At 39.8% G+C, this 115343-nt stretch carries 97 protein-coding genes (1 of these 97 running past the window's edge); 46 read left to right on the forward strand and 51 right to left on the reverse strand.

Annotation, left to right across the window (positions count from 1 at the left end):
• Window positions 1-298: 298 nt before the first annotated feature.
• The 3 genes from Q4575_RS11475 (at window position 299) to Q4575_RS11485 (ending at window position 4573) form a co-directional block, all read left to right on the forward strand.
• Window positions 299-1270 carry an integron integrase gene (locus tag Q4575_RS11475; RefSeq protein ID WP_215962435.1) on the forward strand — a complete coding sequence of 324 codons (972 nt, stop codon included), beginning with the start codon at window positions 299-301 and terminating at the stop codon, window positions 1268-1270.
• 265 nt (window positions 1271-1535) lie between these two features.
• Complete coding sequence (locus tag Q4575_RS11480; protein ID WP_215962434.1) at window positions 1536-3944, forward strand: carbohydrate binding family 9 domain-containing protein; 2409 nt, start codon at window positions 1536-1538, stop codon at window positions 3942-3944.
• Window positions 3945-4270: 326 nt separating this feature from the next.
• A complete protein-coding gene (locus tag Q4575_RS11485) occupies window positions 4271-4573 on the forward strand; it encodes an isoamylase early set domain-containing protein (protein ID WP_215962433.1) in 303 nt (100 codons plus the stop codon).
• Window positions 4574-4684: 111 nt separating this feature from the next.
• Here Q4575_RS11485 and Q4575_RS11490 read toward each other — a convergent pair whose 3' ends face one another.
• The 3 genes from Q4575_RS11490 to Q4575_RS11500 are packed head-to-tail and all read right to left on the reverse strand — an operon-like array spanning window position 4685 to window position 6805.
• The gene (locus Q4575_RS11490) at window positions 4685-5266 is read right to left on the reverse strand and encodes a glutathione S-transferase family protein (protein WP_215962432.1); all 582 of its coding nucleotides are present in this window, start codon (window positions 5264-5266) and stop codon (window positions 4685-4687) included.
• Between the two features lie 8 nt (window positions 5267-5274).
• A complete protein-coding gene (locus Q4575_RS11495; protein WP_215962431.1) occupies window positions 5275-6042 on the reverse strand; it encodes a methyltransferase domain-containing protein in 768 nt (255 codons plus the stop codon).
• Window position 6043: 1 nt separating this feature from the next.
• A complete protein-coding gene (locus Q4575_RS11500; protein WP_252736611.1) occupies window positions 6044-6805 on the reverse strand; it encodes a Nif3-like dinuclear metal center hexameric protein in 762 nt (253 codons plus the stop codon).
• A 159-nt stretch (window positions 6806-6964) separates the two neighbouring features.
• Between Q4575_RS11500 and Q4575_RS11505 the strand changes: the two genes are divergently transcribed.
• Complete coding sequence (locus Q4575_RS11505; protein WP_215962430.1) at window positions 6965-7345, forward strand: hypothetical protein; 381 nt, start codon at window positions 6965-6967, stop codon at window positions 7343-7345.
• Window positions 7346-7469: 124 nt separating this feature from the next.
• Here Q4575_RS11505 and Q4575_RS11510 read toward each other — a convergent pair whose 3' ends face one another.
• Genes Q4575_RS11510 through pheS form a run of 3 tightly spaced genes read right to left on the reverse strand, consistent with a single transcriptional unit; the run spans window position 7470 to window position 11182 of the window.
• On the reverse strand, window positions 7470-7775 hold the full coding sequence (locus Q4575_RS11510; protein ID WP_215962429.1) for an integration host factor subunit alpha: 306 nt from the start codon (window positions 7773-7775) through the stop codon (window positions 7470-7472).
• A 3-nt stretch (window positions 7776-7778) separates the two neighbouring features.
• Window positions 7779-10190, reverse strand: a complete 2412-nt coding sequence (pheT, locus tag Q4575_RS11515; RefSeq protein ID WP_215962428.1) for a phenylalanine--tRNA ligase subunit beta — start codon at window positions 10188-10190, stop codon at window positions 7779-7781.
• A gap of 11 nt (window positions 10191-10201) precedes the next feature.
• Window positions 10202-11182: a phenylalanine--tRNA ligase subunit alpha gene (gene pheS, locus Q4575_RS11520; protein ID WP_303523031.1), complete on the reverse strand. Its 981-nt coding sequence runs from the start codon at window positions 11180-11182 to the stop codon at window positions 10202-10204.
• 436 nt (window positions 11183-11618) lie between these two features.
• Between pheS and Q4575_RS11525 the strand changes: the two genes are divergently transcribed.
• On the forward strand, window positions 11619-12266 hold the full coding sequence (locus Q4575_RS11525) for a flavin reductase family protein (protein WP_215962426.1): 648 nt from the start codon (window positions 11619-11621) through the stop codon (window positions 12264-12266).
• 1 nt (window position 12267) lies between these two features.
• Here the strand turns inward: Q4575_RS11525 and hda are convergent, their stop codons facing one another.
• Both hda and Q4575_RS11535 read right to left on the reverse strand, forming a co-directional pair.
• Complete coding sequence (gene hda / locus Q4575_RS11530) at window positions 12268-12960, reverse strand: DnaA regulatory inactivator Hda (RefSeq protein WP_303523032.1); 693 nt, start codon at window positions 12958-12960, stop codon at window positions 12268-12270.
• The gene (locus Q4575_RS11535; RefSeq protein WP_303523033.1) at window positions 12961-14106 is read right to left on the reverse strand and encodes a DUF2066 domain-containing protein; all 1146 of its coding nucleotides are present in this window, start codon (window positions 14104-14106) and stop codon (window positions 12961-12963) included.
• Between the two features lie 279 nt (window positions 14107-14385).
• Here Q4575_RS11535 and Q4575_RS11540 point away from each other — a divergent pair, with 279 nt between their 5' ends.
• Genes Q4575_RS11540 through Q4575_RS11565 form a run of 6 tightly spaced genes read left to right on the forward strand, consistent with a single transcriptional unit; the run spans window position 14386 to window position 18880 of the window.
• Window positions 14386-14754 carry a histidine triad nucleotide-binding protein gene (locus tag Q4575_RS11540; protein WP_215962423.1) on the forward strand — a complete coding sequence of 123 codons (369 nt, stop codon included), beginning with the start codon at window positions 14386-14388 and terminating at the stop codon, window positions 14752-14754.
• 11 nt (window positions 14755-14765) lie between these two features.
• Complete coding sequence (locus Q4575_RS11545) at window positions 14766-15734, forward strand: DMT family transporter (protein WP_303523034.1); 969 nt, start codon at window positions 14766-14768, stop codon at window positions 15732-15734.
• 13 nt (window positions 15735-15747) lie between these two features.
• Window positions 15748-16335 carry a tRNA-uridine aminocarboxypropyltransferase gene (locus tag Q4575_RS11550; protein WP_303523035.1) on the forward strand — a complete coding sequence of 196 codons (588 nt, stop codon included), beginning with the start codon at window positions 15748-15750 and terminating at the stop codon, window positions 16333-16335.
• Between the two features lie 9 nt (window positions 16336-16344).
• On the forward strand, window positions 16345-16797 hold the full coding sequence (locus Q4575_RS11555; protein ID WP_303523036.1) for an SRPBCC family protein: 453 nt from the start codon (window positions 16345-16347) through the stop codon (window positions 16795-16797).
• On the forward strand, window positions 16797-18404 hold the full coding sequence (locus tag Q4575_RS11560) for a GMC family oxidoreductase (RefSeq protein ID WP_303523037.1): 1608 nt from the start codon (window positions 16797-16799) through the stop codon (window positions 18402-18404). Before Q4575_RS11555 ends, Q4575_RS11560 begins: the two co-directional genes overlap by 1 nt.
• Window positions 18401-18880, forward strand: a complete 480-nt coding sequence (locus tag Q4575_RS11565) for a hypothetical protein (RefSeq protein ID WP_215962418.1) — start codon at window positions 18401-18403, stop codon at window positions 18878-18880. The genes Q4575_RS11560 and Q4575_RS11565 overlap by 4 nt, the downstream gene beginning before the upstream one ends.
• Window positions 18881-18929: 49 nt before the next feature.
• On the opposite strand, the gene Q4575_RS11570 is transcribed toward Q4575_RS11565, so the two are convergent.
• From Q4575_RS11570 to Q4575_RS11605, 8 genes are all read right to left on the reverse strand, one after another.
• Entirely contained in the window at window positions 18930-19850 is a 921-nt protein-coding gene (locus Q4575_RS11570; protein ID WP_303523038.1) for a glyoxylate/hydroxypyruvate reductase A, read from the reverse strand.
• 2 nt (window positions 19851-19852) lie between these two features.
• Window positions 19853-20662: a tRNA cyclic N6-threonylcarbamoyladenosine(37) synthase TcdA gene (gene tcdA, locus Q4575_RS11575; protein ID WP_303523039.1), complete on the reverse strand. Its 810-nt coding sequence runs from the start codon at window positions 20660-20662 to the stop codon at window positions 19853-19855.
• Window positions 20659-21447: a TIGR01621 family pseudouridine synthase gene (locus Q4575_RS11580; RefSeq protein ID WP_303523040.1), complete on the reverse strand. Its 789-nt coding sequence runs from the start codon at window positions 21445-21447 to the stop codon at window positions 20659-20661. Before Q4575_RS11580 ends, tcdA begins: the two co-directional genes overlap by 4 nt.
• A complete protein-coding gene (gene kdsB, locus Q4575_RS11585; RefSeq protein WP_215962414.1) occupies window positions 21447-22220 on the reverse strand; it encodes a 3-deoxy-manno-octulosonate cytidylyltransferase in 774 nt (257 codons plus the stop codon). The genes Q4575_RS11580 and kdsB overlap by 1 nt, the downstream gene beginning before the upstream one ends.
• Window positions 22221-22298: 78 nt before the next feature.
• Window positions 22299-22493, reverse strand: coding sequence for a Trm112 family protein (locus Q4575_RS11590; protein ID WP_215962413.1), 195 nt, complete (start codon window positions 22491-22493; stop codon window positions 22299-22301).
• 2 nt (window positions 22494-22495) lie between these two features.
• Complete coding sequence (lpxK, locus tag Q4575_RS11595; protein WP_303523041.1) at window positions 22496-23518, reverse strand: tetraacyldisaccharide 4'-kinase; 1023 nt, start codon at window positions 23516-23518, stop codon at window positions 22496-22498.
• On the reverse strand, window positions 23518-25260 hold the full coding sequence (gene msbA / locus Q4575_RS11600) for a lipid A export permease/ATP-binding protein MsbA (RefSeq protein ID WP_215962411.1): 1743 nt from the start codon (window positions 25258-25260) through the stop codon (window positions 23518-23520). Before msbA ends, lpxK begins: the two co-directional genes overlap by 1 nt.
• 42 nt (window positions 25261-25302) lie before the next feature.
• Window positions 25303-27966: a ComEC/Rec2 family competence protein gene (locus Q4575_RS11605; protein ID WP_303523042.1), complete on the reverse strand. Its 2664-nt coding sequence runs from the start codon at window positions 27964-27966 to the stop codon at window positions 25303-25305.
• 132 nt (window positions 27967-28098) lie between these two features.
• Between Q4575_RS11605 and Q4575_RS11610 the strand changes: the two genes are divergently transcribed.
• Together Q4575_RS11610 and pyrC are read left to right on the forward strand one after the other, a co-directional pair.
• Complete coding sequence (locus Q4575_RS11610; RefSeq protein WP_303523043.1) at window positions 28099-28626, forward strand: DUF2062 domain-containing protein; 528 nt, start codon at window positions 28099-28101, stop codon at window positions 28624-28626.
• A 112-nt stretch (window positions 28627-28738) separates the two neighbouring features.
• Entirely contained in the window at window positions 28739-29773 is a 1035-nt protein-coding gene (pyrC, locus tag Q4575_RS11615; protein ID WP_215962408.1) for a dihydroorotase, read from the forward strand.
• Window positions 29774-29929: 156 nt separating this feature from the next.
• Here the strand turns inward: pyrC and Q4575_RS11620 are convergent, their stop codons facing one another.
• Genes Q4575_RS11620 through Q4575_RS11630 form a run of 3 tightly spaced genes read right to left on the reverse strand, consistent with a single transcriptional unit; the run spans window position 29930 to window position 33169 of the window.
• Window positions 29930-31177 carry a lipoprotein-releasing ABC transporter permease subunit gene (locus Q4575_RS11620; RefSeq protein ID WP_303523088.1) on the reverse strand — a complete coding sequence of 416 codons (1248 nt, stop codon included), beginning with the start codon at window positions 31175-31177 and terminating at the stop codon, window positions 29930-29932.
• Window positions 31177-31917, reverse strand: coding sequence for a lipoprotein-releasing ABC transporter ATP-binding protein LolD (lolD, locus tag Q4575_RS11625; protein ID WP_215962406.1), 741 nt, complete (start codon window positions 31915-31917; stop codon window positions 31177-31179). The genes Q4575_RS11620 and lolD overlap by 1 nt, the downstream gene beginning before the upstream one ends.
• Window positions 31910-33169 carry a lipoprotein-releasing ABC transporter permease subunit gene (locus Q4575_RS11630; protein ID WP_303523044.1) on the reverse strand — a complete coding sequence of 420 codons (1260 nt, stop codon included), beginning with the start codon at window positions 33167-33169 and terminating at the stop codon, window positions 31910-31912. Before Q4575_RS11630 ends, lolD begins: the two co-directional genes overlap by 8 nt.
• Window positions 33170-33265: 96 nt before the next feature.
• Here Q4575_RS11630 and Q4575_RS11635 point away from each other — a divergent pair, with 96 nt between their 5' ends.
• From Q4575_RS11635 to Q4575_RS11670, 8 genes are all read left to right on the forward strand, one after another.
• Window positions 33266-33871 (forward strand): PilZ domain-containing protein, encoded by a 606-nt coding sequence (locus Q4575_RS11635; RefSeq protein ID WP_215962404.1) that lies wholly within the window; start codon window positions 33266-33268, stop codon window positions 33869-33871.
• Window positions 33872-34906: an agmatine deiminase family protein gene (locus Q4575_RS11640; RefSeq protein ID WP_303523045.1), complete on the forward strand. Its 1035-nt coding sequence runs from the start codon at window positions 33872-33874 to the stop codon at window positions 34904-34906.
• Window positions 34899-35795: a carbon-nitrogen hydrolase gene (locus Q4575_RS11645; protein ID WP_272179776.1), complete on the forward strand. Its 897-nt coding sequence runs from the start codon at window positions 34899-34901 to the stop codon at window positions 35793-35795. Before Q4575_RS11640 ends, Q4575_RS11645 begins: the two co-directional genes overlap by 8 nt.
• A 189-nt stretch (window positions 35796-35984) precedes the next feature.
• Window positions 35985-39512, forward strand: coding sequence for a transcription-repair coupling factor (gene mfd, locus Q4575_RS11650; RefSeq protein WP_303523046.1), 3528 nt, complete (start codon window positions 35985-35987; stop codon window positions 39510-39512).
• Complete coding sequence (locus tag Q4575_RS11655) at window positions 39509-41179, forward strand: CsiV family protein (RefSeq protein ID WP_303523047.1); 1671 nt, start codon at window positions 39509-39511, stop codon at window positions 41177-41179. The genes mfd and Q4575_RS11655 overlap by 4 nt, the downstream gene beginning before the upstream one ends.
• A gap of 8 nt (window positions 41180-41187) precedes the next feature.
• Entirely contained in the window at window positions 41188-42000 is an 813-nt protein-coding gene (locus Q4575_RS11660) for a purine-nucleoside phosphorylase (RefSeq protein WP_303523048.1), read from the forward strand.
• A gap of 10 nt (window positions 42001-42010) precedes the next feature.
• Entirely contained in the window at window positions 42011-42766 is a 756-nt protein-coding gene (deoC, locus tag Q4575_RS11665; RefSeq protein ID WP_215962398.1) for a deoxyribose-phosphate aldolase, read from the forward strand.
• Window positions 42766-43197 (forward strand): hypothetical protein, encoded by a 432-nt coding sequence (locus Q4575_RS11670; protein WP_215962397.1) that lies wholly within the window; start codon window positions 42766-42768, stop codon window positions 43195-43197. The genes deoC and Q4575_RS11670 overlap by 1 nt, the downstream gene beginning before the upstream one ends.
• Window positions 43198-43361: 164 nt before the next feature.
• Here Q4575_RS11670 and Q4575_RS11675 read toward each other — a convergent pair whose 3' ends face one another.
• Complete coding sequence (locus Q4575_RS11675; RefSeq protein WP_215962396.1) at window positions 43362-45785, reverse strand: Lon protease family protein; 2424 nt, start codon at window positions 45783-45785, stop codon at window positions 43362-43364.
• 272 nt (window positions 45786-46057) lie between these two features.
• Between Q4575_RS11675 and leuS the strand changes: the two genes are divergently transcribed.
• The 4 genes from leuS (at window position 46058) to nadD (ending at window position 50990) form a co-directional block, all read left to right on the forward strand.
• On the forward strand, window positions 46058-48643 hold the full coding sequence (leuS, locus tag Q4575_RS11680; protein ID WP_303523049.1) for a leucine--tRNA ligase: 2586 nt from the start codon (window positions 46058-46060) through the stop codon (window positions 48641-48643).
• A gap of 97 nt (window positions 48644-48740) precedes the next feature.
• Window positions 48741-49226: an LPS assembly lipoprotein LptE gene (gene lptE / locus Q4575_RS11685; RefSeq protein WP_215962394.1), complete on the forward strand. Its 486-nt coding sequence runs from the start codon at window positions 48741-48743 to the stop codon at window positions 49224-49226.
• A 4-nt stretch (window positions 49227-49230) separates the two neighbouring features.
• Window positions 49231-50274 (forward strand): DNA polymerase III subunit delta, encoded by a 1044-nt coding sequence (holA, locus tag Q4575_RS11690; protein WP_215962393.1) that lies wholly within the window; start codon window positions 49231-49233, stop codon window positions 50272-50274.
• A gap of 26 nt (window positions 50275-50300) precedes the next feature.
• Window positions 50301-50990, forward strand: a complete 690-nt coding sequence (nadD, locus tag Q4575_RS11695; protein ID WP_303523050.1) for a nicotinate (nicotinamide) nucleotide adenylyltransferase — start codon at window positions 50301-50303, stop codon at window positions 50988-50990.
• 116 nt (window positions 50991-51106) lie between these two features.
• Here the strand turns inward: nadD and Q4575_RS11700 are convergent, their stop codons facing one another.
• From Q4575_RS11700 to lrp, 8 genes are all read right to left on the reverse strand, one after another.
• Window positions 51107-51400, reverse strand: a complete 294-nt coding sequence (locus Q4575_RS11700) for a DUF3301 domain-containing protein (protein WP_215962391.1) — start codon at window positions 51398-51400, stop codon at window positions 51107-51109.
• Window positions 51401-51411: 11 nt separating this feature from the next.
• Window positions 51412-51645 (reverse strand): hypothetical protein, encoded by a 234-nt coding sequence (locus Q4575_RS11705; RefSeq protein WP_215962390.1) that lies wholly within the window; start codon window positions 51643-51645, stop codon window positions 51412-51414.
• 81 nt (window positions 51646-51726) lie between these two features.
• Entirely contained in the window at window positions 51727-53040 is a 1314-nt protein-coding gene (gene serS / locus Q4575_RS11710) for a serine--tRNA ligase (RefSeq protein WP_303523051.1), read from the reverse strand.
• A 26-nt stretch (window positions 53041-53066) separates the two neighbouring features.
• Window positions 53067-53453 carry a fluoride efflux transporter CrcB gene (gene crcB, locus Q4575_RS11715; protein ID WP_215962451.1) on the reverse strand — a complete coding sequence of 129 codons (387 nt, stop codon included), beginning with the start codon at window positions 53451-53453 and terminating at the stop codon, window positions 53067-53069.
• Complete coding sequence (locus Q4575_RS11720) at window positions 53454-54791, reverse strand: replication-associated recombination protein A (protein WP_303523052.1); 1338 nt, start codon at window positions 54789-54791, stop codon at window positions 53454-53456. It abuts the gene before it with no gap.
• An 11-nt stretch (window positions 54792-54802) separates the two neighbouring features.
• Window positions 54803-55474, reverse strand: coding sequence for an outer membrane lipoprotein chaperone LolA (gene lolA / locus Q4575_RS11725; RefSeq protein WP_215962388.1), 672 nt, complete (start codon window positions 55472-55474; stop codon window positions 54803-54805).
• A gap of 3 nt (window positions 55475-55477) precedes the next feature.
• On the reverse strand, window positions 55478-58174 hold the full coding sequence (locus tag Q4575_RS11730) for a DNA translocase FtsK (RefSeq protein WP_215962387.1): 2697 nt from the start codon (window positions 58172-58174) through the stop codon (window positions 55478-55480).
• Between the two features lie 150 nt (window positions 58175-58324).
• Window positions 58325-58810, reverse strand: coding sequence for a leucine-responsive transcriptional regulator Lrp (gene lrp, locus Q4575_RS11735; protein ID WP_215962386.1), 486 nt, complete (start codon window positions 58808-58810; stop codon window positions 58325-58327).
• Window positions 58811-58926: 116 nt separating this feature from the next.
• Here lrp and ald point away from each other — a divergent pair, with 116 nt between their 5' ends.
• The 8 genes from ald to Q4575_RS11775 all read left to right on the forward strand — a co-directional run bounded on the left by ald (window position 58927) and on the right by Q4575_RS11775 (window position 67601).
• Window positions 58927-60057 (forward strand): alanine dehydrogenase, encoded by a 1131-nt coding sequence (gene ald / locus Q4575_RS11740; protein WP_215962385.1) that lies wholly within the window; start codon window positions 58927-58929, stop codon window positions 60055-60057.
• A gap of 635 nt (window positions 60058-60692) precedes the next feature.
• Window positions 60693-61457, forward strand: a complete 765-nt coding sequence (locus Q4575_RS11745; protein ID WP_215962384.1) for a hypothetical protein — start codon at window positions 60693-60695, stop codon at window positions 61455-61457.
• 79 nt (window positions 61458-61536) lie between these two features.
• Window positions 61537-62844 (forward strand): sugar ABC transporter substrate-binding protein, encoded by a 1308-nt coding sequence (locus Q4575_RS11750; RefSeq protein ID WP_215962383.1) that lies wholly within the window; start codon window positions 61537-61539, stop codon window positions 62842-62844.
• A 74-nt stretch (window positions 62845-62918) separates the two neighbouring features.
• On the forward strand, window positions 62919-63791 hold the full coding sequence (locus Q4575_RS11755; RefSeq protein ID WP_215962382.1) for a carbohydrate ABC transporter permease: 873 nt from the start codon (window positions 62919-62921) through the stop codon (window positions 63789-63791).
• 3 nt (window positions 63792-63794) lie between these two features.
• The gene (locus tag Q4575_RS11760) at window positions 63795-64625 is read left to right on the forward strand and encodes a carbohydrate ABC transporter permease (protein ID WP_215962381.1); all 831 of its coding nucleotides are present in this window, start codon (window positions 63795-63797) and stop codon (window positions 64623-64625) included.
• Between the two features lie 11 nt (window positions 64626-64636).
• A complete protein-coding gene (locus Q4575_RS11765) occupies window positions 64637-65647 on the forward strand; it encodes an ABC transporter ATP-binding protein (protein ID WP_215962380.1) in 1011 nt (336 codons plus the stop codon).
• 280 nt (window positions 65648-65927) lie between these two features.
• A complete protein-coding gene (locus Q4575_RS11770; RefSeq protein WP_215962379.1) occupies window positions 65928-66632 on the forward strand; it encodes an HAD family phosphatase in 705 nt (234 codons plus the stop codon).
• A 9-nt stretch (window positions 66633-66641) separates the two neighbouring features.
• Window positions 66642-67601 (forward strand): sugar-binding transcriptional regulator, encoded by a 960-nt coding sequence (locus tag Q4575_RS11775; RefSeq protein ID WP_215962378.1) that lies wholly within the window; start codon window positions 66642-66644, stop codon window positions 67599-67601.
• A 60-nt stretch (window positions 67602-67661) separates the two neighbouring features.
• On the opposite strand, the gene Q4575_RS11780 is transcribed toward Q4575_RS11775, so the two are convergent.
• Window positions 67662-68402, reverse strand: a complete 741-nt coding sequence (locus tag Q4575_RS11780; RefSeq protein ID WP_215962377.1) for a hypothetical protein — start codon at window positions 68400-68402, stop codon at window positions 67662-67664.
• Window positions 68403-68602: 200 nt separating this feature from the next.
• On the opposite strand from Q4575_RS11780, the gene trxB reads away from it, so the two are divergent.
• From trxB to infA, 4 genes are all read left to right on the forward strand, one after another.
• A complete protein-coding gene (gene trxB, locus Q4575_RS11785; RefSeq protein WP_215962376.1) occupies window positions 68603-69553 on the forward strand; it encodes a thioredoxin-disulfide reductase in 951 nt (316 codons plus the stop codon).
• A gap of 36 nt (window positions 69554-69589) precedes the next feature.
• On the forward strand, window positions 69590-70324 hold the full coding sequence (gene aat, locus Q4575_RS11790) for a leucyl/phenylalanyl-tRNA--protein transferase (RefSeq protein WP_303523053.1): 735 nt from the start codon (window positions 69590-69592) through the stop codon (window positions 70322-70324).
• 1 nt (window position 70325) lies between these two features.
• Complete coding sequence (locus Q4575_RS11795; RefSeq protein WP_215962375.1) at window positions 70326-71033, forward strand: arginyltransferase; 708 nt, start codon at window positions 70326-70328, stop codon at window positions 71031-71033.
• Between the two features lie 206 nt (window positions 71034-71239).
• The gene (infA, locus tag Q4575_RS11800; protein ID WP_105053115.1) at window positions 71240-71458 is read left to right on the forward strand and encodes a translation initiation factor IF-1; all 219 of its coding nucleotides are present in this window, start codon (window positions 71240-71242) and stop codon (window positions 71456-71458) included.
• Between the two features lie 104 nt (window positions 71459-71562).
• Here infA and clpA read toward each other — a convergent pair whose 3' ends face one another.
• Window positions 71563-73821, reverse strand: a complete 2259-nt coding sequence (gene clpA / locus Q4575_RS11805) for an ATP-dependent Clp protease ATP-binding subunit ClpA (RefSeq protein WP_215962374.1) — start codon at window positions 73819-73821, stop codon at window positions 71563-71565.
• Between the two features lie 37 nt (window positions 73822-73858).
• Window positions 73859-74179 (reverse strand): ATP-dependent Clp protease adapter ClpS, encoded by a 321-nt coding sequence (clpS, locus tag Q4575_RS11810; protein WP_215962373.1) that lies wholly within the window; start codon window positions 74177-74179, stop codon window positions 73859-73861.
• Between the two features lie 184 nt (window positions 74180-74363).
• On the opposite strand from clpS, the gene cspD reads away from it, so the two are divergent.
• Window positions 74364-74573 (forward strand): cold shock domain-containing protein CspD, encoded by a 210-nt coding sequence (gene cspD, locus Q4575_RS11815; RefSeq protein ID WP_215962372.1) that lies wholly within the window; start codon window positions 74364-74366, stop codon window positions 74571-74573.
• Between the two features lie 50 nt (window positions 74574-74623).
• On the opposite strand, the gene Q4575_RS11820 is transcribed toward cspD, so the two are convergent.
• Window positions 74624-74923, reverse strand: coding sequence for a PilZ domain-containing protein (locus Q4575_RS11820; RefSeq protein ID WP_303523054.1), 300 nt, complete (start codon window positions 74921-74923; stop codon window positions 74624-74626).
• A 15-nt stretch (window positions 74924-74938) separates the two neighbouring features.
• Complete coding sequence (locus tag Q4575_RS11825) at window positions 74939-75313, reverse strand: PleD family two-component system response regulator (protein WP_215962371.1); 375 nt, start codon at window positions 75311-75313, stop codon at window positions 74939-74941.
• A gap of 282 nt (window positions 75314-75595) precedes the next feature.
• On the opposite strand from Q4575_RS11825, the gene Q4575_RS11830 reads away from it, so the two are divergent.
• The 6 genes from Q4575_RS11830 to Q4575_RS11855 all read left to right on the forward strand — a co-directional run bounded on the left by Q4575_RS11830 (window position 75596) and on the right by Q4575_RS11855 (window position 85034).
• Window positions 75596-76354 carry a TIGR04219 family outer membrane beta-barrel protein gene (locus Q4575_RS11830; RefSeq protein WP_215962370.1) on the forward strand — a complete coding sequence of 253 codons (759 nt, stop codon included), beginning with the start codon at window positions 75596-75598 and terminating at the stop codon, window positions 76352-76354.
• A gap of 517 nt (window positions 76355-76871) precedes the next feature.
• The gene (locus Q4575_RS11835; RefSeq protein ID WP_215962369.1) at window positions 76872-78593 is read left to right on the forward strand and encodes a cytosine permease; all 1722 of its coding nucleotides are present in this window, start codon (window positions 76872-76874) and stop codon (window positions 78591-78593) included.
• Window positions 78594-78621: 28 nt separating this feature from the next.
• Window positions 78622-80145 carry a mannitol dehydrogenase family protein gene (locus Q4575_RS11840; protein WP_215962368.1) on the forward strand — a complete coding sequence of 508 codons (1524 nt, stop codon included), beginning with the start codon at window positions 78622-78624 and terminating at the stop codon, window positions 80143-80145.
• A gap of 3 nt (window positions 80146-80148) precedes the next feature.
• Window positions 80149-81066 (forward strand): carbohydrate kinase, encoded by a 918-nt coding sequence (locus Q4575_RS11845; RefSeq protein WP_215962367.1) that lies wholly within the window; start codon window positions 80149-80151, stop codon window positions 81064-81066.
• Window positions 81067-81349: 283 nt separating this feature from the next.
• Window positions 81350-83839, forward strand: a complete 2490-nt coding sequence (locus Q4575_RS11850) for a hypothetical protein (protein WP_303523055.1) — start codon at window positions 81350-81352, stop codon at window positions 83837-83839.
• Between the two features lies 1 nt (window position 83840).
• A complete protein-coding gene (locus tag Q4575_RS11855) occupies window positions 83841-85034 on the forward strand; it encodes a glycosyltransferase (RefSeq protein ID WP_215962365.1) in 1194 nt (397 codons plus the stop codon).
• A gap of 53 nt (window positions 85035-85087) precedes the next feature.
• Here the strand turns inward: Q4575_RS11855 and Q4575_RS11860 are convergent, their stop codons facing one another.
• The 4 genes from Q4575_RS11860 to Q4575_RS11875 form a co-directional block, all read right to left on the reverse strand.
• A complete protein-coding gene (locus Q4575_RS11860) occupies window positions 85088-86086 on the reverse strand; it encodes a PEP-CTERM sorting domain-containing protein (protein WP_303523056.1) in 999 nt (332 codons plus the stop codon).
• 288 nt (window positions 86087-86374) lie between these two features.
• Complete coding sequence (gene hrpA, locus Q4575_RS11865; protein WP_303523089.1) at window positions 86375-90412, reverse strand: ATP-dependent RNA helicase HrpA; 4038 nt, start codon at window positions 90410-90412, stop codon at window positions 86375-86377.
• Between the two features lie 170 nt (window positions 90413-90582).
• Window positions 90583-91014, reverse strand: a complete 432-nt coding sequence (locus tag Q4575_RS11870) for a CBS domain-containing protein (protein WP_215962363.1) — start codon at window positions 91012-91014, stop codon at window positions 90583-90585.
• Window positions 91015-91157: 143 nt separating this feature from the next.
• Window positions 91158-92153: an isoaspartyl peptidase/L-asparaginase family protein gene (locus Q4575_RS11875; protein ID WP_303523057.1), complete on the reverse strand. Its 996-nt coding sequence runs from the start codon at window positions 92151-92153 to the stop codon at window positions 91158-91160.
• A gap of 156 nt (window positions 92154-92309) precedes the next feature.
• Here Q4575_RS11875 and Q4575_RS11880 point away from each other — a divergent pair, with 156 nt between their 5' ends.
• Window positions 92310-92930: a LysE family translocator gene (locus Q4575_RS11880; RefSeq protein WP_303523058.1), complete on the forward strand. Its 621-nt coding sequence runs from the start codon at window positions 92310-92312 to the stop codon at window positions 92928-92930.
• A gap of 11 nt (window positions 92931-92941) precedes the next feature.
• A complete protein-coding gene (gene sbcB, locus Q4575_RS11885; RefSeq protein ID WP_215962360.1) occupies window positions 92942-94369 on the forward strand; it encodes an exodeoxyribonuclease I in 1428 nt (475 codons plus the stop codon).
• Window positions 94370-94587: 218 nt separating this feature from the next.
• On the opposite strand, the gene Q4575_RS11890 is transcribed toward sbcB, so the two are convergent.
• From Q4575_RS11890 to nhaC, 14 genes are all read right to left on the reverse strand, one after another.
• Window positions 94588-95145 (reverse strand): GNAT family N-acetyltransferase, encoded by a 558-nt coding sequence (locus tag Q4575_RS11890; protein ID WP_303523059.1) that lies wholly within the window; start codon window positions 95143-95145, stop codon window positions 94588-94590.
• 59 nt (window positions 95146-95204) lie between these two features.
• Window positions 95205-95489 carry a hypothetical protein gene (locus Q4575_RS11895; protein WP_303523060.1) on the reverse strand — a complete coding sequence of 95 codons (285 nt, stop codon included), beginning with the start codon at window positions 95487-95489 and terminating at the stop codon, window positions 95205-95207.
• Window positions 95490-95714: 225 nt separating this feature from the next.
• On the reverse strand, window positions 95715-96374 hold the full coding sequence (locus tag Q4575_RS11900) for a hypothetical protein (RefSeq protein WP_303523061.1): 660 nt from the start codon (window positions 96372-96374) through the stop codon (window positions 95715-95717).
• A 25-nt stretch (window positions 96375-96399) separates the two neighbouring features.
• A complete protein-coding gene (locus tag Q4575_RS11905; RefSeq protein WP_303523062.1) occupies window positions 96400-97611 on the reverse strand; it encodes a phosphopentomutase in 1212 nt (403 codons plus the stop codon).
• The gene (locus Q4575_RS11910; protein WP_215962355.1) at window positions 97608-98144 is read right to left on the reverse strand and encodes a cell division protein ZapC domain-containing protein; all 537 of its coding nucleotides are present in this window, start codon (window positions 98142-98144) and stop codon (window positions 97608-97610) included. The genes Q4575_RS11905 and Q4575_RS11910 overlap by 4 nt, the downstream gene beginning before the upstream one ends.
• A gap of 73 nt (window positions 98145-98217) precedes the next feature.
• Window positions 98218-99225, reverse strand: coding sequence for a quinone-dependent dihydroorotate dehydrogenase (gene pyrD, locus Q4575_RS11915; protein ID WP_215962354.1), 1008 nt, complete (start codon window positions 99223-99225; stop codon window positions 98218-98220).
• Between the two features lie 66 nt (window positions 99226-99291).
• A complete protein-coding gene (locus Q4575_RS11920; protein WP_303523063.1) occupies window positions 99292-104121 on the reverse strand; it encodes an NAD-glutamate dehydrogenase in 4830 nt (1609 codons plus the stop codon).
• 223 nt (window positions 104122-104344) lie between these two features.
• A complete protein-coding gene (locus Q4575_RS11925) occupies window positions 104345-106648 on the reverse strand; it encodes an RND family transporter (RefSeq protein WP_215962352.1) in 2304 nt (767 codons plus the stop codon).
• Between the two features lie 10 nt (window positions 106649-106658).
• Window positions 106659-107654 carry a YCF48-related protein gene (locus tag Q4575_RS11930; protein ID WP_303523064.1) on the reverse strand — a complete coding sequence of 332 codons (996 nt, stop codon included), beginning with the start codon at window positions 107652-107654 and terminating at the stop codon, window positions 106659-106661.
• Window positions 107655-107780: 126 nt separating this feature from the next.
• Entirely contained in the window at window positions 107781-109139 is a 1359-nt protein-coding gene (locus tag Q4575_RS11935; protein ID WP_215962350.1) for a DUF1329 domain-containing protein, read from the reverse strand.
• 13 nt (window positions 109140-109152) lie between these two features.
• Window positions 109153-111234, reverse strand: a complete 2082-nt coding sequence (locus Q4575_RS11940; RefSeq protein WP_215962349.1) for a DUF1302 domain-containing protein — start codon at window positions 111232-111234, stop codon at window positions 109153-109155.
• A 179-nt stretch (window positions 111235-111413) separates the two neighbouring features.
• Window positions 111414-111641, reverse strand: coding sequence for a DUF2835 family protein (locus tag Q4575_RS11945; protein ID WP_215962348.1), 228 nt, complete (start codon window positions 111639-111641; stop codon window positions 111414-111416).
• Between the two features lie 2 nt (window positions 111642-111643).
• A complete protein-coding gene (gene pepN, locus Q4575_RS11950) occupies window positions 111644-114223 on the reverse strand; it encodes an aminopeptidase N (protein ID WP_303523065.1) in 2580 nt (859 codons plus the stop codon).
• 65 nt (window positions 114224-114288) lie between these two features.
• Window positions 114289-115343: the 3' portion of a Na+/H+ antiporter NhaC gene (nhaC, locus tag Q4575_RS11955; protein ID WP_303523066.1), read on the reverse strand. The gene runs 388 nt beyond the window's last position; the window shows 1055 of its 1443 coding nt (coding positions 389-1443); the start codon falls outside the window, past its right edge; its stop codon occupies window positions 114289-114291.

Genomic DNA, 115343 nt, shown 5'->3' on the forward strand with positions numbered 1-115343 from the left:
TAGAACACAACTGAGGGTTTATCCAGTATTACTTTGAGGGTGAAGTATCTTCCCCGAGCTTGCGAGGCAGGTCCAACAGTTTAATCAGGGGAAAGTTTCCTCATATCCTGAAAAAATATTTTCCCTGTGTTTATTTTATTTATTAGTAGCAAATTCTTTGGGGTGCTTGCAACGTTTATGTTTGGGAGATTGTGGTTTTTTGGTGGATTTGTGGAAATGCGGAAAGTTTCCTCATTTCTTGACTAGTGAGGAAAATGCGCAATACTGTATATAAAAACAGCATTCATAAGGATATAAAATGCAAACTCGGTCGCCATTTTTGAATAGTATTGCCGATTTTATGTATAGTCGACAATATGCAAAAAAATCAATTGAAACATACTTGTTTTGGATCGCAGAGTTCATTCATTTTCATGATAAACGGCATCCAGTGACGATGGGTAATACGGAAGTTGAAGCATTCTTGGATTATTTGGTGCTAACTAAAAATGTGGCGGCGAGGACGCAAATGACGGCACTAAATGCACTTTCCTTTTTATATAAACATGTTTTAAAAAATGAATTGTCGCTAAATTTGTGTTTTGTAAAAAGTAGTCGCCAGCAAAAGCTTCCAGTTGTTTTAACTCAGGAAGAAGTAAAAAAGTTAATGACCAAGTTGCATAAGCGTCATCTCCTGGTGGCAAGTTTGCTGTATGGCAGTGGTTTGCGTTTAATGGAGGCTATGAAACTTAGGGTTCAGGATATTGATTTTGACTACAAGTGTATTCGAATTTGGAATGGTAAAGGCAATAAACATCGTGTTGTTACACTTGCTCAGGAGTTAGTTCCAGCTTTGAGGAATCAAATTATTCAGGTCGATGAATATTTAAAACTCGATTTAGATAATGAACAATATGCTGGAGTTTGGTTACCACACAGGTTAAGTAAAAAATATCCTGGAGCGAATAAAACGTTGCATTGGCATTTTTTATTTCCATCCCATAAATTAAGTGCTGACCCGGAAACCGGTGAGATTAGGCGTCATCACATTGACCATTCGGGTATCCGTAAAGCCGTAAAAGCAGCGTCAATAAATGCGGGTATCACCAAGCCCGTGACACCCCATACTTTGCGTCACTCCTTTGCCACCCATTTATTACAATCCGGTGCAGATATTAGAACGGTGCAAAGTCAATTAGGTCATACTGATGTCCGAACGACACAAATCTATACACACGTTTTGCAACAAGGTGCGAATGGCGTTGTCAGTCCGTTAAGTAAGCTGTACTAATTTACCTTTCGTTGATGTAAAAGGTATTATTTTTTTGAGTTAAATTTGCAATACCAACTCTGAAATTTTTACTAACATTGGTTCTAAATTGATATCTTTTTACCGCTGTAAATAAATTTTGGAATAATTTAAACTTTTTGTTGTTCTCACTCGACTATGCACTTAATCGTGTCACGAGAGTTGTTCAACGTAATTCACATCTTTTTTGTGAAAACTGGATTATTATCATGGCGAATTTAACGGAATAACAATTTTCGGAGAACGAATGAAGTTTCTCGCTTTATTATTATCAACCAGCTTTATATTTTCAGGCTTGGTCGAATCTGCGCCAATAGGCCAAAAAAAATCATCAAAAAAGTCACATATTAGTATTCCTAAGTCTGACAAGATTGCACTTATCGACGGTGTACTCGATAGTTCAGAGTGGCAAGACGCACGTCTAATTGCAGTTAATAACGAAACTTACCCTCGCGAGAATATGTCTGCTCCAGTAAAAACCGAAGCGTTTGTTTACGAAAACGGGGATACCTTATTTATTGCGTTTAAAGCTTATGATCCAGATCCTTCTAAGATCATCGCAAACTTAACGGACCGAGATTCAAATTGGAATGATGACCGTGTTGCGGTAAAAATAGACAGTTACCACGACCATTCCCTAGCCTATCAATTTTTCATAAATCCATTAGGCACTCAAGCTGATGCGATAGAAAATGAACTAACTAAAAACGAAAGTCCGGCATGGGATGGTATTTGGGAAGCTGCGGGACAAATTACGGATTTTGGTTATCAAGTTGAAATCGCGATACCGCTTCGTATCTTAAATTTTGACGACAGTTTAGACATTCAACATTGGGGCATGGAGTTTGTTCGTTTCTATCCTCGAGACACCCAAATGCGAATCTCTAATGCACAGATGAGCCAAGACAATAACTGTTGGATATGTCAGATGCCAATTGAACGTGGCTTTTCAGGTGCTAAGCAAGGCAATAACCTTACTGCTATACCAACCTTTGTTACAGGTAAAACGAAAAGTCGAGATTTAAGTGAAACAAACGATTGGAGCGAAGAAAGCAATAGTGACGTTGGGTTAGACGTCAAGTGGGGGATCACGCCAGACATTACCCTTAATGCCACCTTAAACCCCGATTTTTCTCAAGTAGAAGCTGACTCTGGGCAGCTCAACGTTAATAATACTTTTGCGTTATATTTACAGGAAAAACGAAGTTTCTTTCTTGAAAACCAAGACTATTTCGACACCCCAGTTAACCTGATCTATACACGTAATATAAATGCGCCTGATTATGGCGCAAAGATCACGGGTAAATCCGGTGACCATTCATTTGCTGCCTTTATAGCAAACGACAAAACCGCAAACATTATTACTCCTGGCAACTTACGTTCTTCTGGCTATAGCATTGAACAAGATACCTTAAATAGTGCGTTTCGCTATCGTTATGCTGTCAATAAAGAACTTGCAGTTGGCGTAGTTTCTACCATTCGAGACAACGACGACTATCATAACGAAGTGCTCAGTTTTGATACCAAATACCAACCTAGCCCTCAGGATACGGTTAATTTTCAGATAATAAGAACCAATACTGAATTCTCTGAAGTGGGATTAAGCGATGTATTTGACTATTTTTCAGATACGAGCACAGACGAACACACCAATATAACCACCTTTAACTTTGGCGAACAATACCTGCGAGCTTTTAGTGTCAATAGCTCAGACCTTGCCTATCGTATTCAATATACTCACGAAAACAGAGATTGGTACTTTAATGTTCGCCACGAAGATATAGGTGAAAATTTTAGGGCCGACTTAGCATTTATCGATACAGTCGACCGCACAATGAGTGTCATTGGTGGCGGTTATGTTTGGCGTGGTGACGACGATGACTGGTGGTCGCGATTTCGAATAAATGGAGATATCGACATCACACATAACCAAGATGGCGAGTTGTTAGAGCAAGAAAACGAATTTAATATTAATTTTAATGGTCCAAAACAAAGCTATCTTCGCGTTGGGTTTTTAGGGCGTGATAGAGTTGGTGCCCGCACTAACAACGAACTTGTCTACAGCCACGACAATCCAGTAATAATTGATGCTCAAAGCGCTCAGGACTATTTGGCTATTGATGCGAATACCGACATGTTTTATGAAAAGAACATCAACATGTGGGGCGAATTTAAACCAACATCTAACCTTTGGTTGGGCAATTACTTTAAAAAAGGTAAAGCGATTGACTATGCAAATAATAGGATTTCTGATCAACTTGTTTTAGAACCTAATATTTCTTGGAATATAAATACTCACCTCAAATCGCAAATACGATTTGAATACACGCGATTAGATCATGAAGGCGACAATGTTTTTACTGCGAAATTACTCGACTTGAGAAATACCTATCAGTTTTCCATTAAGAGCTTTTTACGACTGTCGTTGGTTTATACAGAGATAGATAGAAATTTGTCAAAATATGTAGATCCAGGCGATCGTAATGAAAATTTCCGTAGACTTTCTGCACAGCTTTTATATAGCTATAAAATTAACCCTCAAACGCTATTTTTTGTTGGTTATTCAGAAGCAGGTAAAGACAACGACTCACTAACAAATATTAAGTCCGATAATCGCAGTGTATTTATGAAACTGAGTTACGCTTGGTTATTGTAAATTAATTACCTATATGAATTTTTTGTTAAACAAGGGGGCTTCGGCTCCCTTTTTTAATGTAAATATGATTAATAGTAACCGAATTACGACATAAACTTATTGTTTCTATCCTGTTTTATTGCGGACTAAAATCCCATGGTTAGTTGCATTACATATGCGGTCAACCAGTTTAAACAGTAAGAAAAACGCATAACAATATAAGTAATTCGAAATTTTTTAGTGATACAATCGAATGCATAGAGTAAAAACACTAAAAATATATTTCCATTTTTTCAAAATTGGCTATATTTACAGCATTAAATTTAATTTAACTAGGGAAGTACATTATGAGCCTGAATAAAAAATACTTAAAAAGTAAACCAATTTGTAAAGTGACATTCAAAATCAAAAAAGAAGAATGTGATGCGGCTGAAAAAGTTGCAATTGCTGGTGATTTTAATGGTTGGAAAGAAGCTCCAATGAAAAAATTAAAATCAGGTGATTTCTCTCTTACTTTAGATTTAGAAACAGAAAATAAATATCAATTTAAATATTTATTAGACGATTCAAAATGGGAAAATGATTGGAACGCAGATGCCTACTGCCCTTCGCCAGTCAGTTTTGACGATAACTCTGTCGTTGTTGTTTAACCCTTTATAGTCGATTGCAGTTTAAATAAATAAGTGCGTTGTTTATTGCAGTAATTAACGACAGTTACTAAATAATAACTGTCGTTAATTTGTGTTTTGACGCCCTAAACCTTAATCTTTTGGTGCTGTTTCTAATACACCAGGTTGGGTACTGTTGTCTTTGATAAAACGTTGAATGTTCGGATAACCAGTAAAATCAAATAAACTTCTAAAGTTTGCCCATTCTACCGTTGCCAATAACGCAATACTTGGGTAGCGCCAATTTGAAAACTCCCCCTGAGCAATTTGGTCCTCTAAATATTCAAAGCTTGATAGTTGGCGCTCTCGCTGAATATTAAAATACAATTTGTCTTTATTTACTTCCACGCCGCTGCGAGTCAATATCATCATATTTACTAACGAATCACAGCAGGCGTCGATGACTGACAAGTCATTTTGTTCTTTTACCGACAAAGGCTGAATTTCAAACTTTTGATACAAATAACGAAAGACATTTCCCGAATCGAATATTTGTTGTGTACGTCCATCAATTACGTCTTCAAAAATAGGCACTTTTAACGTTGGATTGGTCTTTTTGATTGTGTCGCGATCATTGCCAAAAATATTAAAAGGGACAAATTGATAATCACTTTGTACCAGTAACAGGCGAAGACGTCTAACGAAAGGAGAAGTAGTCGAACCATATAATTTCACGGGCAGTCCTAATTAGCTTTAAATATAAAATGTTTGTATCGTGCAATCGATGCAAACGGTTCTTTGGTGGAATAGGTTAATTCCATTTCAACAATCTTATTAATGTCTTTAGTCCACTGTTCACGATTTCTCATGTAATCGTGAAAACACCGAACGCCAGTGTCTAAACACAGCGATAATCCGGCCTGTTTAGCCCAATCTTTAACCGTATCCGGCATTAATGCATTTTGTGGATTTAACCTTACCGCTTTTTTAACGTTAAATCCCGCTTCAATATAATCAAAGTTACCGTAAACCAAATTACTCATTATCTGGCCATTGGCATTATAAAACATCAATGATAACTGCCCCTTGTCTGTTAAATAATCGGCAAGAATTTTGAATGCCGCTTGAGGGTCCGCAAGCCATTCAAAAACAGCGTGGCATAACACCACATCAAACTTAGTTTGCAATTTACTTGGCAACTCCTGCAAAGGACAGTGAATAAATGCCACTTTATCGCTTATATTCAACTCAATCGCTTTATTTTTGGCCACATCCAACATTTCTTCAGAAATGTCGCAAATTGTCACGTTATGCCCTTGTTGAGCTAATTTTAGCGCGATCTGTCCCTGCCCACCTCCCACATCAATAATATTGAGCTTTTGTTTACTGTGTATTATCGATTCTAAATCTCGTAATAAAACGGCCTCTCGAACTTGGCCTTTACTTGAGCCATAGATATTATTTTTAAATGTGTCGACGCTTTTACTAAAACTGGTATCTTGTTTTTTCATGTTAAGCAGGATTATTTATATCGATAAATTGAACATCAACATTAAATTCACGTTGAATATGTTCGCCCAACGCTTTGACGCCATACCGTTCCGTTGCATGATGCCCCGCCGCAAAAAAATGAATTTGATTCTCTCGGGCGTTATGTATCGTTTGCTCAGATACTTCACCTGATACAAACGCGTCAATACCCAACTCCACAACCGCGTCTAAGTATCCCTGACCGCCTCCGGTGCACCAGGCGACATGTGTTATTAGTTGCTCAGAAGTTTGCTCTACGAGCGGTGTACGAGCCAAAACACTGTTAATATGCGTAGCAAAGTCGTTCGCCGTCATTGGTGTCGGCAAAACACCTCGGTAAACAACGCCACTTGGGCTTATATGTGTAATTGGCTCGATTTGCGTTAACCCTAACAGTTCACCAAGTTGTTTGTTATTGCCTAAGCTACTGTGCACATCGAGTGGTAAATGATATCCCACTAAGTTTATGTCGTTTACCAACAAAGATTTAATTCTGTTTCGTTTGAGGCCAACAATCGGCTGTGCCTCACCTTTCCAAAAATAGCCATGGTGGACCAACAATAAATCGGCATCGACAGCAATGGCCGCATCTATTAATGCCTGACTTGCCGTTACGCCAGTCACAATTTTTTTAATTTCTTGAGTTCCTTCAACTTGTAATCCATTTGGACAGTAGTCATTGATGTTTTGGATATTTAAAAAGTCGTTGAGGTACTTCATTAATTCATTTCGCTGAATTGTCATGGTATTTCTCTATATTGTGTATTTTTAACGTAACTTATGGTTAATTTTCGCTTATTTCTATCTAAATTATCGCTTATTTGGTCTGTAAGTTGAATTCATAATAAAAACTTTGTATAAATAACGCTCGCGAAAAAAATAAATGAAATACAGGTAATTAAAATGAGTAAATTAGACAAAGATCAAGTCTTGTCTGCATTTACCGAAGCTTATACAAAAGCTAACGGTAAAGAACCACAAATTGAAGTTAAAAGTGGCTGGTATAGCATAGACGGCGGTAAAAACGTTCGTTTGGTGACTATTGAAGAAATGACCGCAGCATTAACTGGCGGTGAAATTGCGCCAGCTGAACCTGTAGCAGAAACTAAACCTGCAAAAGCGCCTAAAGCTAAAAAAGCAAGCGCCAAAGCAGCGACTACTGAAGTTAAATCTAAAGGTTACTCAGTAGTTAAAGTTGGCGAAGGATTCAACCCTGCTAACTTTTGGTTAGACTACTTGTCTAAACTTGGTTCTGACTGTCGCACACCGCACGGTTTTTACTAAGTTTTATCGATAATCGATAGATAACAAAAAACCAGCTAAATGCTGGTTTTTTTTATATTGTTCGCGCCTAATTATTGTAAACAACAATTAGGCTTTGTACTAACCAAAAACGCTTGAACTCGTTTTACTTCTCAACGAGATTAGCGGTTCCAACTTCGACCCGTGCTTTCAACTTTTGCCCAGGGCGAAAAGTGACGACACGTCGTGCTGAAATTGGAATGTCTTCACCCGTTTTAGGGTTTCGGCCAGGTCGAGACTTCTTCTCTCGAAGTTCAAAATTACCAAATCCACTTAACTTTACTTGTTCACCGTTTTCAAGAGTCGTTCTGACTTTCTCAAAAAACGCTTCAACGAGATCTTTAGAGTCTGCTTTATTCAAGCCAACTTTCTCAAATAAATGTTCCGCGATATCTGCTTTGGTTAGTGCCATAGGTCAATCCCTCAGAGTTGCGCCAAATTGCTCTGTTAACATGCTAATTACGTGATCAATCTTAGTATTAATCTCAAGTTCGTCCAATGTTTTTTCAACATCTTGTAAAATAAGAGATAAAGCTAAGCTTTTATAACCATCGTCTATACCGTCACCACGGTACACGTCAAATAAGTTTAGGTCAACTAACTGATTTTCGCCAATATTTTCTATAGATTTTAAAACATCACCGGCATTAACTTCTTCTTTTACCACAATAGCTAAATCACGGCGATTTGAAGGGAATTTAGAAACGGCTTTAGCTTGTGGTAATTTCCTATTTATCAAAGCGTTAAGCTCTAATTCAAATACAAATGTTTTACCGTTTAAGCCAAGTGACTTTTCAATACCTGGGTGCACTGCACCGATATGCCCGATCAATTTATCGTTACGATAAATTTCTGCAGACTGGCCAGGATGCAATGCATTAGCTAATTTACTGTCCGATGGAAGCGGTTTAAATGCAAATTCTTGGGCTGATACACATTTAGCTAATAACGCTTCTACATCCGCTTTTACGTCATAAAAATCAACTGGACGAGATTTTTCAGACCAACTTTCACCCATCACGCTACCAGTAACGACACCAGATAACATAGGTTCTTGCTTGATATTCATTTCTGACGCTTGATCAGGCACAAAACGCAGGCCAGTTTCAAATAGGCGAACACGCGACTGTTGACGATTTTGATTATGAACCACAGTCGGTAATAGACCAGACCATAGACTCAAACGCATTACCGACATATCTGCTGATATAGGATGAGGAAGAACGAGTGTTTCCGCATTTGGGAACAATTTTTCCTGAACTTTAGGGTCAACAAAGCTATAAGTTATCGCCTCTTGGTAACCTAAGTTAACAAGGGACTTAGCAAACGTTGTGCGATCGAGTTTAGATTCGTCACGCTTTGGCATACTTAATGTCGCAACTGGCGATATATTAGGAATGTTGTTGTAACCATATACTCGGGCAACTTCTTCAATCAAATCTTCTTCAATATTGATATCAAAGCGGAAACTTGGAGAAATCGCTTTCCAGCTATCGCCAGTAAACTCTACGCGTAAACCAAGACGAGATAAAATCGTTGTCACTTCTTCGTCAGAAACAACATGACCTAATACTCGGTCTAAGCGATTACGACGCAATACAATAGCCGTTTGCTCTGGTAAATTAGCTTCAGACACAGCTTCAACAATTGGTCCCACTTCGCCGCCGGCAATTTCAACTAATAACGCTGTAGCGCGTTCCATTGCAGCATGTTGAAGTTCGTAGTCAACACCGCGCTCATAACGATGCGATGCGTCGGTGTGCAAACCGTAAGAACGCGCTGTTCCAGCCATAACAACTGGATTAAAAAACGCACTTTCTAGCAAGATGTCAGTGGTATCGCTTTTGACACCTGAGTCTAATCCACCAAAGACGCCAGCGATGGCGAGTGGTTTTTGGTGATCGGCAATAACTAATGTGTCTTTAGTTAACTTAACTTTATTTTCGTCAAGTAATACCAACTCTTCATTTTCAGTCGCACGTCGTACTTTTATGCCACCTTCAATTTTAGCTAAATCAAACGCATGCATTGGGTGACCAAGCTCAATTAAAACGTAGTTGGTAATATCGACAACAGGGTCAATCGAACGAATACCGCTTCGACGTAGCTTTTCAGCCAACCATATTGGGGTTGTTGCATTTAGGTTAATACCTTTAATCACACGGCCTAAATACTTAGGGCAGGCATCAGGGTCAACTAATTCAATGCTAACTGAATCTGTGATTGTTGCGGCAACAGGCTGAACGTCCAACGTGTTTACGTCAATGTTATTTAATACACCGACTTCACGTGCGACACCTGCAATACCAAGGCAATCACTGCGATTTGGAGTCAAATCAATTTCAATGATCTTATCGTCTAGATTTAAATATTCGCGTACATTTTTACCAATTGGTGCATCTGTAGGCAATTCTAAAATGCCGTCAGAGTCATCAGCCATGCCCAACTCAGAGAATGAACACAACATACCAAACGACGGTTGGCCACGTAATTTTGCTTTTTTAATTTTAAAATTGCCCGGTAATACCGCGCCAACCATAGCAACAGCAACTTTAAGCCCTGCTCGGCAATTTTTAGCGCCACAAACGATATCGATTAATTCGCCATCGCCTGCTTCGCCAACATTAATTTTGGTTATTTGTAACTTGTCTGCTTCTGGGTGTTTACCGCACTCTACGACTTCGCCTACAACAACACCTGTAAACTCCGCTGCGGCATCTTCTACGCCGTCAACTTCAAGTCCAGCCATTGATAACTGTTCACTTAAATCATCCGTACCAATTGCCGGATTAACCCACTCTCTCAACCACTTTTCACTAAATTTCATCTATGGGTTCCTTAATTGAACTGCTTTAAGAATCGAAGATCGTTTTCAAAAAACGCTCGCAAATCATTTACACCGTAACGCAACATAGTTAAGCGCTCAACGCCCATACCAAATGCAAAACCTGTGTATTCTTCAGGGTCAATGTTTACTGAACGTAAAACATTAGGATGGACCATGCCACAACCTAATACTTCTAACCACTTACCATTTTTACCCATAACATCAACTTCTGCTGACGGTTCAGTAAACGGAAAGTAAGATGGTCTAAAACGTACCTGCAGATCTTCTTCGAAGAAATTGCGTAAGAAATCGTGGATTGTGCCCTTTAGCTCAGCAAAGCTGACATTTTTATCAACCATTAAACCTTCTACCTGATGAAACATCGGTGTGTGAGTTTGGTCATAGTCATTGCGATATACACGACCTGGAGAAATAATTCTTAATGGCGGTTGTTCTTGTTCCATCGTTCTAATTTGCACACCCGATGTTTGCGTACGCAAAACCGTATCGGCATTAAAATAAAACGTATCGTGATCCGCTCGCGCAGGATGATGTTCAGGAATATTCAACGCGTCAAAATTATGAAAGCCGTCTTCAACTTCAGGACCTTGTTTTACTTCAAAACCAAGATCGCCAAAAAACGACTGGATCCGCTCAATCGTGCGATTTACTGGATGAATACCGCCCTGCTCGATCCCGCGACCAGGCAAAGTAACGTCTATCGTCTCTTCGGCTAACTTAGCGTTTAACGCTTCAGTTTGTAATTGCTCGCGACGTACTGACAATAACTTTTGTACTGAACCTTTTGCTTGGTTAATGGTTTGACCCATTTCCTTACGTTGAGCTGGCTCCATTTGTCCAAGTGACTTAAGTAAATCGGTGATCTTACCTTTTTTACCAAGGTATTCGACGCGCACGTCTTCTAAACTTTGGATGTCATTTGCTTGGGCAATAGCTGCTTGTGCTAATCCAATAATTTCTTCTAAATTCATGTAACACTCTTGACTGAAACGTTGAGGTGGAAATTCACCTTTTTTTCGTATTTTTGCATTGTCTTTTCAAAGTAATAAACAAACTTTTGTAAGTTCATTTTAGCCTTAATGTATATGCAAAAACGGCATTATTCGTTATCGTAAATCTGTAAAAACTGAAAGCGGCAAATAGTAGCGCATATTGAATTAATTTTTTAGTCCTTATAAAGAATTTTTATGGTATTTCACTAATTTAAATTCATAATGGGGGATTAAAACCGAAATTCCCTGCAAATTAGATATCAGCCCGCTAACAAGCAATACAAATTAGTGTGTCTTTAGTACGAAAAAAACCGATTTGATCCTTAGACTGTAACGTGCAGATGGATTGGCATTTAGAATACAATTGGTGTTTAGAATACAATTGATACGGGCATTAACAATCGAGAAAATATTTATGGAACTTAAATTATCGGACTACGCCCCGGCGCAAATATACCACCTTATGACCCAAACCATTATTCCCCGTCCAATTGCTTGGGTGCTTACTGAAAACATGGCCTTAAATAAAGAGGAACGCAATTACAATTTAGCGCCTTTCTCCTATTTCAGTGCTGTTAGCAGTAACCCGCCGCTATTAATGATTTCCGTTGGATTAAAAGAGGGAAATACCGACAAAGACACAACTGTAAATTGCCAAAGCGGCTCTAAAGCCGTTGTACATATAGCTGCGGATAACCAATATCAACAAGTCACTCAGTCGGCAGCTACATTAGCTTATGGTGAATCTGAACTTGATACTGCAGATAAAGAAATGCAAAAACTCAACGACCAGTTAGTGGCTTTTGACGGTTTTCCATTACCGAGATTACAGCATTGCCCTGTTGCGTTTGGTTGTTCAGTGTTTGAAATACAAAAAATAGGGAACACACCGCAAACTTTAATCTTTTTTAAAATAGAAAGTGTTTATATCGATGATGCGGCTGTTACAAATGACAATAATAGATTAACTATCGATGCTAAAACGTTAAACCCGTTAAGTCGTTTAGGTGCAGCTCAATATGCGTCGCTAGGCGATGTTATCGAACAAAAGCGACCAAAATAATTTAAATTTCCAATACTTCTTTGGCAAATGGCACGGTGACTTTGCGTTTTTTTTCAATCGTTTGGCGGCTCAAAAGGTACAGGGCCTGCATTAAAAACGACATTTTACGTGGTAGTCGATTTAACATGAGTTTTGCAACGTCTTCCGGCAATTCAAAGCTCATGTCGTTTGCATGGGTTATTAACGCTTTTACTTTTTCGTCGTTATTTAAACCAGTAAGTTGAAACAAGGTTCCCCATTGCATTCTTGAGGCCAAATCCGGTAACGTAATTTCCATTTCTGCAGGTAATACATTTGATGAAATAATTAGAGTCGACTTATTTTGCTGCATTGAATTAAATAAGTTAAATATTGCGATCTGCCAGTCGTGATCTTTTAGTACTAAATTAAGGTCATCTATACACAACACGTCGACTTTTTCTAACCCGTCAATTGTTTCGGTCGGCAAACCAATCACTTGTTCCATTGGCATTAACATACTTGTTTTGCCTTTTCGATTTGCATGATGACAACAGGCGTTTAAAATATGGCTTTTGCCAACATCGTCACTGCCGACAATCAAATAGAAAGTAAACTCACTTTCGTCGATGCCATCTTTTAATACACTTGTGATCAAACCAGAAGATTTCTCGGGTTCAACAAACGTATCAAATGACAATCGTGGATTAAGAGTGACCGGCAAAAGTAGTTGCATTTACGGTACCCAGCGGTAGCGTAAAGAGGTAACTTCCTGTGACGCCATTTTTTCAACAAGTTGCTCTTGCTGTAAATAAGATTCTCTTAATTGCTCTAGTTGCTCAGCCACAGACAGTGTTTCAGTTGTCTCAACAACTTTATCTTCTAGTTGTACAAATTCACCAAGCAGGTCTAATGCTTTAACCACATCTAAACCTTGCCCAGACAGATGTAAAACAAATTGAGCATTATTATTTTGAATACGTTCTAATTCGAGTCTAGAAACCGGTGGAAGGTTTTTCAAATAGCCTTCTATTGTTGTTAAATCAACAATATTGTTCACACCTTCGATGGTCATTTGAAGAGACTTTTGTCCTAATACTTCGCTTCGAATAGAATATTGTGAAGCAAAATAGTCAGCCAGTGCGTTAACCATGTCTCGGACAACATTAAATTGTTCGCCACGAAATTCTTGTTTGAGTAACATCTCTCGGCCATCCATGAGCTGAAAATCTAACACCCACGCTTCCTGTCCACCTATGGTTTCGTAATACATTCTTGCCATGACGTAATGTTCGACATCATGTCCGGCGGAAACATGACTCATAATGTGATCAAACTTAGCCCAAATGTCAGAGGAATGTACGCTCGATATCGCTGCTTTATCAGGCAAGGTCAATGGCAAACCTCGGTTATCAGAGGCCTGAAGTAACAACTCGGTAATTTGTGGCGCTGAGTCATTATCGACAATTTGTCGACTTAGGCCTTCTTCGATAACGAACCAAACAAGGGTTTGCGGGCGGCGTTGGCCCCAAATAGATGCGCCGACATCGCGCAATAGTTTGTCGATTTTTTGTTGGTCGAATTCATCCACCAAAAAGGTGCGGTTGTGTTCATCCGTTGTAAATGTAAATGATTTTATGTAATTAGCGGTCCGCAGCCTAACTTCTCGTTTGATATCATCATTTTCTAATATTTCACGATTGCCCGTTACTTTTGTGATCACCTGTTCAATCGCCCAGCGGTGCGCTTTCACACGCGTTTTTTGGGTGCGGTCATTAACTAATATTTTGCCAATGTATAGATTTTCCACTTCAACAGCTTTTGCTGCAAACGAAAAACATTGAACAATTAATAACGTGATGATTAGTAGGTTAAATTTCAAAAGTATCTTAGGGTCAAATTACAATGGAGCAATCATAACTAAATCACTTCATAAAAAAAACGTAAAAAGCGCAGATGCGACAAATTAAACTGTATTGCAGCTCAAAAGTTTACTATTTAGGCTCTTTTGCTCGCTAAATTAAGCGCACTAGTGTGAATTAAAGTTTCTTGTTTCGCTGTAACTTATTGCATAATCTAGCCATAACAAAATGCGAGTCTGGTGGTAGTCGCTAAAGTAAGCAGTTTGTTTTTCTTTTACTCTTTTGTCACGGACCTAATTATGACCAACGAAACAATATTTGATAAAATCATCGACCGTACTATTCCTGCAGATATTTTATATGAAGACGATTATGTGTTGGCGTTTAAAGACATCAACCCACAAGCTCCTATTCATTTTCTTGTGATCCCCAAAATTCAAATCGTCACTGCAAACGACATTAACGACCAAAATGCCGAACTCGTTGGTAAGCTTTACGTCGCCGCTGCAAAAATAGCGAAACAAATGGGATTTGCCGACGATGGCTATCGTTGTGTCATGAATTGCAATAATGACGGTGGTCAAACAGTTTATCATATACATTTACATGTGTTAGCTGGCAAGCCACTTGGGTGGCCCCCGTATCAAGAAACGCTTAAAACCCACTAAGTTTCGACACTATGGAACCTGTTAAAGATCAAAAACTGGCGTTTAAAATCGCCCTTTTTGTTGTTTTGCTGTGGTCAACGGTGGGCACAGCAGTCAAACTAGCTCTGCAATTCTCTAGTTATATAGAAGTTGTTATTTTAGCGTCATTTAGTTCCGCTGTTATTTTGGTAATGATTTATCTTTTTCAAATCTATAATCAGCCAACTAAAGCCGCAACCGACATTTTTGACGATACGTCGAACAAAATTAAAGACAACGATAAGACGCCGTCGCTCGTAACTATATTTAAACGGTCGCCTGCATTTTATTTACTTTGTGGTTTCTTAAATCCCATTTTGTATTATTTGGTGTTATTTGCCGCTTACGAAAGATTACCAGCCCAAATCGCTCAACCAATAAATTACACTTGGGCAATCGTACTATCATTATTGGCAGTGCCATTTTTAAAACACAAGTTGTCACTTGGCGATATTTTAGGGTTAGTCATTTGCTATTTTGGCGTAGTGATATTGGTCACCGGTTTAGATTTTAGAACCGGTTTAATGTTTGACTTAGCGGGTGTATTACTGGCGATTTTATCAACCTTAATTTGGGCCTTTTATTGGATTGTGAATGTCCGCAATAGCGCTTCTCCAACAACGTCCGTTATGCTTAATTTTCTTTGTTCTATCCCATGGTTGGTCATTATGAGTGTCTATTATTGGCAGGATTTCACGTTTCATCCACAAACAATTGCTGCCAGTATTTATATCGGATTAGTTGAAATGAGTGTCGCATTTGTGCTTTGGTTAAAAGCTATGCAACTGGCAAAAAGTACCGCTCAGATCAGCGTATTAATTTATTTATCCCCCTTTTTATCTCTGGTTTTTTTCTACCTATTTCTTGGTGAAAAAATCTATTTTTCGACTGTCATTGCACTTATTGTCATTGTAACTGGTCTGTTGATTCAAAAGAAACTTAATCAAAATTCACCTAAATGACGGAGCATTAAACATGGCTAGAGAATGTTGCAAACGTTGTGATTTTCCTATCATCACTTGCCTTTGTGAGGCAATAAAACCGGTTAACAACAGAACTAAACTGATAGTGCTACAGCACCCCGACGAAGTTAAAAATAAAAAGAACACCATAAAACTGGCGAAAATGGCGTGTTCGAACATCGAGGTGTTTATAGGCGAGTCGGAACAAGACTTTTCGGACATAATGCAGACCCTTGTTAATAGCAAAACAGCGCTGTTGTTCCCGAGTGATTCAGCAACGCCTTTTGACCAACTTGCTTCAGACATAAGTTTTGACTATTTAGTTATCTTAGATGGCACATGGCGAAAGGCTAAGCGTATTTATTTTGTGAATCCATGGCTTAAAAAACTACCACATTTGCAATTTGCAATGGCAAACGAAAGCCAGTACTCGATACGCTCTACAAGTCAGGAGTTTAGCCTTTCTTCTATTGAAGCAATTGCCTACAGCCTTGAAAAGCTCGAAAACTTACCACCAAATAATTTGCTCGATTTGTTAAACGCGTTTACAGTTCAATTTACCAAAAAAATGCCTGAACACGTTAAACAACGATATCAATAAGGATATTTCATGCACACCAAAACTCAAATTACAGTGAATAGTAATATCGAGGATGTTTGGCAAACAATTACCGACATTGAACATTCTAGTGAAGTGATTTCCAGCATTAATAGCATTGAGATACTAAAAAAAGGCGACTCCGACAAAGTTGGTTTAACGTGGCGAGAATCCCGCATTATGATGGGTAAAGAAGCCTTTGAAACCATGTGGATTAGCGAAATTAGCCCAAATCAGTATTACGTAGTATTGGCTGAAAGCCATAAAACAAAATATCGTTCAGTGGTTTCAGTCGCCGCGATAAGTAATGATAAGACCGAGCTCACAATGGAATTTACGGGTGAGCCTCAAGGAGCCTTCACCAAAATACTCTCCACCATTATGATGCCATTTTTTAAAAGTTCATTGACCAAAATGTTGCATCAGGACCTTATTGATATCAAACAATATGTTGAAAATAAATAATGCAAAGCTTTGATTTTATTATTGTCGGTGGTGGTTCTGCTGGATGTGTATTGGCAAATCGGTTAAGCGAAGATCCTAATGTTAACGTACTGCTGATTGAAAGCGGCACAGATGATAAAACCCCTGCGGTGCAAATCCCCTCGGGGGCCGTTACCATAGTGCCAACAAAATACAAAAACTGGGCATACGACACTGTTCCACAACCGGGTTTAAATGGCCGATGTGGTTATCAACCCCGTGGCAAGGTGCTTGGAGGTTCAAGTTCCATTAATGCAATGATTTATATTCGTGGCCATCAACAAGATTATAACGATTGGCAGGACTTAGGATGGGGCTGGCAAGATGTTCTGCCCTATTTTATAAAGTCCGAAAATAATCAAAACGGTGAAAATGCGTTACACGGAGGGTCTGGACCTCTTTATGTCAGCAATACTCGTTCGAATAACCAAGTCGCCAGTGACTTTGTTCGCGCGGGTATGTCAATCGGCATAGCCCATAACTTAGACTTTAATGGCCCAGAACAAGAAGGGGTTGGACTTTATCAGGTCACTCAGAAGAATGGGCTTAGATGCAGCGCAGCAAAAGCCTATGTGGACCCCGTACGTTTCCGTTCAAACCTAACAATAGAAACCAGTTTGCATGTTACCCACCTTAGTTTTAAAGACAAAACATGTATTGGTGTCAGTGGTATTAAGCACGACCGCAATGTTCAATTTACTGCAAACAAAGAAGTTTTGTTATGTGCCGGTGCTTTTGGTAGCCCACAATTACTCATGCTTTCTGGCGTGGGCCCAAAACAACATCTGAAGGATAACAACATTAACCTTGTCCATGACTTACCCGGCGTAGGTGAAAACCTACAAGATCATCCAGATTATGTCAGTAGCTATTTGAGCAATAACCCGACCACCTTTGGTTTATCGTTCCGGGGTGTCTGGCATATGGGGAGACAACTGGTTAATTTAATTGTAAATCGGTCGGGACTACTGACATCAAACTTTGCTGAATCCGGCGGCTTTGTTAAAACCGACGACGCATTAGAGCGCCCAGATATTCAATTTCATTTGGTCGTCGCGTCTGTTCAAGACCATGCGCGTAATTGGCGTGCCAGTTTAAAACATGGTTATAGTTGCCACACTTGTGTCCTGCGGCCAGCAAGCAAAGGCTCGGTTAAATTAAGGTCCAATGATCCATTTGATGCGCCGTTAATTGATCCTAATTTTTTAGGTGAAAAGGCTGACCTCGAAATTCTCAGAAAAGGTGTCCGAGAAGCATCTAAGATTTTAGAGTCGGACATCATGTTAAAACACAAAATCCGGTCGGTTCATAACGAACATTTAATGGCGGATGATGAATTAGACGAGCATTTAAAAAATCATACTGACAGCGTTTATCATCCGATTGGCACATGCAAAATGAGCCATGAACAAGATCCAATGGGGGTGGTAAATCCTCAGTTAGAAGTGCACGGTATCAATAACTTACGTGTTATAGACGCTTCAGTATTCCCAGCGCTAATTGGCGGCAATACTAATGCTCCCGTGATAATGCTGGCAGAACGCGCGAGCGACTTTATAAAACAAAAATGGCAAAGTAACCAATCATGACTCAACAAACAAACTCAGCATTGCAACAAGAATGGTGTTTACTGCAAAACCAATACGACAGCTACGAAAAAAATGCTTTGGTTATAAAACTAAGTCATCTAATTTTGGTCTGTTTGATTTTGTCATGGCACTCGCCAACCCTAACCCTAGTGTTTTTTAGCGGTTTGTTTTGGTTAACTGACGCGATTTGGAAAACCTTTCAATTTCGTATAGAAGATAGATTGCTGATGTTGGAAGATGCGCTGCGACCAACTGACATAGTCGCTGATGATAAAACAGCAAATAATGAATCATTAGGTGACAGCCAAATTACTAACGATACCCAAGCTTTCCAGTTTAATTCAGCGTTTTTACTGACTCGCCCAAGCACTTTGGGTCTTATATTAAGTTATGGCAAAAACGCTTTGCGCCCAACTGTTGCCCTACCGCATATAGCGGTCATGTTTTGGTATGTTGTGCTTTGGTTTTGTGGCTAATAGTTGCTAGTAAAACATGAGTACTAAAACCCATTAAAATGGGTTTAAATTAGTAACCTGACTCACGGTCAATACAGTTTAACATCGGTTGTTCAGCATTAACCCGGTGGTAGTTTTCGATAATTTGACTTACCGCAGTTTCAACATTGGTGACGGCCGAAACATGAGGGGTTATAAAAATCCCTTTTTGTTGCCAAAACTTGTGTTCTTTTGGCAAGGGTTCTTGTTTGAAGACATCTAAATACGCGGTGTCAATGTGGCCACTATTTAATAAAGTAATAAGCGCGTCATCATCAAGGTGTTCACCTCGGGCAACATTAATCACCGCCGCGCCCTGTGGCAATTGACTCAAATTATTGTAATTCAAAATATTTGTCGTTTGCGCCGTCAATGGTAACAAACAAACCAAATAATCACTTTGAGTCAGAAGCGTTGTTAACCCTTCCTCACCTGTATATGAAAAAACGTTAGGTAGGGCTTTTTTAGAAGCACTCCAGCCTGAAACTGTGAACCCCTGTTGCACTAACAGTCTCGCTGTGGCTTGACCAAGTTGACCAAGTCCCAATATTCCCACGTGCTTATTTCGGCGTGGGCTTTTAGGTTTCCAAGTTGCGCTGCTTTGCTGCTGACCAAACTGCGCCAAACGTAATTTGTGGTGTTGGATCATGGTATAAACAAAATTTGCCATATTGTCAGCAAGGTCGGGGTCAACAATACGGGCCAAAGGGACATTAGGGAGCTCCGAGTCCGCTAGAATTGAATCTACCCCCGCGCCAAACGACGAAATTCCAGCTAATGACGGAAGGTCATTTAGCGAACCGGCTTGATGTTTCCAAACTAAGGCAAAATTAATTGCGTTTTTATCAGGCACATTTGGCCACACATGAATATCGTCTGGGTTGATATACTCACTGAGCTTATTGATCAATTTGTTCAAAGGTCGCCCAGGAATATTAATTAACATTGCCATGATTACTCTTCCAGTTCCCTTGTCTTTTTACTGAGGTAATTTTGAATTGCCTTTGAGGCGGCAAAAAAGCCAAATGACCCCGTGACCATAGTAATCGCGCCAAAACCTGAATTACAATCTAAACGTGTACTGCCCTCTGCCGATGCTTTTGCTTGGCAAACTGAACCGTCAAGTTGCGGATAGCGTAACTGTTCAGTTGAATACACGCAGTCAACTGCAAATTTACGCTTGGTATTTTTTGAAAAATTAAAGTCCCGTCGCAATAAATTACGCACTTTAGATAATAACGGATCGTGTGTTGTTTTTGCCAAGTCACCATATTCAATGGCACTTGGGTCGATTTGGCCTCCAGCGCCACCTGTGACAATGATAGGCAGTTTATTGCGTTTACAATGGGCAATCATGGCAGTTTTGGCATTGATGCTGTCTATAGCGTCGATGACGAGATCAAATTTTACATTGTCTTTTTGACCAAAAATTTCAGCTAAATTATCCGCAGTGACAAAATCTTCTATGCAGGTCACGTCACAATCTGGATTAATTGCCTTGATACGATCTGCCATAACGTCAACTTTGGCTTTACCTATCGTATCTTGCATGGCATGAATTTGACGATTGGTATTGGTTGTACATATATCGTCTAAGTCAATGAGCGTAATTTTCCCTATGCCACTGCGGGCAAGCCCTTCTGCAACCCAAGTACCCACACCTCCGATACCCACAACACAAAAGTGAGCCTGTTGTATCCACTGAGCTTGTTGTATTCCATATAGACGCGCAATGCCGCCAAATCGGGTTTCGTAATTACTCATATTTTATTTTCAATTTGATTTTGTTTTAGAACAGATCCACCACTTCCAGTCGCCACATTTGTGGGTTTCTGAAACGATTTTGATTTGGGCCATTTAAGATCAAACCCTGAAGTTAAAGCAGTTAATACCGTTTGCGGCATCGTCAAAAAATACTCACCAGTAGAAGGCATTTGAGTTAGTTCTACCGGTGTACCTTGGTAGTCAAATCTAAGCGAAAAAGCGTGTAAATACCCTCTCTCAGCCTCTGCACCGCTATATAGAGTATCGCCTAAAACTGGCGCACCAATTGACTTTAATGCGACTCGTATCTGATGTGTTTTGCCTGATTCTGGTTTAATTAAAAACCAGCGAATAGCACGACTTTGGGTTTCATCCCCCCAGGAAAAAAATTTAGTAACCGCAGGGTTTAATGTCGTTTTCAGCAACTTCCAGGCACTATTTCGAGATTTAGCCATATCTCCGATGACAGAACCTTGCTTCTTTTTAGGTTTATGACCGGAACAGGCTAAATAGAGTTTTTCAATTTGGTTTTGCTCAAAGGCTTGCTGAAACCACTGGGCGGCCGTTTTAGTTCTCGCTACGATAACCAGCCCACTGGTGAGTTTATCGAGTCGGTGCACGGGAAATAATACTTCGTTGCATTGGGTTTTTAATCGATTAAAAAAGCCATTGCCGGTATCCCCTTCATCGTGAAAGTTAACGTTGTGAGGTTTTACCGCTACATAAAAATCGTCGTGGCTGTAAACCACGTCAATTGTATTGAGGTGTTCATTTGAAGTTTGCATTATAGTGCTTTTAAACTCGCAACTAAGCGGCGTACTTGTTCTAAATCTTCAGCTGTATCCACGCCCGCTGGCGGTGGCTCAACCGCTGGGGCGACATGAATTTTTTCACCGTGATATAAAACTCTAAGCTGTTCTAACGACTCAATTTGTTCTAATGCTGTTGGTTGCCAACTCACATATTGTTTTATAAAACCCGCGCGATAGGCATAAATACCAATATGACGTAAATAGGGGTAGTCACTGATTGCCATTGTATTGTCACGGTCAAATGGAATTGCAGAGCGAGAGAAATACATTGCAAGTCCCTGTTCGTCGGTAACCACTTTAACGACATTTGGGTTGTTAAGCTCAGCTACTGAACAAATCGGTTCCGCCAATGTTGCCATTTTTACTAACTCGGCATCAAGTGCTGCTAGGTTGTTGGCAAGTTGACTGATGTTCACAGATGGGATCATCGGCTCGTCCCCCTGAACATTGATTACAATCGTTTGCTCATCAAAACCATATTTTTCGACAACTTCAGCTAACCGCTCGGTTCCTGAGTCGTGATCTTTGCGGGTTAAACACACTTCACCACCAAATTGCTCAACTACTGTTTTGACTCTTTCATCATCCGTCGCCACAATTATTCTATCGGCGCCACTTGCCACGGCACGCTCATGAACCCACTGCACCATAGGTTTACCCCCTATGTCAGCTAATGGCTTTCCGGGTAAACGAGACGAGTCGTATCGTGCTGGGATCACAACAACAAATTTTGCTTTGGTAGACATAGGTTTCCTTATCTAGCCGCAGTAATAAACCTTACGTATTGTGCAAACAAGACCGCGACAGAAATGAGATTGATTGGTTTATTTTAACGCTTCTATTTCTTCGATGGTGAGTTGACGCGCTTCGCCTTCTAACATCACCGGGATATCATCTTTAATTGGATAAGCAATTCTGTCGAGTTTACAGATCAATTCGTTTTGTTGCTTTTGGTAATTCAACGTTGATTTACAAATCGGGCAAGCCAAAATGTCTAATAATTTAATATCAAATGCCATTGTTATTTCCTGCTTGTATTGCGGTTGTCGTTTTTAACACTGCCGCATTTATTGACAATTATGTGTTTAATTTTTTGTTCTAATGTATCTGAAATTTTCGCGTCGATTGGTAGCACATACCAATTAGGTTGCGCAAATTCGCGACATTTAACAGCGTCTTTTTCCGTCATTAAAATGATGTCTTCTGAACCAAACTTAGCAAAATCAGCAATACTGAATGCATGATGGTCGTCAAACCAACTGGTACTCAATGTATTAATCCCTAATTCCTTGCACGTTTGTTCAAAACGTTGCGGATTGCCTATACCACTTACCAGATGCACTCCATTTGAGAAGTCTTCGATATCTACAGTGCTATCTTGAGTAATATGAACAATGCCACCAGCAATTTGTTGGTAGTCACCGTTTGAGCTAAATCCGCTGTTTTCAACGATAAGGTCTACTGAGTTTAGTCGAGTTTTGGGCTCTCGCAGTGGCCCTACTGGCAACATCCAGCCATTACCAAATTGACGTTGGCCGTCAACAATGACAATTTCAACGTCACGGGCCATTTGGTAATGCTGAAGTCCGTCGTCTGAGATCACAATGTCACAACTAAATTGCTGCGTTAAATAGGCAACGGCTTCAGAACGAACTGGGCTAATGACAACCGGCACCTTGGTTCGCAGTGCCATTAACTTTGGTTCATCACCTGAATAGTCAACTTGCATCTGAGGGTTAACACTACGGGGAAATGGCATTGTAGGATCGGATTTAGCACCGTACCCACGACTCACTATTCCGGGTGTGTAGCCCATACTGTGTAATAGTTTAACTAGGTAAATTACAAAAGGTGTTTTACCTGTACCACCAACGGATATATTACCAACGACAATAACCGGTATATCGGCTCGAACTTGTGCTAACACGCCAAGTTTAAATAACCCGAGTCGTATTTTATAAATGACGTAAAAGACCACCATAAATGGCAACAATACATAAACTTTTAATGACTTGTTGTACCAGCCTTGTTCTATCCAACGCACTACGCTGAGCCTTCACTGAACTGCAGTTGATACAACGCAGCATATGCCCCGTTTTGTGCTAATAATTCGGCATGTTTGCCCTGCTCTAATATACGACCTTGGTCCATTACCACAATTTTATCGGCGTTTTCGATGGTCGATAAACGGTGGGCAATTACAATATTGGTTCGGTCTTTCATTAGTGTATTTAACGCATCTTGAATGGCACGTTCTGACTCTGTATCTAAGGCTGAGGTCGCTTCATCCATAATAAATATTGGTGCATTACGCAATAATGCGCGGGCAATCGCAATTCGTTGTCTCTGACCACCCGATAATGCACTGCCGTTTTCACCGATCATAAAATCTAAGCCTTCAGCTTTACTCGATGCAAATTCCATAACATGCGCCAATTTCGCTGCGTTTTCTATTTCAGCACGTGAGACTTCTTTTAAGCCATAGGCAATGTTATTGGCTATTGTGTCGTTAAATAACACTACGTGCTGTGACATTAATGCAATGTGGGAACGAAGGTTATTTAATTCCAAATCTTCAAGATCAACCCCATCAAGACTTATAACCCCAGCACCTGGAGAGTAATAGCGTGGAATAAAATTTGATATCGTCGTTTTGCCAGAGCCTGAACGACCTACAAATGCCACAGTGGAACCGGCTTCTATTTCTAAATTAAGGTTTTCTATGACATTAGTGTCGGTTCCTGAATATGCAAAACCAACATTGTTAAAAGTTATTTGGCCAGACACTTTTTCTAATACTTTTGTGCCGTTATTAGGTTCTGCGTTTAAATCAAGTATTTCAAAAACACTTTGCGCCGCTGTTAAGCCACGTTGAAACTCGGAATTCACATTGGTTAGTTGCTTTAACGGGCGAAGTAACGTCATCATCGATGTGATAACAACGGTAAAGGTACCAGGTGAAAGACTGCTTAACATGTCTGGCTGGGCGGCAAGATACAATACCGAGGCTAACGCAAACGAGGCAATGATTTGAATGCTCGACACGCTCAACGATTTAGTTGCAACCATTTTCATTCGTTGCTGACGATTATTGTTATTAACGTTTTTAAACTCTTCCGTCTCTTTTTCTTGACCACCAAACGCGAGAATTACCTTATGTCCAGATACCATTTGTTCTGATTGGCGCGTTACATTTCCCATGGCTTGTTGAATGCGTTTTGAAATGACCCTAAAGCGTTTTGTCACTAAACTGACGACCACAGCCACAATTGGCACCAATACAAAAATCGCTATGCTTAATTGCCACGAATGGTAAAACATGATCCCCAATAGCGCGATTACATAAGCCCCTTCGCGGACCAATACCATTAGAGCTTTACTTGCCGCATTTTCTATTTGTTCGGTGTCGTAAGTGATCTTTGAAATCAAGCTGCCTGTCGATGTTTGGTCATGATAACTCACCGGCAAGTTCATTATCTTTTCGTATAATTCTTGGCGTAGCGACATAACAACATTTGAGCCGACCCAGCCTAGACCGTAAGTCGCCATAAAATTGGTTAATCCACGGAGTATAAATACAATGATCACAAATAACGGGGCGTAGGCCAACACATCGCTGCTTTTGCCCGTGATCCCTTCGTCGATGAAAGTTTGTATCTGAGAAATAAATAACGCGTCGATGGCAGCATTGCCGACCATACCTATGATGGCAATACTAAAAACGAGTTTAAATGGTTTGACGTAGCTGAATAAACGCTTAAACGTACTGGTATACTTTTCTGCCAAAAGTTTGTCCGTTAACTAATTAATTTAAACTAAAAGTGGATTCTATCTTATTTGGTCGTGAATGCTAAAAGGATTTTGTCTTTTCCAGTATGGACTCCACATATTCAACTGAAAATTAACATGACCAAAGCTTAACGTTTGTTTTTGTAAAGTAATAACAATCTCCCCTAAATGACTTGTTGAATACTGCTCTATGCCAAGTTCTGCAATACGATTTAAGACGTCTGGGTGCGGAAAGTTAAATCGATTATTGGGTCCTGCACTATGAATAACAAGCTTAGGTGCGACTAATCGTAAAAATAATGTGCTAGAGCCAAACTTACTGCCATGGTGAGACGACATAACAATATCGCTATTTAAGTTTACCTTTTTAGCCAAATGCATCTCACTAAGGGCTTTCTCAACATTTAAGTCGATATCACCTGTTAATAACAGCGACTTACCTGAACTTTGATCTTTTATCTTTATGACGCAGGACAAAGCATTGTCAGTATAGTTGGCTATCCCATTAGCTAACGTGTGGTCTTTTTCGATAGCGGCGCTGTTAGTTTCGGGTTCAATATGGGCAGCTTTTGTTAAAATCGCGCTGGTTGGCCACAACAAGGTCAGTTCGAATCCAGACTGAGAATAGGTATGTTGTAAGGACGCTAATTGTTTACAGCCATTCAAATGCTGTTTAATGATTAGTGTATCAAGTACGGACAAATCACCACGGTGATCAGTATCACTATGGGAGACAACAACAAGGTCCAATGTATCAATTAACAGATTGTCTAACATTGGCTTAACCGCATGACGTGTCGCACTCGAACCTGACTGAAACACGGGACCGAGATCATAAAGCATGTTTGTTTGATTGTTGGAAATTAAAACACTAGTTCCCTGTCCGACATCAAAAATACGTATTGTTGTCGTTTTGTTAAAAACCTTCGTTGTAACAAAACTGTGCAATGGGATAAACACGCAAGCACATAGAACCCCTATTACATGAAACCAGCGCCGACGAAAAAAAACGGATATCGAATGACACCACACAAGTAAAATGAGTATGACCAATACAGGCCAGGCAAAATATTCCGGCAGAATAACCCAGATATCATTATAAGGAATAAAATCTAACACCATCCATAACCGGTCAAATATTGCATCGACAATTTGGTAGATCCAATTCCCCTTTGAGCCGCTAATTAACTCAACAATTGTCCCTACAAATATCGCAGGTACGATGACAAGACTAAATAAAGGAATGACTATAATGTTATTAATTAACCCAAGAAATGGTATCCCTTGCATCCAATAAATGACAACGGGCAACATACCTAGTGTTAACGCCACCTGTAAAATAAAAAGCCGCTGCAAATTTAGTATCACGTTATTTGCTATCGAAATTATTCTCTGTTTATTACGTGAAAATGACAAAACAAAAGGCATAACGACAATTTTCAAAGCGGTGTGTTTGTTAATTTTGTTTATCAAAGCTCCTTTATTGCAAACAACATGACTGACCGCTTTGCCACCACAGCCCCTTGCATTTTCTTCTTGTTCATCCTCTTGTTTATTCGCTTGTTCATCCTCTTGTTTAACTACCTCATCAAATGTCTGCTCGGATGAATTTGGCCACAGACGGATGATCAAAAATAAGCTGCATACGGCTGACACACTTAACCACCAAGCCGGTTTTACCATATTGGTTGGATCAATCACCAAACTCGCTACCATGACTATGCCTATAAGGTTAAATGCCTGCAAATACAAACGGCAGTGCAACAAACTTAACCCAAACGTTAATAGTAAAGTGGCTCTGGTGGCTGAAACGGGGAAGTCTAAAATGGCTAGATACCACCAAATAAGCAATACACTTACAAAATGGCAAAACTTCATCGAACAAAACATCGGTAAAACGCGTGACAGTTGCCTACAAATTATAATCATCAAGCCCATTAAAATACCGATATGCAGGCCAGATATTGCGAACAAATGGCTAATTCCCCAATTACGAAGTTGCTTAAAATCCTCTTGTTCAAATAAAGACTTATCCGCGACGACCAATGCCAATATAAACTTGCCGTATTGATATTGACTTAACACCTGCTTCAACTTGCCTAACGCAGTTTGACTCGACTGGTCGCTGATGGCTGTTTGTGTAAAGTCTTGTTTGTAACTTCCCGTGGCCAATACCCTATGACCAAATAGCCATTGGGTATAATTAAAGCCAAACCGATTTTCATAGCCTGTAATTTGGCTCAGTTTAGCGGTTAATCGTAAAGTGTCGTTTAAATCAATCCTATCAATGGTTTTTAAATGACTTGTGGTAAACAGTACTTTTACTTTTTTATAACCCCAAAAAGAGGATATAGGCTTGTTATTAACTTTGGTTAACCCTAAATAAACCACATCGCCATAAGGTTTTGCCAAGCGATTTAGAACAACCCCTTCAATTTGATATGTCTGTTTACCTAAATGCGGTCGCCAGTCGTTATAGTAATAATTGCCATACAATTGGGGCACTGAAAACCCTAAAATTAGAAACATCAAATGCAAACATCGACGTCGTGATTGCGGTGACAATAAGGTGCTCAACCAACAGACAATTAGCATTGCAACAGCTAACAATAAAACAATAGCCAATACGATAAACGGCAAGACAATGGGACTGTTTATTCCTAGCCAATGACCAAACAGGTAATACACAATATTTGCTAACAAAATGCCCTTCCTTGGATTTTTGTCATAATTCGTTAATTACAATTAATAAAAATTGATGTACCTTACGCACACAAATTAAATATAGATTGTGTTTCCAACACTTAGGTACAGATCTCATCTGATTACAAAGTTATGCCTAGAAAATTTATAAAAAAATACTTACCAGATCCCCATTCGATCAAAAAGAATCGTGCCGTCAATATGTTTGGCTCCCTTTTACACGATGCTAATTTGTGGCACTTAAACCGAAAATCAGCCCGCGGCGCATTTGCCGTTGGATTATTTAACGCCTTTGTTCCTATTCCATTTCAAATGTGGTTATCCGCTGTTGGCGCAATTGTCTTTAAGGTAAATTTACCTTTGTCTGTAGCCCTTGTATGGATAAGTAACCCGCTGACGATGCCGCCGATGTTTTATGGTTGTTATTTAGTGGGAGAAATGATCTTAGGCGATACAGGTTACGAATTTGCGTTTGAACCAAGTTGGGACTGGTTGGTGCAGAGTTTATCCACCATTGGCCCCACCTTTATTTTTGGTTGTTTTATTGTCTCATCGGTAAGTGCCATAATTGGCTACTTTGGGATCAACTGGTTATGGCGCTATTCCGTTGCCAAAGCATGGCGTTTACGCCAAGAAGAACGCGCTAATCGAACCAAATAATCTGGTTTAGAATCAATACGTCGGTTTGATTAACCACATTAAACCGACTTTGCTGTATAATTGAGAAATTCTGATCGCTCAATAAGTCAAAGTAACTTCGTTAGGACTCCCTATGACCACCATTACAATTCAAAAACCAGACGACTGGCACCTTCATTTTCGCGATGGCGACATCTTAAAAGAAACCGTAGCTGCAACAGCTCGTTGTTTCCAGCGTGCCATCGTAATGCCTAATTTGGTGCCACCTGTGACCAATGCCTCTGATATTAATGCGTACCGCGAACGTATTCTTGCTGCCCGTCCTGCTGGCAGTCAATTTGAACCGCTCATGGTGTTATATCTAACCAATCAAACAACTCAACAAGATATTGCCGATGCTAAGGCCGCTGGGGCCGTCGCGGCAAAACTGTATCCTGCTGGTGCAACAACAAATTCAGATGCCGCAGTAAGTGCTTTAGACGCATTATTTCCGATATTTGAAGAGATGCAAAAACAAGGTATGTTGTTGCTGATCCACGGTGAAGTTACCGACAACCACATTGATATTTTTGACCGTGAAAAAGAGTTTATCGACCAACATTTAACTCGTATTGTCGCGGCATTTCCTGAACTAAAAATTGTATTTGAACATATCACTACAAAAGACGCCGCAGAGTTTGTTATTGCCGCCGGTGACAATGTCGCCGCTACAATTACCCCGCAACATTTACTACTTAATAGAAACGATTTATTAGTGGGTGGTGTTAAACCGCATAACTATTGTTTACCTGTCTTAAAACGTAACATTCATCAACAGGCTTTACGTGCCGTTGTTGCCTCTGGTAACAGTAAGTTTTTCCTAGGAACAGATTCTGCGCCTCATGAAAAACGAGCAAAAGAAAATGCCTGTGGTTGTGCCGGTTGTTATAGCGCTTGGAGTGCGATTGAGCTGTATACTCACGTATTTGACGAACTTGGTGCACTGGACAAACTAGAAGGTTTTGCCTCGCACTACGGCGCCGATTTTTATGGTCTTCCACGTAATACCGATACGATAACGCTTGAAAAACAAGACTGGACTATTCCTGAGCAAATTATCCTACCAAATGGCGAGCCAATCGTTCCATTTTTTGCAGGACAAACCTGTAGCTGGCAAATAAAGGGTTAGTGCGGAAATACAGCGTATAAGCAAGCTTAGTTTGAAAACTGCCAAGCTAGAAATCCAAAAAGCGCGATGAATAACTCATCGCGCTTTTTTGTATTGCAACCCGCTAAAAGCATAAACAAAGTAGAATTGCTTTCTACGTAGGAGCAAGTTTCATAACTATGATTGTAGCAGTTCAATGGTTTGTAATTTACCAGCTTGTTTAGACGGGTAAATCGTCGCAAGATAGGCAACGACTATTGCCGTTAGTGCAACAATAAGCACTTGGTTAATCATGATCTCGCTTGGGATATAGTTAATAAAATACACATCACCATCCAGCGCACTAAACCCAAATAAGTATTCAACTACGCTGAAGATCTCTGGTAGGTAGGCGGCAATGACGACACCAAACAACACCCCCCACAAAACTCCTTTCCCCGCCGTTAATAAGCCCATTAAAGTAAATATACGGATCACAACGACGTCGGTTAATCCCATCGTTTTTAAAATCCCAATATCGGAGTATTTTTCTTGAACCGCCATGGTCAACGACGACACAATATTAAAACATGCCACCGCCATCACTAAGACCATAACTAAGTACATAATGTCTTTGACCAAAACGATGTCATTGTAAACATGGCCATTGGCTCTAAACCAATCGAGAACGTAAACATAGTCAAATAATTTACTGCCAATTTCGTTTGCCACAACTCGGGCTTGAAACGGGTCGACTAAAGCAACTTTAACGCCTTCCGCATGTTGCGGTTCCCATCCAAATAAATTCTGTAGTGTTGAGAGACTTACATATACTTGACCATAATCCAGTTGCCCACCAACTTGGTAAATGCCTTCCACATTAAGTCTTAAATACTGCGGCGCACTAAAGCCGCCCTGTTCGTTAATACTAGGGATAAGCAACTCTATATTGTCATTTAACGAGATACCCAACCGTTCTGCTAAACCTTTGCCTAAAACCACGCCATCAGATGTTAGCCATTGGCCAGTCACGATCATCTGCGGTAATTTAGACACTTGTTGTTCCAACTCAGGGTCTACAGCGTGCAGGACAACCGCGTCTAATCGTTGCTGTTTTTGCAACATCGCGTTTACTTTTATATAAGGGCCGCCGGCTTTAAATTGAGCATGTTGGCTAGCTCGGTCTAACGTGTCTTGCCAATTGTCGAGTTTCCCGGATACCGCTTCGAACTCAGCGTCTGGGATCACGGACAATAGGGTATTTTTTAATTCTCGTTCAAAACCATTCATTATCGACAACCCGATAATGAGTGCGGCGACACCTAATGCAATACCCACCCGCGACGCACGATTAATAAACCGAATGTATCGATTCTCAAATGACGCATTATAAAAACGCTTGGCAAAGGTAAAGGCCAATACCCAATTTGACTGATAATTCTTCATCACACGATAACGCCGTCGTCGAGTTGGATAATTCGGTCAAACCGCTCGGCAAGTAACAAGTCGTGGGTTACCACAACTAAGGTAGTATTGCTTTGTTGATTAAGTTTTAAAAACAAATCAAAAACGTGCTCGGCATTTTTTTTATCCAAATTGCCCGTTGGCTCATCAGCTAAGACTAATGACGGATTGTTCACAAGTGCCCGCGCAATCGCGACACGTTGACGCTCACCACCGGACATTTGTGAGGGGTTATGACTTAACCTATGCCCTAAACCAACATCCTCTAATAAAACTTTAGCTTTCTCCAATGCCACTTTTCTCACAACCCCACTAATTAACAGTGGCATTGCAACATTTTCAAGTGCACTAAATTCTGTTAACAAGTGATGGAACTGGTAGATGAATCCCATATTTTGGTTTCTAAATTGGGCTTTTTTATCATCGGATAATTGAGTGACATCAACGTTATTAATAAAGAGTTGACCTTCGGTTGGTTCATCTAGCATACCCATTAAATGCAATAAGGTGCTTTTACCCGAGCCCGATTGTCCTAAGATGGCCACTTGTTCGCCCTGCGCTATAGTTAAGTCCACCCCTTTTAGTACTTCAGTTACCAACTTAGCCTGACGGCCAGTGCCTTCACTATAAGACTTTTTCAAATTGGTGCAGTTAACAATAGGTTGACTGGTTTGGTGTACTTTTTTGTGATCAGTCACCTGATCTATCGTAGTATCATTCATAACGCAAAACATCCGCTGGTTTTAAAGAGGCCGCCTTTTTGGCAGGGTAAATACTTGCCAATAAAGCCAAGACAACAGCAAAAAGCAAAATAACGCAGACCTTAAAAGGATTTATTTCAATGGGCAGTCCCATGCCAGGGACCCCTAATAAATTGATGCCCGCGATGGACGTCAATGTATTTAAATTTGCAGTTAACAACGTGCCTAACACACCACCAATTGTTGCACCTAAGACGCCATTAAAAGCACCTTGTAAGGTAAATATCCGGGCTATTGTCGCGTTTTTCATGCCCTGGGTCTTTAAAATAGCTATCTCGCCCTGCTTCTTCGTCACCATCATCACTAATGACGAAACGATATTAAATGCGGCGACAGCAATGATCAGGCTCAACATAAACCACATCATGTTCTTTTCCATTTTCACCGCATCGAATAATTTGCCATGGGTCTTATGCCAATTCTCAACCGAATATTGTTCTGCGGGTAATTGAGAAGTTAATTGCTGACTTACATTCTGTGCAATAAATGGGTCATTGAGTACCAATCGAATGGCTTCGTAATCGGTTTTAGGCTTTCGCATTAAACGATTTAAATCTTCTGAACGCGATAATATCAATTGCTGGTCAATTTCGCTTTCTGTTTCAAATATCCCCACTACAGTGAATTTTCGCTGCGCAGGCATCCGGCCTAAAGGCGTATAATGACTTGCGCCACTGACAATAATCCGAACTTGATCACCAATTCCTAGTCCAAATTCCATTGCCAAATACCGGCCGATAACGATGCCAAATCTTTTATCTAATAAATTCTGCCAGTCGCCCTGAACAATAAAGTTTTTTATCGCCACCGGGATATGTTGTGTGTCTTGAATGCCCTGCACTATCATGCCTTTTAAATCAGCTGGCATTTGCACTATGGCTTGGCTTTGAACCAAAGGTAAGGTTTGAATAACATGGTCATTTAACCCCAACGAGTCAATAGTTTGGTTAATATGAGTAAGAAAATCGTTTTGATTATTAACTTGATTGGCCTCGTGCTGTTTGGCCGTAATGGTGATGTGTGGCACCGCACCAAGCATACGTTGTTTTAATAAACCTTCAAAACCATCCATAACCGACACCACAATGATCAGTGCCATTACGCCTAAGGCAATTCCTAAAGTGGAAAATAATGAGATAAAACCAATGAACTTTCCGCCTTGAGAGGCTTTAGCGTAACGGCTTGCTATGTATAAACTAATAGGTATTTGCATGTAAGATTTTGAAACTTTTAAAAGAAAGAGATGAAGCTTGAGTCAGGGTTCGATAATATGTGTTTCAAATTCAAAGTACAAGTTAGAAGATGGGCTATGACGGATCAAGATTTACAGCTATTTAATGAATATTTTCAGTTGGAACATCGAGTTAATGTCAATATTACACTAGGTGGCGATTGGTCCACTCTCCCTTCTGATGAAGCATTTGACCGTTCAATCCCGGTGCCTTATAAAATTGCTTCTGAAATGAAAGGCATGGAACAAACCATGTTACGTCCGCTCCGGCAGTTAGGGGACGTTATCGAGCCCCTTGCAAACTATCTCAAGGCCCAATCTCGTAAAATCGACTTGATGATGAGTTACATATTGCAATCTGAGGATGAAACTGGTGATCAGTACACTACATTTAGCTATGGTGGCGGTGGTTTTACTTTTTACACCGACAAACCATGGCAAATTGATCAATGGTTTACCTGCAAATTATTTTTTGATGATGAAGCCACTGCGGTTTTTTGTTTATCTAAGTTAGTCAGCTGTGAAGACAAATCAGAAGAAGATGAAGTAAAATACCTCAATACAATGGTATTTCGGAAAATTCGAGAGGAAGACAGAGAAAGCATAGTACGAGCTTCTTTGCACCAACAGTCGAAACAATTATTGAAAAAAACTCAATCTAAGTCGTTAAATCAGGATACGTAAATGACCTATAAGCTACCCGCTGAGTGGCACGAACAATCAGCAATTCAACTCACTTGGCCTCATGCCAAAACCGATTGGCAACCTTGGTTAGCAGAAATCGAATCGACATATGTTGACATCGTAAACGCAATCACCCAATTTCAACCTGTGGTAATAGCTTGCCATGATATTTCAGTTGAACAAGCGGTTAACGATCGGCTTTCCAGCCTCGGTGCTTCCAAAATGGTCAAAACCTTTATTGCGCCGTGCAATGATACTTGGGCAAGGGATCATGGGCCTATTACCTTAGTAAATGAGGCAGGTGAAACTAAAGTCCTCGACTTTACCTTTAATGCTTGGGGTGCAAAGTACGACGCTAACCTAGATGACCAAATTAATCTGCATTTAATTCAGCAACCGTTTGTCAATTTGCAGCAATATCAAAATGTCGACTTTGTATTAGAAGGCGGCAGTATTGAGTCTGACGGCAGAGGGTCATTATTAACGACCGAAATTTGTTTATTAAATAAAAACCGCAATGATCAATTGTCAAAACAACAAATTGAAGATGCGCTAAAAGAAGTATTCCATATAGAGAAAGTGATTTGGTTATCACAGGGACACTTACCAGGTGACGACACCGACGCTCATATAGACACGTTGGCAAGATTTACGCCCAAGGGCATCACTTATGTCACCTGCGATGATCCAACGGCAGACGCCTATTCGGCACTAAAAACGATGGAACAAGAACTCAAAGATGCTACCGATGCACAGGGAAAGTCGTATACTTTGTTTCCTCTGCCCTCACCTAAGCCAATCTATAACGATGAAGGTGAACCGCTTCCAGCAACCTACGCCAACTTTTTAATCATTAACGGTGCTGTCCTTGTCCCGACTTATGGTGACAATCAAGATCAAGTTGCTATGGACGTCATACAAAGTGCGTTTCCTGAACATAAAATCATTGCCATCAATTGCCGTACCGTCATCGAACAATATGGCAGCCTTCACTGTTTAACCATGCAATTGCCAAAGGGGTTAATTCATGTCTAATAAAACCAAACATTTGTCAGTTGCGGCTATTCAATTAAATAATACTGCAGATATTGACCACAATGTTGACGCGACCGTTAACGCTGTTAAACAAGCGGCTGAGCAAGGAGCGCAATTAGTCGTTTTACAAGAGTTACATAGGTCGCTGTATTTTTGCCAAGTAGAAGATACCGATCACTTTGACTTAGCTGAGTCTATTCCCGGCCCATCTACCACTCTGTATGGCAAGCTTGCGGCAGAGCTCGGTATTGTCATTGTCACATCGTTATTTGAAAAACGAGCTGCGGGTCTTTACCACAATACCGCAGTCGTCATCGAATCAGACGGTTCTATCGCGGGTAAATATCGTAAAATGCATATCCCTGACGATCCCGGTTTTTACGAAAAATTCTATTTCACCCCGGGTGATTTAGGATTTGAACCTATTCAAACGTCTGTGGGTAAACTCGGTGTTTTAGTTTGCTGGGATCAATGGTTTCCAGAAGCCGCTCGTTTAATGGCATTAGCCGGTGCTGATGTGTTAATTTATCCCACGGCCATCGGCTGGGATCCGCGTGACGATAACGCTGAACAACAACGCCAACTTGATGCTTGGATGATTTCCCAACGCGCCCATGCGGTTGCCAATGGTATTCCAGTGATATCCTGTAATCGAGTCGGCCATGAATCAGATCCAAGTGACCAAAGTGAAGGAATCCAATTTTGGGGCAACAGCTTTATTACTGGGCCTCAAGGTGAGTTACTGGCCCACGCGCCAAGCGATGATACAAGTACGTTAGCGGTTGAATTAGATTTAAGCCACAGCGAACAAGTAAGGCGTATTTGGCCTTATTTAAGAGACCGCCGAATCGACCATTATCAAGATTTACTTAAGTTGTACCGAGATTAACACTCATTGGATTTTTGCTCGGTTAAGCACCTGTTTGGCAGAAATCTAGGTCCGTTTGTCTTATCAAGACTTGTTAAATAAGCGGGGTGTAAGCAGCTTTGAGTTTGTTTAAATACGAACGTAAAAGGCACTTACATCCAAAACACAATCACGTTACAATAACTGTAATTATATCTAGTATTAGGATGCATGGTGACCAAACAAACTAGTGCCCCCGCTCAATTTCCGCGTCTGTTAAACCTGCCATTTCCAAAGAGCAAAGATCAATCGTCAAAAATTGATAGAGTATCCTGGAGTCGATTAGCAGGTTCAAGTAAGTCTATAGCCATCGTTGAAGCGGCGCTGCATAGCGAGCGCGTGACAATTGTTGTAACTGAAAATACCCCACAGGCCCACAAACTAGAAATTGAGATCCGGTCGTTAACTAAGTTATATCAGTTACCTGTATTTACGTTTCCCGATTGGGAGATCTTACCCTACGATACATTTTCGCCGCACCAGGACATCATCTCCCAACGTCTGTTAACACTGCACCAATTGCCAAGGTTGACCAAAGGCATTGTCATTGTGCCGGTGGCAACTATGTTGCACTTTATCGCCCCTAAACGTTACATAGAGCAAAATAGCTTTATTTACCATGTTGGTGATACCTACAACATTAACCAAATAAGCAAACAACTGCAGTTAAATGGCTACCGCAACGTTGAACAAGTCGTTGAGCACGGCGAGTATTCTCTGCGCGGTTCCATTTTAGATATTTTTCCGATGGGCAGTAAAAAGCCGTTTAGGTTAGATTTTTTTGATGATGAAATTGATACGATCCGCACGTTCGATCCCGATACACAGCGTAGTGAAGACAAAATAAACAACATTAATTTATTGCCCGCTCACGAATTCCCACTCGATAAATCCGGTATTGAGTTGTTCCGTCAAAACTATCGTGAGCAATTTCCGGTACGAAATGAAAAAGGCAGCTTGTATAAGTTAGTTACCGAAGGCAGTTTTCCAGCGGGGATCGAATACTACCTACCACTGTTTTTTGATCAGGTAGAAACCTTATTCCACTATTTTCCAGACAACAGTCAATTGGTGCTTGTTGGCGACATTGAAGCGCAAGCAAAGCTTTACTTAAGTGACAATGAACGTCGTTACACCAATTTGAATGTCGACCCACTTCGTCCTCTTTTACCTCTTAAATCTTTATTTTTAAACGTGAACGAGCTGTTTACACAGTTTAAACAGTGGCCACAAATAAAAATTATAAACGAGGTTAAAACCGCTGCTGGACATGTCAATGCCAATACCAGTGTCATTGACGACATAGCAATAAACAGTCAGATAAAGCAGCCCTTTACTAAGATCATTGCTCATATACTTGAGAAAAAAGAACAAAATGGTCGAGTATTATTTAGCGTAGAGACCGCGGGTAGACGTGAAACGCTTTTAGAATTGTTAAAACAAGCCAATATTAAGCCTACGGTTTGTCAGTCAATATCTGATTTTGTCGATAATAAAAGCGACATCGGTATTGTTATATCGTCACTTGAACACAGTTTTACGTTATTGAGTGAGTCCTACAATGCCATTTCAATCGTCACTGAAACGGAATTGCTCGGCGGTCGCGTCACTCAACGTCGACGCCATCGCAAAGGTAAATCGATATCGACAGACGCCTTAGTTCGTAATTTAGCGGAACTAAACATAGGTCAGCCTATTGTTCATATAGAGCATGGCGTTGGCCGCTATTTGGGACTTCAAACCATCGACGCTGGTGGCTTAAGCAGCGAATTTGTCGCCATAGAATATTCAAATGCAGCAAAGTTGTATGTACCAGTGGGTAACTTGCATCTATTAAGTCGTTATTCAGGAGGCGACTCAGATACCGCACCATTAAACAAGCTTGGCAGCGACGCATGGGAAAAAGCTCGGAAAAAAGCAGCTGAAAAAATTAAAGACGTTGCCGCAGAACTGCTAGATATTTATGCCCAGCGCGCGGCAAAACCGGGTTATAAATACGATTTGGATAAAGATTCTTATCGCCAATTTAGCGCCAGTTTTCCATTTGAAGAAACAGACGATCAACAACAAGCAATTAGTGCCGTTATTAGTGATATGCGTTCACCAAACGCGATGGACCGACTTGTCTGTGGTGACGTTGGGTTTGGTAAAACAGAAGTGGCCATGCGCGCAACCTTTGTCGCGGTCAATGATTCTAAACAGGTGGCAGTGTTAGTTCCTACCACGTTATTGGCGCAACAGCATTTTGAAAACTTTGTGGACCGATTTGCCGATTGGCCGATAAAAGTTGAAGTATTATCTCGTTTTAAAACAGGTAAACAACAAACAGAAATTCTCAAGCAACTGGAAAACGGCACAATAGATATTATTGTTGGTACCCATAAACTGATCCAAGAAAACATCAAGTTTAAAGACTTAGGCTTACTGGTCATCGATGAAGAGCACCGTTTTGGTGTTAAGCAAAAAGACGCCATTAAGAAACTTAGAGCGAACGTCGACATATTAACGCTGACAGCAACGCCAATTCCGCGAACGCTCAATATGGCGATGAGTGGCATGCGCGATTTATCCATCATCGCAACCCCGCCTAAAAAACGTTTAGCCGTCAAAACGTTTGTACGACCATTTGATATGGAGCTAATTAAAGAATCCATATTACGTGAAACGAGCCGCGGTGGTCAGGTGTACTTTTTACATAATAATGTTGAAACCATCGAACAACGTTGTCGAGAAATTGAAGCATTATTACCAGATATTAGGATCACCTTTGCCCACGGACAAATGCGTGAACGCGAACTTGAACGGGTAATGAGTGATTTTTACCATCAACGCTACAATGTCATCGTCTGCACCACAATAATTGAAACTGGTATCGACGTACCTACTGCCAATACCATTATAATGGAACGTGCTGACCGACTTGGTTTAGCCCAACTACATCAGCTTAGAGGACGCGTTGGTCGTTCCCATCACCAAGCGTATGCGTATTTGCTCACTCCACCGCCGAAGTCAATTTCAAAAGATGCGGTTAAACGTTTGGAAGCCATAGAGCAACTTGAAGATCTCGGCGCGGGCTTTGCCTTAGCAACACACGACTTAGAAATTCGTGGCGCTGGTGAGTTACTTGGCGACGACCAACACGGGCAAATTCAAACCATTGGATTCACCCTATATATGGACATGCTTGAACACGCGGTAGAAGCTTTAAAACAAGGGAAAGAGCTCAGCTTAGATGCACTAACATCTAAACAAACAGAAGTCGAACTGCGCCTTCCGTCACTGTTACCAGACAGCTATATCCCAGAAGTTAATCTACGGTTAAGTTTATATAAGCGAATTGCAACCTGTTCTGACGTACCTGAATTAGACGATATTAAAATTGAGCTCATCGACCGATTTGGTTTATTGCCCGATGCGACTAAAAACCTATTTAGGATAAGTGAGTTTAGACAGCGTGCACAAGCCATTGGCATAACGAAAATTGAAGCCGGCCCGAAAGGCGGTTCGATAGAGTTTGCGGAAAGTACGTCAGTTGATCCGATCTTTTTGATCTCACTCATTCAACAGCATCCAGACACGTATAAATTGGATGGTGGCAATAAATTAAAATTTGCTATTGAAAACAAAGATGCGGAAGATAGACTCAAATTTGTAAATTCACTTCTCAACGACTTTGAACACAAGGTAAAACCAACATGATGTTTAAGTTTCGCCGGCCGAATCTTTTACCCAAGCCCCTATTTTCAGTCGTCTGTTTAACATTCGCCTTTCAGTCTTTAGCAGTTAATGCTTTTGACATTAATAATGACGACGATGCTAAGACCGTAAATCAACGAGTGCCTACCGAAGAATTAGTCGAGGGCATAAAATCCAGTGATGGTCGTTGGTTTGAAGTTGAAATGATTGTATTTGCGCGCAAAGACGCGTCGTCGACGCGTGAACTTTTTGACAATACGATTAAAAATTTAAAACCCCGCAGAAAGTGGGATTTGTTATCGCCGATGTTTACCCCGGATTTAACTCGTTATTTGGCTAACTTAGATAATTGTTGGTCTGAACGCGACCCGTTTACTGATCCAAGCTATGTTAATCTATCTGAGTCACTGGATTTACCTGCCTATGCTGAACAAAATGAAACAGGTTTAAACGATGAAGCTATTTATGACGACATCGATGGCGAGCGCTTCGATAATGAGCCTGTAAATACCGCTGATGGCTCTTTATATAAAACAGCTGAAGGCTCTCAATATAACACCGCTGAAGGCTCTGATTTTGCTATGGTAAATGGCAACGATATTACCGAAGGTGAAGCCGGTAAAGTTGAAATTATCACTTTATCGGATGATTTGGCTGAAATTCAACAAGCTAATCGGTTTTATCAGCAGTTTACGCAATATCAACAACTAATGGACTCCAATTGGCAATTTAGCGCCAATTTATGTTTGTTGCCTAATGAATCAAAGCCGCTTGTTTGGCAGTTAATATCTGGCAACCTAACTAGCACCAACACATACAATCAAGCCCTGCCAATCACGGACATGAAAAAGCGACCTACCGGCCCAGATTTTGATGACTTACATAATGTCTATCTGTTGTCCCCTGACAACCTGCAGTTAATGGCCCATTATAAAAAAATAGAAGCCCAACCAGACCTTACACCAATCATCCACATGGGGTGGCGTCAGCCTGGACTTTCAAAGCAACGCGCTGTACCTGTTTATATTGTAGCTGGTAAAAATTACACCGATGATTTCCGATACGACGGTACACCCAAATTTTCAATACAAGAAGCGCAATCAACCGATCCGGTTTTAGACCGATTAACGTCGTTGCCTGACGACAAAAACAGTCAAAACACGCTTTACAATGAACCTGTTTTTGATTTACAAAAAGCAGAAAAAACTAATGTTCAATTGTTTATGGAAAAACTTCAAAACGGCGCTGTAGTTGATTTTAAAAACAATACGTTAAAAGCACCTAAATCAAAGCATCTGCCTGATACTACATGGCAATTAGATGGCACGATTACCGTGCATTTAAATCATTACCTCTACCTCGACGCAAAATTTAATTATCGCGAACCGGTTACCCAACAGATAAATACTGATTTGTTTTTAAACGATATCGACCCACTTTTGGAGAAAAATGAAACGGATGAGGCGTCACTGTCAACTTCTGTTGTCATTTCGGCTATGAAAGAAGATCAGAACTTAATGACAAATAACATAGATGGCAGTAAATTGGATTTAACCGTGTTAAAACACTATCCATTTGAACAAACCAGACGAAGTTATTCAGGTGATCTACACTATTTAGACCACCCTAAATTTGGAGTAATTTTCCAAATTCGAAAATATCGTCATTAAGGAATTTTGTGAATAAACCATATTTAGCAAGCGCAGAGTATATCAAGCAACACATTGGCGACTTTAAACCTAAATACGCCATTATTTTAGGCAGTGGTCTCGCCGACATTGCTAATGATATTTCCAATCCAATCGTGATCAAATATCAAGATATCCCAATGTTTCCGGTCAGTTCAGTCAGTGGCCACCCTGGAGAGCTAATCGCGGGATACCTCAATAATGTGCCTGTATTGTGTATGAAGGGCCGCTTTCATTATTACGAAGGGTTAAGCTTCGACCAAATTGCGATCCCAATTAGAACCCTTAAAGCTTTGGGCGCAGACGATCTCATTTTAACCAATGCCTCAGGTTCACTTAATTCGGAAATGACCCCAGGCAGTTTGATGATCATCGAAGATCACTTAAACTTCTCTGGTGTTAACCCCCTTGTTGGTATTAATGATCCTGATATAGGCCCTCGATTTGTAGACTTAACTGAAACCTATAAAAATGAACACATCAAAAATTTACGTTATGCCGGTGATAGCTTAGATATCGACTTGTTTAATGGCAATTATATTTGGGTATCAGGTCCAACATTTGAAACCCCCGCAGAAATTAACGCCTATCGTATTTTAGGGGCAGATGCCGTTGGGATGTCTACTGTGCCAGAATCAATCTTAGCGCGTCATTGCGGCATGAACGTTTGTGGAGTTGCTGCAATTACTAATTTAGCTGCAGGTTTAAGTGAACACCATTTGAGCCACGACGAAACGTTAAGCCAAGGCAAGATCGCAGGCCAGAATTTACGTCGTTTATTAACCACATTTGTCACACTATAAACTCAATAAAATGCCAAATATGCTTCCCCATGAACTTATCGCGTTTATTGATTTAACCAGTCTAAATGACAATGACCAATGGCACGACATTGAATCTTTGGCTCATCGGGCAACCACTGACTTTGGTCCGGTTGCCGCGTTGTGCATTTGGCCAAAATTTGTTGAACAATTAGCGCAACTTAATACACACCAAGAATTAGCCATCGCCACTGTCATTAATTTTCCATTGGGCTTAGATTCACCAGACGTCTGCTTAAAACAGGCCGAACGTGCAATTATCCAAGGTGCCAATGAAATTGATTTGGTGATCCCATATTCAGATTTAATTAAGGGTGATTCAAAACGAGTGGCTGATGTGGTGCGGGCGGGTAAAGAAGCCTGTAAAAATACCGCAAAGTTAAAAGTGATCATCGAATCTGGTGAATTAGTTACTGAGCGTAATATCAAAATCGCATCCGAGATCAGCATTGAAAACGGCTGTGACTTTATCAAAACCTCCACCGGTAAAGTGCCAATTAATGCCACTCTAGATGCGGCAAGATACATGTTGGAAACCATTAAAACTTCAAATCTCGATATTGGATTTAAAGCCTCCGGCGGCATAGGCAATTACGCTCAAGCCATTGAATACGTTAATTTAGCAAAAAATATGTTTGGTCATGACTGGCTAACAAACAAGCATTTTCGATTTGGTGCCAGTAGCCTTTTAAACAGTTTATTATCGCCAAATAAAGCGGGTCAAATTGCAAAAGAAGGAGATTATTAATGCAGGAACAATTACCGATTACGATAAACTCTGTTGGCGTTTTCGAACGTGATGAACAACAACAAGCACCGCTATTTGTTAAGTTAGAAGCATGGTTTAACTTTCAAGCATTAACGTTAAATTGGTATTCGGACGAATCAAAAATTCACAGCTTTGCGTTTGTATTTATCGCCGATAATCAAATAGACAAGTTGCAAGTTGATAGCCCAGAAGACTGGACTGTTAGCCAACTTGATCACACCCAAGTGTTAATAAAGCCATCTGGCTATCATACCGATGTGAAATTTATTCTGGCCAATGCCGATCTTAAACAAATGATGGATGGTGCGATGCCGGTAGAACGATTTTTTAGAGCTATTGCGCTTACCATCATCAATCAACAAGCGGTCATTAAACAACTAAAGTGCATTCCAAATCCCGACCTAAATTAACTCGACAAAACTCAACCTCATTAAAGTCTGCTTTTTCAGTCTCATTTGGCAACCCATTTAATCGCGGATCCCACCCAGAGGTATTCACAGGTGGGGCTTACTTATTGATGTTTATTATTCCCAATACAAAACCGATGTACTGCTAAGGCATTTTGTCATGCCTGTTATTCAGAAAAGTCACTATTTACAATATCGGCTATATGACGCAATCGTTGTGACGCTATACCGTTAACGGAGTCTCGCGGGTAACGTCCGCGTGAAGACAACACTCCAGCTTGTTTGCCGGTTAATATCGTCAAGGCATCATCAACATGGTCAACCGCATAAATATGAAAACGGCCTTTTTTAACCGCATCGATGACTGTTTTATTCAAAATTAAGTTTATGCAATTAGTGCGAGGAATAATAACGCCCTGCTCACCCGTTAGCCCGCGAGCGGTACATAAGTTGAAAAAGCCTTCTATCTTTTCATTCACGCCACCGATTGACTGAACTTGCCCATGTTGGTTAATACTGCCTGTGATTGCAATAGACTGGTTAAGTGGGATTTGAGTAATTGCTGATATCAGCGCGCATACTTCCCCTAAACTGGCACTATCTCCGTCAATTTGCCCATAACTCTGTTCTAAGGCAATATTTGCGGAAAACGATAAGCTAAAGTCTTGAGCATATTTATTACCAAGATAACCGGTGAGTAACATGACGCCTTTAGAATGTATTGATTTGCCTAAATCGACTTCGCGTTCAATATCAACAATGCCATTTGAGCCAGCATATACAGTAGCGGATATGCGAGCCGGAGTGCCAAATGTTGTATCACCGATATGCAATACTGTTAGTCCATTAAGCTTACCGACAGAAAAGCCCGAGGTATCGATTAAAATTTGGCCCTCTTGAATATCTTCTAAAAAGGATTCACTAATTTGACCAGTCCGATACTGCTTGCCTTCCAATGCCTGCATGACATTTTCCCGCTGAATTACAACTGGGCCCGCTTCGGTACTAAAGGGTTCTGCTTTGTGCGATTTTTTTGCATAAAATTGTGATTCGCAGATCAATTCCAAAACGTCGGCAAATCGTGCCGATAACTTATGTTGATGCTCTGCCTGACGAAAGCTGAAATTCATCAACTGTGACACCGCATCGCTGGATAATTCAAAATTATGTGACTTCGCAAATTGTTTGGATTTTTGCACAAAACCATACATGGCTTTGTCGTTTAATGAGATGTAATGCTCAAAATCGGCCAATACTCGAAACAATTCACTAAATTCGTTGTCATGTTCCTGCATCAAGTAATATAAGTCCCGACTTCCCATCATGATGATTTTTACATCAAGCGGGATGGGTTGCGGGGTTAAACTTGAGACGTTAACTATATTAGGTTCAAAAACCGGTGATTCCATTCTGATCTTTTGGCTTTTCAGGGCCAGTTTTAACGATTCCCAAACAGCCGCTTGTTCTATTAATTTATCCGCTTCGATTAACAGATAACCGCCGTTTGATTGATGCAAGGCTCCCGGTCGTATCATCCGATAGCTGGTATAAACCGACCCTTGTACAGAACTGTATTCAATCTTGCCAAACATATTCTGAAACGTTGGATTAGGCTCGTATATGATAGGCGCGCCATCTGTGGCGTTTTTTGAAAATAAAATATTGGGTAACAACTGTTCTTCAAGGGCCTTTCTGACGTCTATTTCTTCGCCACTTTTTTCTTCGTCCGCTTCACCAGCCATTAACTCTTGAACTAGCTCAACCAGGGTAGATTTCATATCACGAATAAATTTTATGACGCCTAAGTCTGCTGCATAGCTGTGCTCTAAGTCTTTAATTAATGGCCGTAGTGCTGTTTCTATGGTTTCAATTGTGAGATTACGTTGTTGTTCCGATGTTTCTCTTTTCCACTGAGGCAATTCTAATAACGATTCATTTAGAAAAACTTCAAGTTCTGATATACGCTCGTAAAAATTCTGTCGGGTTGCTTCATCAAGTTGCGTAAAATCAGCATCATTTACAGGCTTACCGTCAACGACTGGGGCAAAACTTACAGATCCCTTTTCTTCATAAAGAATAATTTGGTTTTCGAGTGCTTTAGACTCAACAACTTCTAAAGCCGATTCGTACTTAAGATTAAACTCACGTTCAATAGCGCGTTTTTTTCTTTGGTACGCAGGGTTGTCAAATGCCGCAGGAAAGGTATCCATAAGTTCGTCAATAAACGAATCGATATCATCAACCAGCTTTTTACTTTCCCCTGGCGCTAAGCGGATATAATTAGGGCACCTATTGTCGTCAAAATTGTTGACGTAGCACCATTCAAATGGTGTTTCTTTGGTTTTAGCGACTTCCTGCAATAGATTATCTATAAGGGTATGGCGACCCGTTGCAGGTTCGCCCATTACAAACAAGTTATAACCATTCATTTCCATATCTAAGCCAAATTCTAACGCACTTTGAGCACGTTCTTGGCCGATAAAATTAACAGGTGCGTCGATATTTGAATCCAATATATTGGCGATTTTTTCTTCGTCAATAATGGGTTCTAGAGTGTCGGGGGACAAAATAAACGGTTTAATTAATTCCATGATTTACAACAAAAACAATCCAGTAGAAACGCAATAGTCATAAGTCTATACGCAAAATTCCCCTAGTGCATGATTTGTTTTGAACAAGCGCTGAAAAAACCACCGGTTTAGGCTTTAAAACATGGCCTTTTTACTTGTTGCAAAGTGCCTAATTAGTTATGCTTACGCCCTATAATAACTGCCAAAAACGGTAGACACTTTCGCGACGAATACCAGCAAAATTAAATACCTTGTTCCGCGACAAAACCATATCAAAACATTGAGATCATTACATGCAAGCTGAATATAATCACCAGGAAATTGAACAACGTGTTCAACAACATTGGGCAAACAATAAATCGTTCAAAGTGACGGAAGATGCGTCTAAAGAAAAATTTTACTGCTTGTCGATGCTGCCTTACCCAAGTGGCCGTTTACATATGGGTCACGTAAGAAATTATACCATTGGTGACGTGGTCTCTCGTTTTCAGCGTTTAAATGGCAAAAACGTAATGCAGCCTATGGGTTGGGATGCGTTTGGTCTGCCAGCCGAAAACGCGGCAATAAATAATAATACGGCCCCTGCAAAGTGGACCTATGAAAATATCGACTACATGAAAAACCAACTTAATAGCTTAGGGTTTGGTTACGATTGGGACCGCGAAGTCGCAACGTGTACACCAGAGTATTATCGCTGGGAACAATGGTTCTTCACTAAGCTTTATGAAAAAGGGTTAGTTTATAAAAAAACAGCCACGGTAAATTGGGATCCAGTTGACCAAACCGTACTTGCAAACGAGCAAGTTATTGATGGCCGCGGATGGCGTTCAGGTGCCCTTGTTGAACAAAAAGAAATTCCACAATGGTTTATTAAAATTACAGATTATGCTGAAGAATTGTTAACGGATTTGGATCAATTGGAAGATTGGCCTGAGCAAGTTAAAACAATGCAAAAAAACTGGATTGGCCGCTCAGAAGGTGCAGACATTCAGTTTAAGCTTGAAGGTTCTGACGAGACATTAACGGTTTACACAACTCGCCCAGATACATTAATGGGAGTTACTTATGTGGCCGTTGCAGCGCAACATCCACTCGCTTTAGAAGCTGCCAAAACCAACCCAGAGCTTGTGCAATTTATTGAAGAATGCAAAAACCAATCAGTGGCAGAAGCTGATATGGCGACGATGGCTAAAAAAGGGTTTGATACAGGCTACCGTGTTTTACACCCTGTGACAGGTGAAAGCATTCCAGTTTGGTCTGCAAATTTTGTCCTTATGGGGTACGGTACAGGTGCGGTAATGTCAGTTCCTGGGCACGACCAACGTGACTGGGAATTTGCAACGCAATACCAATTACCAATTAAACAAGTTATTACCAGTTCTGACGATTCGACTGTTGATTTAAGCGTTGAAGCTTATACGGAAAAAGGCCCATTAATTAATTCTGGTCAATTTGATGGCCTTGAGTTTCAAGCTGCATTTGATGCAATCGTTACAGAATTAGAATCAAAACAATTAGGTCAACGTAAAGTAAATTACCGTTTACGTGACTGGGGCGTATCTCGTCAACGTTACTGGGGCGCACCAATTCCGATGGCGACATTAGAAGACGGCACTTCTGTTCCTATTCCAGAGCAAGACTTACCGGTTGTATTGCCAGAAGACGTAGTTATGGATGGTGCCGCGTCACCAATAAAAGCAGATCCTGAATGGGCGAAAACCACCATAAATGGTCAAGCGGCATTCAAAGAAACTGATACATTCGATACCTTTATGGAATCTTCATGGTACTACGCACGTTATTGTTCACCAGATAGCGATGACATGATGCTTGACCCGAGCAAAGCTAACTACTGGTTGCCGGTTGACCAATATATTGGTGGAATCGAACACGCGATTTTACATTTGTTGTATGCCCGCTTCTTCCACAAACTTATGCGTGATGTTGGTCTTGTAGACTCAGACGAACCGTTTAAACGGTTATTGTGCCAAGGCATGGTATTAGCGGAAACATTTTATCGTGAAGAAGACAATGGCGCCAAAACTTGGTTTGCTCCGCTTGATGTGGAAGTTGAACGTGATGAAAAAGGCCGAGTATCTAAGTCTTGGTTAATTTCAGACGGCCAACCCGTGTTATCTGCTGGTATGTCAAAAATGTCAAAGTCGAAAAATAATGGCATCGACCCACAAAAAGTTATCGACCGATTAGGTGCCGATACCGTTCGCTTATTTATGATGTTTACCGCACCTCCTGAACAAACGTTAGAATGGTCTGACTCGGCTGTTGAAGGTTCGCACCGCTTTATTAAACGTGTTTGGAAATTAGCTCAAGATACCATCGCAGCAGGTTTAATATCTGAGTTGGATGTAAGTGCATTAAACAGCGACCAGAAAGCTCTTCGCCGTGACTTACATAAAACCATCGACAAAGTGACAGACGATTTAGACCGTCGTAATACATTTAATACCGCTATTGCAGCGATTATGGAATTGATGAACAAACTGGTTAAATCGCCTCTGGAAACAGACGTAGATAAAGCTGTGATGTTCGAAGCTATAAAAGCTGTTGTAGTAATGCTCGCCCCTATTACTCCGCATGTATGTCATGAGTTATGGGCACAGCTAGGTCAAACTGACGATATTTTGTCGACGCCTTGGCCAACTGTAGACCGCGATGCATTAGTTGAAGATGAAAAACTGATCGTAATTCAAGTTAACGGTAAAGTCCGTGGCAAGATAACCGTAGCGGCCGATGCAACTGAAGAGTTTATTAAAGAAGCCGGCGCCAATGAAAACAACGTAGCACGTTTCTTGTCTGATAAAACCGTTCGTAAAGTTATCTTTATCAAAGGTAAGTTGCTTAATATTGTTGCTAACTAATCCGTTAGATTAGCCGCAGTAGCTAAGTTTATGTGGTCAGCCTTTTCTAAGGCTGACCAAGTTTTAATGGTCAATAAAATCAACAAAGGCAGATAAAATGAAAGCGATATGGTTGTTAATAATTGTTGTCATTTGCAGCTCTCTTAATGGCTGTGGCTTTCGATTAAAGGGCCATTACTATCTACCCGACTCATTAAAAAAGATCCATTTATCATCTGACAATAAATTTAGCCCTTTAGCTAAGCAGGTTGAACGACGATTAACGCAAAACCAAGTGGACTTAGTTAAGAAGAAAACAGCCAACATTGCTGAGTTACGAATATTGCCCGAGCAGTTTCAGCGTAAAACATTGTCGTTGTTCCCTAATGGTCAAGTCGCCGAGTATGAGCTAATTTATTTAGTTCGATACCAAGTGCAAAAACCAAATAAAGAACCGCTTAGTTTTAACTTTGAATTAAGTCGCGAGTTTCAGGACGATCCGAATAACGCATTAGCAAAAGAACGTGAACGTCAGCTTATATTGTCTGAGCTTCGTGTTTTAGCCAGTGACCGTATTTTGTCTCAGCTGATGATGATCCAATAACACGATGAAAATTTACGCCAATCAAATTCAGCAAAACCTATCTAAAGGCCTTTCAAATTGCTATCTATTGTTTGGTGATGAACCATTTCAAATTGATGATTGTCGTAAAAAGATCAAAGCCGCCGCCAAACAGCAAGGGTTTGACGAGTTTATTCGATTAGCTGACGACGACCAATTTGACTGGCTCGACGTAGCCCAACATTGTCAGGCGATGTCCCTATTTTCTGATAAAAAAATAGTCGAAGTTGAGCTTAACAGCAATAAAATTGGCAAAGCAGGTTCAGAGGTTTTAAAGCAAATCGCACCTGAGTTGGATGAAAATACCATTTTAGTGTTGTTCGGCCCTAAACTTGATGCCAACCAAACTAAAAGTGCTTGGTTTAAAGCCTTAGATAAAGTTGGTTTATACATTCCCGTTTATGAAATTGACGGGAATCACCTCACTCGTTGGTTACAACAGCAATTAGTCGAACATGGCTTGAGTATGGATACAAATGCCCAACAATATTTGCTTAATTTTACTTCGGGCAACTTATTGGCAACGGCGCAAGAATTACAAAAACTCAATATGGCTCTAGGGCAACAACAACACATTGATATTAGTATCATTGAACGGTTTGTGGCTGATCAGGCTAAATACAGCGTATTTCAGTTTATAGACAGCATATGGGCTGGCAATAGCCAACGCTGTATGACCATTTTGCAACGACTCAAGTTGGAAGATTTTGAACCGAATATAATTATGTGGTCACTGCAAAAAGATTTAATGTTGTTAACTCAGTTACAATCTGCCATTGTGAAAGGCCAACCACCGACCCCCGTATTTGATAAACACCGAGTTTGGAAAAACAAACAAAACGTATTTCTTAATGCTGCAAATAAACTGCCAGCGACCGCGGTTAACGAAGCTTTAAAGTTGTTGTCAGAAGTCGATTTTGCGATTAAAACATTTTCGCCTCAATGTCCTTATTCAATGTTTGCTCATATTGCCTTGTTGTTAACGGGCAATGCCAACATTAGCGGATTAAAACTTCCGCTCATCCGTTAACTTGTTTAGCCAGTGAACTTCTGAAAATGACTCAACAACCTACGATATCAATCGATAGTAAAACCAAAGAAAAGGCGGAACCAAAAAAAGTCGCCATTTTTGGAGGCAGTTTCGACCCCATTCATTTTGGGCATTTAACGCCTGTTTTTGATGCTGTCACACAATTTGATATTGGAAAGTTAATCTATTTACCTTGCTATAAACAACCCTTGAAAAATAGCTGTGCAACTAAGAGTCATCATCGACTTAATATGTGTAAATTGGCATTAGCGTCTGTGCATAGCCCCATACCTACAGAAATAAGCGAATTCGAACTTGAACAAATGGGCAACAGCTACACAATAAATACGCTAAAGTATTTTAAACAGCTAGAACCCAATACGGAGTTCTACTTTATTGTTGGTATGGATTCGTTATTAAGTTTCACCCAATGGGTTGAGTGGCAAAATATACTAGAAGTGTGTCATCTTATCGTCATGGCAAGGCCGCAATACAAGTTGCAACTAGACATACAAGAAAATACTACTACGCAACCGACGCTCGCACCGGTACTTATTCCGTTTTTAGGTAAACGGATCCATATTGTGGAAAATGCGTTAATTGATATTTCGTCCACCGAGATAAGACAAGCCTTTAAAAATGATGATGCCGATAGATTACAAGATTGGTTACCGCAACAAGTAGCCGCATATATACAAAACAATCAGCTTTATTGACACATGTTTGGTTAGATTACGGTACTTGCTGGAAGATTTAACACTAGGTTAACTAATAACGCTTGTATTGAAGATAAGGTACGAATGGTACCGTTGGCTTTTCACTGCTAGGCTGACTAGCTCCAGTGTGAGATTTGATTGACTTTGCCGTTGATGATTTCAATTTCACCTTGCTTCGCGGTAATCCCCTCTGGACTATAATTTAAATCAAAAGTCACAACAATGTTAACCCCTTTTTTAATTCTTACTCGAATTGTTCCCATAGCGACCGACAGCAGTTGTAAACCATGCTTATTGCAATAGTCCTCGGCTGATACTCTGGCTAATTCGGCAAAACTCCGGATTTTCCAAAACACACCTATGATGATAAAAAACAGCATCAATATCCAGACAGAGGTTAAATCAAACATAGTAAACGCTTCTAATTTCCAGTAAACAGATTGTAAGCAGCAAAACCTTGCCACACTAATGCAGACACTCCAGCAATCATCACAAACCAATAAAACATGGTCATCAAACGTCTTGCTAAGCTAAACGGTTTTTCCTTTTTAACTGGTTTGTCACCTGATTTACCACCCGCTTTTTCGGCTTTTTTATCAGCTTTAGCTTGCGCTTTTGCCGCCTTTTTATCTTCTTTAGCGTCGTTATCAGCCATAATTTTTCTTATTTTTATGCTCAAAGTATAATCGGGGCAAACTTTGCCCCGATTCTAAACTGCAATTCGACCAATTTTAAATTAATCGATTAAAGTAATGCCGTTCATATAAGGGACTAAAACTTCTGGTACGTTTATCGTGCCGTTTTCATTTTGATAATTTTCCAATACTGCAACTAACGTACGACCTACTGCTAAACCTGAGCCATTCAGGGTGTGGACTAAGTCAGGTTTCTTCGCACCTTTCGCACGATAGCGTGCTTGCATCCTACGCGCCTGGAAGTCGCCCATATTTGAACATGACGAAATTTCACGATACGTATCTTGAGCTGGTAACCATACTTCGAGGTCATAGGTTTTAGTCGCAGAGAATCCCATGTCACCCGTACATAAAATGACTTTACGATATGGTAAACCAAGCAATTGTAAGATTGATTCGGCATGACCAGTTAATTGCTCTAGTGCTTCATCTGAGTTTTCTGGTTTAACTATTTGCACTAACTCAACTTTGTCGAATTGATGTTGACGAATTAACCCTCGAGTATCACGGCCATAAGAACCGGCTTCAGAACGAAAACACGGCGTGTGAGCCGTTAATTTAAGTGGTAATTCAGCTTCTTCAAAAATAACGTCGCGTGCGAAATTTGTTAATGGAACTTCCGCAGTCGGAATTAAGCTCAATTTGCGTGAGTCTTGTTCATCGGCATTGTCACTTTGACCTGTGATTGGCTGAGTATGAAACAAATCTTCCGCAAATTTAGGTAATTGACCTGTACCCTGCAAACTTTCAGGGTTGACAAGATAAGGCACATACGCTTCTGTATAACCGTTGTTCTCTGTGTGTTGGTCTAACATAAATTGCGCTAACGCTCGATTTAGACGAGCAATTTTGCCTTTCATAACAGTAAAACGAGCACCGCTTAATTTGGTGCCCATTTCAAAATCTAGGCCTTTGTTTAATGCTTCACCTAGGTCAACATGATCTTTAGGTTCGAAATCAAATTGCTTTGGCTCGCCCCATTTCAAAATTTCAACATTGTCTTCTTCTTTTGCACCAACCGGTACGTCGTCATGCGGTAAGTTAGGCAACCCCATAGATAAAGTGTCTATGGTTTTTAGTAACTCTGACAATTCAACTTTGGCGGCATCTAACTTATCGCCGAGATCAGCAACACTTGCCAGCAAGGGTTGGATATCTTCGCCACGCGCTTTTGCTTGGCCAATCGATTTAGACTTAGTATTACGTTCGTTTTGTAGGTCTTGCGTCGAAGATTGTAGTTCTTTTCTGCGCTCTTCTAAATTGACTAACGTTTCTACATCTAATTGAAATCCACGAGTTGCCAGTTTTTCCTGTGCAGTATTAATCTCGCTTCGTAGAAATTTTGAATCTAACATGTTTCGTAACTACCCATTCTTTAAATTTACGTTCGATTCGGTACCAATTGCATCCCTAGCCAAGCGGCTAAAATACAGACCAAAACATTTAATAATATATTGATTAAGGCTTTTTGCCATTCACCGTTTTGCAACATCAACAACGTGTCGAGCGAAAATGTTGAAAAAGTCGTCAATGCGCCTAATATTCCTACGCCTATCAAAGGTCGCCAAGGCAATTCAGCAACTATACCATGTTCAATTAAGCTAAATAAGAGGCCCATAATAAATGAACCCAAGATATTAACTAACAAGGTTGTATAGGGAAATCCTTTGCCTAACCATGCAGTTACGCCAATGGTTGCACTGTAACGTAAACTTGCACCTATAGCGCCGCCAATCGCGACAAAAACAATACTGCTCAAACTCAAAATTTAGTCCTTTCTACGAGTGATAGGGCTGTTGTCGTCTAGTGATTGTAGATATTCCAATTTCTCTTTAATTTTTCGTTCAAGGCCACGATCACTAGGTTCATATAATTTAGTATTGGCTAATTCCGCTGGAAAGTACTCTTCGCCCGCCGCATAGGCACCAGGTTCGTCGTGAGCATACCGGTAACCTTCACCATTACCTGTTTGTTTCATTAGTTCCGTAGGTGCATTTGTTAAATGCTTAGGCACATCAAAACTCGGTAAGTCGGATGCCATCCGTTTGGCCTGTTTAAAGGCGACATAAACAGCGTTACTTTTGGGTGCGGCAGCTAAATATAATGTGGCCTGAGCTATTGCGCGTTCACCTTCTGCAGGCCCGACACGGTGAAAAATATCCCATGCATTAAGGGCAACCTCCATGGCTCTAGGATCCGCATTACCTATATCTTCAGTAGCGATGGCTAATAATCGCCGCGCGACATACAAAGGGTCACCACCACCCGCTAAAATACGGCAGAACCAATATAAAGCGGCATCAGGGGCTGAACCTCGCACCGACTTATGAAAGGCTGAAATCAAGTTATAAAAATGATCACCGCCTTTATCAAAGGTAGCCATCTGATTACCAGTGGCCTGCTCTATGATCTCTTTTGTGATCTGATTATCTTGTTCAACTAAGTCACAACATAGTTCTAGAAAATTCAGTAATTTTCTACCATCACCGTTCGATAGTTTTATTAGCAAATCTCGATTGTCGGCATTAATCTTTAAATTGTGCGCGCCTAGACCATCCACTTTATCGCAAAGTGCTCGGTCCAATAACAGAGCCAAATCTGAGTCTTCGATGGCTTTGAGGATATACACACGGGCGCGAGACAATATTGCATTATTGAGTTCAAACGACGGATTTTCGGTCGTTGCTCCAATAAAGCTCACCGTGCCATCTTCAATAAAGGGTAAAAACGCATCTTGTTGGCTTTTATTAAATCGATGAACTTCATCGACAAACAACACAGTTTTTTTACCTTGGTTTACTAGCCGTTCTTTGGCCCGTTCAATGGTTGCACGAATGTCTTTAACACCAGCGCTAATCGCAGAAAGCTTTTCAACATCCGCGTCTGCATAATGGGCAATCAAATCTGCAAGTGTTGTTTTACCGGTTCCCGGAGGTCCCCACAATATCATCGAATGGCATTTTTTCGCCTCGATCATACGTCGAATCGCCTTACCCTCGCCAACCAAATGCGTCTGCCCAACATAGTCATCTATGACACGGGGACGCATTCTAGACGCTAATGGGGCACTTTCAGTAGGGGTAAAGTCAAAACCTTGAGTAGCCAACAGTCAAAACCTTAATATTCAACATTGCCGTCAACAACTTTTGGCAATTGCCTTTGGTCGTCGATATCTGTTCCCAATGGTATTTCAAACTGAAACAAGCCATTGTCTACGTCGGCAAAAACTTGATTTGAAATTGCATACTGGCTCACTTGCATGGTACGACCGACCACCGCTATATTGGTCAACAAAGTGTCTTTAAACGTTACTTTAAGTTCTATAACTTGAGCTTGGTCAAGCAATTTAGGACTTACAACAAAGTGGTTTTGTTGTTTTTCGATCGTAAACTGTGACCACGTTTCATCGTCTTGGGAAACGAGCAAGGCAAATGGCGTTTGAGCGACAGCTTGGCTTGCATCAAACAACGAGACCTGTTCGATAAATGGATTAAACCACCATAATGTCTCGCCATTAGATACTAGTAACTCAGGTTCAGGTTCAGTGATTTCCCACAAAAACAATCCCGGTTGTTTAAACTTCAAACGCCCCTGTGCTTCGTGCAATACATTAAGTTCACTATCGACAACTCGTTGAGAAAAATCGGCTGAAAACCCATTGTATTGTTTTAAAATTGTACGTAATTCGACTTCGGCTGTTTTAGTTACATCAGCCGAGTTGGCGGCCATACTAACTAATACGACGCTTGCAACCATACATTGTTTTATTACTGCTAAATACTTAACCATAAACTAATCTAATTCCTCATCAATCGCCGCTTTAACCGGTGGCGGAGCCAACACTTCACGTGTGCCATTATTTGCCGCAGTGCTTACTATTCCCATTATTTCCATCTGTTCGACAATACGGGCAGAACGGTTGTAACCAATTCTTAATTTTCGTTGAATACTTGATATCGAAACTTTTCGCGTTTCAGTGACAAATGCCACTGCTTCGTCAAATACTGGGTCGACTTCTTCACCTTCTGCCATTTCTGCGGCTTCACCTGGAAGCATATTTTCGTCGGTCATTTCACCTTGCAAAATTTCACTAACGTAGTTAGGTTTTGCTTTTGATTTCCAATCATTTACGACAGCATGGACTTCATGATCGTCAACAAATGCCCCATGGACACGGGTTGGAACGCCTGAACCAGGCGGTAAATACAACATGTCCCCCATGCCCAGAAGGTTTTCTGCGCCTTGTTGGTCTAAAATAGTTCGCGAATCAATTTTTGATGAAACCTGAAACGCCATACGCGTTGGAATATTCGCTTTAATTAATCCAGTAATTACATCCACCGAAGGACGCTGAGTGGCTAAGACTAAATGAATCCCCGCTGCCCTCGCCTTCTGCGCAATTCGAGCTATCAGTTCTTCAACCTTTTTACCGACTATCATCATCATGTCGGCAAATTCATCAATAACCACAACAATCGCTGGCAGCTTTTCTAATTGCGGTGGAAATTCCAACATGTTGTCAGAGTCTTTCCATAACGGGTCAAATAGTGGTGAACCGCTATCAATCGCTTCTTGTACTTTAGTATTAAAGCCTTTTAGGTTTCTAACGCCCATAGCAGACATCAATTTATATCGACGTTCCATTTCCCCCACACACCAACGAAGTGCATTGGCCGCTTCCTTCATGTCGGTCACAACTTCAGACAACAAGTGTGGGATACCTTCATAGACAGAAAGTTCCAACATTTTTGGATCGATCATGATCAATCGCACATCTTCTGGTGTTGATTTATACAACAAACTCAAAATCATGGTGTTAACACCAACTGATTTACCCGAGCCCGTCGTACCCGCAACCAATAAATGTGGCATTTTTGCTAGATCAACTACAACCGCCTTACCGGCAATATCTTTACCTAAAACCATAGTTAATGGTGAAGCGGCGTTTTGGAATACTGTACTATCCATGACTTCTGACAGTCGTACAATTTGACGATGTTTGTTTGGTATTTCCAAACCAATAAACGACTTCCCTGGAATAACTTCAACGACACGAACACTCATAGCTGATAAAGAACGCGCCAAATCCTTTGATAAACTGGATATTTTACTGACTTTAATGCCTGGTGCTAAATCGAGTTCAAAACGCGTAATTACTGGGCCTGGGTAAACGCCAACGACAGTCGCCTGTATATTAAAGTCCATTAATTTCACTTCAACCAAACGAGAAACAACGTCCAACTCTTCTTGAGAAATTGGATTTTCTATTTTGTCAGCACGGTCAAGTAACTCAAGTGAAGGCAGTGTCAGTGGCATAGGTTCAGGTTTTTTAATCGATGCCGTTGCCACAGTATCGCGTTCGTGCACATTTTTGTCACCGGTTTGTAAACTCTCTAATGCGCCTGAAATATCATCATCTTTGATTTGTTCATCTAAGGTAGAATAAGAAGCAGGGCTGTCCATATCGTCTATTGAAAAAGGCATATCGTCGTCAAAAGAAACATCAACAGCCTTTGCTGGAGTCTCTTTAGTGTCTGGCCTAAGTGGTCTACTTGAGGTCGGCGTTACTTCAACGGCCTTTGGGGTCTCCGCAGGAGGTAGTTCACGTTGAGTATCAACATCTATGTCTGAAATAGACGGCGTGAGCTTTTGTTCGGTAATCGATGCTTCGGCGCTTCCGAAAAACTGGCTTAACAAACTTTTAGACGCTGCACTTTCGGTTTCAGTATGATCAGGTGCGGCAACTTTGTTTTGAGTTTGCTTAGTTTTAGCTGACTTCTCTTCATTTAGAGAATGTTCATCTACTTCGCTAGAGATATTTGCTTCACTATTTACATTATTATCTTGCGGTATGAGTTTACTTTTTGGTGAAGGTTCTCGATGAAAAAGGTTTGAAACTTGTTTTATTAACCAATAAACAGAATTCAAAGTCACTCGCCCTAACCCATCGACGACCTGCATCCATGAGATACCTGTCATCAAAGTAATGCCAATCATAATCGCGACTAAAAATAATAAGGTTGAGCCAGTAAAACCAAATAAAGGCATGAGCAGATAGGCAAAAACGTCACCTACAATACCGCCCGAAGAAAAATAATAGATGTCGTCAAAATTGACACTGCATATAGCTGAGCAACCTATGACAAACATTAAGAAACCAATGAGTCTAAGGCCTAGCGCTAGGTAATCAACTTCAATAAGATCATGGAACTTGCGAAACATTAACCAACCACAAAGGGCGATAAGCACAGGTACAAAAAACGCTAACCAACCAAATGTAAATAAAAGTACGTCGGCTATCCACGCACCAAATGCTCCACCAGCGTTTTTAATTAATTCGTAATTTCCTGTTTTACTCCAACTTGGGTCAGCAGGGTCGAAGGTAAACAAAGTGATTAGGATATAGATTGCCACAGCGCCGGCTACAAGCAATCCAACTTCTAGTAAGCGTTGAAATCCATTTAATACAGTTGGCTGATTGTCAGTCAAAACCTAATACTCCAAGATTTATTATTATTTTAAGTTCAAAAGTGACCAAAATCGCTTTTTATATTGTTCGCAACTCTACCAAAATTAACGATTGGGATCACTTATTTGTTACAGAGTTTTGGTCAGTCATTAACATCTTCAACAACGTGCCTATATATGGATTCGGATCGGTTGATTTGTCTTCACTTCTTCCATCACAACATAGGTCCGAGATGCGCTAACTGAGGGTAATTTTAGTAATGTATTGCCTAACAGTTTTCGATATGACGCCATATTTTTTACCCTAGTTTTTAGCAAATAATCAAAACTACCTGACACCAAATGACATTCTAAGATTTCATCGAAGAAAGTTACCGCTTTTGAGAACTCACTAAAAACATCCTGGGCTGTTTTCTCAAGTGTGATTTCGACAAAAACTAATAACGATGCACCAACCGCCTCAGCATTTACGATTGCCTGATAACCTTCGATCACACCTTGTTTCTCCAATCGTTTAACTCGCTCTAAGCAAGGCGTGGCGCTAAGCCCTACCAATTTAGCGAGTTCAACATTTGAAACCCGTCCATTTTTTTGTAATTCCATCAGAATTTTTTTATCAGTTCTGTCTAACGATTTATTCATCGTGTTTGAATGCATAACGCCACCTATAGTTTATTACTCTAAAATAAGCCAAATAAAAGTGAATAAAACTGCCATTCACACAATATAATCGCCGAAAATATCACACAACAAGAAATAACAGGTAGAAAAATATGATCGTCGGTGTCCCTAAAGAAATTAAAAACCATGAATACCGTGTTGGTTTAACACCAGCAGCAGCAAAAGAGTTTGTTGCTCACGGCCATCAGGTCATCATTGAAACCAATGCAGGTGAGTCTATTGGTTTTACGAATGAGCAATATGTTGACGCAGGCGCTTCAATTATTGCGACAGCTGAGGAAATTTTCGCTTCAGCAGATATGATTGTTAAAGTAAAAGAGCCGCAACCAAACGAATGTAAAATGTTGCGTGAAGGCCAAACCCTTTATACCTATCTGCACTTAGCCCCTGATCCAACCCAAACAAAACTATTGGTTGCATCCGGCGCCACATGTATTGCCTATGAAACTGTTACCGATCATACAGGTGGATTACCACTTTTAGCCCCAATGAGTGAAGTGGCAGGTCGTATGTCTATTCAAGCCGGTGCGCATCATTTAGAAAAAGCGCAGGGAGGCAGTGGCACATTACTAGGTGGTGTACCGGGCGTAGCGCCCGCCAAAGTACTTGTTGTTGGCGGCGGAGTCGTTGGCACAAATGCCGCTAAAATGGCAGTCGGCATGGGGGCAGATGTCACTATTGTCGACCGTTCACTACCGCGTTTACGCCAATTAGACGATATTTTCCGTGGCACGGTGAAAACGGTATATTCAACCGTAGATGCGCTTGATTATTATACATCTAAGGCAGACTTAGTTATCGGTGCTGTGTTAATTCCTGGTGCAGCTGCACCTAAATTAATTACGAAAGCACATATTGCTAGTATGAAACCTGGTTCAGTTTTAGTTGATGTCGCCATAGATCAAGGTGGTTGTTTTGAAACTTCTAAAGCAACTACTCATCAAGACCCGACATATGTCATAAGTGATGTTGTTCACTACTGTGTTGCAAACATGCCAGGCGGTGTTGCCAGAACGTCAACTATGGCCCTAAACAATGCAACATTACCGTTTGGCTTAGCCCTAGCAAATAAAGGTACGAAACGTGCAATGTTAGAAGACCAACATTTACTAAATGGCTTGAATGTTCATAAAGGTAAAGTCACTTATAAAGCCGTTGTAGATGCTTTAGGTGAAACACTTGAATTAGAATATATGGATGCAAAACAAGCGTTAGAACTATAAGTTATCGGTATCTTACTGGTAGAGTGCTGATTTCGATTTCAAGTAGATTTAGCCTCACTTTATTACCAAGTCCGACATTAGAAATAATGTCGGATTTTTTACATCCAGATATTCAAATCAAATTTTGAAAAACCAACTCGATATTTTTCGCCCAAGCCTCACTACTTAATTTAGCGCTTTTTATTTAAGACCCCCAATTGATTAACTCTCAAACATATAAATTCAAGTCCAATAAAATTTAACTGAGGCTTTTAGAAAGTGTAGTTGGAACATTTTTAAATCAAGCAACAACCAATACAAGTTTTTTTCAGTGCCAATCCAAATTTTAGAAAAAAAATAGTAAAAACCTCAACCGTAACAATCTGAAATATATAAATTATTTATTAACCTCTAAATAATTGTGCATTTAACAAACAAAAAACTATTGACGTTCCTCCCTCTCGGTGGGAGTATGACCACGAGGTGAGCTTTTGCCCATTAGTTATAAAATGCCAACACAATGAATATAAATCGGCATGTAACTAAATGTTCAATTAGCAATATAAAATTTTTCAAGAATTGCGTTTTACCAAACCGAAAGGGGGAAGTAAGGCAAACAATTCAACAATAAAAACGTAAATAAAACAGGGTTTACTATGTTAAATAACACACACAAAATAACTGCAATTACAGCAATCCTAGCAAGTACATTAAGCACTCAACTGCACGCTCAGAGTAGTGGTGAATGGAAGTTAGCCTTTGATCTTAAAACAAACCATTTATGGCACGGTTTTATTGTCACCGACGGCGTTATGACAGCTGGCTCTTTAGAGTACAAATCTGAAGACAAAAAAACGACTTACGGCCTTTGGGGCGGTGGTTCTTTCAATGGCGAGTTTAAAGAGTTTACATACTACGCCTCTCACAAGTTTACAGACGACTTTTTTGTTGAAATCGTAAATCACGGTAACCACTCCTCTATTTCAGACAGTGATGTGGATATTTTCAACTACTCAACTGATCCATCTAAAACCGGCAACTTTGTTGATATTGGTGCGGGATATACATTCCAAGGCGAAACGCCAATTTCTGTTTATTATTCTGTCATCGTGCAAGGTATTGATACGTACATAGATGAAGACTCAGGTGAAAAAGAACAATCTTTTACAAACTACATTGAAGTATCAGCACCTGTTTGGCATGGCAAAGATGGCGAACAAGTAAAAGCGTTTATTGGTGGCGCGTTCTCACCAGTTAACGACAAAAACTTCTATTCAGACAAAGCTAATATTAACAATGTTGGCTTTACCTATTCAAAAAACCTATATGCAATGGGCAAAACATTTCCAGTATCTGCTACCGCGATGTGGAACCCGGCCCTTGAACTTGGCGCACTGCAAGTAGCAGTAAACTTGTTCTAATAACAATACTCATCGTTTTAAAAACAGGTAGGTCGTAATCAACGCCCTACCTTTAAACTGATTATTACGGGAAATTATTATGTCGATTAAAAAATCAATTATTGCATGTTGTTCTTTATTTTTGAGCACCGCCGTCCTTGCTGAAACCATTACGATTGCAACAGTAAACAATGGTGACATGATCACTATGAAAGAACTCAGTAAGAGTTTCACCTCTGAAAACCCAGATATTAATTTAAAATGGGTGACCTTAGAAGAAAATATACTACGTCAACGAGTCACGACCGATGTTGCAACAAAAGGTGGACAGTATGATGTTATGACAATAGGTACATATGAAGTCCCTATTTGGGGAAAACAAGGCTGGCTCAGAGAGCTTGACAAGTTAGGTGAAAATTATGACGTAGACGATATTCTGCCTGCGATCAGAAACGGCCTAACTGTTAAAGATAAATTATACGCTGCGCCATTTTATGCAGAAAGTTCAATGGTTATGTACCGCACAGACTTAATGGCCAAAGCGGGTTTAACTATGCCTAAAGCACCATCGTGGGAGTTTATTCAAAAAGCCGCAAAAGCAATGACGGACAAACAATCTGGTGTCTATGGTTTATGTTTGCGAGGTAAAGCGGGTTGGGGAGAAAATATTGCCTTAATTACAGCAATGTCTAACTCATTTGGCGCAAGATGGTTTGATCAAAATTGGAAACCGCAATTTGACAGTCAAGAATGGCATGACACTTTACAATATTATGTTGATTCGATGACAAAGTATGGTCCTCCGGGATCTTCAGCTAATGGTTTTAATGAAAACCTAGCGCTCTTTCAAACCGGAAAGTGTGGTATTTGGATTGATGCAACAGTGGCTGGCGCATTTGTTACAAATAAAGAAAACTCTGAAGTTGCTGAACATGTTGGATTTGCTCTTGCGCCTGACAATGGCCTAGGCAAACGAGGCAATTGGTTATGGTCTTGGACGCTGGCAATTCCTGCAAGCAGTAAGAAATCAAATGCAGCACAACGTTTTATTAGTTGGGCAACATCTAAAGAGTACACTGAGTTAGTCGCGGCCAAAAAAGGCTGGGTTAACGTACCTCCAGGGACTCGAGCGTCACTTTATAATAATCCAGACTACATGGCAGCTGCGCCTTTTGCACAGATCACTTTGGATTCTATCCAATCTGCAGATCCTATAAACCCAACGGTTAAACCGGTTCCTTATGTTGGTGTTCAGTTTGTTGCTATACCAGAATTCCAAGGTATTGGTACAGCTGTTGGTCAACAATTTGCCGCCGCGTTAACTGGCCAAATGACTGTAAAACAAGCATTACAAAGTGCTCAACGTTTAGTCGAACGTGCCATGAGAAAAGCGCGTTACCCTAAGTAATTCATTCGTCTATTAATGGTTTGGGTAAGTTCAACTAGAGCTTGCCCAGCTATCACGATTAAAAGGTCTTAGTTATGGCTACCACAAATTCACGTGCGCTCGCTCGACTCATGCTGGTCCCTTCAGTTGTTTTACTGTTGGCTTGGATGTTAGTTCCGCTGTGCATGACGCTATATTTTTCATTTTTAGATTACAACCTGCTTAGTCCTGGAACCGAAGAGTTTATTGGTTTCATGAACTATGAGTTTTTCCTTACTGATCCGGCATTTTTTGAATCTTTTTTTAATACCCTGCTACTTGTTGGTGGTGTTTTACTAATCACACTTGGTGGTGGTATTGGTTTAGCTATCTTGCTTGATCAAGCAATTTGGGGCCGAAACTATGTTCGAATAATGGTTCTAGCCCCCTTTTTTGTTATGCCAACGGTTTCAGCGCTGGTTTGGAAAAATATGCTAATGAACCCCGTTAATGGCTTATTTGCCCATTTTGCCAATTGGCTGGGTATGACCCCTATCGATTTTTTTGCCCAAATCCCGCTGCTTTCAATCATTGTTATTGTGTCGTGGCAATGGCTACCGTTTGCCGCATTAATCCTACTTACAGCGATTCAATCTCTTGACCGAGAACAACTTGAGGCTGCTGACTTAGACGGGGCAGGACCATTTAGTAAATTTTACTACATCGTCCTACCGCATCTGTCACGCGCAATAACGGCAGTTATTTTAATAGAAACAATTTTTTTATTGTCAATTTTTGCCGAGATATTAGTAACAACAAGCGGTGGTCCAGGATACGCATCAACCAATATAACGTACTTAATTTATACCCAGTCGTTGTTGCAGTTTGATGTTGGTGGAGGTTCTGCCGGTGGCATAGTCGCCGTTATTATTGCCAATATTGTAGCAATATTTTTAATGCGCCTCATTGGCAAGAACTTGGAGGATTAAGACATGGCGAACAACAATAGTATCAAAACCAAGCTTATTTATACCTTTATTGCTTGGACCATTAGCGGTCTTATATTTTTTCCAATTTTATGGACATTAATAACGAGTTTTAAAACTGAAGCTGAGGCAATTTCGGCTTCACCTAGTTTATTCATGTTTGATTGGACTTTAGAAAACTACGAAGACGTTTTAGCGCGATCGCCCTATTTTAATCACTTTTGGAATTCAATAGTCATTTCAATTGGTTCGAGCATATTGGGCTTATTAATAGCAATTCCTGCAGCTTGGTCTATGGCATTTGTGCAAACAAAGCGCACAAAAAATCTTTTAATGTGGATGTTATCAACCAAAATGTTACCGCCTGTCGGTGTATTAATACCAATTTATCTTTTGTTTAGAGATTTTGGGTTGTTAGATACTAAGGTCGGTTTAGTCATTGTTATGACATTAATCAACTTACCCATTATGGTTTGGATGCTTTATACCTACTTTAGAGAGATCCCAAACGAAGTTCTAGAAGCCGCTCGAATGGACGGTGCGAGTATTGGTGAAGAAATACTTTACGTCCTGTTGCCTATTGCGCTACCTGGGATCGCTTCAACGTTATTACTCAATGTCATTTTAGCCTGGAATGAAGCATTCTGGACTCTCATCCTAACGGCCGCTAATGCAGCCCCCCTAACGGCTTTTATCGCCAGTTATTCTAGCCCTGAAGGACTATTTTACGCCAAGTTATCAGCAGCTTCTGCAATGGCCATAGTGCCAATTTTAATTCTTGGTTGGTTTAGTCAAAAACAATTAGTGCGCGGATTAAGTTTCGGCGCAGTTAAATAGGAGAATTTATAATGGGTAGTATTCATTTAAAACAAGTAACAAAAGATTTTGGCGATGTAAGCGTAATTAAACCAATTGATTTGGAAATTAAAGACGGCGAGTTCATTGTATTTGTTGGTCCATCAGGTTGTGGAAAATCAACATTATTACGAATGATTGCAGGATTAGAAGATACCACAAGCGGCACCATTGAAATTGATGGACAAGATGCGACGACAACCCCACCTGCGAAACGCGGTTTAGCTATGGTATTCCAATCATATGCTTTATATCCTCATATGTCGGTTAGAAACAATATCGCATTCCCGTTAAAGCGAGCCAAAATTAACGATGACATCATCGAAGAAAAAATCGCGAGTGTTGCAAAAACATTAAACCTAACGGATTACCTTGATCGGAAGCCCGGCCAATTATCCGGTGGTCAACGACAAAGAGTTGCGATTGGTCGAGCAATCGTCCGCCAACCTTCTGCTTTTTTGTTTGATGAACCGTTATCAAACTTAGATGCGTCGCTGCGCGTAAATATGCGGTTAGAAATATCGGAGCTTCATAAAAGTCTAAATACAACCATGGTTTATGTTACCCATGATCAGGTGGAAGCTATGACAATGGCAGATAGAATTGCCGTTTTTAATGGCGGTATCATTGAACAAGTTGGCAGCCCACTTGAGCTTTATAACAACCCAGCAAACCGCTTTGTTGCTGGGTTTATTGGCTCACCTAAAATTAACTTCATCGATATTGAGCCTTCTACTATAGATGGAACTTGTAGCTTAGGTATTCGCCCAGAGCATATTGAAATTTCGACAACCGGCGGACAATGGGCAGGTAAAATTGGTGTGATTGAACATTTGGGCTCAGAGACATTTTTGCATGTGCATGTAGACGGTCATGATACTTTTACGGTTAAAACGTCAGGTGATTGTCCATTTAAATATGGCGATGAAATTTATTTAAGCCCACAAAAGAACAAGCTACTTCATTTTGACGCGACGGGCAAAACACTGCCTAATATAGCCTAATTTTAGTGCGATATTAACCTGCCAATGCCCTTTAATTTATTGCCATTAGACTCTATTTTAAAGGGCTAGGACAAATAAGCAGTAGCCCATAGCTAATGTTTGATATGCTATTAGAATAAACAATAGTTTAATGCCATGGAATTTAGTTAAAGGTAACTTTTGATTAAATTGACAAATCATACATTAGCTAAGTTAACAGCTATGTGGTTGAATATATTTTAAAAATATAACAACTACGCTAAGTGTTAGTTCACTTTGCGAGATCTATAGGAATTCAGTAATGCTAAACACCTTAATTAACACCGACCTTAATTCGATTGAATTAATTATTTTTGATTGTGACGGTGTGTTAATCGATAGTGAAATACTGAGCCAACGAGTCCTACTTGGGTTACTAAAAGAATTAGGCGTCGATGTGTCTGAGGATTATTTCCACAAACATTTTTTGGGGTTTAATTTTGAGCACGTAACAGCAAAGGTGTTGACTGACTTTGATGTAATTCTGACAACGGAATTCAGACACAAATATCGTAAAGCGTTAATAGACGTTTTTGAAACTGAATTAAATCAAACAGAACAATTGGAATGGATGTTATCTCAGCTCAATATTAAGACCTGTGTAGCGACCAGTAGCAGTCCAGAAAAAGTATCAAATGCCCTTCGTATAACTAACTTAGCGTCTTACTTTGTTGAACGGGTATTCACCGCTTCAGAGGTTGAAAATGGTAAACCAGCCCCAGATCTGTTTTTGCACGCAGCAAACAAAATGGGTGTTTTACCGGAAAATTGTTTGGTAATTGAAGACTCAGTAGCTGGGTTACGGGGCGCATTAGCAGCAAAAATGCATGTTCTACGTTATGTTGGCGCAGGACACCTTAAAAATAGAGATAACGCTACTCAAACCTACAAAGGTATTAGTACAATATCCCATTGGAAGCAGTTATTTGAAAAAGTACCTTCGCTCAGTACATCATTAAAAGTTTAGAGGTAAATCGTGGTTAAGCGAACTAATTCAGAAATAAGAAAACTAGACGATGCCGCCCGTGCAGGATGGTTATATTACGTTGCGGGAAAAACGCAGGAAGAAATAGCGAAAAAACTCAACATCTCTCGTCAGTCTGCACAACGTATGGTTGCTTTAGCCGTCAGTGAAGGGTTAATAAAAGTTAGACTAGAACATCCAATAGCTAAATGCATGGATCTTAAAGTTAAATTACAAAATAGATTTGGTTTGAAGTCCTGTACCGTTGTGCCTAGTGATGAAGGTGATACCACCTCTACATTGGGGTTAGCGCAAGCAGGTGCAAGCGAAATTGAAATGCACTTAAAATCGCCCGAACCAAAAGTGATCGCGATGGGAACCGGCAGAGTTTTACGGGCGTGTGTCGAAGAATTAGCGTTGTTAAATTGCGAACAACATCAAATTGTAGCCCTTTTAGGTAACATGGCCTCCGACGGCTCAGCGTCTTCTTATGACGTCGTTATGAGAATGGCGGAACACATAAATGCTAAACATTACCCAATGCCCCTCCCTGTCTTACCGAACAGCAAGGAAGAAAAAGCACAATTACACGCCCAAAGTTATATCGCCAATAATCTAAAATTAGCCGCTCAAGCAGATGTAACTTTTGTTGGTGTTGGTAACTTAGGTATAAATTCACCACTTCATCTAGATGGATTTGTTGCCGAGGAAGAATTAGCCGAGTTACAAGATAAAGGTGCCGTTGGCGAAATAATCAGTTGGGTGTTCGATGTAAAAGGAAACTTAATTGACTGCGCGGTTAATGACCGAGTCGCAAGTACACCACTTACGGTCAATTCCGACAAATATGTATGTGCTATTGCTTCAGGCGAAGATAAAGTGTATTCCATTTTAGGCGCATTACGCTCTAAGTTAGTAAATGCCCTAATTACTAATGAGTATACGGCAGAGCGATTGCTGAGTATCGACTAAACAAGCTGAATATTGTCAAGCAGCCTTATGGCTAATTAGGGCTATTGCTTTTATATCGCTTTATTTCAAATAAGGTCGGTGATCAACGATTTCGAATTTACGCCGTAACTCGGCTAACAAGGGTTGGTTGTCTTTTAAAAATTGGTTAAATTCAATTATGATATCTTGATGTTTTATCGTTGAAAGATAAAAGTCATATACTTCATACGTTAAGTTTTTATTGACCACTAACGCACCAGGTTTTCCGAGTTTTTTAAGGTGGTATTGGACAACACTTGGCTCTAAATCAATGCCATCGACCTGCCCTCTCAAAACTTGCTGTAATAGCATCAGTGTCGAGCTATTTTCGTAAAGCTGTACTTGCTTAGATTTGATTTGTTCAATCCACTGTGTAGGATAAAACCCTAATAACGTACCTAATACTTTAAAGTCTTTTTCTGTTAAATTGCGGTCAACTGCAGTTAACGTACCTGCAACTAGCCTGATCGTCGAATCACTATAAATAAATGAATCAACTTGCTTTCCACTTGGGTTCCATCGCTCATTATCTGGGTACTTAAAGTCAATATTATCTTCGATTAACCATTTGTTAAACCGTTTAATCGGCAATGGTAAATAAGTAAATGTATGGCCAGACTGTTTGCCAAACTCAGTGAATAACGCCTTAGTATAAGAATCTCCGTCCTTCTGGAAGTCAAACAAAGGGTAATAAGCAATATCTTCAACGCCAATTACAAAATTTCTGCTGTCACATTGAAATGGTAGCGTCAATGCGAGAAACGCCAATAGTATTTTCAACATATAACTTCAACTGCTCATTTATTGACCACTAAAATTACGTCAGCTATCAATAAAACGCAAATTTAATAAAATTTATCTTTCGACACCTTAACAATAGTGGAAATTTGACAAAAATTTAGAACATTAGATTCTAATGCCCCTTGTTAAGCGTTAATATTCGCCCCATAAAATGCCTAATACAGATTTTCGGAGTAAATTTAATGAGTGAAGTACAGCACCACAAACTAATCATCTTGGGTTCAGGCCCAGCTGGGTATACTGCAGCCGTATATGCAGCGAGAGCTAACTTAAACCCAGTGTTGATAACGGGTCTACAACAAGGCGGACAACTTACGACAACAACCGAAGTTGAAAATTGGCCTGGTGATGCAAATGATCTAACCGGACCAGCCCTAATGGACCGTATGAAAGAACATGCCGAAAAGTTTGAGACTGAAATTATTTTTGATCACATTAACGAAGTTAATTTTGACCAAAAACCTTATACTTTAAAAGGCGACAGCCAACAATACACCTGTGATGCTTTGATCATCTGTACTGGTGCCTCTGCCCAATATTTAGGTTTGGAGTCGGAAACAGCGTTTATGGGTAAAGGCGTTTCAGCTTGTGCGACGTGTGACGGTTTCTTTTATCGTAATCAAAAAGTCGCAGTGATTGGTGGCGGAAACACCGCAGTAGAAGAAGCGTTATACTTATCAAATATTGCCTCTGAAGTGCACTTAGTACACCGTAGAGATACTTTCCGAGCGGAAAAGATCTTAATTAATCGTTTGATGGATAAAGTCGCTAACGGCAATATTATTCTGCATACAGACCGTACTTTGGATGAAGTACTCGGCGACAACATGGGTGTAACTGGTGTTCGATTAAAAGACACTAAGAGTGACTCAACAGAAGATGTTGATGTTATGGGCTGTTTTGTGGCAATTGGCCATAAACCAAATACCGCAATGTTTGAAGATAAATTAGCAATGAATAATGGTTACATTGTTATTAATAGTGGCCTTAATGGCAATGCGACAGGGACATCTGTTGAGGGTGTTTTTGCAGCTGGTGACGTATGTGACCACATTTACCGTCAAGCAATTACATCTGCCGGTACGGGTTGTATGGCTGCGCTAGACGCAGAACGCTACCTAGATGCACTTTAATCAATTAAGGGGCTTGTAGCCCCTTCTGGCCTTGTTGTGACGCAAACTATTCATTATCTTACGGATGAAACAAGTTGGTTTCCTGATCCCAACCAAGCGATGACTGATCCTCCGGGATTATTGGCGATTGGCGGTGATTTACAACCTGACCGTATCTACAGCGGTTATCAACAAGGCATCTTTCCTTGGTTTAATGACGGTGAGCCTGTGATGTGGTGGAGTCCAGATCCACGCAACATCATTAATGTTGACGCGATTAACATCAATAAATCATTAAAAAAGTTTCTACGTAAATGCGATTACCACGTAACGATAAATAACCAATTTGAGTCCGTGATCACGGCCTGTGCGAAACCTAGATCCAATGGCGATGGAACTTGGATATTGCCTAAAATGATTAAGGCATATAATGTTTTACATCAGCAAGGTAGAGCCCATTCAATTGAAATTTGGCAATGGCAAAATGACAAAAAGGTTTTGGTCGGTGGTTTATATGGGATCAACGTTGGCTCCTGTTTTTGCGGTGAATCGATGTTTTCCGCACAACCAAACGCATCAAAACTTGCCCTAATTGTGTTGGGTAAACTGCTTAGAAACGAAAAACATGCCTTTATCGATTGTCAATTACCCAATCCGTATCTGTCTCAAATGGGGGCCTTTTTAGTATCAAGGTCACTTTTTTTAGGCAAGTTGGCACTTTGCAAAAATGAAACAATATGCCAATCTGTTTTTAAGCCAAGAGCGATAGATTGGAGAACAGAGTTAATCTAAAATGCCAACAGTGAAGTTTGGTTTGTCTGCGCCATTTCAATGCGGATATTTGAGTGATAGAGAAGAGCAACTCCTTGTCTATCTAGACCAAGAGCCGCTGAGTGAAGCGCTTTACTCAAAGTTGCAAGCTCAAGGTTTTCGGCGTTCTGAAGATTATGTCTACCGCCCCCATTGTGAAGATTGTCAGGCGTGTCAATCTATACGCCTGCCCGTTTCACAATTTCAAATTAGCCGTTCGCAAAAACGAGTTTTAAAAAAGGCTCAGGGATTTTCGGTTAAAATACAAAAATCTGAACAACCTGAGTATTACCCTCTTTTTGAACGCTATGTTAATGAAAAGCATTTGGGAGGTGTAATGTATCCAGCGAATTATTCTCAACTCACCAGCTTCTCTCAATGTGATTGGTTAGAGCAGTTATTTATTGAGCTATATGATAAAGACAAGCTTATTGCTGTCGCGATATGCGATGTGACCTCAGATAGTTTGTCCGCCGTTTATACCTTCTACGATCCTGAATATGCAAATTTCTCTATTGGCACTTTGATGATCTTGCAACAAATTAATTTGACCGAAAAACTAGAGAAACCTTGGTTATACCTTGGATACTACATACGCTCATGTCAAAAAATGAATTACAAAGTTAATTACCGACCATACCAAATTAATCAAAATGGTCGATGGCTACAAATTCCCCATATTATCAAATAAGCCAGTGTGATTAATTGCCGAGCCGCTATAATAAACACCAATAAACGAGAATATCCGCACCAAAGTGGCACATCAGTTAAATTTATTGCCTAATTTAGCTTTATATGTAAAGTTTTTTGAGTATAACCTTTACATATCGCTAGTTTTTGGGCAAAATCTGCGCTTATTTTTTTACGCACTAATTAGTCCTAGAGGTTATACGCTTAATGGCGAAAGAAGACGTTATCGAAATGCAAGGGACAATCTTAGATACCTTGCCAAACACTATGTTCCGAGTTGAATTGGAAAATGGTCACGTAGTGACAGCACATATTTCGGGTAAAATGCGCAAGCATTACATCCGTATATTAACGGGTGACAAAGTGACTGTCGAAATGACGCCATACGATTTGTCAAAAGGTCGTATTACCTTCCGCGCGCGTTAATAATATATCAGGCAACAAGTTTGCATAAAAAAACCGAGATTTTTATCTCGGTTTTTTTATGCTCAGCTGTTTAGCTCAACAGCTGAGCATTCCTAACTAACACATTAAGCATTAACGGCTTCAGTCGACGAATAAGTAAATTTTAATTCATCTTTCTTCGTTTCGATCACCACTTTGCCGCCGTCAGCTAGCTTTCCAAACAAAACTTCATTTGCTAACGGTTTTCGCAGTTTATCTTGAATTAGTCGCGCCATTGGTCGCGCGCCCATTGATTTGTCGTAACCATGCTTTGCCAACCATTTAACAGCGCTAGATGAAATCTCAAGCTCAACTCGTTTTTTATCTAACTGTGTTTGCAGCTCAACAATAAACTTATCAACAACTTGTAAAATAATCTTCTCATCTAAATGGTTAAACCAAACGATGTTGTCCAACCGGTTTCTAAATTCAGGCGTGAACGTCCGATTTATTTCTACCATCGCGTCAGTGCTGTTGTCTTGATGAGCAAAACCAATGGATTTTCGTGTCGTTTGGCCAACACCTGCATTTGTTGTCATCACAACAATGACGTTTCTGAAATCGGCTTTACGGCCATTATTATCCGTTAATGTACCGTGATCCATAACTTGTAATAACAAATTAAAGACATCAGGGTGGGCTTTCTCAATTTCATCTAATAAAACAACACAATGTGGATGTTTTAAAACAGAGTCTGTTAGTAACCCACCTTGGTCATAACCTACGTAACCTGGAGGTGCACCAATTAAACGGCTCACCGCATGGGGTTCCATATACTCAGACATATCAAAGCGAACTAATTCAATTCCAAGTACTTTAGCGAGTTGCTTAGTGACTTCTGTTTTACCAACCCCCGTCGGACCTGCAAATAAGAAACTACCGACAGGCTTACTTTCATTACCAAGACCAGAACGTGATAAACGTATGGCTGAGGTTAACGCATCGATCGCTTCTTCTTGACCAAATACCGATAGTTTTAGGTTACGGTCAACATTTTTTAAAACGTCTTTGTCGGTTTGCGATACTGATTTTTCTGGAATACGTGCAATTTTTGCAATGATCTGCTCAATCGTCGCGACATTGATTTGTTTTTTACGTTTTGATTTAGGCAATACTTTTTGATTAGCACCGGCTTCATCAATAACATCGATCGCTTTATCAGGTAAGTGACGTTCGTTAATGTATTTATCAGAAAGCTCTGCGGCTGCGCGTAATGCCGCATGGGTATATTTCACACCGTGATGCTGTTCGTATTTATCTTTTAAGCCGATCAATATTTTGGTGGTGTCTTCAACACTAGGTTCTACCACATCAATTTTCTGAAAACGACGAACCAAGGCTTTGTCTTTTTCAAAAATATTGCGGAATTCAGTATAAGTTGTAGATCCAATACATCTTAGCTTGCCCGCAGACAACAAAGGTTTTAACAGGTTAGAAGCATCCATTACGCCGCCTGAGGCTGCCCCTGCACCAATAATAGTATGGATCTCATCTATGAACAGGATAGTATCTTCTTTCTCCTGTAGCTGTTTTAAGAGCGACTTTAAGCGTTTTTCAAAATCACCTCGATATTTAGTGCCAGCTAACAAACTGCCCATATCAAGTGAGTAAACCGTCGCGTTAGCTATTACTTCTGGCACATCATTGTTAACGATACGATAGGCAAGCCCTTCTGCGATTGCCGTTTTCCCGACTCCCGCTTCACCAATGAGCAGTGGATTGTTCTTTTTACGTCGACATAATATTTGAACACAACGCTCAAGTTCCGCGTCGCGGCCAATAATGGGGTCAATTCCGCCATTTTTTGCCACTTCGTTTAAGTTGGAACACAAGTTCCCTAATTGACTTTCAGTTTCAGTTTCGCTTTGTTCTGGTTCTTCATTGTTCAATGAAGAGGCATCTTCATCCTTATCTGCGCCATGGGAGATGAAGTTCACCACGTCGAGTCTGTGGATATCAAAGCTTTTTAATACATAAACTGCGTGTGACTCTTGTTCGCTAAATATTGCGACCAATACATTCGCCCCAGTAACTTCTTGCTGGCCTGAGGACTGAACATGGAAAACGGCACGTTGCAAAACACGTTGAAAACCTAATGTAGGTTGGGTGTCTTGTTCGGACTCATCAACGTCAACGGGTAAATATGGCGTTGTCTGAGCAATAAATTCGCTAAGCTCGAGCTTAATTTTATCAAAGTTTGCTGAACACGCCTCCAAAGCTTGTTTGGCGTCTTTGTTGTCTAGCAACGCCATTAGTAAGTGTTCAACAGTCATAAATTCATGACGATGAGATTTTGCATAACGAAATGCTTCGTTAAGTGTGACTTCTAATGCTTTATTTAACATATACACCTTCTCTCACTATTTTTATCATGCAATGTCCCTATTCTTGTTCCATTGTGCAAAGTAATGGATGTTCATTAACTCTTGCATATTGATTAACCTGGGCCACTTTTGTCTCTGCTATTTCTGCAGAATAAGTGCCAACTATGGCTTTACCTTCGCGATGAATCCTAAACATAATATGATTTGCTTTTTCTAAATCCATACCGAAAAATTTAAGTAACACCTCTACTACAAAGTCCATGGGGGTGTAATCATCGTTATTCAATACCACTTTATACATTGGTGGTCTTTTTAGTTTAGCCTTAGATGTCTCGTTTACTAAACTTGTTCCGTGATCATTTTCAGTTATTTTTGGCATAGCCTAACCATTCTTGCTGTTTCATTGGTATTTCCCATTACTATTTATAAAAAGAATTTTGTTATTTAACAATTCGTAGTTGTAAAAACTTGACTAATTGACCAATTTATCTACATTATTTTATTGTTCGGTGTATATTTAAGCACATTACATCAGTTTTCAAGTGACTAAAGGAAGTAGCGGTATGGCTCAAGGTAAAGTTAAGTGGTTTAACAATGCTAAAGGTTTTGGTTTTATTCGTGAGGAAGGCAAAGAAGAAGATATATTTGCGCATTTCTCTACAATAACTATGGATGGATATAAAACACTTAAGGCAGGACAAGATGTCGAATTCGACTTAAGTCAAGGCCCTAAGGGTCTACACGCCATCAATATTAAAATCGGCGAAAAATAAAAAGTAGCACTTTATTTATATTATCGATTTGAGTTGAGCTACTGAACTTTTTACATCTGTTCTAGTATTTCAACTCCGATAGTATAGTTACCACTGTCTTCTTTTGTGCAGCGTACAACTGTGGCTGATGCATGAAGCGCTGGTAATTCTGGGCTAGTGCCCTCCACTCTGCATGTCAATGCGGTGCCGACTTCAATGTATTCATCAGTTTCAACCGCAAGCCCCGTTGCACTTAAATCCCGACAAACGGCATTTAATTTTCTGCCTGCATCAGCATCTGCAATTTCAAGCTCGATATTGGTATTAACTAACATTCTAAAAAAATTACGGTGGTCGTTATATTTAATCACGCCAATTACCTTTTTTTACTTTTTCTTAACTGTATATCGTTCTATTTTTTCAATTAATTCTGTCATATCAAAAGGTTTAGTCACGTAGTCATCACAACCTGCTGCAAACCCTTCTTTTTTATCTGTTTCTGCCTCTAATCCCGATAACATTATAACGGGGATCTGAGATGTTTCAGGTGTATTTTTCAACAACCGACATGTATCATAGCCATCAATTCCTGGCATACATACGTCCAATAATAAAATGTCCGGTTTATTTACTATCGTTTTTTGAAGTGCTTTTTGACCCGAACTGACATAGCACAATTCAAATCGCTCTCCCAAAGACAGTGCCAACATTTCAAAATTAAATTCTTCATCGTCAACCAAAAGAATTTTGATCTTTTTCATTCCATAACCCTAAAATTGACGGCTCAACTATTAAGCTCCCTCGTATTAAGTAACATAGCTAATTGAAGAAATAAATGCCATTTCTTTATACCGCATGATTAATAAAATTAGGGAGAATTGTAAATAAATGACTAACAACAACCAAATTCTGGCAAAATGACTATAGTTACAAAAGAAAAATGCACATTAATTGCTGATTTACCTTCAAATGGTTTGACATTAGATCAATTAAGCTTTGAAATTAGCGATAACAACAACTTAGTAGTTATTTAGGAAGAAAACATGAAAAAGACTATAGCGACATTGGGATTAGTTTTAGCATCGGCGAATGTGTCAGCGTTACCACTTATTGATTTTTGGGCCGGCGCATACAGCTGGAATACAGCTTATGAAGGAACAATATCTGCTGGTGATTACAACATCGACTTACAAGATGACTTAAAATTAGAAGATTCAAATAATAATGTTATTTGGGCCGCATTCGAGCACCCAATTCCTCTTATTCCAAATCTTCAAGTTAAACAAACACAACTAGAAACAACGGGTAATGGCCGCAGTACTCAGTCATTCACTTACGGCGGTGAAACATACCAAGGTGACGTTGAACTAGACTCAGTTGTCGACTTAACTCATACCGATATTACGGCATATTGGGGTTTACCATTGCCACTTGTTACTATCAACTACGGTCTAAATATTCGTATGTTTGATGGTGCAATCGATATTAACGATGGCCGTGCAACAATCGATTACCCTGTTCCTATGTTATTTGCTCGTGTAGGCGCTTCGTTACCATTTACTGGTTTAGAAGTAATGGCTGAAGGTAATTACATTGGTATCGGCGAAACAAACCACATGGACTACCAAGTAGTACTACGTTACACCATTCCAATGATCCCAGTATTAGATGTTAACATTGAAGCGGGTTACCGTGCGTTTCAGTTAAACATCGATCCAAGCGATTTTGACGGCGACGAAGACGACTTAACAGCAGATATCGATATGTCTGGTGTATTTTTAGGTGTGTCTTTCCACCTGTAAGTTCAAGCCCAGAAAGTTTTGAACCCAATAAAAAGGAGCGAAAGCTCCTTTTTTAATTTCTAGCACTGTCCCATGATTAAAAGATCATTCAACGAATATTTAACGGCCTGTATAATAAAAATCACGTTAAATTTGTTGGCCTAACCCAAACGCCTTAAACCAATTTTTACAGAAAACAGACAAGAACACCGCTCATTTTACGACCAAAACTCTCTCAATTGACTTCTGCTCCCTTCGTTTACAACAAGTCTACCTTCGCTAAAAATCGATTTTTAGTCGATTTACCCCCCTTACCTCGATTTTTACTACATTGAAAATATTGATGTTTTTAAATTTAATCTATTTAAAATCAAAAAACAGCGTGTTTTTTAAACACTTTATATTGACATCCAACCCCAATAAAGGGATTATGCCCACAAAAGGGGCATTTGCCCACAAAAGGGTCGTTACAAAAAAAATATATAATGCATCTAATGAAAATTCATACGGTGTAATACTAATAAAACAGGAAACTACCATGACTGAAAATCAACAAGGTCAAACATTTGAGGATGTAAATGAGGAGCAACTCCCTGTTGCTGATAATAAACTTCACGGTTGGAAACATTTTGCTGGTATTTATGCCGGAGAGCATGTTGCCGCAACAGAATTTGTTATCGGTGCGACATTTGTTGCTCTTGGCGCTGCAACAAGCGATATATTACTCGGTTTATTAATCGGTAATTTACTTGCTATGTGTTCATGGTGGTTACTAACTGCACCAATTGCAGTAGAAACACGCCTAAGTCTTTATAATTACCTAAATAAAATTGCAGGTAATTCAATGACAAAGCTCTACAATTGGGCAAATGTCATTATATTCAGTGTAATTTCCGCTGCCATGATCACGGTTTCCTCAACTGCAGTACGGTTTTTATTTGATATCCCTGCTCAACTAAATTGGTACCCCAATAGTTTTGCATTTGTCCTCATCGTCCTTGCGGTTGGCTCAATTGTCGTCGCTGTTGCCATGTATGGGTTTTCAACCGTGGCGGACTTTTCTAAAATATGTGCACCTTGGTTATTCGCCATATTTATCGCAGGCTCATTTGCTTTATTTCCAGAACTATCAAACCACGTATTAGGTGTCACGTCACTTAGCGGTTGGCAGGACTTCATGACCATTGGAGATTCCTCAATTTGGACAGGGACCAATGCGGAAGGTGAAAAAGGCATTGGCCTATTAGAAGTCATCGGTTTTGCCTGGGCCGCTAATTCCATCACCCATTTTGGTCTAATTGATATGGCGATTTTTCGATTTGCTAAACGTAAAAGTTACGGCTTATTCTCTGGTGTAGGGATGTTTTTTGGCCACTATTTAGCATGGATTTCGGCAGGTATTATGGGCGCTGGCGCTGCGGTACTGCTTAAAACCACTATCTCATCACTTGATCCAGGCGATGTTGCCTATCATGCACTTGGTTGGACTGGTTTTGTTATTATAATAATCGCCGGTTGGACGACTGCAAATGCCAATTTATATCGTGCTGGTTTGGCCGCACAATCTATATTTGTGAACCATACTCGCGAGCGCACAACAGCAATCGTAGGCATAGTGACCGTTATTATAGCGTGTTTCCCGTTTGTTTTTTCTCAGATGTTGCCACTGTTAACGTACGCAGGGCTTATTGTTGTACCAGTTGGCGGTATCGTTTTTGCCGAACACGTATTATTTCCAAAAATTGGATTAACACGCTACTGGGCAAAATATAAAAATATTTCACGAAGTATTCCGGCCATAGCGTCATGGGCTTCTGCACTAATATTTGGTTTTGGTTTAAATGCCCTAGACGTTATGTCCTTCTACTACCTATTTATCCCAACGTGGATATTCACTATCATCCTTTACACTGTATTAGCCAAAAAATATGGCGCAGATGAAGACTACACTCAACAAATTATTGACGAAAAATCAAACCAAGTTGCTATCAAGAAGTTCCAGGCGGATCAATGTAAAAACCTGCCTGATTTTATCGTCGACAAATCCAAGTTAAGTAAAATACTTAATGCGGTTTCATTAACCTCGTTAGTAATAATACTTGTCTTTGCAACTCAAGTTATGTTTTTCAGTGACACTATGAGTGTCTATAAACTTAATAAATCACAATTTGAGATAGCCTGCTTTTTATGTACGTTGACTTATTTTGCCAGTGCCTACTGGTCATTAAAACGCCAAAAAGCATTAAATTCAGCAGCATAATTAAATTTTGATTTAGTAAGGTTTCACCATGACACAATTACAGAAAGTACAAGCACAGGTTAATGATTTAAACCAATTTAACGTCGCAACTCTGCCCGCTACTATTGACGTGCCAACCTACGACCGAAGTAAAGTAAAAGCAGGTATTGTTCATATCGGCGTTGGCGGGTTTCACCGCGCTCATCAAGCAGCATATATTAACGAATTATTAAAGCAGCCAGGTAATGAACAATGGGGAATATGTGGCGTTGGTTTGCTCGAAGCAAATCGAGGGTTACGCGACGTCCTGCAAAAACAAGACAACCTATACACAGTTACCATACGTCATCCAAATGGACAAATAGATAATACAGTTATTGGTTCGATGGTGGAGTTTTTATTTGCTCTCGATGACAAACAAGCCGTCATTGAAAAAATGGCGCATAGTGATACCAAAATAGTGTCGCTTACCATTACGGAAGGCGGATATAACTTTCACCCATCAACGGGTGAATTTGATTACACGAACCCAGATATTATGCACGATATTGCTAACCCAAATGATCCAATTACGGCTTTTGGTTATTTAACAGCTGCTCTCAAACAACGTAAAGAAGCAGGATTACCGGCGTTTACCGTACAATCATGCGATAACATTCAACATAATGGCCATGTGACACGAAAAATGTTGCTGGCATTTGCTGATAAACAAGATGTGGAATTAGCTAATTGGATCAAACAAAACGTGGCATTTCCAAATGCCATGGTTGACCGTATTACGCCAATATCTAAACAATCTGACATTGATTATGTAGTACAAGCCTATGGTGTCGCTGACGGCTGGCCAATCACGTGTGAGTCTTTTGCTCAATGGGTAATTGAGGATAACTTTAGTAACGGACGTCCCAATTTAGAAAACGTAGGCGCCCAGTTAGTAAAAGATGTTACCCCATACGAAAAAATGAAAATAAGACTTCTAAATGCCGGCCATTCTGTACTTGGCTTATTGGGATCCATTCATGGCTATTCGACAATTGACGAAACCGTTTCTGATCCTTTATTTGCAAAATACCTACGCTCTTTTATGGATTTAGAAGTAAGTCACCTTTTAGAGCAATTAGACGGTATCGATTTAGAACAGTACAAAGATACACTACTTGACCGTTTTTCAAATCCAAACATTAAAGATAGTTTGACCCGGATCTGTTCAGAAAGCTCGGCAAAATTACCAAAATTTTTAATCGCGAGTATCAACGAAAACCTCGCATTAAACCGCGACGTCTCATTGGCAACGTTAGTTGTAGCCGCCTGGTGTCTTTATAGTGACAAGGGGGTAGACGAACAAGGTCAAGCCCTAGAAATACAAGATGTTATGGCAAAAGAGTTAAAGCAATTTGCGCAAAAAACAGCAAATAATACATTGTCATTCATCGAACTAAATAGCATATTTGGCTATCTACCTCAAAGCCAACAATTTGTCGATGGTTATACAAAAGCAATCAAAGCACTATATGAACCAAACAGTAAGATTTCGCATTTAATGGCTGCAACTCTCGAAACAAAAGAGCATTAAATTATGAGTATATTAATAAACCATAAACCAACAAATGATATTCGTGTGAGTTGTTTTGGCGAGGTACTTTGGGATTGCTTCGACACCGGCAAACGGCTCGGTGGTGCACCGTTAAATATGTGTGTCAGGATCAATTCGTTAGGAATAAAAGCGGATATGATTAGTGCTGTCGGAAACGACGTTCTAGGTAATGAACTGCTTAGTGAAATAAAAGACAAAAATGTGAGTTGTGACTATATTGCCATAAATGACAATAAAAAAACCAGCACTGTCGAAGTCACGCTCGATAGCAGTGGCTCAGCAAGTTATAACATTGTTGCTGATGTTGCCTGGGACAATATTGAACTAACAACAAGTCTTCTGGACAAAGTTGCAGCGTCTGATGTATTTGTTTTTGGGAGTTTAATTGGGCGTAGTACTACATCATTATCAACTTTAAAATCACTAATAGATGTTGCTAATTTTAAAGTATTTGATGTTAATTTACGTGCACCTCATTACCAACTCGACACATTAATCGAGTTAATGACACAGGCGGATTTTATTAAGTTAAATGATGATGAGTTATATGAGATAGCCAAAGCAATGGGGTGTAAATATCATTCTCTGGAACAAAACCTCGCGTTTATTGCTCAACAAACAAATACCAACTACCTATGTGTTACAAAGGGCAGCCATGGCGCACTTCTAACCGTAAAAGGTGCTAATTATTACAATTCTGGGTATTTAATTAGCGTGGTTGACACAGTCGGCGCCGGAGACTCCTTTTTAGGTTCGCTTATTTACCAACTATGTAACACAGACAATGCGCAATATGCGGTTGACTTTGCCTGTGCAGTTGGCGCAATGGTTGCGCAAAACCATGGGGCAACACCAACACTTACCCATCAGCAGATTAGCGAATTTATGAACCCACTATAAGTTTGATTTTCTACGCATCTAAGTTGTGTTAACTCAGCAGCTTAGATGCATTTAACAAGTCTAACGCCTCAAGTTTGGTCAATAAACATAAACATCCTAATTGATATAATTCATCTACCACTTCATCGGGTAACGGTTTACTTATTTAAAACAAATAAATCAATAATTCTGCAAGAGAAATTGACAGCCCTAGATGATAATTTTTATTCAAAAATGAAGACGACAAAATTGACAATAGAAAGTCTAACGCCCATATTAAACTAAAAACATATGGGTTTATAAAATGAACAATAACAAGGTTGTTAGCTCCATTTTAGTTAGTTGTTTTCTGCTATTAACGGTTTCCTGCGAACAGCAGTTAAGTGAAGATGAATACGTCCAGAAAATTCATCAAAACACCCAATCCAATGATTACCATACCGCATTAATTAATACTAAAAATGCCTTACAAAAATACCCTCATAGTGAAGAAGTAAGACTAGAAGCAGGACGATTCTATTACCAAATCGGCTACTTTATTCAGGCCGAAAGATTCTTAAAACCGGCTGTTTCAGCTACGCCGAGAAATATCGATGACCTTGATAAATATTTTGAATCTTTGTTATATCTAAATAAATTGAAACAGCTTAAGCTCGATTTAGCTAAAACTGAATTAACCGATATTATTAAAAGTTATAAAGCACGACTAATGTTGCGGCAAGAACAACATGATACGGCAACTGAATTGCTGTCTGAAGTGAAGGACACGTCATTAATTAGTTTTCAATTGGCCTTATATGAATCTAAATTTAACTTTCTTAAGCCGCCAAGTCCGTCACAAAAACATCATCGACAATCACCATTTAAATTAAGGCAAAATGCCCTAATCTATTTACAAAACTTGGATACTAAAATTACACAGGAGCCACGTTTTCAGCTGATCACCGCCCTAATTTTATCGGACGTGGGGAAACATCAACAAGCATTAGACATTTTGACAAAACTAAATAAAAACCGCCCCGACCTGCCAAACATACATGTGTATATTGTTCAAACAAGCTTACAACTTGAAAACGTTGATCTGGCTAAACAGCATATTTCACTCGCAAGAAACGCAGGTGACAAGCGACCAATAATCGATCAATTCGAAGCGATATTAGCTTATCAAAACAATGATTTCGAAAAATCTCAATTGCTCGCACTTAGGGCATTACAAAATGGTTTAACGTCAAAAGCAAATCGAATTGTCGCGGGTGTCAGTGCATTTAGAAATAAACGTTATGAAATTGCCTTCAACACACTATCACCTATTTCAGAACAGTTATCCCCTAAAGATCCCGTGCTAAGAATTCTCACGTTATTGGAGTTACGCGAGAGTAAGCTAGACAATGCACTTCAGTATTTTGAAAAAATGAGCTTGGACGATATTTCAGATATAAAAATAGCGAGTTATCTTATTAACAATATCGATCCCGAACGTGACCCTGATGTTATTCAAGAATTACAAAACCAACTTAAAGAAAAGATTGAATCCTCGATTACTCAAAAAAAAGCGACGTTGCTTTATACTCAGCTAGCTAAATCCTACCCTGCTGAAAACAAAAGTACATATGCCAAAGCATTTCGTATTTTGGAAAAGCTAAACGACAACCAGTTACGGGCTGAAGCGATAAAAGAAGCTAAAGAATGGGATCAAACTACATCTAATAGTGGCATATCAGCTACCGTGTATGCGCTCTCTATTTGGATCAATAATCAGAATGAAAAAGCAAACCTGTTATTTGATGCGCTACTAAGAACTAATAAAAAAAACCTCATCGCACTTAGTTTCAAATTACAATATGAGTTTGCAGCCAACAACTGGCTGAATGTAGTGACACTCGGCAAGGCTTTGTTAACATTAGATAAAAGCCAGTCGTCGCCGTTACTCTTGATGTTACGTTCTGCTAACCAATTAGCTATTGAAGAAAAAAATGACCTCCTAATTTTTGTTAAAAATCTAGTTGAGAATTCACAAAACACTAATTTTGAACTGGTCTATATTGCGTATTTGCGATCCAATAACCAATGGCAAAACTTAGATACATTTTTAAGTGAAAAATCAAACCGTGCTAATTGGCAAATTTTTCATTGGCAGATATATATTGAAACAGCGACACGCTCACAAGATTGGTTGTTGGCAGAACAACGAATAGAAAATGCACTGGAGTTATTTAACAACACTACAGAACTGAAACTACTTCAAGTGCAAAATTTAATTCGTCAACAAAAACTCAAGCATGCAAAAGAAAAATTAGCGTTAATTGACGCGAAAAGCCCATTGCTACCACTATACTATGAGCTAAGTGGCAATATTGACGTTTTTGAAAAGCACTACGACTCGGCTAAACAACACTATTTACAGTCTTTCGAGCTTTCACCGCATCCAGAAATTTTATTTAAACTATTTAAATTGGCTACTATCACACAAGATTACGACGATGCCATTGATGCAACAACACGTTATTTTGCACAAGCACCTAATGAAGTCACCCTTCGAATCGATGCTTTTAATTGGTATGCATCAACCCACCCAAAGCAGGCTTTAACTTTTGTTGACCTCCCTTTATTGCAAAAATTGATCGAAGATAATTGGCAACTCAGTAACAATATCGCCTGGTATTACCACGAAATTGGTAACCAATCGAAAGCTAAATACTTTATTGAACTCGCCATCAAATCACAACCAAACAATAAAGGTGTGATAGATACGTATCAGAAAATCCATTCTAATAATGAAACTGGAAAACCATAATATGAAACATCTTGTATTTTGTTGGGAATATGGGGCGGGATACGGCCATATCGCAGGTTTTATACCCATCGCAAAATATCTTAAAAGTGCAGGCGTTAAGGTATCTTGGATTTTAAAACATTTAGATCATGCACATTTAATTAGGGAAAATGGTTTTGAAGACGAATGGATCCTACAAGCTCCTATCGCTAAAAATACCAACGCCACCAAACAACAAACAGTCAATTATTCACAAATAATGACATTTTTGGGCTTTTCTAACGAACAAGCCTGTTTAAATTTGGTGTCATCCTGGCGCGATTCACTGCAATTATTGAATGCTGATATGATTGTTGCAGACCACGCACCTGCAGCAATCATTGCTTCACAGACGCTAAATATAAAACGGTGTATGATAGGAACCGGATTTTTCTCACCGCCGCGTGTAGACAAAACCCCGGCTTTCAGTCTTTTTAATAATGTTCCCGAGAATAAAATAGCCGAACTTGATAATTATTTAGTCAAAGTCGCAAACTACACCCTAACCCATTTTAAACAACAACCGATTACAAAAGTTGCAGAGTTATTTAGCGTAGAAGAAGACTTTTTATGTACGTTTCCAGAACTCGATCATTATACCAACCGAAAGAACCAAGAGTATTGGGGAGCGCGTTTTTCTTCGAGCATGGGTAAAAAAATAGACTTCACTTCGGACAAGTTTAAGATATTTGTTTATATACACTCGAATATGAGAGATTTTGAACAACTGTTAACGGCATTAAATAATATAGAAGCCGAAACCATACTACATGTCCCGAAATTAAATGTAGAACGAGCATCACTTCAATTCACAAACCTTACGTTTAGTCCTGAACCAATTGAAATGGATCATGTTTTAAATCAAGTAGACCTTGCTATATGTAATGCAGGCCATGGTACTGTTGCTGCCGTTTTATTGGCTGGTAAACGGCTTCTTTTGGTGCCAAATCAGCTAGAGCAGCGGATCCTCACGCAAAGACTTATTCAGCAAGGATTAGCTGCTACTTTTTACTCAAGTAATAGGCAAGTTGATTTTGAGACGACTCTTAAACAAATGATGTTAGATTCAAAAATTCAAGCTAATGTTCAAAATTTTCAAAATTTGTACTGGGGTTATGACAGCAAAGATCAGGCTAAAGCAATCGCAGATTGTTGCTTAGACATTTTGGCTGAATAAAAAATGGAGCCTCATAGCTCCATTTTTTGTTTTACTTGATTGATAACATTAATTTACTTTGTTTTTTTGTCTTTTCTACGGCGTATAAACGCTAGTCCTGCTAACCCTAAACCGAGTAAATACGGCGTATTAGGCTCTGATACAGCGTTACTGCCAATGTTGAACGAGTCTGGTGTCATAGTTGGTACGTTATTACCATTAAAATCAAACGGGTCACCAAACTGAGCGTAAGCAGATAGGTTTTGGGCAAAACAATCAATACCTCCACCGTAATCACCATACTCACCATACTCACTAACATCAATATCAACACCATTTTCGCCATAATCACCATAGCCATCACCGTAACCATATCCGTCATAGCAATCGTCAAGTAACGGTAAATTACTTACAGTATGCGTTTCAATCATATATTCGATGGTGAAAGAAGTGCCTGCGCCAATAACCCCCAGGCCTAACGTGTCTGTATGAGCACCCCAATAATAGTTGCTGTCACCTCCATAGGAGCCAAGTACTGTTCCGCCAGTCGTAAAATCAAGACCTACGTTATTTTTTGTTAAAGTAGCGGTACTTGACCAAATATCATCTCCGTTAAATTTAATTCCAGCATTATATTCTGCTGTTATAAACTCGCCTAGGCCAATTGGAACTTCCGAGAAGAAGTCTTCGTAAATAGATAAACTGCCTTGATTCACAGTAAAAGTAAAATCGATAAATTGATCAAAGGCAGTGTCATTAGTGACCGTAACGGTTTGAGTAACATTTGAGGTATTATCGAATGTTCCCCCAGTTCCGTAACTCGTAGAGTAGATCCAACCAGTATCATCCCCCTTTGCATTAGCGGAGCTTTGCGCATAATAACCACCTAAATTATTGCTTGCAGAAGCGTAATTAGGATCGGAATCCGTATCGACGTCTGTTGTTCCATTAAGTTCTACGTTGGTATTTGCGTCAATTTGAAATGAAACGGGAAAAGCATAACTTGGAGCGATATTGGAACCTAGAGCAGCCGCCACTGCTATAGCTAGAATTTTTTTGTTGATTGTTTTCATAACTAAGTTTCCATCTTTTTACAAGAAAGTTGTGTTTAGTTTTTAACCAAGCATTAAATGTTCCGTTTTTTTAATTCGACAAATAAACAACAACTTACAAAATTAAAATTATGGCGCTATTGAAAAGTGTAAAAAATACTGACAACTCATGAGGGAATATTGTTAAAATTTTGAAAAATTACTGTTCGCAGGAACTTGATATGAAATCGATTGGGCTTTAATAAAAAAAATGGCCGACACTATTTAGCATAAACTAAATGTTGTCAGCCATTCACAGGCGATTGTTTGTTATAGTTCGGAAATGTACTCCGAAACGGCTTGTTTTATGCGCTTAGTCGATATCGGGAATTTTGTGCCAAGTTGTTGGGCAAACATTGATACTCGCAATTCTTCTATCATCCAATAAATTTCACGCAATTTCTCGGGCATCGGCATGCCCTTCTGAACCTTTTCGATTTGTTTATCATAAAGATCATAAACCTTGTCCAATTCAATTTGGTTGAACCTGTCTTTTGTCGCATCTACTTTCAACTTTTCCATCCGTTTTTCTAATGCTGCGACATAACGTTTAATATCGGGAAGCCGTTCAACCCCACATTCACTGACAAAACCTTTAAAAATCAGTGAATCTAAATGTGCTTTGATATACGACGTGGATTGGATCATATCAAACGACACTTTGCCTTTTAGTTGTTTAGACACTCGGTGCCCAATCAGCAAAATTTGTTCAACTTGCTGAGCTACGCTTAAAACTTTTTCGTTTAAATCACCGCGTAACATCTCCCTAAAATCATCAAACTGCGACTTAGTGCGCGGAACATTATCTTTTAGTTCAACATCTATTGTGGCCCGAATACAATCCTCAATTAACTGTTCAATTTTGCCAAATGGATTAAAATACAATACCAACTTAGATTTATTAGGCAGTTTCTGCTGTAGATGTTTAATTGGGGAAGGCAACGTTTTAATTAATAATTCTACAACACCTCGTCGATGTTCGGTTTGCGCAACCACTTCATTTTCTAATAATTCAATATTGATTCTTTTTCCCGCCTTAACCAGCGCTGGATAGGCTTTAACCTGATAGTTGCCGGCTTTTTTGACAAAACTTTGAGGCAAATTATCAAATGTCCAATCTTCTACATTTTGTTGTTCTATACCCGTATCAACAGCTTGCTTGATTGTGTGTTTAATTTGCCCCTGTAAAGTGGATTTTAATACGCCTAAATCAAACCCCTGTTCAATAACTTTGTCATTTTCATCAACCACTCGAAAATTAATTTTTAGATGACTCGGCAATCTGACATTTTGCCAATCATCCAAATTAATTCGAGTACCAGTCATTCTAAACAACGCCTCGGCAACAACGTCTAAAAATCGATTATCAGGCGTTATGTTTTTATCCGAAATACGCTGTAAAACTGCATCGGCAAAGTTTGGCGCGGGGACAAAATTACGTCTAGTTTGTTTAGGCAACGCTTTAATTAGCGCGATGATCAATTCGTGTCTATGTGGAGCAATATGCCAATCGAAGGCCAGATCGTCGATTTGATTTAACAATGGCAAAGGGATCCGGACTGAAATGCCATCCGCATAATCTTGACCCGGTTCAAAATCATAATCAATTGGCAATTGTAAATTGCCCTGGCGCCAAAAATCTGGATACGCAGCAAGACTCGGAGCAGTCTCTTCACTCAATAAAAAGTCTTTAACGGTCGCCTTAATTTTAGCCACGTCAGCCTTTTTCAACCATTTTAGTAAGGTTGCGCGGCTAACGACCTCTGCTCCTAAACTCTTATCATAAAAATGATGAATTTCACTCTCTTCAACTAACAAATCTCGTCGACGCGATTTGTTCTCTAATCGTTGGATTTCATCAATTATGTTTTGATTATGCTCAATAAAGTCAATTTTAGGACCGACCTTGCCGTAAACTAACGCCTCACGAATAAAAATTTGACGAGTTTCTACTGGGTCGATTTTGCTGTATTGCACTTTACGTTTTGGCACAATTACGAGGCCATAAAGTGTCACTTTTTCATAGGCAAGAACTGCGCCTTGCTTTTCATCCCAATGAGGCTCTGAATAGCTACGATTAACCACGTGCATCGCAAGGGGTTCAATCCATTGAGGTTCAATTTTTGCCACGTAACGTGCAAACAATCGACTTGTCTCTACCAACTCCGCTGCAATAATCCATCGTGCTGATGTCTTAAATAAATGACTCCCTGGAAAAACATGGAACTCGCTGTTTCTCGCGCCAATAAACCCGACTGGTCCTTGTTTTTTGCTGTCTTTATCTTTATGTTTATTTTGCTGATCTTTTGGTGGCTTATAGCCAATATGACTTAATAATCCCGATAGTAATGCCGTGTGGATCCCCTGATAATCGCGTTCAACCGCTGGAATATCATCCAACTCACTGTCGTGGCTAACCGCCTCTTCTACTTCTGGTTTCGTTTTTACTTTAAAACCAATTTCAGCCACGCTTTGTTCAATTTGATAAACCAAATCTTGCCATTCTCGAATACGCATATAATTGAGAAACTCATCTTTACACATTTTTCTAAATTGGCTTCTTGAAAGACTTTGCTGACTCGTTATCAAATAATCCCAAAGATTCAAAAACGCGACATAGTCAGAGTCTTTATCCTTAAATCGAGCATGGAATTCATCTGATTTTTGCTGTTTATCCGACGGACGTTCTCGCGGATCTTGGATACTTAATACCGCAACAATGACTATGATCTCGTGCAAAATATTGGATTTCCCTGCTGCCAAGACCATTTTTGCTAAACGTGGGTCAACCGGTATTCGACTCAACATTCTCCCCGATTCGGTGAGTTTCAATTTGCCTTTAGGTTGATTTCGTTTACGTTTAGCCTGTGTTGGCGCATTATTGGCGATTGCACCAAGCTCTTCGAGTAATCTCACCCCATCATTAATAAAACGTCCATCTGGTCGTTCAATTAATGGAAATTGCTCTAGGTCACCTAAATTTAATGACAACATCTGTAAAATAACGGAAGCCAAATTTGTCCGCAAAATTTCAGGAGTGGTAAATTCTGGACGACTAAGAAAGTCTTCCTCGCTATATAAACGGATACAGATACCGGCTTCTGTTCGACCACAACGACCTTTTCTTTGATTTGCACTGGCCTGCGAAATGGCTTCAATTGGCAATCGTTGTACTTTTGTTTTGTAGCTGTACCTCGATATACGAGCCGTTCCAGTATCAACAACATACTTGATGCCAGGAACCGTTAATGACGTTTCAGCGACGTTTGTGGCGAGGACAATACGGCGATTGCTATGGGAGGCAAAGATCCTATTCTGCTCAGCGGCTGACAATCGAGCATAAAGCGGTAATACTTCAGTATTCCGATAATTTTGGCGGGTCAACGCCTCAGCCGTGTCTCGAATTTCACGCTCACCATTCATAAATAGTAATATGTCGCCGCGACTTTCGCGTTCAAGTTCTTCTACGGCAGCAAATATTGCCATTATTTGTTCGTTATCTTGATACGCAGAGTCACTGTCAGACTCTATTTCATCAATTGGTCGATAACGTACTTCTACCGGATAAGTGCGCCCTGACACTTCTATAATAGGGGCATCAAAAAAGTGTTTGGAAAAGCTCTCCGGGTCTATTGTCGCTGACGTAATAATGACCTTTAGATCAGGTCTTTTTGGCAACAACTCGCGTAAATAACCTAAAATAAAATCAATATTAAGTGAACGCTCATGGGCTTCATCAATAATTATTGTATCGTATTGATTTAAAAATCGGTCACTTTGCATCTCCGCAAGCATGACACCGTCAGTCATCAATTTTATAAAAGACTCATTACTGACTTGATCATTAAATCTAACTTTATAACCGACAGCTGAGCCAAGCTCGCAGGACAATTCATCACATAAACGATTTGCAACGCTCCTTGCCGCAAGGCGCCTCGGCTGGGTATGGCCTATTTTACCGTCAATACCGCGACCTAACTCTAAACACATTTTAGGTATTTGTGTTGTTTTACCAGAGCCTGTTTCACCGGCGATGATGATCACCTGGTTGTTACAGATGGCCTTTTTAATTTCTTCTTTCTTTTGACTTACCGGAAGTTGCTCTGGGTAGTCGATTTTTAATCGTGCTAAATTTTCTTGCTTTCGCTTCTTTAAATCCGCTGAACGATTAATGTCATTTTCTAACGTCATCAGTTGTTTTGACTGCACGTCAAGGTTGGCGTTCGCTTTGATCTTTTTTAAGCGCGCTTTAAAGCGAAAATAATCTTGTTTAAGTACATGGGATAAAGAGACGGGTTCAGACACGATTTACTGCATTTCCAAAGAAAGTGGTATTGGAAGGAATTCTATCATTTTTAAACTCAAACAAAAAAGCCTCGAAGTACCTCGAGGCTAAATATATTAGGTAATTAGCAAACATAAATGGAATATTCGCGTTGATTAATTAAAACTTTTCTCTTTAAATTAACTGTTTAGCGTTAAACAAACCGAACGCCGCGGGCGTAAATTGAATGTAAGTGCAAATCTAAAGCCTTGATAATATTTGTTCGATCTATCGAACCGACCAAATGATTGTCATCGTCAACGACAGGATAAACCCGTGGCTTACTTCCCGACATATTATCTGCTACTTCTAAGATACTGTCATAGGGTTTAACGGTTAACACGTTTAATTTCATCAATTCTGATACGTTAACCGATGCCTCACCGCTGTGATAGGTACTAGACAACATGGCCTTTAAACAATCTTGTTCCGATAAAAAACCAATAACTTCTTTTAAATCATTAAGTACCGGTCCACCAGAGCTTTTAGATTGCAATAATTTTTCCACCGCTTCAACAATCGTTTCTGTGCCTTTAAAGTAAACAGGTCGATGGTTCATATGGTCTTTAACTTTTACAGATTCCATCCAGTATCCTCTTTTATAATTATTTTTCTACTCCTTTAAATTTAGCCAAAATAAAAATATTTGCGTTGTTTTAATTAAACTTTATTTAATTATTTATTAAATTATAACTTTGTCGTTACGACAAAAAATTGAAATCGGTAGATTTATTCCTCTCGATAAATCAAAACCTTGTCGACTCCGTTATTTGAACGGGCCGCTCGATACATGCCTGCGGTATTAAATGGCATATGAATGTTACCTTTCGTATCAATGATAATAACGCCGCCTGTGCCACCTACAGGTTCTAAAACGTCAAAAATAACCTCATCTCCAGCCTGTTTTATTGACTTACCTTGATAGGCCACCCGAGCACAAATATCTGAGGCAACATTAAATCGAATAAAAAATTCACCATGGCCTGTTGCTGAGACCGCACAGGACTTGTTGTCGGCAAATGTGCCAGCACCGATAATAGGAGAATCGCCAATTCTTCCCCATCTTTTAGCAGTCATGCCGCCAGTTGAGGTTCCTGCAAACAAATTACCAAATTTATCCAATGCAACGGCCCCAACCGTTCCGTACCTAAAATCTTCATTTTTTAGCCAATTGGCCGACGCTTTCATTTTTGCCTTGGCACGCTGAAGAGACTCAAAGCGACGCTTAGTATTAAAAATGGAATTGTCTATTTGTTCTAAGCCAACTGTTGTAGCGAAGTTTTCCGCCCCACTACCACTTAACATCACATGCACCGACTTATGCATAACAGCTGAGGCAAGTTCAATTGGGTGGCGTACCGTTTTAACTCCGGTTATCGCCCCCGCCATTCGTGATTTACCATCCATAACAGAGGCATCAAGTTCATGTTGACCTTCGTAGGTATAAACCGCGCCTATTCCCGCATTAAATAATGGTGAATCTTCTAATATCTTAATTACGCTTAAAACGGCTTGTTCACTGGTCCCACCGCTACTTAATATGGAATATCCACGTTGTTTCGCATCGTCTAATTTTTTTCGATATTGAGCTTCAAGTTCAGGGGTCATCGAACTTTTTAAGATTGTCCCCGCCCCACCGTGTATAGCGATAGCAAATGGCTGCGCCGCTGAAACTATATGACTGACAATTGCCAGAAAAATGATAATGAACGTTTTGATTAACATATTTTAACTTCCATTTTTATATTGCGCTGAGAATTTGGTTGATTTTAACTCACCCTAATTTTTTTATACCACTTAATGACGATGATCATAATTTTATTTTTAATGTCATCCACTTCCGTGCGACAATTACCAACTGATTATCATGCGAGTATAGCAATGACATTTATTGAATGGTTGCCATTAGCCTTTGTTTGTTTGCTTGGCGCCGCGACACCCGGACCGAGTTTAGCCATTATTTTAAATCAAACCTTTAGCCAAGGGGCTAATGCAGGCCGATTAGCCAGTATTAGCCATGCAATTGCCGTTGGAATTTATGCAGTTGGCGCCATATTGGGTTTGTCTTCTTTGTTCCAAGCAGTACCTATGCTGGCTAATATTTTAATTACACTAGGGGCGTTGTACCTTATTTATCTGGGTGTAATGTTGATACGCTCAACGAATAAGCCAGAGCCGGTTATTAATAATCATTCAGTAATGGCAAACGACGGCGTCAAACAAGCTTTTATTATTGCATTCCTTAATCCGAAGCTTGCCGTTTTCTTTTTTGCATTATTTAGTCAATTTATTCCAACTAGTGGGACGTCGATTACCACTGCGACTATTTTAGTGGGTACAGTATTATTCATCGATATGTTGTGGTATTTAGCCATAGTACAAATTGCCACAACAATTAAAAAACGAACGCAAATTAGCAATAAAAATGTGCGTCTACTGAAGCTATTTCAAGGCGGCCTCTTTATTTTAATTGCGGTAAACGCACTTATTTTTACGAACTAAAAACTGAATTTATGATGCAAGAAACATTTTATTGGTACGATTTCGAGTCATGGGGAACCAGCCCTAAAAAAGACAAACCTTCACAATTTGCAGGGATCCGCACAGACATGGATCTGAACATTATTGGCGAGCCTCTTGTCGAATACTGCCAGATACCAAACGATTATCTTCCGCACCCTGAAGCCGCATTAATTACCGGTATTACCCCGCAAACTACTTTGCAAAAAGGGTTAATTGAACCTGAATTTATAAAACGTATCCATCAAGAAATAAGCAGACCCAATACAATTAACATTGGTTATAACAATATTCGTTTTGACGACGAAATGATCCGCTACACACTCTATCGAAATTTTTATGACCCGTATGCCTATAGCTGGCAAAATGGCAATTCAAGATGGGACATTTTGGATATGGTACGAGCGTGTTACGCGCTTCGCCCAGAAGGCATAAATTGGCCAACCGATGATGAAGGTAAACCAAGTTTTCGATTAGAAAAGCTAACTGCAGCAAATGGTATCGACCACGGCAATGCCCATGATGCTTTAGCCGATGTCATCGCGACGATTGAACTAGCAAAGTTGATCAAGACCAAACAACCAAAGTTATTTCAGTTTTTGCTTGCGCATAGAAATAAACAACAATTGTCTGACATGATAGACGTTTACCGTTCAACACCTCTTGTTCATACCACAGGCATGTTCTCGGCATGGCAAGGTTGCACCTCCTGGGTGGCACCAATTGCGTTCCATCATAAAAACAAAAATGCCGTTGTGGTATATAACCTTCAACAAAACCCAGAACCTTTAACTCATCTTAGTGTTGAACAAATTGCGGAAAAGCTATATACAAAAACCGAAGATTTAGGTGGCGAAGCTCGTATTGGGTTAAAACAAGTGATGCTTAATAAATGCCCTATTTTAGCGCCTGCCAAAACATTACTACCAGAAAACGCAGAGCGGCTGGGCATCGACCGGTCTGCATGTTTAAAGCATCTAGCATTTTTGCAGAAAAACCCAGAACTTAAACAAAAACTAGCTGCGGTATTTGAAATAGAGCGAGAGTTTGAAAAAGAAACAAATCCAGAATATCGATTGTATGACGGTTTTCTAAGTGAACCTGATAAGCAACAAATGGCGATGATCCACCAACATCCAATTATAGATCACTGGAAACTTACCCCCAATTTCACTGATGACCGGTTAACTGGATTATGGCGCTTATACAAAGCGCGGTACTTTACCAATATGTTAACGCCGGAAGAACTTAACTGGTGGCAAAACTATCGAACGGACAAATTAATGAATGGTTATGACTCGCCAAATTTAACGGCCTCTGAATTCCAGCTGAGTTTGGAAAATAATTTAGAAAGTAATCAAGATAGTGACGCGGCTAAAGCGTTATTAAAAGAACTTTATTTATATGTGCAATCTATTTAAAAGTGGGTGACAAAATTGCGGTAATTTTGTTTATGTCAAAAGCACAAATATAGATACAGGTACAAAAATAGCGTTTAATTAAATGAGGTTCGTCACATCGAGCTGCGAACCTCCCCCGTTAAAATAAACAATAAATTTGGCGCTGATTCTCATTTTCTAACGCTTTTATCTTTAAACACTTTTAGTTGTCACATAACTAATATTTTAGACAGTGGTGATTAGCGCACGAGTCGCATATCGACATTATTTAAACGATTATAATCAGTATAAAATTCACCGATTTCGACAAAACCAAACTTTTTATATAAGTTGCGGGCCAATAAATTTGGCTCTTGAGTTCCGCCCATTAGCACTAAACTCCTAATTTTTGACTTGTCAAAATAGCGCAACAATGCGTCCAACCCCAGACTTGCCAGGCCCTGTCCTTGATAGTTATCGTGGATACAAGGGGCAAATACTGGATCTAATGCAAAATCGAGCTCAATACCATAACTTGAATAACGACTCCGCTCGTTGGGGTATTCATTAAAATCAACAATAAAATAACCAACAACTTGGGTTTCAGTAACGATGATAAAACGTGAAACATTGTCCACATCGATGTTTTTACAGATCACGTATTTTGCATATTCTTTATCTAGAGGATGTGGACCAAACTTTGATCGCGTTTGCGGAGAAAGCGATTCAAAAAATTCACCTAAAATTCCAGAATCATTTTTAACCAGTGAACGAAGTGTAAATGGGTAGCCTTTTGGTGAATGAATTAATACGTGCATTTATCTTCCTAAACTCTCAATTAATGTCAAAAACCCTTGAACATCTGGTTTAAAGCAAATTATGCCTTCGTCACCGAAAAGCGTAATTTACAATCAATATACTTGAGCATACGATTCACAATTTCTGGGGCCTCATGTTCCAAATTTTCAAGGTTGGTCTGCGCCGACACTAAAATATCGCATTGCTCTAATTCGATCCTTTGTCTGACATAAAAGTCATTAATGTCATCTAAGCTCATACCTGTCAAAGGGACCAAACCTACAAATCGATTTTCAACGCCCTGTGTTTCATAACTTGCCCCAATTACCTCACGCGCCAAAGTAAATGCCTGTAGTTTATTCAAACTTAAAAACCTAAAATAGGCATTTGTTTTTGTACTTGTTTTGTCCACTAAAGCCAATCCTCTCTGCATTGAAATAATGTGCTTGCCAGTTAAAACTGTTATCAAAGGTTGTTATTTTTTATCTCTTACAAAAAAACACAGTAAACGCATTTATTTACTGTGTTTTTATATTCTTATATTGATATTCGGTAATATGACTGACGGCCTATATTATCGACTAGAATTTTACTTACTCAGTTTGAATGGACCAAAATAACCGTTATCTTTGTCTTCTTTTACTTGCTCGACAATAATTTTATTGCGTGAAGTGTCCGAAGTGTAAATTTTATACGTTTGTTGCGACACTTGAGTTTCACACCAATTCGGGTAATGGGATTTGAATTCTACAAACGCTTTTTTCGAAATGGTATTGGATACTAACTTTTGGCCCATTACCAATTGATTCAAGGTTTTCATTTGGGCGGGACTGCAACGGCCTGAAATGTTTAGATTGTTGGTTTCAATACCAACTATTGCTAAAAACTTGGTCACTTCTAACTGGCTTGCATCTTGTACCCATGGACTGCCGTAATCACGACCAAAAAAATCATCACCAACGTAAAAATTTCCAACAAATCTTTCATCTCGGTACAAGGTTAAATATACATCGCCTTCAATTGTGTCTGAAAACGGCTGTTTCCAGCCTTTACTATGACTATTAATAAAACTAATAATCTGTTCAATTTGAGCCGGTGTAGAAATTAGCATTGGTTCATTTTGACTATTCCCTTCACCTGTTAACATCACTTTGATTAAATTAACGTCCTTTTGTTGTGGAGGCAGTTGTTCTTTACCTGCACAAGCGATAACCATTACGCTAATAAGTAAGCATAGTAATATTCTCATCACGATATTTATCCTTTATTTAAAATTATTTTGATATATCCGTCCAAAATGACGTTCCGTAATCCAGCTGCGCTAAACCAAATTGTTTACTCAGTGTTTGTCCCAAATCAGCAAACGTACTTCGCTCACCTAAATTAACCGCGTTTATTGAAGGCCCATAGGCAATCACAGGGACATATTCGCGGGTATGGTCCGTACCTGGCCAAGTCGGATCGCAACCATGGTCAGCTGTTATGTACAAAACATCTTGTTTGGTTAAACAGGCCAATAACTCAGGGATCCGTGAGTCAAAATACTCCAGTGCTTTGGCATATCCTACAATATCTCGACGGTGACCATAATCTTGGTCAAAGTTAACTAAATTGGTGAATATGATTGTTTGTTCTGTTGCAGTCGACTTTATTTGTTCAATTGTTTTATCAATCAAAGCTTCCAAACCTGTCGCTTTGTATTTTTCAGTGATACCTTGGTCTGCATAAATATCTGCTATTTTTCCAATACTGATCACGTCTCCGCCAGCGTCAAACAACTTATCTAATACTGTCGGTGCAGGTGGTAACACTGAAAAATCTTTACGATTTCCGGTACGTTTAAACGTGTTAACGTCCTCACCTACAAATGGTCGAGCAATTACCCGCCCGATATTGTGTTCATCTAAAACCCGTCTAGCCACCAAACAAAAGTCATATAATCGCTCTAATCCAAAATGCTCTTCATGAGCAGCAACTTGGAAAACACTGTCGACAGAGGTATAACAGATGGGCTTTAGCGTGTTGATATGTTCTTCACCAAACCAAGTTAACACATCTGTCCCCGGCGCATGGCGATTAGCCAAAATGCCATCCACGCCCGCTTCATGGCAAATTTGGTCAATAATGTGCTGCGGAAAGCTATTTTGTTTTTCTTTGAAATACCCCCATTCAAACAACACAGGTACGCCTGCCATCTCCCAATGACCACTTGGCGTATCTTTGCCTGAAGAAATTTCAGCCATATAACCATAAGAAGCAATCAGGTCGACTTCAGGTAGATTTGGGTAGGTAACATTATTGGCTTCAGCGCAAATGTTAAACATGCCCATTTTTTGTAAATTTGGAAGCTTTATCGGATCGCCGATTTTATCCATATGCTGGACGATATGGTGGAACGTATTAGCCCCTGCGTCACCGAACGCTTCTGCATCCGGCGCTTGGCCTACGCCTAAACTATCAGCGACTAAAATAATTGCTCTTGTCATAATTGGTCACCCTGTAATTTGAAATCAACGGGAGTCAATCTATCGTTATGGACTTTAATAACATGACCACGCTTAATATCTTTTGTCTCATTTAAATTATGACGTTCACTAATCAACATCACATACGAAGCATTGTCTTCAATCGTTAACACAATATAAACAGCACTGTCATAGGCACTTAGCTTGACCAACTGACGAGGTTTAATTGTTCTAGTTGGACTTTTGGCAAATCTAAAATACCAACTCTTAGCCGCCATTGGTTTGATATATAAGGTGCCGACAGTGGCAAAGATGGCAAGTTTAAAGCGCTGTTCCGCATTAAAGTCCATTTGAGAAAATAACTCACAAAAGCCACTGTAAACTTCTGCATCCGATGTCGAAAATGGCATGCCATCAGTGATTTTCTCTACCAAGCTGTCTAATTTGAAACCTGTCGGGAAGCCAATCTCTGACGACAAATGTAATATCAACTGACGATCGTTGGGAGACAAATGCCACCACCAATTAACACCGTTGTTCGCTACATTTTGCAAATGAATTTACCCTTATTAAACTCTCAATCACCAATTTAACTGACACAATTAATAAGGGCAAGTTTCTCGACAATTACAGACCCGTTACTATGTCCTTTATGAGTTTCGGACCTTGGTAAATAAAGTTGCTATAGACCTGAACCAAACTTGCGCCGGCATCCAGTTTTTCTTTAGCCGCTTCTAGTCCGTTTATGCCACCAACCCCTATAATAGGAATATCTCGATTAATTGCTCTGATCATTTTTATAACGTCGGTACTCACATCACGAACAGGGTCACCACTTAAACCACCGGCTTCGTCTGCATGTTCTAATCCAGCAACCGCTTCGCGCGACAATGTCGTATTGGTGGCAATTATGCCATCCATACCCTGTGTAACGATACAATCCACAACTTGTTCAACTGCTATTTTGTCCATATCTGGCGCAATCTTTACTAAGATAGGAACATATTTATGGTGCTCTGCTTGTAGCTCGAGTTGTCTATTTTTAACTGCCGCTAATAATACTTCGAGAGAATCACCAAACTGCAGATCTCTTAAACCTGGCGTATTCGGCGATGAAATATTTACCGTAATATAATCCGCGTATGGGTAGACTTTTTCGAGGCAAGCAACATAATCTTCATGCCCTTTCTCGTTCGGCGTATCTTTATTTTTACCGATATTAATGCCCAAAATACCTTTGTATTTTTTATTTCGAACATTTTTAATTAGGTTATCGACACCATGATTATTAAAACCCATTCGATTAATAATGGCATTTTTTTCAGTGATCCTGAACATCCGTGGTTTAGGATTACCGGGTTGGCCGACAGGTGTTACTGTACCGATTTCAATAAATCCAAATCCCATTTGTCCTAACGCATCGATACACTCACCGTTTTTATCTAACCCTGCTGCTAATCCAACAGGATTAGGGAAGGTTAAGCCTAACAACTTTACTGGTTTTTCTGGGAGATTTTGTTTCCAAACCAAAGATGCAGGTGTATTTGCAAATCGTTTCAAGTTTTTTAATGCAAATTCATGCGCCCATTCCGCGTCACGGCTGAACATAAATCTCTTGGCTAATTGGTAAAACATCAGATCCCCTTAAATATAAAAACGCCCCGAATTTCGGGGCGTAGTGTATGTTACTTAACGATAAATTTAAACCGCCGTTTCACAATGATGGCTGAGCAACATCAGTTCTCTTAATGCTACAGAGAACTTAGCAAACTCATGACTGTCCGAGGTTTTAAACTCAGCTATCATTTGCTGCCAACGGGCTAGAATCGAACTGTATTCGTCTTTCCATTTGTCATAAACTTCAAGTGTATTTTTATTTGACTCTTCGAAGTGTATAACAGCGCCAGTTAATGCACGTTGTTGCCAATCCAACTCTTCGCGGTAACTTGCTCTAGCTAAGGCTTGCCAGTGGTTGCCAACGGCTTGATTGGTGATTTGGTCTAAGAACCAATGTAATCCCATATCAGCACCTAAGGTGTAATACAAGGCTGCGACTTCTTCTACTTCTCGATCTGCTGTTCGTGCTACATCAGCAATATCCATAATAGAGAAGATTGAACTCAATTGCGCTACATAAGCCGCAATATGAGTTGGAACGCCTTCGCGTTCAAAGTCATTTTGTAAAGAGACCAACATGCCTTTCTCTTTTTCAACAAGGTAATCGCCCAACTTACCGTTCATTTTCTCAAATGTAGGTTTATAAAGGGAAATTGACTCTGCTATATTTTGCGACTTATTACGATGTCTCAAGAACCAGCGAGCTGCACGACGAATCGTACGGCGCATTTGATGCAACATTTCAGTTTGAACAATCGCAGGGATCTTATTATCTAATTTCTCAATTTCTGCCCAAACGTCTTGTAAACCAAATACTTCACGAGCGATAACATAACAGGTTAAGACTTCATCTACAGGCGCGCCCGTTTCTTCTTGCATACGAATAACAAAGTTTAAACCCATGTCATTTACGACTTCGTTTGCTAATTTTGTCGCGATAATTTCTTTACGAAGCGGATGAGATTGGATCTGCATCTCGTACTTAGTTTGCAATTGTTGCGGGAACGCATTAATTAAAAGATCTTTATAATATGGGTTGCTATCTATTTCATCGATTGCAAATTGTTCTTTTAATATCATTTTGCCGTAAGCAACTAAAACAGCAAGCTCAGGTCGCGTGAAACCGGCGCCTTTTGCTTGACGCTCAGCAACCTCTTCGTCATTTGGTAAAAATTCCAACTCGCGATCCAGTTTGCCAGCTTTCTCTAACGCATGGATAAAGCGAAGTTGTTCTTTAACTAAACTTTGCCCTTTTAGCTCAGTAATCGAAATTGTATGTGTTTGACGATAACAATCTTGAATTACAATTTTTGAAACATCATCAGTCATTTCATATAACGTTTGATCTCGATGTTTCTTTGTTAACTCGCCTTCGTTAACAAGCTGATTGAGTAAAATTTTGATATTTACTTCGTTATCAGAACAATCCACGCCACCAACATTATCTACAAAGTCTGTATTGATCCTACCGCCACTCGCTGCAAATTCGATTCGACCCAGCTGAGTCAAACCTAAGTTACCGCCTTCGCCAAATATCTTAGCGCGCAACTCAGAACCATTTACACGTAACGCGTCATTAGCTCGGTCGCCAACTTGAGCGTCATTTTCAGATTTTGCTTTGACGTATGTACCGATACCACCATTCCAAATTAAGTCCACTGGCATTAGTAAGGCCGCTTTCATTAATTCGGTTGGGGTCATTGATGCTTTTTTGGTGCCCAACATTTTTTTCATTTCAGGGCTAAGTGGAATTGACTTAGCGCTTCTTGAGAAAATCCCGCCACCTTGAGAAATTAGCGATTTATCATAGTCTTCCCATGATGAACGAGGTAATTTAAATAAACGGTCCCGTTCGACATACGTGCTAGCCGAATCTGGATTCGGGTCGACAAAGATGTGCATATGGTTAAACGCAACTTGTAGCCTGATATGTTTAGACAACAGCATACCATTACCAAATACGTCTCCAGCCATATCTCCAATTGCAACACAGGTAAAATCAGTTGTTTGACAATCGGTACCCATTTCGCGGAAATGGCGCTTAACGGATTCCCACGCACCACGTGCGGTGATCCCCATTTTCTTGTGGTCATAACCAACACTGCCGCCAGAAGCAAAAGCGTCGCCTAACCAGAAGTTATATTCATCAGAAATTGCATTGGCGATATCTGAGAATGTTGCGGTACCTTTATCGGCTGCAACAACTAAATAGGTATCATCTTCGTCATGACGAACCACACTTTTAGGTGGAATAACTTCACCTTTAATTATGTTGTCTGTGACATCTAACAAACCTCTTATAAAGGTTTTATAACATTCTTGTCCTTCAGTGAAAAAGGCATCACGGCCTCCCGCTGTCGGCAGTTGTTTACAAACAAACCCACCTTTGGAGCCATTCGGCACGATAACCGTGTTTTTAACTTGTTGTGCTTTTACCAAGCCAAGCACTTCCGTTCGGAAATCTTCCATACGGTCCGACCAACGTAAACCGCCACGAGCGACTTTACCACCTCGAAGATGCACACCTTCAACACGAGGACTGTAAACAAATATCTCAAATTTCGGGCGTGGCAATGGCACTTCAGGAATTTGCTCAGGTAACAATTTAAACGAAATATAAGGTTTAATGTTGCCCTGCTCATCATTTTGATAAAAGTTAGTACGCAAAGTTGCGTCCATCAAAGTGATGTAAAGACGTATAATTCGATCGTCATCTAAGTTAGCGACATTGTCGAGGTCGACCAATATTTGATCTTTGGCCTTTTCATATTTTTTAACACTATGTTTAGTTGGATTAAATTTATGTTCAAATAGTTTAACCAATTTACCTGCAATTTTAGGGTAGCGGTCAAAGGTCGATTCAATATAGCTTTGTGAGAAGGTAACACCAATTTGACGCATATATTTTGCGTAGGCACGAATTACTGACGCTTCACGGCCACTTAATTTAGCCCCTAAAATGAGTCGATTGAAACCGTCATTTTCTAATCTATTTTCCCAAACCGCGGCAAATGCTTGTTGGAATAAATCACGAGTTAAATCAAAATCACTATTATCGGCATTAGTGAGTGTCATGGTGAAGTCCATGATCCAATTTACACCTGTTTCCATAGCAACAGCATATGGCGTCTCACCAATGACTCGCAGACCAAAGTTTTCTAAAATAGGCAGTACATCAGACAAATGAATTGGTTCGTCTTTATGGAAAAGACTTAATCGAACCGCATTTTTATCAACTGATTCCTGAGCACGATAAAATAACATTGCCAACTTATTGTTGTCGGTTAGCTTTTCTAAGAACGAAATATCGACGGTGGCGGTAGAAGGTAAAATTTCTTCTTTGTAGCCTTTTGGAAACGCTTTAGCGTAACGGGCTGCTAATTCACGACCTTTCGCACTACCGTGAGTTTTTGTTAGCGCAGTGGCGAGTTTGTCTTCCCACGTTTTTGCGGCTTCGATTAGGTTGTTTTCAATATCTTTCACGTTTAATTCAATGTCCTTTTCAGTGGCGTGAACAATGTAATGTGTTCGCGCTAAAGGTGACTCAGAGAAATATGTGGTAAATTCAACAGAGCCATCGCTACCTAGTGCATTATTTAAAATCTCTTGCGTATCTCGACGTAACGCGGTGTTGTAACGTTCCCGACGCACGAACACCATACAAGAATAAAAGCGACCATAGGTATCTTTTCGGATAAACAACTTGGTCATATCACGTTCTTGCATTTGTAAAACACCTAATGCAACTTCTCTTAAGTGCTCATCACTTGCTTGGATTAATTCGTCACGAGGATACGTTTCCAGAACATTAAGCAATGCTTTTTGCGCGTGGCTGCCCTCGGCAAAGCTGCTACCTTCCGTAATGCGTTGTAACTTAATATTTAACAACGGTATATCCTGCACTGAGGAATTATAAAAACTCGCAGCATATAAGCCGATAAAACGATGTTCACCGACAACATTGCCCTCGTCGTCAAACTTTTTAATGCCGATATAATCCATATAGGCCGGACGATGCACGCGGGACTTGGAATCGGTTTTGGTTAATACTAAGACATTATCTGAAAATGCTTCTGCACGGGCAACATCTGAAAGCTCACTAAGCAGACGAACACTACTGGCTCGGTTTTTCATTAAGCCAAGAGATGTTTCGTCCACACCTTTAATCGAAAAGTCCCCTTTAACCGCTTTCACAGTGTATTCACGATACCCCATCAAGGTAAAATTGTGATCGGCTATCCAATCTAAAAACTCCAGGCTAGTTTGTTTGCCTGCTTCATTTTTGATTTTTGCATTCTTAGCTTCATCAATACATTGCGCTAATTTTTGTTCAATTGGTTTCCAATCTTCAACTGCAATACTGACATCAGATAATACAGAACTGAGTTCTTCAGCTAATGCATCTAGTTGTTTTTGTTCAGATTGACGATCGACCTCGATAAAGAAAACCGTTTGAGTATTCGTAGATTTAGTCGCATCTTTCAAATCGACTATTTCTACAACCGCACCCTTTTTATCTCGATTAACTTTAATCGGTGAGTGCAATAATAAATGAGAAGTGATATTTAATCGATTTAAGGTCATTCGAACTGAGTCGACTAAAAATGGTAAATCGTCTACGACAATTTGCACGATTGTATTTTCAGAACTCCAACCGGTATTGCCAAGTTCTGGATTAAATACTTTTATTGTTGATTCTGCTGACTTTGTATCGCTAAAATCGTTATAAAGGCTCAAAGCTGCGCCATACAGATCTTCGTCGATGCGTTTGTCTAAATCCTCATTGGACAGATTTTCGAATAAAATGGATGCAAATTTCTCGACTAACGTTTGACGTTCAGCAGCTACTTTTTCACTGATTAGCTTTGATACGTTTTTTAAAATTACAGACGAGGAATTACGTAACAAGGTCATTGCCGTATCCTTATTGAGTTGTAGGGATTATTTATATTATTATTTTTATCGTTTTCGACAATTAGTGTAGACCTATTTTGTCACTAAATGAAGTGTATTTTTAGTGGTCTAACCCGCGAAAATTCAAGTAGTTAAATTAAAATCGAAAGATATGCAGAGGCTTTAAATAAAAAAGCGGCTTTACGCCGCTTTTATAACTAATTATTCACATTTAGGTGCTAAATTATTTTTGATTTTTTTTGCGCCAAAGCAGAGATGCAAGCGCAGGAAGTATGATTATCGCACCTAGCATGTTCACCAAGAACATAAAGGTTAGCAAAATCCCCATATCTACTTGGAATTTTAACGCCGAGAATGCCCAGGTACTCACACCAATAGCAAGCGTCAAACCAGTAAACAAAACAGCGCTTCCACGTTCTTTTAACGCTAAGAAGTAAGATTCTGTTAAATTCCGCCCCGCACGTAATGACTCAACCATAGTCGATAAAATGTATATCCCATAGTCAACGCCAATACCAACCCCTAGCGCAATAACCGGCATGGTCGATACTGTTAGCCCTATTTGCAAATAGGTCATCAATGCCTGTGCTAAAGTTGACACGACAAATAACGGTAAGACCACAGAAATAGTTGCTTTAACCGACCTAAAGCTGATTAGACATAAAATGATTACAGCGCCGTATACATACCACATCATTGGTGTTTGGGCTGCTGCTACCGCTTCATTTGTCGCCGCCATTACACCTGCTGACCCGGATGCCAATTGGAATTTGATATCGTCTGTTTCTAGTTCTAACTTAGCTTCTTTAACGGCCTTAACTAAACCTTCAATTGTTTCCGCTTTATGATCTTCCAAAAACAGAATTATAGGCATAATACTGCAGTTGCGATTTAATAAGCCCGAACTCGTTTCTATTCTTGCACTTGACTGCGCTAATGACTGAGGATTTCTTGGCAAAGAACGCCATTTCAAATTACCTTCGTTTACACCTGTACTAACTATCTTTGCAACGGTAGAAAGACTAATGGCAGATTGTACGCCATCGACGTTGGCTAAACGCCATTGGAAACGGTCAACACGTTCCATCACATCATGATAAGTACAACCACTGTCACGGGTTTCTACGATTACTTTTAATACATCCGTCGAAATAGCATAGCGGTCAGTTATTAACATTGTGTCTTGGTTATAACGGCTTTCACTATGCAACGCTGGCGCGCCAGCCTGCATATCGCCAATTTTCATTTCTAAACTTTTAAAATAACCAAACGCAAATAAACCTGCCGTTATCACGAGAATAATTGCCGCATTTTTAGGTTCGGTAAACTTAGCTAGCGCACGCCACAAGTTATCGTGCGTCCCTTCTGGCTGGGCCTTAAACTGCTTATCAAAATCGATAAACGACGATAAGACTGGCAATAAAAATAAGTTAGTAAAGATGATAACTGCTACACCTAAACTCGCCGTTATTGCTAACTCTCGAATAATACCGATATCAATGGTTAATAACGTTAAGAAGCCGACAGTATCGGACAGCAATGCGATACCACCTGGAATGAGTAATTTACAGAAGCTTGTACAACATGCTTGATATGCCGTATTTCCCTCGTGAACTCGTTTTCCGATGGAGTTAATCATTTGAACACCATGGCTGACACCAATTGCAAACACCAAAAATGGCACTAAAATAGACATTGGGTCAAGACCAAATCCAAGTGTATTTAACATGCCGAGTTGCCAAACAACGGCCATAAAGGAACACAAAATCGGTAAAATAGTTAGCTGTATAGAGCGAATAAAGATCCAAACCATTATTGCCGTGATTGCAATGGCGATACCAAAAAACATGACAACGTCTTTTGCACCGTTTGCGACATCACCAATCATCTTGGCAAAACCGATTATATGGACACTAACTTTGTCAGTTTCAAACTTGCCACGGATCTCACGTTCCAAGCTTTCAGCCATTTCTATACTATCGAGCTTTTTACCTGTCTCTGGGTTTATTTCTAATAACTGACTTGAAACCATAGCACAGCTGTAATCATCAGAAACAACACGTCCCACGATCCCTGCTTTTTCTATGTTTTCTTTTACAACAGCTAAGTCCGCAGCATTTGCTTTAAAGTCTGCAGGGATAACTGGACCGCCAGAAAAACCATCTTCAACGACTTCAATATATCGCGTAGACGGTGAATACAATGACTTAACTAACGTACGATTTATGCCAGGAATAAAAAAGAGTTGGTCGTGAACACCTTTAAGGGCGTTCAAAAATTCTTTATTGAAAATATTACCGTCACGGTCACAAACCGAAATATATATGCCATTTGCGCCACCAAAATCGGCACTATGTTTCATATACGTTTTCATATATTCATGATTTAGCGGAATATTTTTAGTGAAAGATGCGTCTAGCTGAATTTTAGTTGCTTGATAACCTAAAACTAATGTAACAATTGAAAACAAAATGACGACTAAGCTACGTCGTTTAAATAAAAATTTCTCTAGTGTTTTGATTAACATCAATTATCCCCTACTGCTTAGGTAATTTGTTAATTGAAATAGACTTTATGCCTGCTTCGGTCGCCATGACCAATGTATCGCGCCATTGAGTGCCAGATAAAATCGCCTTGCCATCTGCAAACGCTTTATGAGTAACTACGCCGTTTTTATAAATAAATAGATTTCCAGAGTTTGCGAACATGTAAATTGTTTCGTCCTTAATCAGCAAACTGTTTATGGTTGCAGACACAGGTGTATCAATATTGTCAAAATCACCGGTCTCGATATTTAACGAAAAAACGTTACCTCGTAATCCAGCTAATATTATATTTGATTTTGCTAACTCCTGAACTGAAAAATACGAGCCATAATACTCTGTTTCAAGTCGTTCCCAGTTTTTTCCTTGATTGTAACTGACGGCAGCGAACCCACCTTCACCACTTAAATACCAACCATGCTGCGCTAACGTAACACCGTTAAAGTGAGGTAATAAAAATTGTTTTTCAGTTTCGTAAGCTTCTGGTTCGAATTCTTTTATTTCTTGTAAATATTGACGATCTTCTTCCAGTAATAGCGCTTCTTTATAAGTGCTATCCCAGGTTTTCCCACCGTCATTTGAACTCCAAAAAAGGCCATATGCACCAACAATAACAATGTTTTGTCCTTGAATGTCCAAATTTAAAAATGGCTTGTCTGAACTAGGCTGATAGTTGACTATTTGCCATGCTTTGCCGCCATTTTCGGTTTTTAATAAAGTTTGATCATGACCAATAGCAAAACCGACTTGACTATCGACAAATTTAATTGCAGTTAACAATACATTAACAGGCACATCCGCCTGTAACCAAGTATCACCGTCTGATGAATATATGATATGACCACGTTCGCCGACGGCAAACATGGTATCGCCGACCAATTCGATGTCAGTTAATAAACTTTTAGCACTCAATTTGCTTTTAAAAGCGGGAATTGCATCGTTAATTTCATTGCTAATTGTTGACGCTGCTGCAAATGATGAAGCGCTCAATAGGCAACACTGGAGTAAAAAAAGTGGTACTAATAGGGAATTTTTCATGGCGTTCTAATTATGTTAATTACTTAAGTATAGGCAGAAATAAAAACGGTTGGAGAATCCAACCGTTTTTTTGGGTAACTATCGGTTACGTTTCATTGAGGATGTTGAGAAGTCTCTAGAACTCATTTCTTTCTGGAAGTTATACATTGTCTCTTGGTTGTCTAAACCAATTGCAATATAACGACGAGAGTTTAAGTCGTAATAGACATCTAACGTGCTCCAATGAGTAGGAACTTCGTAATAGTTTAAACCATAGGCAACCGCGACACGGTATAGCTCATCACGGTTGTCATACAAGTCCGCAATGTGTATTTGCCAGCTATCTTCATCGATATAAAACGTACGTTTTTTATAGACGTGGCTAATACCATCTTTTAGTGTCGCTTCGACAACCCAAACACGGTGTTTTTCCCAACGAACAATATCCGTTGCAATATGACCAGGCTTGATAATGTCTTCATATTGCAATTTATCACTATGAAGCTTATAGCTGTTATATGGAATTAAAAGTTCTTTTTTACCTTTTAGTTCCCAGTTGTAACGGTCAGGTGCGCCATTATACATATCGAAATCATCGGTAGTACGAAGGCCATCTGACGCTGAACCAGGTGCATCATATGCAACATTTGGTGCGCGACTCAAACGTTTACGAGCATTATCCCAAAGCCAAGCTTGACGTGGCTTTTTGATTTGGTCCATTGTTTCATGTACTAGTAATTTAGATCCTGCTAAACGTGCAGGTTCAGTAATTTTTTGTTTGAATTTGAACAAAATATTACTTTCTTCTAATGACTCTGGTGTTGCATCTGGAGATGAATAATCAAGTAATATTGCTTCATCAAAACCAATATACGTGAAATCACCTGAAGCTGTTGGGGCCGCTTGGCCACCAAATCGAGTCGCACTCGTGCCACGGAAACGTAAAATATGATTCCAAATGGCTTCTAAACCATTTTTTGGTATTGGGAAAGGAACACCGATTGCTGCACCTTTAATACCATTGCCACCTTCAACAAGTTCAGCATTAGCAGCATTTTTCAACGTCGCGTCATATACGTACTGTGGGTAAGACGAGCTACGACGCGTTTGATAAACTTCTAATTTATAAGTATCAGGGTAAGTTTCTAACATCTTAGAAATACCCGGCGTTAAGAAGTCTGCGTATTGAGCTTTGTTGGCATTTGTGACTGTGTATAAAACCTTGTCGTCAGCGAATGGGTCAATATGATGCATACCAACTTCGTATCCAGGAGGAGGTGTTGTAATACCACCCGCCCAACCTGGGATTGAACCGTCTGCATTTGGTCCACGAACCGCTCCCATTGGAGTGAGTTCATTTGTTAGTTTCGCTACATCAGAGCTAGAAACTTTGGCAGACGCCGCTACTGACACCAAAGACAGTGTAATAGCAGACGTTAATAAAGTGATTTTATTCATTTTATTTTATCCCTTACAGCGAATATTTAACGTTAAATGACACATAGTCTCGGTCAGACATTTGGTTGATATTACCTACACCACCAAAGAACGAATTATAACCAAAACCAAATGACAATGAACTTTGATAAATTACGTCAACCGTTAGGCCAACCGATTTTTTATCTTCGTGGAATAAAAACAGTGGATCTGGTGTTATCCCATCAACGTCATGTGAATATACTAATTTAGGTTTGACATTAAATGAGCCAAACACACCATTAATTTCACCAACTAAAATAGCTCGGTAACCCCAAGCCGTATCTGTTGGGAAATTTTGAGTAAGATCTGCGCCATCTTGTACTGCTTGCAATAAACCACCGGCAACTGTTGAAGAACCGCTGCGAGGAGTACCTGGGGCATTAAAACGCATTTCGTCAGGAGAAGGCATATCTTTAATTGTGATATGACCAATTTCACCAACTAAGGCAACATTGTTAAAGCCTAACATAGGACCGAACATATGAACTGCTGTCATTTGCGCTTGAATTGTATCAACTAAACAATAACCTGACGCTGTTTCACCAAGCTGGACGCCACCTAACGGTACGTTACAACCCGCAACATCATAATCGCCTAATTGAGAGATCCCTGTTATCTCTGGACGCAATCCAGCGTTAGCAAGTTGCTCAGGCATAGCTGCAAATAACAATTCGGTATCATCAATTTGGATTGGTTCGTCCTGACGGTATGAAATTTCTCCCGAGACGGCCGTTGCACCAATTGTTGTATTAAAACTGAAACCATAAAGTTTAATGTCTTCTGGGAATTCAATTACACCTTTGGTAAATGCATTTAAATTATTAAATTGTGTCGTTGTTAAACCGCCAGCACCTTGTGCTGAAGCAATAATACCAAGATCCTGACCAACCGCACCGGCGGAGAAGTCTGATGATTTACCCGATATTAAAGGTCTGCGGCTATGATAATTGATGTAATAAAAACCAAAATCTGTGTAGTTTAAGTCTTCAGAAAACCAACCTAGTTTCAAACCAAACTGACCTTCATCTTTAGCTTTGATGTCTTGGTCACTCGCTCGAATAGCGTATTTACTGGCATAACCAGAAATATACATCCCAGCAGCAGTTTCCGCATCTATTTGACCTGTTGCTAACAACTTACCAATTTCATTAACACCAGCCATTACGCCGGCACTGTTCATATCTGGATTTGATGCAAAGTTAAGTTGAATACCATTGTATTGACCGCCATTTCCGACAAAGTCATTTGTCGAAAAATAAGACCCAGGTACAGGTAAATATGTTTGTTGCCACTCATATTGATAAAACGCTTCTAACGATACGTTTTCAGTAATGCCTAAATTGGCCCAAACCATACCCACTGGAATGAATGCTTCTTTTAAATCAGAACCTGGCGCTTTTAAACGAGCGATATCCACAGGTGTTACATTGATACCATGCGGTATTACTGTACTTTCACCCCAAGATAAAACTTGTTCACCAATTTTAATTGAAAGTGGATTTAGTCCATCGTTAAAATCAAAGTCAGCATAAACGTAAGCGTCTAAAAACCTAAAGTCCTGACATACTAATTCTTTTGCTTTATCGTCTTTACATGGATCAAATACTTCTCCGGTGACAGGATCTTTATAGCCAATCCCTTCAGCGGCAAAGTCTTTATAATACATAAAGCTTACCACGGCACCGTACGTATCCGCATTTACTCTTAGCTCATGAAAGCCTTTAATAACTTGTGAAAACGCTTCGCCTGGATCGTAATTAAGGTTGCCTAAGTCACCATTGGTGCTGTATGAACCAAAAGAGTCCCATACATCTGTATTTACATATTTTGGTTGATAGCCAACATAACCACTCCAATCAAAGGTTTGGTTATTTGATTTACCGACCAAGCTTTCCATATTACGGTCTTCTATACGGTACGATGTACCGGCAGAAAATGTAGAGTCGAAGGATATATCGAAGTCGCCTAACTCATACTTAGCAGCGTGTAGACTAGCACTTTGCATTGCAAGTAATGCTACGGCTACACCAGCTACTACTGGTTTAAGCTTGGACTTGTGTTCCCCATTATTCATATTTTTCTCCCCTGCCCTCTAAGGATTATATTTGTAATTATTTTTGAGGTATTTCAGCTCATCGGATGAGCAGAAGTGTCATCAATCATTACACCATTTCAAACCCTGCGCAAGGGCAAAATGTCATAAATAAACGCTATAGTTGAAATATTTAAATTACATAGATGAAATAATGCTAGTTAATTTGAGATTTTGTGCAAAGAAATAAACTTATTATTCTCATCTATTTGCAATTCAAAAATACCAGAAACGCCACCTACCGTCATAAAATGGCGTACATGTTGAGCTGAAAGTCTAAGGCTGAGGCCGCCTTCAGTTCGAACTTGGATTGTAGTAAACAATCCTTGGTAGAACTCTCTGCACTCGCGCGCAGAGAGTTCTATTCGGAATCGATGTATTTTATTCATATCTAAGAAAGTGCGGCTGTAACCTTTTCAAATAAATCTGCAGAAATAGAATTATCCGACAGTTTTTGCAAACTTTTCGTCATTAATTCACTACGTTTTGTGTCATAACGAGCAAAACTCATTAATGGAACAATCATTCTTGAGGCAACTTGAGGATTAAATTGGTCGATTTTTAGCAGTAAATCAACGAGGAACTGATAACCACTACCGGACACATCATGATAATGTTTTTGATTACCCATAATAAACGCGCCATATAAAGCACGAATTCTATTTGGATTTTTTTCATCAAAACCAGGATGTTGAGACCATTGTGCCATCAATTCAAATACCTGTTCAGAATCAACACGACCAATTAATGACAACATTTTGTCCAAAACTAAGGTATTACCTTGGTATGTATCATCCATTTTAGCCAATAACCGTTGCAATAACGCTATATCAGAAACTCGAGCAGCCTCTAACGCATTCATCTTTTCAGTCATATTTTGTGCTGATTCAAACGCTTGTTCGATAAATTCCACCGCTTTAGCGGTTTTTAAACGAGCAAGATAGCCTAATAATATTTGTTTCAACCTACGTTGCGCTACATTTGAAGGTTCATATTCTGTTGCAATATTTTGCAATGAACCTAAATTTGTAAACAAGTCTGTTTCGATAAACTGCGCTATCGACATTGAGATATTTTCTAAACCAGCAACGATTTGTTCTACATCGATGACGTCATAATGCTGCGAAATACTATCAAAATTAGGAATATTTAATAACTCAGCTTTGATAGCAGTATCTAGTGTCTCATCTTGAATAACAGTGACTGCAAAGCTGTTTAGTGCATCTGAACTACTTCGGCCTGATTGCACTTCATTTGCCCAAACCCGTTGAATCGCATCCCATCGACAAAATGGATCAGCTGCGTGTTTTGCGATAAATAAGAGTTGCTCATTTGTTTGAAGATAATCAATAGCAACTGGCGCTGAAAAGTTCTCAAACAATACTAACTCAACCGGCTCGTTCACTAATTCGTTAAAGTCATTCTGGGTTTGAGTCAGTGTCCATGTACCACGTTTAAGTGACGCACCGGTACGTTTACTTAACAATTCATACTGAATTGGGATCATTAACGGTAACGTTGTTTCAGTTGTAGGTCGACTTGGAATAGATTGAGAAATACGAATTTGTAAACTAGAGCCTTCCATCGCGGTGTCGATTTTAACTTTAGGTGTGCCTGCTTGGCTGTACCAATTCTTAAACAAAGTGAGATCGGTATTATTAGCATCGGCCATTGCCGCGATAAAATCGTCACAGGTAACGGCTTGGCCATCATGGCGTTTAAAATATAAATCCATCCCTTTACGGAAACCGCTCGCAGTCAACAAACTATGTAACATACGAATAACTTCTGCCCCTTTGTCATACACAGTAACCGTATAAAAATTATTCATTTCAATAACTTTATTTGGTCGAATCGAATGCGCCATTGGGCCTGCATCTTCGGCAAATTGATGGGTTCTCATAATACTTGCATGTTTAATTCGTTCTAACACTTCACTGCCCATATCAGCACTGAATTGTTGATCACGAAAAACAGTCAAACCTTCTTTAAGGCTGAGTTGAAACCAGTCGCGACAAGTAACACGGTTCCCGGTCCAGTTATGGAAATACTCATGTGCAATGACCGCTTCAACACCGTGGTAGTCTGTGTCGGATGCTGTTAACTGATTCGCCAAAACATACTTACTATTAAATATATTGAGTCCTTTGTTTTCCATCGCTCCCATATTAAAAAAGTCAACTGCAACAATCATATAGGTATCTAGATCATACTCTAGACCATAGGTTGTTTCGTCCCAAGCCATCGACTTTTTTAAGGACGCCATAGCATGACCAGCTTGGTCTAAATTGCCTTTATCAACAAAAATTTCTAATTTTACATTTTTGCCCGAGCGGGTCTTAAATTGGTCGGTCAGTAAATCAAAGTCACCGGCAACAAGCGCAAATAAATAACACGGCTTTGGATGTGGGTCGTGCCAGGTGATCCAGTGAACCAATTCTCCGTCTTCTTCAAGTTCGCCACTTGCTATGTTATTGCCATTCGACAATAAGAAAGGATAAGATTTTTTGTCCGCAAAAATTGTCACAGTGTAGACAGACAACACATCAGGACGGTCTAAGAACGGTGATATTTTACGGAACCCCTCAGCTTCACACTGCGTACAATAAACCCCTGATGACTTATACAAGCCTTCTAACGCTTTATTATTAGCCGGATCCGCCATAGATACGATAGTGAGTTCGAATTTGTCTTTATCGACGTCTATGATCAGTTTGTGGTGTTCAATAGTCCAATGTTCTTGCTCTAACACTTCGTCGTCTATCGATATCTCAATAACGTCTTTAACTTGGCTATCTAACACTAATTGCGTCGCCATCCTGTTTTGGCGAGTCATCTGATAAGTCGCTTTAACTAATGTCGCATTATCGTCTAAGTTAAACGATAAGTTTACTGTTGGGATGAGAAAGTCGGAAGTTTTATAATCTGATAAGTATTTTGCTTGCGGTTTCGATGAGTTTAATTCAGTCATTGGCGCGATGCTCTATGTTGAAAGAGTCACATTGCATTAAACCTAATCCAATGTGACTCTTTTAATTATTGTGGTGCTACTTTTGCCTTCAATACTTTTATGCCTAACAATGCAAATGCTATTGCAAAAATAGGGTTTAATAAATTGAAAAACGCGAAGTACCAATACTCTAGTGGGCTAATCAATAAAACCCCCGCCATGTAGGCGCCACAAGTATTCCAAGGGATAAGTGGGCTGGTTATAGTGCCACCATCTTCTAAAGCACGAGACAGATTTACGTTTGCTAAACCTCGTCGTTCATATTCTTCACGATACATTCGTCCTGGCATCACTATCGACATATATTGATCTGCAGTTACTAAATTTACGCCAAAAGCAGTAAAGATAGTTGATGTGATTAATGAACCGCTCGTTTTAGCTGTTTTTAAAATGCCTTTTACGAACACCGCTAATAGACCAAGTTTTTCCATAACAGCACCAAACATTAGGGCTGTCATAATTAGCCAAGTGGTATTTAACATGGACGACATGCCGCCCCCACTTAGCAAGCTGTCCATCGAATCACTGCCAGTTTTAATGCTAAAACCATCATACATAGCGACCCAAACGACTGAAAATTTGGCGATGAAACCTTCACCGCCAGACAAGTCGGTTAACAAATCAGCTTGGAAAACCATCGCCCATAAAGCGCCAATTAACGCTCCGATAAATATTGCAGGGAACGCTGGAACTTTTTTCGCCGCCATCGCAATTAGAACAACAAGTGGCAATAAATGAATAATAGAAATGTCATAGATGGACAAAATCGTGTTTTGAACTTCATCAATTGCAATATTTTCAGCATCAACTACTGACGTAAAACCAATTATGGTAAAAATGATCATGGTCACAACAAATGCAGGCACTGTTGTCCATAACATATGTCTGATATGTTCAAATAATTCACTCCCTGCAACCGCAGGGGCTAAATTGGTTGTTTCAGACAATGGGCTAATTTTATCGCCAAAGTAAGCGCCAGAAACAACGGCACCAGCTGCAATGGCTGGAGACATGCCAATCCCAGTCGCAATTCCCATTAGTGCTACACCAACGGTCGCCGCTGTCGTCCACGAACTACCAA

This window comes from Psychrosphaera sp. 1_MG-2023 (assembly GCF_030548245.1).
Classification (GTDB): Bacteria; Pseudomonadota; Gammaproteobacteria; order Enterobacterales; family Alteromonadaceae; genus Psychrosphaera; species Psychrosphaera algicola.

Coding starts and splice junctions, on each gene's coding strand:
- Q4575_RS11475 (WP_215962435.1), top strand. CDS start 299: ATGCAAACTCGGTCGCCATTTTTGAATAGTATTGCCGATTTTATGTAT.
- Q4575_RS11480 (WP_215962434.1), top strand. CDS start 1,536: ATGAAGTTTCTCGCTTTATTATTATCAACCAGCTTTATATTTTCAGGC.
- Q4575_RS11485 (WP_215962433.1), top strand. CDS start 4,271: ATGAGCCTGAATAAAAAATACTTAAAAAGTAAACCAATTTGTAAAGTG.
- Q4575_RS11495 (WP_215962431.1), bottom strand. CDS start 6,042: ATGAAAAAACAAGATACCAGTTTTAGTAAAAGCGTCGACACATTTAAA.
- Q4575_RS11500 (WP_252736611.1), bottom strand. CDS start 6,805: ATGACAATTCAGCGAAATGAATTAATGAAGTACCTCAACGACTTTTTA.
- Q4575_RS11505 (WP_215962430.1), top strand. CDS start 6,965: ATGAGTAAATTAGACAAAGATCAAGTCTTGTCTGCATTTACCGAAGCT.
- Q4575_RS11510 (WP_215962429.1), bottom strand. CDS start 7,775: ATGGCACTAACCAAAGCAGATATCGCGGAACATTTATTTGAGAAAGTT.
- pheT (WP_215962428.1), bottom strand. CDS start 10,190: ATGAAATTTAGTGAAAAGTGGTTGAGAGAGTGGGTTAATCCGGCAATT.
- pheS (WP_303523031.1), bottom strand. CDS start 11,182: ATGAATTTAGAAGAAATTATTGGATTAGCACAAGCAGCTATTGCCCAA.
- Q4575_RS11525 (WP_215962426.1), top strand. CDS start 11,619: ATGGAACTTAAATTATCGGACTACGCCCCGGCGCAAATATACCACCTT.
- hda (WP_303523032.1), bottom strand. CDS start 12,960: ATGCAACTACTTTTGCCGGTCACTCTTAATCCACGATTGTCATTTGAT.
- Q4575_RS11540 (WP_215962423.1), top strand. CDS start 14,386: ATGACCAACGAAACAATATTTGATAAAATCATCGACCGTACTATTCCT.
- Q4575_RS11545 (WP_303523034.1), top strand. CDS start 14,766: ATGGAACCTGTTAAAGATCAAAAACTGGCGTTTAAAATCGCCCTTTTT.
- Q4575_RS11550 (WP_303523035.1), top strand. CDS start 15,748: ATGGCTAGAGAATGTTGCAAACGTTGTGATTTTCCTATCATCACTTGC.
- Q4575_RS11555 (WP_303523036.1), top strand. CDS start 16,345: ATGCACACCAAAACTCAAATTACAGTGAATAGTAATATCGAGGATGTT.
- Q4575_RS11560 (WP_303523037.1), top strand. CDS start 16,797: ATGCAAAGCTTTGATTTTATTATTGTCGGTGGTGGTTCTGCTGGATGT.
- Q4575_RS11565 (WP_215962418.1), top strand. CDS start 18,401: ATGACTCAACAAACAAACTCAGCATTGCAACAAGAATGGTGTTTACTG.
- Q4575_RS11570 (WP_303523038.1), bottom strand. CDS start 19,850: ATGGCAATGTTAATTAATATTCCTGGGCGACCTTTGAACAAATTGATC.
- tcdA (WP_303523039.1), bottom strand. CDS start 20,662: ATGAGTAATTACGAAACCCGATTTGGCGGCATTGCGCGTCTATATGGA.
- Q4575_RS11580 (WP_303523040.1), bottom strand. CDS start 21,447: ATGCAAACTTCAAATGAACACCTCAATACAATTGACGTGGTTTACAGC.
- kdsB (WP_215962414.1), bottom strand. CDS start 22,220: ATGTCTACCAAAGCAAAATTTGTTGTTGTGATCCCAGCACGATACGAC.
- Q4575_RS11590 (WP_215962413.1), bottom strand. CDS start 22,493: ATGGCATTTGATATTAAATTATTAGACATTTTGGCTTGCCCGATTTGT.
- Q4575_RS11610 (WP_303523043.1), top strand. CDS start 28,099: ATGCCTAGAAAATTTATAAAAAAATACTTACCAGATCCCCATTCGATC.
- pyrC (WP_215962408.1), top strand. CDS start 28,739: ATGACCACCATTACAATTCAAAAACCAGACGACTGGCACCTTCATTTT.
- Q4575_RS11620 (WP_303523088.1), bottom strand. CDS start 31,177: ATGAAGAATTATCAGTCAAATTGGGTATTGGCCTTTACCTTTGCCAAG.
- lolD (WP_215962406.1), bottom strand. CDS start 31,917: ATGAATGATACTACGATAGATCAGGTGACTGATCACAAAAAAGTACAC.
- Q4575_RS11630 (WP_303523044.1), bottom strand. CDS start 33,169: ATGCAAATACCTATTAGTTTATACATAGCAAGCCGTTACGCTAAAGCC.
- Q4575_RS11635 (WP_215962404.1), top strand. CDS start 33,266: ATGACGGATCAAGATTTACAGCTATTTAATGAATATTTTCAGTTGGAA.
- Q4575_RS11640 (WP_303523045.1), top strand. CDS start 33,872: ATGACCTATAAGCTACCCGCTGAGTGGCACGAACAATCAGCAATTCAA.
- Q4575_RS11645 (WP_272179776.1), top strand. CDS start 34,899: ATGTCTAATAAAACCAAACATTTGTCAGTTGCGGCTATTCAATTAAAT.
- mfd (WP_303523046.1), top strand. CDS start 35,985: ATGGTGACCAAACAAACTAGTGCCCCCGCTCAATTTCCGCGTCTGTTA.
- Q4575_RS11655 (WP_303523047.1), top strand. CDS start 39,509: ATGATGTTTAAGTTTCGCCGGCCGAATCTTTTACCCAAGCCCCTATTT.
- deoC (WP_215962398.1), top strand. CDS start 42,011: ATGCCAAATATGCTTCCCCATGAACTTATCGCGTTTATTGATTTAACC.
- Q4575_RS11670 (WP_215962397.1), top strand. CDS start 42,766: ATGCAGGAACAATTACCGATTACGATAAACTCTGTTGGCGTTTTCGAA.
- Q4575_RS11675 (WP_215962396.1), bottom strand. CDS start 45,785: ATGGAATTAATTAAACCGTTTATTTTGTCCCCCGACACTCTAGAACCC.
- leuS (WP_303523049.1), top strand. CDS start 46,058: ATGCAAGCTGAATATAATCACCAGGAAATTGAACAACGTGTTCAACAA.
- lptE (WP_215962394.1), top strand. CDS start 48,741: ATGAAAGCGATATGGTTGTTAATAATTGTTGTCATTTGCAGCTCTCTT.
- holA (WP_215962393.1), top strand. CDS start 49,231: ATGAAAATTTACGCCAATCAAATTCAGCAAAACCTATCTAAAGGCCTT.
- nadD (WP_303523050.1), top strand. CDS start 50,301: ATGACTCAACAACCTACGATATCAATCGATAGTAAAACCAAAGAAAAG.
- Q4575_RS11700 (WP_215962391.1), bottom strand. CDS start 51,400: ATGTTTGATTTAACCTCTGTCTGGATATTGATGCTGTTTTTTATCATC.
- Q4575_RS11705 (WP_215962390.1), bottom strand. CDS start 51,645: ATGGCTGATAACGACGCTAAAGAAGATAAAAAGGCGGCAAAAGCGCAA.
- serS (WP_303523051.1), bottom strand. CDS start 53,040: ATGTTAGATTCAAAATTTCTACGAAGCGAGATTAATACTGCACAGGAA.
- lolA (WP_215962388.1), bottom strand. CDS start 55,474: ATGGTTAAGTATTTAGCAGTAATAAAACAATGTATGGTTGCAAGCGTC.
- lrp (WP_215962386.1), bottom strand. CDS start 58,810: ATGCATTCAAACACGATGAATAAATCGTTAGACAGAACTGATAAAAAA.
- ald (WP_215962385.1), top strand. CDS start 58,927: ATGATCGTCGGTGTCCCTAAAGAAATTAAAAACCATGAATACCGTGTT.
- Q4575_RS11745 (WP_215962384.1), top strand. CDS start 60,693: ATGTTAAATAACACACACAAAATAACTGCAATTACAGCAATCCTAGCA.
- Q4575_RS11750 (WP_215962383.1), top strand. CDS start 61,537: ATGTCGATTAAAAAATCAATTATTGCATGTTGTTCTTTATTTTTGAGC.
- Q4575_RS11755 (WP_215962382.1), top strand. CDS start 62,919: ATGGCTACCACAAATTCACGTGCGCTCGCTCGACTCATGCTGGTCCCT.
- Q4575_RS11760 (WP_215962381.1), top strand. CDS start 63,795: ATGGCGAACAACAATAGTATCAAAACCAAGCTTATTTATACCTTTATT.
- Q4575_RS11765 (WP_215962380.1), top strand. CDS start 64,637: ATGGGTAGTATTCATTTAAAACAAGTAACAAAAGATTTTGGCGATGTA.
- Q4575_RS11770 (WP_215962379.1), top strand. CDS start 65,928: ATGCTAAACACCTTAATTAACACCGACCTTAATTCGATTGAATTAATT.
- Q4575_RS11780 (WP_215962377.1), bottom strand. CDS start 68,402: ATGTTGAAAATACTATTGGCGTTTCTCGCATTGACGCTACCATTTCAA.
- trxB (WP_215962376.1), top strand. CDS start 68,603: ATGAGTGAAGTACAGCACCACAAACTAATCATCTTGGGTTCAGGCCCA.
- Q4575_RS11795 (WP_215962375.1), top strand. CDS start 70,326: ATGCCAACAGTGAAGTTTGGTTTGTCTGCGCCATTTCAATGCGGATAT.
- infA (WP_105053115.1), top strand. CDS start 71,240: ATGGCGAAAGAAGACGTTATCGAAATGCAAGGGACAATCTTAGATACC.
- clpA (WP_215962374.1), bottom strand. CDS start 73,821: ATGTTAAATAAAGCATTAGAAGTCACACTTAACGAAGCATTTCGTTAT.
- clpS (WP_215962373.1), bottom strand. CDS start 74,179: ATGCCAAAAATAACTGAAAATGATCACGGAACAAGTTTAGTAAACGAG.
- cspD (WP_215962372.1), top strand. CDS start 74,364: ATGGCTCAAGGTAAAGTTAAGTGGTTTAACAATGCTAAAGGTTTTGGT.
- Q4575_RS11825 (WP_215962371.1), bottom strand. CDS start 75,313: ATGAAAAAGATCAAAATTCTTTTGGTTGACGATGAAGAATTTAATTTT.
- Q4575_RS11830 (WP_215962370.1), top strand. CDS start 75,596: ATGAAAAAGACTATAGCGACATTGGGATTAGTTTTAGCATCGGCGAAT.
- Q4575_RS11835 (WP_215962369.1), top strand. CDS start 76,872: ATGACTGAAAATCAACAAGGTCAAACATTTGAGGATGTAAATGAGGAG.
- Q4575_RS11840 (WP_215962368.1), top strand. CDS start 78,622: ATGACACAATTACAGAAAGTACAAGCACAGGTTAATGATTTAAACCAA.
- Q4575_RS11845 (WP_215962367.1), top strand. CDS start 80,149: ATGAGTATATTAATAAACCATAAACCAACAAATGATATTCGTGTGAGT.
- Q4575_RS11850 (WP_303523055.1), top strand. CDS start 81,350: ATGAACAATAACAAGGTTGTTAGCTCCATTTTAGTTAGTTGTTTTCTG.
- Q4575_RS11855 (WP_215962365.1), top strand. CDS start 83,841: ATGAAACATCTTGTATTTTGTTGGGAATATGGGGCGGGATACGGCCAT.
- Q4575_RS11860 (WP_303523056.1), bottom strand. CDS start 86,086: ATGAAAACAATCAACAAAAAAATTCTAGCTATAGCAGTGGCGGCTGCT.
- Q4575_RS11870 (WP_215962363.1), bottom strand. CDS start 91,014: ATGGAATCTGTAAAAGTTAAAGACCATATGAACCATCGACCTGTTTAC.
- Q4575_RS11875 (WP_303523057.1), bottom strand. CDS start 92,153: ATGTTAATCAAAACGTTCATTATCATTTTTCTGGCAATTGTCAGTCAT.
- Q4575_RS11880 (WP_303523058.1), top strand. CDS start 92,310: ATGACATTTATTGAATGGTTGCCATTAGCCTTTGTTTGTTTGCTTGGC.
- sbcB (WP_215962360.1), top strand. CDS start 92,942: ATGATGCAAGAAACATTTTATTGGTACGATTTCGAGTCATGGGGAACC.
- Q4575_RS11890 (WP_303523059.1), bottom strand. CDS start 95,145: ATGCACGTATTAATTCATTCACCAAAAGGCTACCCATTTACACTTCGT.
- Q4575_RS11900 (WP_303523061.1), bottom strand. CDS start 96,374: ATGAGAATATTACTATGCTTACTTATTAGCGTAATGGTTATCGCTTGT.
- Q4575_RS11905 (WP_303523062.1), bottom strand. CDS start 97,611: ATGACAAGAGCAATTATTTTAGTCGCTGATAGTTTAGGCGTAGGCCAA.
- pyrD (WP_215962354.1), bottom strand. CDS start 99,225: ATGTTTTACCAATTAGCCAAGAGATTTATGTTCAGCCGTGACGCGGAA.
- Q4575_RS11920 (WP_303523063.1), bottom strand. CDS start 104,121: ATGACCTTGTTACGTAATTCCTCGTCTGTAATTTTAAAAAACGTATCA.
- Q4575_RS11925 (WP_215962352.1), bottom strand. CDS start 106,648: ATGTTAATCAAAACACTAGAGAAATTTTTATTTAAACGACGTAGCTTA.
- Q4575_RS11935 (WP_215962350.1), bottom strand. CDS start 109,139: ATGAATAAAATCACTTTATTAACGTCTGCTATTACACTGTCTTTGGTG.
- Q4575_RS11940 (WP_215962349.1), bottom strand. CDS start 111,234: ATGAATAATGGGGAACACAAGTCCAAGCTTAAACCAGTAGTAGCTGGT.
- Q4575_RS11945 (WP_215962348.1), bottom strand. CDS start 111,641: ATGAATAAAATACATCGATTCCGAATAGAACTCTCTGCGCGCGAGTGC.
- pepN (WP_303523065.1), bottom strand. CDS start 114,223: ATGACTGAATTAAACTCATCGAAACCGCAAGCAAAATACTTATCAGAT.